The organism is Microbulbifer sp. ABH2_005 (assembly GCF_056160005.1).
The window spans coordinates 3,072,672-3,188,014 of the sequence record NZ_JBSWWI010000001.1 but is presented as its reverse complement, the minus strand read 5'-3'; the positions used below and the strand labels follow the sequence as shown (position 1 = coordinate 3,188,014).

Genomic DNA, 115,343 nt, shown 5'->3' with positions numbered 1-115,343 from the left:
TTAAACCGGGAAGCATCCGATCAAGTACAATGGCATCAAACGATTCAGTGCTGGCTTGAATCAACCCTGTTTTTCCATCATGGCAAAGCTCAACACTATGTCCTTCTTGGGTGAGGCTTTTCAAAAGGTAATGGCTTAACTTTATATCGTCTTCTATGATACAGATACGCATAAATCAATAAGAGTTAAATTGCCTAACTTGAGGGGGTGGACTGCTTCTCGTAAGCTTATTCAGCTAAAAAACAAAATAATGTTGTTGACAAGGGTCTGGGTTTCAATGTCTATCGCCTATGATAGACAGCTGACATTGAATATTGTTTGAGTCTATTCACAAAATTTAGATACATTGGATGCTGGGTATAATGTTAGGTCACCATAATTAGGTAAAAATTTCCACATATTATCTATTTTGTTGGACCTATTTTCTTCTTTAATGATTTTGATGCCGGTATTTTCCCATTATGAACTGCTGCCTGCAAATTAATTTTATCAGTTAGCGTCATTGAACTCTTCAGATGATTTAAGGCTGTAAGGGGGGCTAAACTTTGAATACTCTTAGCAGTATTCAATGCAGATTTGGGTTGACTCTTGTAGTATGGGTGCTGTAGTCAATATCTATATTGGGCGAGCGTGATTTACCCGCTCACGGCAAAGGATTCCGAGAAGAATTCAGGCGTTTTGATAAATATGGTGTGATTCTTAGATCTTTTCTAGTACATGCTATAAATCGTCAGGGTGATGTGGGTCGGCCGAGGTTATCATCTTATTTAAGCTACTCTTTGCATAAATTACAGTGCCCGATCCACTATTAATTGGCCACCTGTTGACTTTCATAACTGCCTGATTGAGTAATATCCATAGCCAAATGGGTATCTGGATGCTGGGTAACTTTAAAGTCAGCTGTTAGACAGTTGGAAAAATAGTAGGGAAGGTCTGTGATCTTTTTTTTATAGTATGTGGCTTAGCTTTGTCCGACTCTTCATGATGCCATGAAAAGTCAATATAGATTGGGATATTTTCTCTTAAATTTATCCACGGCCTCAATATTTAGGGGGGTAGCTATACCTACTTTGCGCCCCAAATCAATAATAAAGCCATTTAAAAAGGCAAGCTCTGTAACTTTGTTTTCTCTGACGTCCTGGTAGGTTGATGTATGGTGGTCCAGATTACTGGCGAGTCGACTTAGGTTATCCCACATTATCTCTTTAGTTTGTGCAATCTCCATTTCTTGTGACAGAACTTCATGAGATTCATAGAGTATATTTTGCATGTGTTCAGTTATTTCTGCGTCGGCAAATAGTTCCTTGATGGTTTTTGAGTGGGTGGCAGAGAATATATTTATCACACAGTTATAAATGGCTTTTTCAATTCGATGCTGTTGGATATTTTCAGTTTTTTTTATTTCTATGTGTGAGTCTTTAAATAGGTGAAGTAAGCTTTCTGTGTGTTTGTCGCTCCCAATGAGAAATCCAGAACCCTGAGTGTGCTTTAATCTGTTCTCGATTAAATTGAAGCCGTCATACACCAGAATGCTAGTTAAGTCCTGATTATAAGTGCGTTCAAGTTCGGAAATATCAAAGAGACAGTTTTGCAGTAATATTATAACTTTTGATTTTGGGCTTCTTTCCTTTAATTTATGCAGATTTTTTTTTAGATCAAAGACTTTGCATGTCAAGAAAATGAAATCGTAGGTTAACTGTATATTGACCTCACTTGAGGTCAGTGGAAAATCAAATGCCTGGTTATTGATGTGAAGTCGATCCCCAATCCTGTCAGCCTTTCTTCCTATAACATCTACATGATAATTTGTTTGAAAAAATTTTGCGGCTAAGTAAGATCCAATGGAGCCGGCCCCGAGTATTAGTATCTTTCCTTTTTGCATCGGCTCCATTGGTGTGCTCATATTGCCTATTTGGCTGGGCGATCCGCGATAATAATTCCATTGTCTGGGTTCACCTCCAGGGCTCTGAGTTCTCCCAGGTAAACCGCTTGAATTTTCCAGCGTCCACCAACAAAGCGCATGCTGGTAATTGGTTTAAATCCCAAATGGTAGAGCTTTGAGCGAATAGTGGAGGGATCGAGTGCGATCACCGAAGGGGTGGCCTCATAGAGGTCTGGGCTATCGTAGATGGGGGCTGGCTTGTTGGGGTCCAGTCCTGGGGGAATAGGGTTTGTCAAATTACTAACGAGCATGATCGTTACGATAAAACTCACACAAGGCTCCAACACTACAACCAAGCCATGTTTTTAGTGTGGACAGAGGATGATCATTACGCCAGTGATTTTAACGGAATATCAGGAAAAACTAAAAATTAACCCGGGGAGAAGGCTCGCCGGGTTATCGTTTTTCAGGAAAGGGTTTTGACTACTCGCACCCAGTTAGTGCCCAGTTTTATCGAGTCATCTTGAGCATAAAATTTAATAGTCTATTGGAAAACTTTCCATAGGGTGGGCGCATTAACCTTAGTAGATCGATAGGTCCCTGTTGATAAATTGGCCTCAGTTTGGAGAAGGTGAGGAACCCTTCGTAGCCGTGGTAGTGTCCCATACCACTCTCCCCAACGCCGCCAAATGGAATATCGTGCTGGCCAACATGTAACACGCAGTTATTTATCGACACACCGCCAGACATAATCTGTTCAATATAGCGATTTTGTAGATCCTTATCGTTGGTGTAGGGATAAATTGCCAGCGGTCTTGGCTGGGCATTGATATAGTCTATAACCTCTTCGGGCCTGGAATAGGTCATAATCGGTAGGAGAGGCCCAAAAATTTCCCGCTGCATCACCAGCATATCTTTGTTTACATTGACTAACAGATGAGGGGGGAATTTTCGCAGGCTATCGTTCCGCTTGAGCTCCCCCTCGCTTAGATCGTAAACCTTGGCTCCCTTGTCGACGGCATCATCCAGAGTTTTCCACAGGCGCTGGTAGGCGGCACTGTCGATAATGGAGGTATAGTCAGGGCTCTGCCAGTTTGGGAAGTGTTTTTTAATCAGCCGGCTTGCATGTTCGATAAAATTGTCCAGCTGGTTTTCCGGTACGAATAGGTAATCCACATTGACACATATCTGGCCCGCATTGACCATTTTCCAATGGATAAGACGCTCCGCGGCTTTTTCGATAGGAAAATCTGGGGCGATGATAGCCGGTGACTTTCCACCCAACTCCAATGTGACTGGAGTGAGATTTTCTGCACAGGAGCGCATCACGGCTCGACCTGTGGTGCTGGAGCCGGTGAAAATCAGGTGGTCAAATTTCAGGCTAGAAAACAGTGGGCCTATTTCGCCGTAGTCAGGAATAAAAGAAAGCTTTTCTTCAGGAAAATACTTGGGGCTGATCTCTTTTAATAACTCGGCCAGCCGGCTGGAGTTGGTCGACATTTTGACCATCGCGTGATTGCCGGCGGCAAAGATATTGGTCAGCGGGGAAATACTCAGGTTAATTGGGAAGTTCCACGGCACTATTACTCCGACTACCCCCAGGGGTTGAGGGACCACCGTATTTTTTGACAGGGGATAGGCCTTGAAGTCGATATGGCGCCGGCGGGGTTTCATCCACTTTTTGACGTTCTTGATCGCATCCTTAATACCGGCAAGGGCAGGGTATATCTCCAGTAGCAGAGTTTCCTCCCGTGAGCGATTGCCGTAATCGCAGCATATGGCTTCTACAATCGCCTCCTGCTGTTCACGTAGCATTCGCGCCAGGGTTTTGAGGTCTTGTACTCGCTGCTGGTAGCTGGGGACGGGATTGGCGTGATGGGCTCGGCGCTGGCTGTCTAGCTGATTCTGGAGAAGCGCCTTGTCTGCATCCTGCCGGGTGAGGGTCTGGATGGTCATATTATTATCCTTGGGCGTTTGTCTTACCCCAGACTAACTCATTCATCTCAGCGGTGATTGACCAATTACGTCAGTAGATAGACATAATCACTGCGGTTACGTGAGTTGCAACCACACTTGTTAAAACTGTGAAGTATTCTGGCCCACCCCGGCGTGTCCCTACTCCGGGGCAAAAAGGCTAGAGGGAGTAGCCCTGGGTTACACACATTAGCTGTTATCGGGTTTTTCGGATTGAACCTCTGCCGAATTGGGATCCACAATCAGGTCGTATTTTTGATCGCCCTTGTAAGCCTCCACTTTCCATTGTCCTCTTTCCAGGTCTACCTCAACAATTGGGGTATAACCCTGTTGCTCTAACTTTGTGAGCACCATAGAGAGTGCCATTGCCCCGGGTGGGGGTTTTTCGTTGGCGATGGCGGTTTGTAGCGTGGTTGCGGCGATTAGTGCCAGCAACATTCTGCTGAAGAACTTCATTTTTCACTACCTCGCTTTCGGGCCCGGTTGAAAAATTGACCGGGTAATAGAAGGTTTACATCTCGCTTTTGCTTAGCAAGATGCTTGGCCTATTGCTTGCCTTACAGGCCTTGGTCACCGGGGTGACTAAGGCGTTTCTGAATTGCCAGGCACCACTCCGGGCTGCCGGGCTTCACATTGGCCAGGTTACCGCCCGTCAGCTTGGTGATTGCATCAAACCACTCCGCACTGCCAACGGGGGGCAGGCCTGATGGGTACATCTCTTTCAGGTCTCCATCTTGTTGGGCCATTACTTGTCGCTGTACCCAGGTAAACCAACCCGGTGTACAAATGGTTTCACTGCCCGAGGCGGTCTCCTGTAGCTGATCGGAGGGGACCTCCGCCGTGCTGTTTGCGTTTTGCTGAATCGGTTGCTTCATTGCTTCGCTGGCTGTTTGACCAGCGGTTACTTCACTATCCGATGACTGGGCCTTATGGGGCTCACCCTTGCGGTCGCAGCCGGATAGGGCAACAACCAGAGCGAGTGGCAGAATAAGGTAATGCATAGAGCCTCTGCAGGTGACTAGCTTGAATCTAAGCATAGGAGGAATTTTGCGACTTTGCTGAGTACAGAGGTTTCAGGTTGACATTATCTTTTACTCAAATGAGAATGCTTCTCAAATCAACCCGGGGGTGATAAGAATCTCATGTTTACCAGGTCTCTATTTCAAAAAGCGATTGCAACTGTTGGTTTGCTTGGTGCCATTGGGGCCAATGCCGCGGAGCAAGTGAATATTTACTCCTACCGCCAGCCCTTCCTAATTGAGCCGATACTGGAGGAATTCACGGAGAAAACCGGTATTGAGACAAAGGTGGTGTATGCCAGCAAGGGGCTCAACGAGCGCCTGCAGCGCGAGGGGCGTAACAGCCCGGCAGATTTGGTGCTCACTTCCAACACCAGCAGCCTGATGGACCTGCTGAACAAGCAGTTGACCCAGCCGGTGAAGAGCGAGGTGTTGGAGCAAAATATCCCGACACAATTCCGTGATGAGGCCGGCAACTGGTTCGGCCTGACCACCCGAGCGCGTTTAATCTACGCCTCCAAAGACCGCGTTAAGCCCGGTGAAATCACTCGCTACGAAGAACTGGTTGATCCCAAGTGGAAGGGCCGAATCTGTACCCGCAGCGGTAAGCACCCTTACACCCTATCTTTGATCGCTTCCATGATTGCCCACCACGGTGAAGCAGAAACCAAAGAGTGGCTGAAGGGCGTGAAAGCGAATCTGGCGCGTAAGCCGCAGGGCAATGACCGCGCCCAGGTTAAGGCCATTAGTGAAGGTGTCTGTGACCTTTCCCTGGGTAACAGCTACTACTTCGGTAAAATGATCACCAATAAGGAGCAGCCGGAGCAGGTGGATTGGGCCAAATCAGTAAACCTGATCTTCCCTAACCAGAAGGATCGCGGTACCCATATGTTTATTTCCGGCGCGGCGCTGACCAAGCATGCTCCCAACCGTGAAAATGCTGTTAAGCTGCTGGAATTCCTTAGTGGCGCCGATGCTCAATACTCTTACGCTGAGAAAAATTTTGAGTTCCCGGTGCGCCTCGGCACGGCCCGCTCTGAGTTGATTAAGGAGTATATGGGTGAATTTAAGGAAGACGATCTGAGTCTCACTGAAATCGGTTCCTACGTTCCGGCGGCTTCCCGTATGGTTGATGAAGTACGCTTTGACTTTTAGAATGGTTAACTGAGTGAGAATTGCTGCCCCGCATACTGGCAGCACTATCTCAGCCTTATTCGAACGGCCCTGTCGAGAGACCAGGGCCGTTCTTTTATAATGAGCTTTTGATTTCTTAATTCATGCTAAACCGAGCGAATTTATCAGCTTCCCGCTGGCTGCTTCTGGTAGCTACTATTTCCCTTCTAGTAGCTTTGCCAGTGCTATCTATCTTTTGGTTGGCATTTTTTCCTGAAGAGAATATCTGGCCGCACCTGTTAGACACGGTGCTGTTCCACTATGTGTCCTCCACAATGCTTCTGGCTGGTGGTGTCGGTTTAGTAACGCTGATAGCAGGTGTGGGCAGTGCCTGGCTAGTGAGCATGTGCCAGTTCCCCGGGCGCCGTTTGTTTGAGTGGGCATTGCTACTGCCGTTTGCTGTTCCCGCCTATGTGATTGCTTACGTCTATACAGATTTGCTGGAGTATGCGGGCCCCGTGCAAAAGTCCTTGCGGGCCTGGTTTGGTTGGCAGACGGCCAGGGATTATTGGTTCCCGGAGATTCGCAGTATGGGTGGGGCTATTGCCATGCTGTCACTGGTGCTCTTTCCCTACGTGTACATGCTCGCGCGCGCAGCGTTTATCGAACAGTGCGGCAGTATACGGGCCGCGAGTCGGTCACTGGGCTGCACGCCCTGGCAGAGCTTCTTGCGCGTATCCCTACCAATGGCACGCCCGGCAATTGCGGTGGGCCTGTCACTGGTATTGATGGAAACCCTGAACGATTTCGGCACTGTCGACTTTTTTGCCGTGCGCACCTTGAGTGTCGGGATTTACGATACCTGGCTGAGCCACGGTAATTTAGGCGGGGCGGCACAAATTGCCTGTAGTACCCTGATTTTTGTTGTTCTGCTAATTACGTTGGAGCGAATGGGGCGGGCGAGACAGAAGCACTTTGTACAATCGCCAAATTCCCAGCGTGAACGCTATGTGTTGCATGGCTGGCGATCCGCTGTAGCTTTTTTGTTTTGCGGGTTACTGTTGGTGGCTGGTTTTATTATCCCCCTGCTGGTTCTGTGTAGATACGCACTGAGTAACTTTTCCAGCTACTGGAGTGAAGATTTTATACAGATCGCCAGCAATAGCTTGTTGCTGTCTATCGCAGCGGCACTGGTCTCTGTATTGCTGGGCTTGCTGCTGGCTTATGGTAAGCGGCTGCAACCCAAGAGGTCTGTGAAGCTTTTAGTCGGCTTTTCCAAGTTGGGTTATGCAATGCCTGGGGCGGTATTGGCGATTGGAGTCCTGATTCCACTGGCCGCTTTTGATAATGCCGTCGATGCTTTTTTACGTGAACACTTCGATATCTCTATAGGACTACTGTTAAGCGGCAGTATTTTTGCCATTATTTTTGCCTACACGGTGCGCTTCCTGGCGGTATCCACGGGGGCCATAGAATCCAGTCTGGAGAAAGTAACCCCATCAATGGATAGGGCTGCCCGCTCTCTAGGACGTAATAGCTGGCAAACCCTATGGGCTGTGCATCTCCCCTTGGTGCGTACCGGCCTGCTCACAGGTGGCTTGGTGGTTTTTGTAGACTGTATGAAAGAACTGCCGGCTACTTTGTTACTGCGCCCCTTCGGCTTTGATACCTTAGCGACTTATGTTTACCAGTTTGCTTCTGATGAGATGTTGGAACGCTCGGCCCTGGGGGCTTTATTGATTGTCCTGGTGGGATTGATTCCGGTGATATTACTGAGCCGTTCCATTGGGTGGCGCAGAGGTGAGGAGCGCACAGCCCTGGCGAGCTCTGAAGCGCCCGCCCTGTCTTGATAGCTGCTATCGGGCCTGGTCAAACACCAGCGCAGAGGAGAGACGTAGGGGAAGTTTATCACCGGGAGCGGCTTGAAGATTTGCATTCAAAGCGGCCTCGACAGTTTCCCCTGCGGCTAACTGAAAGCGATAGCTCACTTGATTGCCGAGAAAATTCTTTTCCACAACCTGAGCCATAACCGCACCGGGATGTTCGCCTGCGGCAATATCCTCACTGCGCACAAATAGTTTGAGCCTATCGCCATTTTCGTATGCAGCTGTCGGCATATTTACTTCCCCTAATGGGGTGCTGATCAGGTCATTGCCCAGGACAGTGCCGGAGATAATGTTCCCTTCACTAACGATTCTCGCAACCGCCAAATTCTTTGGCTTCTGATAAGTATCCTGTGGGCTGTCCCACTGCTGTAATTGACCTTGGCTGAGTACTCCCAGCTTATCTCCGGCAATAAAGGCCTCGTGGCGGTCGTGGGTAACAATAATCGCAGGGATCTTCTCTTCGCGCAGTATATGGCGGACTTCAGCGGCGAGACTGCGGCGCAGCTCGGTATCCAGGTTAGAGAAGGGCTCATCCAGCAGCAACAACTTGGGGCGCGGTGCCAGTGCCCGAGCCAGAGCGACACGCTGCTGCTGACCGCCAGATAGCTGGTGCGGGTACTGCTGCCCGAAGCCTTCCAGCCGTACTAGTTGTAGCAACGACTGGGTGCGGGACTGCCGCTCGCTTTTCGGCATTGACTGGATACCGAAGGCAATATTCTGTTCAACGGTGAGGTGTGGGAAGAGGGCATAATCCTGAAATACCACCCCAATTTTCCGCTGTTCCGCAGGAACCTTAACCTTGGGAGAAGAGATTACTTCTCCAGACAGCTGGATATTCCCTGCAGCGACTGGCTGAAATCCGGCGATGGCGTGCAGCAACGTTGTTTTGCCGCAGCCGCTGGGGCCCAACAAGCAGGCAATCTCCCCGGCCTGTAAAGCAAAGGAAACTGATTCTATAACCACCTGCTCGCCGTAGCGGCACTGCAGGTTTTCTATGGAGAGTATGGGGTGCACGGGCTTTCCGGTAGTTTGGCTTTTAAACACTTCGGGCAGCGTTCGGGTGTAGTTGCTAATCATAGTTATCACTAAGCTAACCGGCAACTAGTCCCGTGTGAAGCATACTATTAGCAGCCCTGCGAAGGCTCCTTTTAGTTGGAGCAAAGCTGGGTGTTTTTTAAGCAGGGTGAGTGTTTAAACACTCACCCTAAACCTCACATGCCAATGTATCCTTTCTCATAGAGAATAAGTTCTTGCCTATCCCAGAATCACAGTGGTCAGCGGAATAGTATTGATATCTAATTGTAAAAAAAGCTGGTCCAAATCAGATTGTACCATCAGCCTCGGCATAGAGATCTTGAACCGCCTAATGCTTGTTGGTAAAGGTTTGCTTTATCGCTTTACTGCCAACCATGTTGATCATTTTTAGAGCTTCCTCCGAACAACCGCTTAAAAAGCTCGGAAAAAATACCTGCAAGGATATCCTCTTTGTTGATAGAGTCTTTTTCTCTTAGCTTCTCTGCCTTCCTGTCCAGCTGTTTGGCCATGGAATAATTATTGCTTACTCTGGCGTCTTCAGCCTGCGCCTCTAGTTCATTGGCTTTCACATTTCTCTCATATATGTTAGCGGTAGAAACACATCCGGAAATAAATATAACTGACAGAGTGAAAAACAATCTTTTCATGCTCGGCGAAACAAATTTGAGATCCATAATATTTTAATGGGTGGCGTTGGCTTGTATAGTGTTGTCAGCACTATACCATAGTCGGATACAGTAACACGTTAGGTGTTGTTGAAAGTAAGCATCAGCTCAAAAGCATCAGCTCAAAAGCATCGCTTCCTCAGCGCCTTAAAAATCTCCTTGCTGATCTTTTCCTTTATGCTGTGGCCAACTTAGCTCTATCAGTTCAATCATAAAGTTTGTTTTTTCATCTTAGCTTTATAGTCATTTTTTAATAGAAAATAAATCCATAAGGTCGATATTGCAGCAAAGAAACACCAGGTTGACACCCATGTTTCACGCTGAGTAAAGTAGACGATAACACCGAGCAGCATGACAAGTGCCCAAAATTTTCTAAAAATCTGATTGCTGGATAATAAAAATAAAAAGCCAAGTAAAGAATAAAGAATATGACCTGCTGTAATGGCGAATAAGCTGTAATCGGAAGTGATGTAGCATAGGCTGTGCCCGCATACACTCGTTTTCATCAAATGTCTTGATCCTGTTTCTAATAGGACTGGTATCCAAAGGTATAAGCCAAAAACAAAGCCTATGATGATTAATGTAATAAAGAAAACTCTTTTCCATTTTTTTGTTTCAAGACTAAAGGCTACGATTGGTATCCAGACAAGCCAAAAAAGCAGAGCAAAGAATAAAAAGAAAATGGAAGATGCTGTTGTTAGTGATGTTAAATTTTCATTGTGTCCAATCCATACCAAGCCTTCACTCGCTTGTTGTAATGCGAAAAGGATAGGGGTAATTGCGAGCAATAAATAGGTTTTATCATTTTTTATAGCGTGTCTTGTACACAAAGCACCGCCAACAAGAAGGACAGCTGCTGATCCGAATGATGCTGTGGCTGAAAAACACATAATGGTTTTCTCTGTACCTAAAATATTGTCATTTGAGCCAGAGCCTTAAGCTTGATGTGCAATATAATAATAGCCTTAACCTAAAAGATTGGTTGAAATTCGCTGATTTGTACTAAGATTTTGAATCTATCAAGAGGGTCTATGCCAATTTCTACCCTTTATTTCACCCTGTGGATGAAATAGAAAAGACCATCAAAGGGCATCGAGTTTCCCTATGGAATTCGATGCTTACGCAGGTAAAGCCTGTGTTGACTGGGGGCAACAAGTCAGTTTAACGCCGCTGAGCCAGTTGCAGTGTTTTATTCACCTATCAACGTTGGCCACTGTTTTGACCCTTGCGTCGGGGGTTGCCTATTGCATGCTAAATTAATAATGCTCCAACAAACATTAAATGTATTTGGGGTATTATTCTTATCGATACCATATGGTCATTTTGGCTTGCTGCTGTGAACCTGTCAGCGCGGCCGCTGACTCATAATTAGGTCCAACCGGCTATTTACCGATTCTGGATACCCAATATTTGGCCTATGTAGACCTCAACCTGATCCGTGTCAATATCGTCAAGATGTTTGAAGAATCTGATTACACTTTAATTCAGCAGCGTGTTCGTGCGGCAGACTCAGGTGAGAAGTCCAAAAATCTACTTCCGTTTGTTGACGCTGAGCGTTTGAATATACCAAAAGGGCAACCCTTTCAGTTGGATCACAGTTTGGCACTAGTAGATTGGAGTGACCGGCATTTAGCCAGCCAAAAAGCGCGGTTTCATTTCTCAACGCATGTTCCCTAGCCTTGAAAGGCTGTGCATCCCAGCGAAACATTGGCTCTATCTCAATCGGAACTTTGAAAGCCGCTTTAAAAGTCTGATGGGATCAGCAGAGGCTGTACGGCAAACCTGTATCCAACTCAATAGTCGCTAGTTACATGGCATAGGCGACTGCTAACGTTTCCTTTTGGTAACACGTCACTAATCGCCTCCCGGCCTTTCGATACTATTTCTTGCGATTTGGCCAAAATCATCCAATTTTCAAACCTAAAGCAAAATTTTGAAGCACTTCACCTCCTCCGAACCAGACCAGGAAAAATGGCTGTTAAGGTGGAAAGCCTGTACTATTTCCGGTTTCACCCTTCAATCTGTGGTTGTCCAAGTGTGCACCTTCGGTCAGTAGCGATGATTCGTTTTTTTCAACCTTCTGATTGGTGTTTCAATGGTTAAGGTTGACGTTAATTGGTGTTCTCGGGTTTTATTAGGATTATTTTTCTGCCTTGGGTTCGGAAAAATAATCGCATAGCCGCAAGTTCTGGCTATAGTATCCAGTTTTGGAGATTTTTAATCTTTTGTCCAAACATCGACAATCAACAATAATCTCCCCGGTCTCGATTGATTTGTAAAGAGCATGTTATGTCCAGAAAAATATTATCCTTAAAGGTAAAGAGAAATAAGGAGCCTAAGAAGGCTGATAAAAAGCAAGAGGATACTTCTGATCCAAAGAAGCGGTTCCTAAATGGAGTAGCTATTAATCCCTCTGAGCCTATTCGCCTTGAGTCAGGTTCTCAGCAACTTACGGTGAGGGCAATGGATTTGATTACGCCAATTGGTAAGGGGCAACGAGGCTTGATTGTGGCTCCACCGGGCTGTGGCAAAACCACTATCCTGAAACATATCTGCCAAGCAGTGGGGCAGGCTTACCCCGAAATAAAGCTGTACGCTTTGCTTATTGATGAGAGACCAGAGGAGGTTACTGACTTTAAGCGAAGTGTACCGGCGGAAGTTTATGCGTCCTCTTCTGATCAAAGCTATGAAGAGCATGTGAGGATAGCTAATGAACTCCATGCTAGGGCCTGTAAGGAAGCCGGTGAAGGCCAGGATGTAATGATCTTGGTTGACTCGTTGACAAGGCTTTCACGGGTACATAATGCGCAGCAGAGTGGTAGGGGACGTACAATGTCTGGCGGGATAGATGCCAGGGCCATGGAGATACCCAGAAAGCTGTTTGGCGCTGCGAGGAAGATCGAAGACGGTGGCTCACTTACGATTCTGGCAACGATACTCGTGGATACCGGAAGCCGAATGGACCAGGTGATATTTGAGGAGTTTAAGGGTACGGGGAATATGGAGGTAGTATTATCAAAGGAAATTGCGAGACAGCGAATTTTCCCAGCCCTGGATATTGCTAAAAGCAGTACTCGCCGTGAGGAAATCTTGTTTAACTCGAAAGATATTGCAACGATAAGAGCTTTACGAAGAACGCTTGCCAGCCTAAAGCCTGTAGATGGCACTAAAAAGCTTATTGAACTTCTTAAAAAGTACCCAACCAATGCGGAGTTACTTGACCATTAATTTTTAGTTAAGTTTAAGGGTAGTATTTAGCCGCTTAGCATTTTGGTGCTAGTTACTTGGTGACCGAGTCCTTACTAGGACAGCCGTTATTTAGTCGAGGGCTTTACACTTCAATTCTCTGGTGTGTTTTTACAAGATATTGCTCAATGAGGGGATTAGTGGAAATGTGGCCTTAATATACTGAAAGGGTTGCCCTTTCAGCTGGATCACTATTTGGCGTTAGTAGACTGGAGTGGCTGGGCATCTCAGCAAAACATTGGCTCTATCTCAGTTGGAGCTTTGAGAGCTGCTTTAAAGGTTTGGTCTGAGCTAATACAGATCAGTGGAGACGGTAAAGAAAGCCTGCACCCAACTCGATAAACGCTGGGTACACGGAATAGGGATTGCCGGCGTTTCCTCTCAGCTACACCCTGCTAATCTACTCCTAGCCCAAATACTCTATAACACGATTACCACTCTTTTATCCAAAATAGCATTTCCAAAAATCTGCATATCAATTCCCAGAACTTAATCTTTCTTACCTATAAATCAAATGGTAACAGCCCCCAGAAAGAGAACTTGCTCTACAGTTCACAGCATCCTCCAGCCTTTGGGTGTCCTAATGTGGGTGTGCACTAATTTGTGCAATAGGGTAATAAACAATACTCGCTGCAACCAATAAGGTTACTAAACCGGGTGCTTTCATCTAAATTTATGCATCTTCTGAATATTCACGTATGCGCTCTTTTCGTTCCAGTTCCTCTTGCATCACCGCTTTGATTTCTTCTAGCACGGCGTCGACATCGGCGCTGTCATCGTCATCATCAAACTTGCCGCTGAGCGTTGAGCTAGTCGTTAAGTTACCCTCTTCAAATAGTGCCCACATTTCCTTGGCGTATTGAGTCTGTAATAAAGAGGGGGCAAATCTGCCATAATAACGACGCATATTGTCGACGTCGCGAGTGAACATTTCTTGTGCACTGTTATTGGCAGCGGCATTAACAGCTTGGGGTAAATCGATAATCACAGGGCCGGAATCATCCACTAGGACGTTAAATTCGGATAAATCACCATGTACAATTCCCTCGTAAAGCATGAGCATGATGTAATGAATCATTAATGTATGATCTTGAATTGCTTGCTCTTCTGACATTGTCACATCGCCAAGCCGTGGTGCGACATTGCCTGCTTCGTCAGTGATTAACTCCATCAATAATACACCGTCAACACAACCAAAAGTCTTGGGAACACGTACATGAGCGCGTGCTAAACGGGACAAAGCATCAACTTCGGCATTTTGCCAAATCTCTTCCTGCTGTTGGCGGCCATAATTCGACCGTTTTTGCATGGCACGTGCTTGACGACCACTGCGAACTTTACGCCCTTCTTGGTACTGTGCGGCCTTTTTAAAACTGCGCTTAGTTGCGTCTTTATAGACTTTGGCGCAACGAATTTCGTCACGACAACGGACAATAAATATATCGGCTTCTTTGCCGCTCATTAGGCGGCTGATAACTTCATCGATTAAGCCATCATCGATGAGAGGCTGTAGACGTTTGGGAGTTTTCACTAGGTACCAGCTTCGAGTGTTCGGCAATTAATCAAATATGCTATTGACATATTTCCATGTGTATTTGAGGCAAGAAATCTAATCCTGCTTATGGATAAAGAGCGATTATGGGGCCCTATAATGCCCGCGTAAAGGATGGGGGCAATGAGAATCGCACTTGACATGTTATGAACAATGCGGTGAAAGCCCCCAGTAGGAAGACCATCGTTTAATGACCTCTAACTACCGGCGAATAGCAATACTATAAGGTTTTGTGGGGAGGAAGCCGCGAGCAAAACTATGAATTGGCGAACAAAAACATCCTATATGGCTTATTCAGGAGGCCAAGGGGGCCGAAGCCACGTGATCTAATGGGTAGGGTTAATGATGCAGCTGATTTGTGAAATTTTATGCTCTTATCTTGGGAGATCTGTGTAATTTGTTTCAGTGATTCTGTCAGCGTGGCTACTGGCTGTTAAGTAGGTCCAACCGGTTAGTATTCATGACCAGTACGATGGATGGGCATGGGAGCGGTAGCTGGATGCTATCGACTACCTGCTTTAAATTTTCGTGCACCAAACATCTAATGCCCCCTTAATGTACAAACTAGAATCATTAGAAAAATATCATCTACAACTTGCTCCAAGCTTGTCATATTAAGCTTACAGCCAAAAGGGCTACCCTTTCAGCTGGATCACTATTTGGAGCTAGAGGACTGGAGTGGTCGGCATTTAGACACCAAAAGCGCGGTGCGATTTCCCAAAAGACGCCGCCTATCCTTGAGCGGCTGGGCATCTCAGCAAAACACTGGCTCTATCTTAATCGGAACTTTGAAAGCCGCTTTAAAGGCCTGGTGGGATCAGCAGAGGCTGTACGGCAAGCCTGTATTCAGCTCAACAAACGCTGGGTACAGGGCATAGGCGATTGCCAATGTTTTTTTTCGGCAATGCCCTAATAATTCCCTTCCAACCTTTCGATACTATTCCTTCCGGATTGGCCAAAATCACGCAATTTTCAAACCTAATGCATAATTTTCAGTATTTTACCTTTCCCTATACCAGACCATAAGAAATGGCCGTTAAGGTTGAAGGCCTGTACTATTTCCGGTGTTATTTTTCAATCTGTGGGCGCCCAGATGTTGTTCACCAACGCCTTGTTATAGGGCAAGGTACGGCAACAATATTCAATACATGATAAAAATTATTTTCTATAGAATGAGTGTGGAACTTTCATACGACAGATCCTTTTTCTTAAGGGGGCAGAGAAACAATATGTAGATTTACCCCACTTCACCCCATACTCCTCTAGTAGGGCTATGCTTTGGTTAAATGGCAGAATTAGCGTAGCATGCCTTTTGCTGTAATTTATAACCTGCTCTTTTAGCACTGGATTAACTTTACAGGTTGTTGAGCTTGGTCGATAGGTTAAGGCGTAGCAATCTTTAAAAGGCTTCAAAGAAATCAGAGTCAATTCATTTGACAGAGGGTACTGAGTAGAGGATACCAAAGCCCTGATTGGTCGGTCATAATCACGATAGAGAGATACACGGTTTTTTCCTTCATAGGGGCGATAAAAGGGAAACCCCCCGATTTGGACATAACGTGCTTGTTCAGGATGCCCATCGTTATCTGAGCAAACATCAAGTCGATCCATTAGCCTTTTTGCTTCCGTACTTTCCATAGCTGGGTGACCGGCGTACTCCCCCCCCATGACGTGATAGGGGTTGACCATCCTAACGTTAGCATTGTCTGAATTGTACGTTGTGGAACTAAAAGGCAAGACTGCTTTTACAAATGCTTGGGGGCAAACGACTTCCTGTGATTCGGGATGTCTGGTGGCCCCCCAAGGTGATAGCCGTTGCTTGAGGACTTTATCAAACAGGATGCGGTCAAGGGCGTCCTTATCAGGAAGGCTATTATTCAATTGTTCTTTGAGATCGTAGATTGCTGTTAGTGACATACTGCTACTCAGATTGAATAAAATAGGCGAAGTCAAATTAATTATGTCGCTACAGGTCTATCCACCGTGTCCTATAACGTCATTGTATGCGGCGAGCATAGCGAGTCCGGTGAAGGACTTTCGTCCGGAGCGAACATCACCACTTTGTTATACCCCTATTCCAAACCTTGAAGACGCAGGTGCCTTTGGTTTGAAATTGCTCTTAGCCATTAAGTGAACGTTGCTCTCACCAATTTCTTTTAGAAGTTTTCTATGTAGAGGTACGACTTTATCACCCATTTTGTCTGATAGTGAAGACATGTGTTTCCATCTGGAGTTATATGTCGTGTAACTTTCATCATGTAATATCCTCATTAGCTCTTCTGCAAATTCTGTCTTTTCGTTTTCATGCAACAATTTTGCAAGCTCTCTTGCAATTTTATGACATTCATTTGCAATTTCTTCAGGCGTTTCTCTCTTGTGAAGCTAATTTGAACTAAACCAGAAATACCAGTTGTAGAGATCATTGAGTTTAAGATACATCTCGTACTCAGCAGAGTCTAACTTTTCACTAGTCTCTTTATTTCTATCGAGCCTCACTTTTATCCATGCTGCAAGTAACGCAATTAATGCCCCACTTATGAAACTGGATACTATTGTCAGGTATTCCATTCATTACCCCTGCTTTGGTATAGCGCCCACATAAGGCTGAGCATCAGCGACGTCCAGCGTAACGAAGTCGAGCGATTTTTGATGGAGGTCGGCCGTTACTAGACACCCATAAAAGGAAGAGCTTAAGGCGTCACAGCCATTGACACAATACGGAAATCACAATAAAAAAACTGGATATTAAAACAGTTAAACCCATACCCTATGACCCAGCCTCGCCGCTCGTAGATCTCACTTGATGCGACTCCGTACTATCACTGTGTCTCACGCTGTGTACGCAGGGCGTTTCTTTCTGGAAGAGATGATCAATTGGGGAGGGATTATGAGCACCGGCGCCAGTGGATTGAGGCTGGGATGCAAAAGCTGGCTGCTATCTTTGCGCTGGATATCGCTGCCTATGCGGTAATGAGTAATCACTACCTTGTGGTGCTCTATATTGATGTTAAAACAGCCAAAACTTGGTCTGATACTGAGGTCATTCTCCGCTGGCAGGAGCTATTTAAAGCTTCTAATTTGGCTCAGCGCTTTATTCAGGGTGCCTCTCTGGATTGCAGTGAAAAGAACAAGCTTAAAGAGCTGATTGAGCTGTGGCGAGAGCGATTAATGGATATCAGTTGGTTTATGCGCTGCCTAAACGAATCTATAGCTCGCCAAGCCAATGGAGAAGACCGCTGTACAGGCCGCTTCTGGGAGGGCCGTTTCAAGTCTCAGGCGCTATTGGATGAAAGAGCCTTGGCTGCCTGCATGGCCTATGTCGATCTCAATCCTATCCGTGCCGATATTGCAAAAACCCCGGAGGACTCCGATCACACGTCCATTCAGCAGCGTGTTCGCGCTGCGATCTCAGGTGAGCAGCCCAAAGAGCTACTACCGTTTGTGGGCGGCGAGCGCCTTAATATGCCGAAAGGGTTGCCTTTTCAACTGGATCACTATTTGGCGTTAGTAGACTGGAGTGGCCGGCATTTAGACCCCAAAAAGTGCGGTGCCATTTCTCAAAATGCGCCCCCTATCCTTGAGCGGCTGGGAATCTCAGCAAAACACTGGCTCTATCTTAATCGGAACTTTGAAAGCCGCTTTAAAGGCCTGGTGGGATCAGCAGAGGCTGTACGGCAAGCCTGTATTCAGCTCAATAAACGCTGGGTACATGGTATAGGTGACTGCAACGTTTCCTTTCGGCAATGCCCCACTAATTCCCTCTCAACCTTTCGATACTATTCCTTCCGGTTTGGCCAAAAACTCGCAATTTTCACACCTCAAACATAATTTCTTAGTATTTCACCTCATCCTACATCAGACCAGGAGAGATGGCTGTTAAGGTGGTATTTTTATTGCTATTTTTCAGTATGCGGGTTTCCTAGTGTTGTTGCGTAATTAAATCTAGTAATGAAGGGGCTCAAGCCAAACGTTTTGCGTAACTTGTTATAAACTGCTAAAAACCCAGCCTTACAGTTTTTAAAAACTCTGGTATTTCATCGTAGGAATCTATCCATAAAATTCCTACACCAAAAGACAACGCATCATTTTCTTCAAATTTTTCCATTAATTCAATAAGCTCTCCAACAACTTCATCTAATCCTAGTTGTGCACGTGCCTTTTCATCCAGTATATCTTCATTTTCTGATAATAGCTTTTCTAACCTGGCTTTCACCTTTGAAGTATCATGCCTTTTCTTAAAGCAATAGTGATGAATTTCATTATTCCCCCTTTCATTTTTTGCAATATCTAATAGTCGTCTAAGGTTGGGATCTGAAAATGACAAGCCTATAAATAAGCAGTTAAGATCTTTAAATTTATTAATTTGAATCAAGTTGCTCCAGCCATATACATCAGTATACTGCTGATGGTAACCATCTTCGCTTAGAACAACTTTATTCTTTGAAGTCAACTGTCCTTTCTGTGGTAAATATCCGTGTACATGGTAAATAGGTAACTGATGTTGCTCATGCTTCATGCCTCGAGCATAAATGGGAGCAAAAGGAATATCGACATCAATATTTTTCAGGCATTGCTCCATCAAATCGTCATAGTTATAAGTAATGATAGAGTCTAAATTGGGGCTTTTCCCTGCGGCAATACAGAACTGCCTTATTTCTTTTAGAAGTTCAGAGTCTTTGCTACTGTCAACACCGACATATAGTGCATCACGGATTGAATTTTCAAAGGCTAAGTTAGATTTAGGATGTTTCTTTTTAAAGTAGTTGTGAAGGTATCTGGCCGATATCAAAGAGTCTGGTTCAAATATCTCATTAAAGGTTCGAGCTAATACACCTGCTTTTTCTATACCATTGCCATTTTCATCATCATTGTCAGGTTTTATAGTAATTAATAGTAGCTTTTGGAGCAATGTATTCCAATCTGGTAGTCCATATGGTACTGAAGAGCCAGCACCTAAAACCATGACTAGTCTTTGTGATTTATACCAGTTAGTTATTTTCTCAATTTTTTGTGATTTAGTTTGCCTTAAACCACGCTCTAGAAGTAGCGACTTCTCAAAATTGCTTGCTATTGCACTTTTAAGGAATTTTTCAAAAAAATTACTTTTAAAAGATTCGGCTATCTCAGATGACACTTGGTTTCCCTTGTGGTTTATAGTGCTTTTTTCAGTCGCGCAGTCGATGGTGTCGGGTGGAGGGGCAAAGCTCCGTAAAAAACTGGAGACATTTTCTATATTTTCATTAACTCTTGCCTATCAAAAAACCATCAACTCCTTTGATATTTTTATGTGTAAATCTAAGGCGGCCATATTTTGATGTTGGCCACATAGCTTTAAGGTTTTCATCGGTGTAAATCGCATTTTTACCACTGGAGAGTTTTGTGGCTCGAAAAACACATTCTCCAAATGCTTTAGCTTGTTTATCACCATCTAAACCGATCAAAGTAATCAGTGCTTTGCTACATGCAATACCGACACCTAAATCAAGAGATGGTAGTCTATACCTCTCATGTAGCGTCGAATTTAAAATATCCCTCATTTTACCAATAATATCTTTGGCTGCTCTATGTGCGGCGTGGATGGATTTATTTTTTTCCTCTGGGTCAACTTTAAAAAATGCGAGAACACCGTCGCCTAAATATTCAGTTACATTTCCATTTTCATAGCTAATTGTTTTTGCAAGTGCAGGAAGCAATGCAGATGTTTCATAAAAAACTCGTTGTAGCCCGCTGACATCCATTTTTTTTGACTACTTGCACACATAAGATGAGTGCTTGAATCCCTCATATCGGCAACGAGCGCTATAAACTCATCTACTTTGGCCTCGTTATCTTTTACTATTGGATGTCCGGGTATCGCTGACTCTGTTGATTCTGATTTCTCAAGAATGTTATCAAAAACTCTTTGCTCATTCTCTTTAATTAATTGTTTTCCAGATTTTCCCCATTTTCTTTCTGCTGCGTCTAATGATGAATTTATTAGATCAGATATTTCATTTTCTTGTGTTGGTGTCATTTTTAAAAACCTATCTTAAAAAACATCAATAGCCAGCATGTTAATCCCAATACGATCCATAGAAACGTTAGCTTTATGCAGGCGCTAGAGCGTTTTATTTTAATTTCTCTTATGTAGATTAATTTGGCTTGTTCAAATATTAGCTCTCGATTTAAATCTGCTTGCTTGCTTGGGTAATTTTCGGAAAGGTTGTTAAAGTCAATTTTAGATTTTATTGGAAAGTTAAAGAAAATATCAATCACTCCAAGATCGTATAAATTTCCGTTGTGAAATTTTGAGTCTGGAATTTCTCCGCTTATCATATTTTTTGGATTTGATATAGATGAAATTGACTTGAATAAGGTGTATAAAGATATTAGCCAAACAATGAAAACTACTATGCACAAAAATAGATAAAAACAGTTCTGGGATGCTAAAGATTTACCCGACTCAAAAACAAGCTTAAGATTTAATACAGGATAAAAAATCACTACAAAAAGAAAGCCAATTTTTATATCAATTGCTCTTATAGTGGATTGAATATCTTGTATTGCAGTAACTAAATAATCTGTTTGATGCTGCACATTACTTCCTTGACAAAATAACCTTTATGTGGCAACCATTGTGGTCACTATTATCATGATTATTATCTTAGAATCAATTTCTACGCCAAAGCAAAAGTTTTTATTTTAAATCAGACGCTAAAAGTAATCTCATACGATCGTACAAACTATTAAAGTGATCACTTGACCTCTATCCTTAAATTCAGGAGCGCCCTGTAACTTATTGATTTAAAAGAAATTTTTAGGTATAAATTCTTGTTCTCCAATATGACAGTCGAATTGATCTTGCTCCCTCCCTCAAGCTAGCGCTTACTAACATTTGTCAACTCGCGATAGTTTGGGGGAAGGTATCGAGGTAGGTGGGGGCACACCGCCTCCCTGTAAGAGTTACTTTTCTTCACTCGATAAACGCTTAAAGCTGCTACGGCAAAACCAAAACTAAGCGGATGTTTGATAAAGAGTATTTGGATTTTAGGTATCGTCCAAAGCTGTCTTCGCTCACTCTTTATAAATTGGATGCAATTTTCTTCATTGAGGGCTCTCTTCAGACTCTAGTCAGTGTATTCAAAAGCCTTTGCAATTATATTGCCCATCAACATATCTCAATTTGTGAAAAATATAGGCACAAAAATAATCTTATTAGATTTTATTAGGATTGTTTTAGTGTCAAGGCCACGTAAAATCGATAGATATTTATTGGTAGTTTGGCCGCGATTTAGAAGCCATCTAAAGGCAACAATCAAAGCAGCTCGGTTCAAGAGAGTCGAGAGAATCAAGAACCCAAGAATTTTCTAAAGACCATCCCCTCAAAGGAGAACGGTAGCGTGAAGTAAAAGTAAGTAAAAGGCGCTGACCCAAGGTGCTGGAACACCTGGGGCCAGCTAACCAAATTGATAGGTAAAGTATCAAGATGGCTATATGCATAGTACGCTAGAAACCCGCTCGTCTTCAATAAAGTGGAGCACAATCAGCGGCTTGGAGAGATTCCCTAAGCCCTGGGGGCGTTGCGTCTGCCTTTTCTTTTTCTATGCCTACCGTTCTCGCGCACCTCCTCACATTTACTCAAATCATTTCTGTCCAAACTTCCCAATTGTGGAAGGTCTATCTATGGTTCGAGTATCAGTAGGAAACAAATATGTTGATCTTAAAGCGCCGTACAGGCGAAAACTTATGGATTGGAGCGAACGTTTCAATCACTGTATTGGAAGTTAAGGGTAATCAGGTGAGGATAGGAATACTTGCCCCTAAATCCTTGCCCGTACACCGCGAGGAGATTTATAGGCGGATCAAAAGGGAAGGAAATATGGACAATGGGAATCGCTGAGAATTTGATCGAGATGATGGCGTCTAGCGATGAACCTGTGGTGTTATCATTAAAGCGCTAACTACTGATAGTTAGCGCTTTAATTTTCAATCGATCCAGACGAGCCTCTCGCTGCGAATAGAGCCGCTGGTTAAGCTCGGGAATGATCTTTATTAGTGATGTTTAAATCCAGCAGCAAATTTGTCTGCTAATTTAAAGTATTCCTTCAGATCTTTCTCAGTCTTCTCGGTGCGGTTGTTTTCGGAGTTAAGATGAATATTCTCCACCACAACGGCAATCTCTTTTGCAAGCTCTTGCCTCTCACCTTTCAGGTTCTCAGCGAAAAACTCAACACTTTTCTCTAGCGTGTAGGTGATGACATGTATCTGGTGAAGCTCAGCAGCATCCAGCTTTTGCTTGCTTTTAATTTCTGCGGTTTTCTCAATGAAAATCTTCTTGGCATCCTTCATCGAAGTAACATCCGCTACTTTGAGGTGCTGAATGGGCTTTTCTCCAGAAGCATCGCTAGCTTGAGCAGTGGTGGCAAAAGTAACCGCAAAAAGTAATGCAATTAAAGTTCTCATTTTTCCTCTCTGACGCCCAAACTTTAAGGGTTGGTAAGGCATTAATCGGGCGAGGTGAATGCCTAACATTTAACAGTGATCATTTTGGTCACTTTGATCGTTATCGTAAATGAGGATAACTATCATTAACATTTATGATACAGGAATTTTTGTGGCCTCAAAACATTTCTGGCTGAAATTGCGATCTGGCTGATCGAAGCTTGTACAGGTTAAGTAAATGGCATCTGAGAATGGCGAGTGGGGGAGTGGCCAACGGAGGTCTTTAGCCAAGAGGAGGCGACCCCCGTGGTATGGAGTTCGATCTGTTAATCCTCTATTCGCGGTAGCAAAGAGAAGGTTATTTACAGGAGGAGCCGCTTAAACCGGTATTATTGAGACCGGCTTCACAAATTAATTGGTACGGAGGCTAGGAAACCTCCCCCAGTACATCAACCATCGCCGAAGTTAATTGGCTGAGGTCTTCTTTAGAAATCACATAGGGTGGCATGGCGTAGACCAGCTTGCCGAAGGGGCGCAGCCAAACGCCGCGTTCGATTAAAGCTTCCTGTACCTTGGCCATATTTACCGGCTCGCGCATTTCCACCACTCCAATCGCTCCAAGGGCTCGAACATCGGCGACACCCGGTGCGGATTTTAATGGGGCGAGCTGTTCGGTCAGCTGTTGCTCGATTGCTGTTACTCGTTCCTGCCAGGGTCCGCTGAGTAGCAGTTGAATACTGGCATCGGCGACGGCACAAGCCAACGGATTCCCCATAAAAGTGGGGCCGTGCATAAAGACTCCGGCCTCGCCATTGCAAATGCCTTCGGCAATCCGGTCGCTACACAGCGCGGCCGCTAAAGTCATGGTGCCGCCGGTGAGGGCCTTGCCGAGGGTGAGAATGTCCGGGGTGATCGCAGCGTGGTCGCAGGCGAACATTTTGCCACTGCGGCCAAAGCCGGTGGCGATTTCATCGGCAATCAGCAGCAGGTCATATTCGTCACAGAGTGCTCGTACCCGGCGCAGATAATCTGCGGAGTAAAAGCGCATACCGCCGGCACCCTGCACTATGGGTTCGAGAATTACCGCAGCCAATTGCGCGCTGTTTTGCGCAATCAGTTGTTCCAGTTCACGGATATCTTCATCGGGGCAGGTTTCGCCGAAAGGGGTTTGCGGGGCGGGGGCAAATAGGTGTTGGCTCAATTGCCCGGCAAACAGGTGGTGCATGCCGGTAACGGGATCACAGGTGGCCATGGCCCCAAAGGTATCGCCATGGTAGCCATTGCGAAGGGCCAGCAATTTACTTTTACCCGGTTTGCCCTGGGAGTGCCAAAATTGCAGGGCCATTTTGATGGCGACTTCTACAGACACTGAGCCGGAATCGGCCAGGAAAACCCGATTCAATCCCGGTGGGGTGATCTCCACCAGCTTTTTGCACAATTCAATGGCTGGTTCATGGGTGAGGCCGCCAAACATCACATGGGACATCTTCTCCATTTGATCGCGCATGGCCTGATTCAGCTCGGGCACATTGTAGCCATGCAGGGCGCTCCACCAGGAGGACATGCCATCGATCAGGCCGCGGCCATCTTCCAGGAAAATTCGAACCCCTTCAGCCCTGGCCACCGGATAAACCGGCGGCGGGTTGATTAGCGAGGAGTAGGGGTGCCAGATATGTTTGCGGTCGAATTCCAGGTCCATAAAACAGCTACATCTCTTTTTATGTGCGGCCAACATTCAGGCCAATGTATTGCAATCAGGCCAATTCCCGCAGCACTTTCAGTGGAGGCTGGCTCACGGAGCTGTAGCAGGCCAAGGTACCGGCAACGCCAACCAAAAAGGCGCCAACCAATGGGCCCAGTAGCCACAGGGTGGGGTGCAGCACCAGGGGCAGCTCGAACACCCGCTGCGAAAGCACGATTAGGGTGGCTTCGGCGCCGATGGCGGCGAGTAATCCAGCGGCACAGCCGAGTAACCCAAATTCCAGCATCAGGCTTTTGAGCAGTAGGCGTCTGCGTCCGCCAAGTGTGCGGATAATCGCCGCCTCCTGCAAACGCTCGGCGATGCTGGCTCGCACCCCAGCAATCAATACCAGTACTCCGGCGACGAGCATCAGCGCCATAACGGATTCGATAGCGAAAGACACTTGGTCGATGGTGTCGCGAATACGCAGGATGATTTTATCCAGCTCTATCACGCTGACACTGGGGTAGCTGCGTACCAGGTCGTTAACTAACAGCTTGTCCTCTGGGGGAAGATAGAAGCTGGTGATATAGGTGGCGGGAAAGTCCTCCAGGGTGCCTGGGGCAAACAACATATAAAAATTCGGGCGCATGCTGTTCCAATCCAGGGAACGGAAGCTGGCTACAGGGGCTTCCACTTCCAGTCCGCCGATGGAAAAGCGCAGTTTGTCACCAAGAGCCAGGTTGAGCTGGGCGGCCAGCTCCACCTCAACAGAGACCCCTTTACTGGTTTTGTCCCACCACTCGCCTTCGAGGATACGGTTATCCGGTGCCAGGTTTTCGGTCCAACTCAGGTTGAGTTCCCGGCGCACACCGTTGGGGCGATCCTTGAGATCCTTGGTAAGGGTGTCATTGATGGCGATTAGGCGGCCGCGCACCATGGGATAGAACTCGGTACTGCTGACTGCCTCTTTTTCCAGCATCTGCTGCATTCCATCCACGTCTGTGGGAGCAATATTCAGCAGGAAGTGGTTGGGTGCTTTTTCAGGCAGCTGCATACGCCACTCGTCGATGAGTGCGGTGCGTGCAAAGACCAGGGACAACATTGCCAGCAGGCCGGTACCAAAGGCGGCAATCAACAGCGTATTGAATGCGGCGCGGCGCTGCAGACTACCCAGAGCGATACGCCAGGCGCCACCTAAAGAGGCCAGCTTTCCGCGCACGAGCAATTGATTGACCAGGGCGCTGCCTCCCACCAACAGGCCCATACCGGCAAGCAACGCTAGCGTCATGGCCAAACTGCCGGACAGCCACCAGATCAACAGCAGCATGGCGCTGGGGCCGAGGATGAGTCCCAGCCATTCGCGCCTGTCGGGATTGCTCCAATCCTTGCGCAGCGTTTGCATGGGATCGGTACGAGCCAGGCGAAACAAGGGGGGCAGGGCAAAACCCAATGCGCAGGCCAAACCGGTAGCGAGGCCCACAAGCAGGGGGCTCCAGTGGCTGGCGGGTGGTGCTACCGGGAAGAAACCGGCCATCAGATTGACCGCCTGGGCCTGAATAAAGCTGCCCAGGGCTAAGCCAAGGCCGGTGGCGATCAGTGTGAGAGCGGCCAGCTGGCCCAGGTAAATGGCGAGCACCTTGTTGCGCCCAGCACCAAGGCTTTTCATCACCGCTACATAGGCGGTATGTCTTAGCCCATAACGGCGTGCGGCAAGCCCTACGGCAACACTGGCGAGTAGAACGGCGAGGCTGGCGGCGAGAAACAAGAAGCGTTCAGCGCGATTCAATGCGGAGGCCACTCGCGGCTGGCCCTCGCGTAGGTCTAGCACCCGCTGGTGTTCAGTCAGCTGCGGTTTTAGCCAGGCAAAATATTCTTTTAGTGCCTGGTCGTCCCCGGCAAAGAGATAGCGGTAGCGCACTCGGCTGCCGGGCTGGATAACGCCGGAGGCCGGTAGGTCCTCGATATTTGCCAGTACCCGAGCGCCCATGTCGAATAGGCTGGTACCCCGGTCCGGCTCCCGCTCCAACAGGCCAGTCACTTTGAGTTGTGTATCGCCCAGGTCGATGGAATCGCCAAATTCAATTTCCAGTAGGGGCAGGAGGCGGGATTCCACCCAGGCTTCTCCAGGGGGAGGCCCCTGTTGTGCGATTTCACTTGAGGCATCCGGCGAGCGCCGGATCTCCAGGTGACCAACCAGGGGATAGCCACCATCTACGGCTTTCACCGAGACGAACTGAAACTGGTCATTGGCGGAGATCATTGAGGCAAATTGGATGATTTGCCCCTGCTCCAGCCCTTGTTCCTTGGCTTTATCGAGCCAAGCCGCGTTGACCGGCTGGCTGCTGCGCAGGACTCTTTCTGCAGCCAGGAAGGTAAGCGACTGCTGCTCCATCGCGCGGGTGAGGCGATCGGTGAAGTGGGCAATCGCGGTTACACAGGTCACGGCCAGTACCAGGGCACTGGCGATGAGAGCCAGCTCGCCACCGCGCCAGTCCCTGAAAAGCAGTCGCAGAGGCAGCATCAGGCGGACACCTCCGAGAAGCTGTCATCCCCGGCGAGGGGCTCGTAGGACTCCACGGCACCTGCCGACATACGCAAGTGAGTGGCGCAGCGTTCAGCCAGGCGCTGCTCGTGGGTCACCAACACCAGAGTGGTGCTGGATTCGGCATTGAGCTTAAAGAGTAAATCGATGATTTTGGCGCCGTTGCCGGCGTCCAGGCTACCGGTGGGTTCGTCGGCGAATAGGATAGCGTCTTCGCCACTGAAGCTGGCGAATGCCCTGGCAATGGCGACCCTTTGCTGCTCTCCGCCGGAGAGTTGGCGCGGGTAATGGCCCAGGCGGTGCTCGAGCCCGACCTTGGCCAGGAATTCCTCCGCGCGTTTGGCGGCGCCGCGTTCACCGCGCAGCTCACTGGGCAGCATGACATTCTCGCGAGCGGTGAGGCCGGGTAGTAGCTGGAAGGTCTGGAAGACAAACCCCACACAGCGGGCGCGTACCGCCGCACGTTGTTCTTCATCCATGGCGGTAATTTCTTCGCCAGCCAGCCAGATTTTTCCCTCACTGGGCTTGTCCAATCCAGCTAATAGACCGAGCAAGGTGGACTTGCCGGAACCTGAGGCACCGGTCACAGCCAGGCTCTCTCCGCGCGCCAGTTGCAGGGAGATATTGTTTAATAGGGTCAATGGCCCTTCGCTGGTGGAGACTCTGTGATACAGGTTTTCTGCCGTAAGAATGGCGGACATACTGTGTTCCCTATACGGATGCGCGACTTTTTGGAGAGTATGACATGACGACAGCCTTTTTTCGGCAGTTGGCGGCTCAATTCAGCTTGGTACTGTTGCTGTTTATCCCCATTGGGGCTGCCCAGGCGAGTGCGGCGGATACCTTGTTGGTCTTGGGAGATAGTATCAGCGCTGCCTACGGCATCAATGAAGAGCAGGGCTGGGTGCAATTACTGCAAGAGCGCTTGCAGGAAAAGGGCAAAAAAGTACGGGTGGTCAATGCCAGTATCAGTGGAGAGACGACTTCTGGTGGATTGACGCGTCTGCCGCGCCTGATGCAGGAGCACAACCCGCGCTGGCTGATTGTAGAGCTGGGCGGCAATGATGGTCTGCGGGGTTACCCTCCTCAGTCATTGCAGCGCAATCTGATGGAGATGGTGAAGCTGGCGAAGAACTCTGGTGTAGAGGTTTTACTGCTCGGCATGCGTATTCCGCCCAACTACGGCCGCGCTTATACCAATGCCTTTGCCGCTGTTTACCCCAAAGTGGCCAAGTCCGAACAGGTTGGATTGGTGCCCTTCTTCCTGGAAACCGTCGCGCTTGAAGACGGCGCCATGCAATCCGATGGTATACACCCAACCGCCAAGGCACAGCCGGCATTACTGGAGCATGTTTGGCCCTGTGTCGAGTTCCTGTTAGCGGAAAAGTCGGATGGGGAGTCGTGTACTCCGTGATCGAAATGCGTACAATCGCGCCCCCTAGCAATATGAAAGCCTCGCTCCACACTGATAGGCGATGGCTGTGACCCCCAGCCCCGGTCACCGGTACCGAAATAGTTAGAGAGACACCATGTCCGAAGTGGAAAATCGCCGCGAGCGACTCGAATTCAACAAACTGCAGAAACGCCTGCGCCGCCATGTGGGTCGCGCTATTGCCGACTTCAACATGATTGAAGAAGGCGACAAAATCATGGTTTGCTTATCCGGCGGTAAGGATTCTTACGCCATGCTGGATATTCTGCTGAATCTACAAAAAACCGCCCCGGTGAACTTTGAGTTGGTGGCGGTGAATATGGACCAGAAGCAGCCAGGTTTCCCTGAACATATCCTGCCGGAATATCTTCGCTCCCTCGGCGTGCCACACCATATCGTAGAGAAAGATACCTATTCGGTGGTGCAGGAAGTGGTGCCTGAAGGCAAGACCACCTGTAGCCTTTGTTCACGATTGCGTCGCGGTACCCTCTATGGTTTTGCCGAGGAGATTGGTGCCACCAAGGTGGCTCTTGGCCATCATAAAGACGATATCGTCGAGACCCTGTTCCTGAATATGTTTTACGGTGGCCGCCTCAAGGCGATGCCGCCCAAGCTGCGTGCAGATGACGGGCGCAATATTGTGATTCGCCCGCTGGCTTACTGCCGAGAAGAGGATATTGCCCGTTACGCGGAGTTCAAGGAATTCCCCATCATTCCCTGTAACTTGTGCGGTAGTCAGGAGAATCTGCAGCGCCAGGCCATCAAGCAGATGTTGCGGGAGTGGGACAATAAATTCCCAGGGCGCAGTGAAAATATCTTTGCCGCATTAACACGTATATCCCCGTCGCAACTGGCGGACAGGGATCTCTACGATTTCGAAAGTCTGGAGTTGGATCGCTCTACGCCGTCGGCTGCCGAGCGCCCTGACCATTTAATTCAGCGCCAGGTGAACTCTTGGGAGCCGGATGATGCGCAGGAGGCTGAGCCCCAGTATATCTCGGCGCTGAATTTGTAGGGTCGGCGCCGCTTACCAGTTGGGCGTAACTGCATTCAAAGTCCTGCGTAGTGGCACTGGGTCCGTGATGGAAGTATTGATGCCACAACCGCGCCATTTTGGTCACATCGCAGGTATCTGATTCGGGGATTTTATGCACCTCGGCTGAGCGATACACCAGCCAGGCTATGGCCGTGGCGTAGCGCAGGTTGGTGGTCAGTTCACTGTGGGGGTGATCGAGAAAATCCCGCTGGCTGGCGAGGCCCCGAATTTTTGAGGCCAGTGCGGGGTGATTAATCAGGTAGTCGTCCCAGATTTCACGGTGAGTGTGGGGCTGAATTTGATAAATCCCAAGCCCGTGGCGCCGCCCTTGTTTAAGGTGGAAGCCCAGCTGAGATTCCTGCGCGGCAGTGCCCAGCAAAAGGTTTTCCATGCCCTGGCTCCAGGCTCTCAAGTGCTTGAGGGTTGGGCGGATAACCTGGAGGCGCAGTTCGTCCAGACAGATTCCCATAGTATTTTCTTTTTTCTGTGGTTGTTCTGAATATTTAGTTTGTGGATTGAGTTGACGCCAGCTGTTAAGTAGATTTACGCGCAATAAACATAATTATTTTTGAAGTGGCTCCGGTTCTGTAGCGCATTTCGCTCAAAAAGCGAGCAGGGCGTCACAGCTATTGCCTTCTTTCGGTGCCACTCCGTTTTGAGCAGAAGGAATTCCTATGTCCGCAGAGTGGCTCGTTGCCCTGACTTTTATTGCCTACCTGGCCCTTATCCTGGTGATTGGCGTTTACGCTTATTTGCGTACCAAAAATGCCAGTGATTATTTTCTCGGTGGGCGTTCATTGCCTCCTGCGGTTGCCGCGCTATCGGCCGGCGCTTCGGATATGAGTGGCTGGTTGTTACTTGGGTTGCCCGGGGCCGCCTATGCTGCGGGTCTCTCTGCCGGTTGGATCGCTATCGGGCTTTTTTCCGGTATCCTGCTGAGCTGGGTAAGCATGGCGCGCCGCCTGCGCATTTATACCTATGAGCTTGATGACTCCCTCACGGTGCCCGCTTACCTGGACCGCCGTTTCAAAATGGGCCATCCCTACCTGCGGACGGTGTGTGCGATCTTTATTTTGTTGTTCTTTCTCTTCTATGTGGCTTCGGGCCTGATTGCCGGCGGCAAGTTATTCGAAACCGTATTCGGTTGGGACTACCACTGGGCGGTGATTGTCGGTGCCATCGCAGTAATTTCCTACACCCTGTTCGGTGGTTTCCTGGCGGTATCCTGGACCGATGTGTTCCAGGGCTTATTAATGAGTGCTGCTCTGATTGCCGTACCACTGGTTGTGATTTCAGACCAGGGCGGTTTCTCCGCCAGTTGGGCCCAATTGCAAGCGCAGCAACTGCAATTAACGCATTGGCTCACGGATGGCAGCGGCCAGACATTGGGCTTAGTGGCCATTCTCAGCTCCCTGGCCTGGGGACTGGGTTACTTTGGGCAGCCCCATATCCTGGCTCGTTTTATGGCGGTGCGCAGCCCAGATGATGTGCCCGCAGCGGCGACAGTTGCGGCAGTGTGGTCTTTGATTGGTTTTCTCGGCGCTATGGCGGTGGGTCTGTTTGCCCATCTGCAGATGCAGCAGGGGTTGCCTGATGGTGAGACTGTCTTTATGGAACTGGTTCAAGTGCTGTTCCACCCGGTTGTTGCCGGCGTACTGCTGGCGGCGATTCTCTCTGCCATTATGAGCACCGCAGATTCTCAGTTATTAGTCTCTTCAGCTGCACTGGCAGAAGATATCTATCATGTCTGGTTTGGTCGCAAGACCAGCCCGGAAGCCATGGTGAAAGTTGGGCGCTGGGCTGTGGTTGGCCTTTCCCTGATTGCTGTATGGATTGCTATGGACCCGAATTCCAAGGTTCTGGATGTGGTGAGCTATGCCTGGGCTGGTCTGGGTGCTGCTTTCGGCCCCGCTCTGCTGATCAGCCTTTATTGGTCACGTATGACAGGTAGCGGAGCCATTGCCGGGGTAATCGTGGGTGGGATCACCGTAGTGGTTTGGGAACAGCTCTCTGGGGGAATCTTTGATATCTATGAGTTGTTGCCTGGTTTCATTTTCTCAGCAACTGCTATCGTCATAGTTAGCGCGTTGACGAAATGTCCGGAAACCGTGGCTTCTCAACATAAAAAGCTGTTGGGATAAGCCTGGGGGCTGCAGGGTTCTGTGTCGATGAGCCCAGCGACTTGTCTGCAGCGCGAAGGGCGCGCCCCATTGTGGGCGCGACTGTTGTGAAGCGAAAAGGATTTCCATCCGCAGCGATTATTCAAATAGCGGTTGGAGATACTGAGTGATCAAAGTTCATCTCGGTGATATCACACGATTGAACGTCGATGTCATCGTCAACGCCGCCAATACCCGCCTGCTTGGCGGCGGTGGTGTGGACGGAGCCATTCACCGCGCTGCGGGCCCTGAGTTACTGGAGGCATGTCGAAGTATCGGCGGATGCCCGGTTGGTGAGGTCCGCGCTACCAGTGCTTTCTCGATCCCCGTCAAACGTATTTATCACACTGTCGGCCCGGTCTGGCGTGGCGGCCGCCTGGGTGAGCCGGAGTTGCTGTCGAGCTGCTATCGTCAGTGCCTGACTCTGGCACGGCGGGAGAGTATGCGCTCTATTGCCTTCCCGGCAATTAGCTGTGGTGTTTACGATTACCCTCCCAGGTTGGCAACGGAAATTGCTGTGGAGCAGGTACAGCACCACCTGGAGAAAGAGGGGGCGCCGCTGAGTATCGTCTTTTGTTGTTTTGACGAGGAAATGGCTGAGCTCTATCACACCCAGCTGGATGCCTATGTGCGGCGTTAACTGGTGACTTTGCGCATTGGCCTGATTCATTCGGCCATTGATTGCGCTGCGAGTGTTAAGCAAGATAAGTAACTGGCAATAAAAAATAAGAAAAGGAGATTGTCATGCGCAGTGCCCAGCAGTGGTTTGCCGAATACGGTGAAAGCCATCAGAACCCCATCAACAAGTCCATTCACTGGATTGCGGTGCCGGTGATTTATGCCACCGTTGCCGGTCTCCTATGGGATATCCCACAACCGCAGTTCATGGCCGCAATTCCCTGGTTGAATTGGGCAGTGGTGATTACGGTACCCGTGATGTTGTTCTATTTTGCCCTGTCTTTCTCCATTGGCCTGGGGATGACGGCGTTGACCGTGGTGTGTTTATGGGCCTGGTCTGTGGTTGAGCGGCTGGGGGTTCCCGTGTGGCAGACGGCGCTAGGGCTGTTTGTGGTGATGTGGGTTTTTCAGTTTATCGGTCATCACATCGAAGGGAAAAAACCTTCGTTCTTTAAAGACGTTCAATTCTTATTGATAGGCCCCGCTTGGGTGATTGGCTTTATCTATCGCAAGCTGGGTATTCAGTACTGACTCCGTTTCTTGATAACAAAAGAGGGGCGGTGGACCAGTCGCCTCTCTTGTGATCTCACTCCTCAAATTGGGCTAGCGGTTGTAATGGACCGGCACCTCTAAAGTTTCTTTCACTTCCTCCATCACTACGTAGCTGGTGCACTCCTGTACCTCCGGTAGAGTCAAAAGCGTTTCGCCATAAAACTTGCGGTAGGCACTCATATCGGCAACTCGGGCCTTGATCAGATAATCGAAATTGCCTGAAACCAGATAGCACTCCTGTACTTCCGGTAGTGCCGCCACGGCATTGCGAAACTCCTCGAAGGCATCCTGGGCGGAACGGTTTAGGCGAATCTGCACAAATACCACCAGGGCAGCGTCGAGGAATTCTGGATTGATCAATGCGGTATAGCCCTGGATAACCCCGTCGTTTTCCAGTCGTTTCACCCGCTCGACACAGGGGGTTGCAGTCAATCCCACCTGACGGGCCAGTTCTGCATAGCTGGTGCGGCCATTTTTCTGCAGGACCCGCAAGATATTGCGGTCCACGGTATTCAGCTCTCCCGCGCGCTTGCGCATACCTTGTCTCCTTTGCGAGCGATCAGCTCAAAAAATGGTCTTGATACGAGTGCGGCTAGTTGATTCCACTAGTTTGATAAAAACTCTTGTAGAAATCCACTTTTAAAATGGCCCTATACTGGGGAAAACGCAGAAATTAGGTGTGGCTCTAATTCGTTGAAGAGACTACGCCAAACGCAGAGATTAAGGAGCAGAAAATGTTGATTGGCGTCCCGAAAGAGATCAAAAACCACGAGTACCGCATTGGCCTGACGCCGTCGAGTGTTCGCGAACTGATCGGCCATGGCCATCAGGTAATCGTACAGAAAGATGGCGGTACCGCTATCGGCTTTACCGACGAAATGTACGAGCAAGCCGGAGCCAAGATCATCGATACTCCGGAAGAAATTTTTGCCACCGCTGACATGATCGTCAAGGTAAAAGAGCCCCAGCCTCACGAGTGCGAAATGCTGCGCCCCGGACAGGTTCTTTACACTTACCTGCACCTGGCTCCAGATCCCAAGCAGACCGAGCTCCTGGTTAAATCCGGTGCTACCTGCATTGCTTATGAAACCGTGACCGACCGTTTCGGCGGCCTGCCACTATTGGCGCCGATGTCTGAAGTTGCCGGCCGTATGTCCGTACAGTGCGGTGCGCACCACCTGGAGAAAGCTCAGGGTGGCCTGGGTGTATTGCTTGGCGGCGTTCCCGGTGTAGCTCCTGCCAAGGTGCTGATTATCGGTGGCGGTGTGGTTGGTACCAATGCGGCCAAGATGGCGCTGGGCATGGGTGCCGATGTCACCATTCTGGATCGCTCCCTGCCGCGCCTGCGTCAACTGGATGATATCTTCGGCGGCGCTGTGCGTACTGAATACTCCACTAACGATGCGATTGAAAAGCACGCTTTGGATGCGGATTTGGTCGTAGGTGCAGTTCTGATTCCTGGCGCTGCAGCTCCGAAGCTGTTGACTCGCGATATCATCAGCCGCATGAAGAAAGGTGCTGTGGTTGTGGACGTGGCTATTGACCAAGGCGGTTGTTTCGAAACCTCCAAAGCGACCACTCACCAGGAGCCCACTTACGTTGTTGACGGTGTGGTGCACTACTGTGTTGCCAATATGCCCGGTGGTGTAGCGCGCACCTCTACCATGGCTCTGAACAACGCTACCCTGCCTTACGCTGTAGCATTGGCCAATAAAGGTGCCAAGCAGGCATTGTTGGATGATGCCAATTTGCTGGAAGGTCTGAATGTCCACGCCGGTATGGTGACTTACAAGGCAGTTGCCGATGTATTGGGTTATGAGTTTGTTGATCCCAAGCTGGCTTTGCAAAAAGTTGCCGAGGCTGAAGGCGCTGTAGCTTAATAATTTGCGGCTGCTATGCAGCTGCTTATTGAACAAGAAAGCGGTAACGCGCTTGTTTTGAAGGGAATTTTCCCCGGAGCGCTCTTTGGCGTTCCTCTCTGTGAGACCTGGTGGCCTCTGTCACCATTGTAGCCGCGTTTGTACGCGGCTTTTTTATGACTGCTGTATTGCTGTCCTTTATCGGGGCCGGTGTTACTGCAAGATAAATAGTCCACTTCCCAACCGTATTTCTCCCCTTAATCAATACAATTATCGGTATCGAAATAAAAAAGGGGAGGTCTCTCTAGCCTCCCCACGGTTGTTTATGCGCCCAGTTTCTATCGTCTCTTCTTCCCTGAGCCTGGCCGGGTTTTAAGGGTTAGAACAGCCAGACTTCAACTCGGCGGTTCTTGATTTTGGCTCTGGAATTATTAGAGGCAATAGGGAGGTAGGCTCCAAAGCCCTGAACGGGAGCGGTATTGATTTTATGATCGCGCAGAGCTGAGCGGACGGTCACTGCGCGAAGTTTGGATAGGATAACCGAACGCTCTGGGCTGACTTTTTCATCGCCAAACCCGATAAGTAATAGTTCTCGTCCCTGGTTTTGCGGTTTTTCCATAAACTTTGCCAGTCTCTCAATATCCTGCTGAGCCTTGTTGTCCAGTGAGGCGCTGCCCTCTGAAAATCGGAAATTAATACTGAGGCGCTCAGCATTTCGAGTCAGTTCCAAATATTCACTTGGTCCTTCCCGAGACTCCTCTGGTTTAAAGCCGATGGGAGTTTGCGCGACGAACCCGGAGGATTTCACCTGCTCTTGCCCCGACTCACTCTGTACAAAACGTAGAAATTCTTCTGCTGTTGAGTTGGAGGAATAGACTGGAGTGTATAAGAAAAGGCGGCGCGACAGGGGGTAGTCTTCCGTAGCGATGGTCAGGTGCTCAGGAGCCTGTGGGAGTGTATTTTGATCGGAAACGGCTACGGATTTTGCCTGACGAATGGATGCTAGCCCAACAAAACCGATTCCGCGCGGGTCTGAAGTAACAAGGTCGGAAAGTTGATCGTTGGACTCATAGCGCTTGGCCCTGCTGGAGAGAGAGTAGCGCTTGCCTAGCACCAGGCTTTTAAAGGTATCCCAGGTCCCGGACTGATCATCTCGCGCATAAATATTAATGCGGCCCTTGCCTTTGCCAAGTTCCGACCAGTCTTTTATTTGGCCGGAAAAAATAGCACTGATTTCCTGTAAGGTCAGTTGGTTAATAGGGTTGCGCGGATGCACGATAATCGCCAGTCCATCAATAGCAATGACATGTTCAGCCTTGCGGCTGCGCATATCACCCATTTGGCTTAGGGCGCTGAACTCGCTGTCTTTGATAGGGCGCGAAGCCATGGCGATATCTGCTTGAGCCAGTTTGAGTCCCTTAAAACCAGTGCTGGAACCGTGAGCAGCTATATCGACAAATACAGTGTTATTGCCAACTTTTGCCTGCACTCGCACTTCGTTGGGAGTTCCGAGTGGCTTGATACTGATATCAGTGGCTCCCTTCGCAGTGAAATAGTCGTGAACCAAGCTGGGCGCCAGCTGAGCACCAATGGTATTAGAGCCGTGTAGGCTGAATAATTTTCCATTGCTGTCTGAAGAAAAAGGCGAGACTGCGGCAGAGACAATTGGGCTTAGAAGGCAAACAAGAAGAAATGTTATTGAGCGGCATAATCGCTGAAAAAATAGGTACATGTGATCCTGGACCCTAGGGAAGTAAAACGAGGCCGCAAAATATGTCTTATTTATGACAAAATGATGAAATCTTGATGAATAAAGCGTGCAAAAGTCTCAAACTTAAGTTCAGCGCAGGTCATGGCGCTGGAGCAATAAACTGGAGCAATCAAGAGGTCATGTTGCCGAGGCTTTTTGAATGCAAAAAGGTTAGCGACATTAAACGTTGGTGAGAAATTTGAGAAATGCGGGTCACAAGCACCATCAAGCGTTATGAAGCTGGCTTGTGACTACTCCGCGAGATTTTTCCTTTGGGTTTGTTATTACTAACTGGAGGGAAAAAGTCGGCTTACCAGAACTGGCAGAGCCGTCTCTACCCGGAGAATCCGTGGGCCCAAGTGTACAGAATGGAATCCGGCTTCTTTGAGCTTTTCAACTTCGTAGGCAATAAATCCCCCTTCGGGGCCAATCGCCAAGGTGCAGTTCTCACTGAGGTCCATTGGACAGGACGTGCCACCGATAGGGTGGGCCACCAATTTGTGTGAACCTTGAGAGAGTTCGGGTAGCTCATCCTCTACGAAGGGTTTAAAGCGTTTGCGCAAGAGAATTTCCGGCATTTGAGTATCGACAGCCTGTTCAAGTCCGAGCAGGCATTGTTCGAACAGTTTCTTCTCGTCCAGCCAGGGGGTTTGCCAATAGGATTTTTCCACCCGGTAGCTATTGATCAAGACCAGCTTCTTAACTCCCAGTGCAGTGATATGCTGAATAATGCGCTTCAGCATTTTGGGGCGTGGCAGTGCCAGGATCAGGGTGATTGGTGGAGGTGGAGGCGGATTCCTTGTTAGTTCCACCCGCAGCTCTACCTGTTGATCGTCGAGACTGGCAATTTGCCCAGAGCCGATATTTCCATTCAGCAGGCCCACGCGCAGTTGCTGGCCGGGCTCGGCCCGGTGAACTTTGATAATATGTTCCAGCCTGCGGCCGGAGAGGCGGACGATATCGGAGCTGATAAAGTCAGCTTCATGTAAAAGAATCAGGTTCAAAACCGGGTCTCTTGAGACTATAGAAAATTACTGTTGCGAATGAGTCTTCACCGCTCACCGCTTAGTACTGGCAATGGCGCCCTTACCGAGGCCCTCATAGGCGCGAACCTTGATTTCAACGCCCGGGTGCTTTTCTGCGAGAGTTGTGGCGATATATTGAGCCAATTGCTCAACGGTGGTATCGCAATCCAAAATTTCACAAGCACTAGCGGGTAACTCTAGCGTGAAATCTCCCTGTTGGGCTCGATAGGCGAAGGTTAGGCTGTGTGTATTTTCGTTATCGTCTTGGCAAAGATCTTCCCGGGTGCCCAAATAAATATCTTTCCAGCGTTGCGCCCACTCTTGCTCTAATTGCTCGTCTCGATTTCCCTCGACAAATATTTGGATTCGGGAGCGGTGGCCGTGGGCAATGCGCTGGCAGTTACCCTGGTGTTTTTTCAGGCCGTGGCTGTAGTGATAAAAAGCATCCTGGATTTGCTCGTCTTCAAACGACAGCTTGAGCTGTTCGACACTGGCGGGGAAGGAGCTGGCCAGTTGTTGCACACTCCAGCGGGCAACATTTTCTGCATTGATAATGTCACTTTCCACCAGGGCGAATGCCTGCCCCGGTCCCGATACTGAGATTTGTTCTCCACTCGCGAGCAGCCACTCAAGAGAGATATTGCCATCTTGATGGGTCAGTGTCAGACCGGGGGCAAGGGTGGGAACCAAGAGGCGATGGTCGAGCTGATCATCTAACCAATGGCGCAATGTCTTTTTAACGATACCAAAATCGCAAACCATACCCTGGTTATCGAGTGCGCCATCCAGGGCGGCATTCGCCAGCCAGGTTTCGCCTACGAGGCCGCGCTGATGGTCCAGGTAGCTGAAATCAACATTGGTCAAATTATCGACAAACAGGTGCATGGGTAACTCTTCAGAAGGGGGTAAAGTAGTAGTCGCCTATTATAACCTGTTAATAGGGCTGGAACTCGCGCCTTTAACCCTCTATAATCGCGCCCTCTTCGGATGCACCGAAGATCGTTGTGGTGGCCCTTCCGGTCCCCTCGCAATGAACAGCTGTGAACCCCGCCAGGCCCGGAAGGGAGCAACGGTAGCAGTGGTATCATGTGCCGAGGGTGTTGCTGGTTGGGCCGCCTCCTTAAATGCCCTCCTTTTTACTGATCCCCCATTTCCTTTATTCCTGTATCTCATCGTCGTTCGCTCTGACTGCTCCCGTCGGCCTGTTGTTTCCGATAGCACCGTATTTTTCCCCAGAAAACGGCAAATATGGGAGATTTTGTGCCGATCTGCATTTAACTTTAGGGCTTACCATCGCTGGTAACGGCAGGCTTATGCTATAAACGGCGACAGTTATAACTAGGCCCAATAATGATTATCTGAGGGGAAGATGAAGAAAGTTGCTCTTGCCATTGCAGCTGCAGTCGCGCTGTCTGCCTGTGACAGCGGCCAGCAGTCACAAAAATCCATGGGGGTGGCGCAGGCCACTGCAGAAAGCCCTGCGGCCAAAAAGAGTCCACTGACAGCTGAGGATGCCAAAGCATTCCTTGATGATGCACAGGCCCGCCTGGAGAAAATGGCCCAGGAAATGAGTCACGCCGCTTGGTTGGCATCTACCTATATCAATCTTGACTCGCAGTATGTGGAGGCTCTCGCTTCTGAGCGCTATACGACCATGGCTGTAGAGCTCGCTTCAGAGGCGGCTAAATTCAATGATCTGAAGCTCGATCCAGATACCCGCCGCAAGCTGACCATGCTGAAGCAGGGACTGGTATTCCCGGCGCCGAAAGATCCCGCCCTGACGGCAGAGCTGGCCCAGATCGGCTCGAAAATGCAGGGAATGTATGGCGCCGGCAAGTACTGCCGGGAAGAACAGGGGGCTGATAAGTGTTACACCCTGACCGAGATGGGCCAGGTAATGGCGACCAATCGCGACCCAGAGCTGCTCAAGGATTTGTGGGTTGGCTGGCGTAAAGTTTCCCCGCCTATGAAGCCGCTATATGAGCGCCAAGTGGAGATCGGTAATGCCGGTACTGAAGAGTTGGGCTACGACAACCTGAGTGTTTTCTGGCGCTCCAAATACGATATGGAGCCCGATGCCTTCGCTGCCGATATGGATGCGCAGTGGAACAAAGTGAAACCTTTGTATGAGGCATTGCACTGTCATGTGCGCGCCAAGCTGAATGAGCACTACGGTGATGAGGTAGTACCTGCTCAGGGTAAGATCCCCGCACACCTTCTTGGCAATATGTGGGCTCAAGAGTGGGGCAATGTCTATGACCTGGTCAAAGACGATGATATGCAGGCACCCTACGACCTGACCCAGCTCGTGGTTGATTCAGGTATGAGCGAACAGGATATGGTTAAGGCAGGTGAGAAGTTCTTTACTTCTCTCGGCTTCAAGCCATTGCCGGAGACTTTCTGGGAGCGCTCTCAGTTCACCCAGCCTCGCGATCGTGATGTTGTTTGTCACGCCAGTGCCTGGAATATGGACGGCCAGGATGATATCCGTATCAAGATGTGCATTAACAAGACTGGCGAAGACCTGGTCACTATCCATCATGAGCTGGGGCACAACTTCTACCAGCGCATTTATAAGGAGCAGCCCTTCCTCTATAAAGAGGGTGCCAACGATGGCTTCCACGAGGCTGTTGGCGATACTATCGCTCTGTCTATCACGCCTAAATATCTGAAGGAAATTGGCTTGATGGATGAGGTGCCGGATGAGAGTAAAGACATCGGTTACCTGATGCAGCAGGCGCTGGATAAAATTGCATTTCTGCCATTTGGTTTGTTGGTAGATAAGTGGCGCTGGCAGGTTTTCAATGGTGAGGTTCAACCGGCTGATTACAATAAGGCCTGGTGGAAGCTGCGCGAGGACTATCAGGGTATTCAGGCTCCGGTAGAGCGCACTGAAGCGAACTTCGATCCGGGTGCCAAGTACCATATCCCCGGTAACACGCCTTACGCTCGCTATTTCCTGGCCCGCATCCAGCAGTTCCAATTCCATCGCGCGCTGTGTGAAGCCGCTGGTGAGACTGGACCATTGCATCGCTGCTCCATTTATCAAAATGATGAAGCGGGTAAGAAATTGCGTACCATGTTGGCGATGGGTGCTAGCAAGCCCTGGCCGGATGCGATGGAAGCTTTGACCGGCCAGCGCGATCTGGATGCTTCTGCCATTATCGATTACTTCCAGCCTTTGATGGCTTACTTGAAAGAGCAGAACAAAGGCCGTCAGTGCGGTTGGTAAGTTAGCGCCTTATAGGTTTGTCTGACGGGAAAGGGGAGTGTAACTCCCCTTTTTTATGGGTGTTGTTCTGCTGATTACTGTACAAGAGTTTCATTGGAATCTAGCAGTTCTGCATATTGAGCGGTAATAACGTTCATATTGCGAAGCATCAAATCTGTAGTGCCTGTGATCACCTGAATCTGGCGCTTTTCAGAGATCTTCATCTCCCCCTCAAATCCACGGCTGGCATAGCTAAGGTGATCTTTAGCTTTCTGTAAGTTGCGGTTGATATCTGGGGTATTGAAAGGGCTTTCAAGAAGCTGGGTTAGGCGGCTAGAGTACTCGACAAGATCTTGGTGCAGTCCACTCTCTGCATCCTCTGGAGAAATCCCCCAAATTTTAGCGGCGTAGTTTTTGCCAATTCGTTGTGAGAGCATGCGCTGTCGACCGGCAATATTGATCAGTTCAGCCGAATTGTGATTAGCCAGTTGCTGTAGTTTTACAACGTAAATATGAGCTTCTGATAAAAGTCTATTGCTGCGTTGGAATAACTCCGTTGCTCCCTCCTTGCTGACTGGCTGCAGGCTGATTTCCTTAAAATCTCGCCATTCATTCCTTACTTTTTCTAATTGGCTTCTAATTTTTACTGCTGCGGGGAATGTGCCGAGTTTCTGGTTGTTTCGCTCAAACTCCTGTACTGATCGCGTTAAGACCTTTTGGTGGCGCTGAGCATCGGACTGTATACCGCAGAGAATATAAGCTTGTGTGATTCGTTGGGACAGCATTCGTTGGCGTCCCGCTATATTAATTGCTTCACCCATGGTTAATGCTGAAACATCCAGGCTTATCATTATTAGGAGAAATGCTGCGGAGAACTTCATGGTTTCACTCTTGAGTTTTGGTCTGCTTCTGTTTTGGTGGTTTTTCAAGTGCTTTCTATTGGCGTTTTGTGTGTTCCAGGTTCTTGAATTTTTAAGGTGAAGACTTAGAGCTTTATTTTAGAAATGCTGCCGTTGCACACCATGATGGATCGCAAAAAATAATTCGGTATTTTTTCTTTTGCGGCTCGGTAGGCTTATTCTTTTTTTGAGAGCGTGCATTTGGTTTATTTGTTTTTAATAATAAATCGATTTCAAGGATTGTTTTGTTTGTGCAGGAAGGTATAACAAATTTTTGTCGGTAGATATCTAACCACTTTTCTTTGGGCTAATTCTTTAGTGGTAGAGATATTCAGGGCGGGGAGAAGGGAGAAGGCGAGAAGAGAGTGAGAATGGAAGATAGTTGAGAGGGAAATTAAAAAAGGCCCTACCGAAGTAGAGCCTTTCTTATACCGAGAGAGAGGGCGATTAGAAGCTGTAGTTTACAGCTGCGCTGAATAGCCAGGCCTCGGTTTTGGTGGTGCCGCCATCGTAGTAGGTTACAAACCCATTCAAGTTGCTGACTTCCTGAATAAGCTCATCATCTCCCCAGAGGTAGGCGAAGCCGGCATCCACACTCAAGCGGTTATTGTGCGTGTAGGTGCCACCTATGGTTAGCCACTGACGGTCAGTATCGGGGATAGAGAGAGTACGCCAAGTGACGGGCAGATCTAAGCCGGTTTCTTCCCTAATAGTTTCTTCTTCGTGGAGGTTGAAGCCGTCGCGAGCTGCGCCCTCGTCGTGGGCATAACCAAAGCGTACCGTTACCTTGTCATTGTAGAAGTACTCAGCGGCAAGACTGTAACGGGAACCGCTTACAAAGTTCTCTTCTTTAATCAGGAGAGGGTTGAAGTCTTCGCCGCCTGATGGGATGAAAGCCTCAAGACGCTCAAAGCGGCTCCAGTTGGTGTACATATAGCCAAAGGCGATGGCCCAATTATTTTCGAAGCGGTGGTACAGTCCAAGCTCCAGAGTATCGGGTAAGTTCAGGGTTAAGTTGCCACTGGCATCGTCAAATGGGGCGTCTGAGGGTGTGACATCTGAATTAACGTCACCCTTTAACTTGGGATCGTATTTGGCGTGGTAAGAAATGCCTGCGCGGGTATTGTCATCAATATTCCACAGGGCGCCAATACTCCAGCTTACATCCCAGCCATCACCTTTCACCTCCAGAATGGTGGCCCCTTCAGGGTTTACGCCCGATACTCTCTCTATGGTGGCGCCTAAGGGGAAATCAGTGGGAAAGGCCGTTTTTAATTCTGCATCAGCGTAGAGAAAGTTAATAGAGGCGCCAATACTAAAGGCATCATTAATACTGTAGGCAACAGACGGCTGAATATTCAGGGTCAGCAGGCTTGTTTTGTTAGCGATGGTGGTGCCGGGGAAGTCGTCGGGGAAATCAGTTTCCAGGCCGAAGTCAGTATACATGGCCAGGCCCCAGGACCAATCGTCATTGATTGGTGCTGCTAGATACCCGTTGGGGATAAAGGCGCTGCTGGCGTAGTCGCTTGCGTCGGCTACAGCGCTAGATTCAGCATAAATGATGCCGTCGGGACCAACATCAACAGGTAGGTAGTAAGTAACATCGCCGGCCACATCGATTTCAGGGTCGACGTAGGTGATACCGCCAGTCAAAGTGTAAGTGTCAAACAGTGCAGAACCCGCCGGGTTGCGGGCTAGGATGGAGGCGTTATCACCGATTGTGTTCTCGGCAGCGAAGGCACGGCCAAGGCCGGATGCGCTGGTTTCCTGTAGATAGAAGCCCGCGGCCATAGCGCCTTGGGAAACGGAGCCGATTGCTGCGGCTAGAACTGCATGTCGCAGGTATTTCTTATTCATGAGAGCCCATCTCTTAGTCTGCTGATTACTGAAAACCAAAATTAGCATTGGAAATGCCAAGATATGGAAGGAAGGCCATTAGATTTATATAGATACCTTCCTTTTTTGTAGCAAATCCCTCGCTTTAAAACAGGGTAGGCAATAAGGAATTGCCCGCGCAAGGGAAAGGAGTCACTTTATAAAGAGAACAGAGGCAAAAATCCATTAAATGTGAATATTTTTTTTGCCTCTGTAAAAAAATGGTAATTTATTGGCCTGCACCGACAGTTTTGCCGTTGATGGAAAGATTTTTCAAGGTGATTTGGTATTTTTTGCCATTTTCTTCCAGTTGCACCAGTTTCACCAGGGCGTAGTTCCACTGGGGGGCAATCCAGACGGTCGTCTCTCTTTCTGAGTCGGCATTTCTTACTCGGCGCACCTTTATGGCTTCTATTTTCCCCATAGGTGTTTTCACCACTTCGGTTCCTTCCTGGGCGAAAGTATATTTGCGAATCTTTTTGCCATCGGCGACTTCGTACTGGAGGTTTTCTTTGCCTGCGGCGACATCTAGCGCCAGTTGCATTTGATAGCTCAATTTATCCAGGATGTTTGGCGGCACATTTTCCATGTCTCGCTCGGGATTGGAGACATTGAGGACCATATTTTTATCGGGCTCAAAACTGAGAACGGTGCCGCGATCGCGGCCAAGACCCTTTCTGCGATATTCGTAGTGGTAGGGAGTGATACTCCCGTCCTGGTTGGTGAAGCGAGAGTACTCTTTAATGCTGGCAAAGAGCGCTGAGGTCTTAAAGTCCAGTCGCCAGTTGCCTTCTTGGCCTGTGAGTTCGCGGGTGGCAGTGACGCTGATGCCGTTGTACCTTGCGGTATAGGTCGCCTTAAAAGGCTCCAGCTGGCTGGCAATTGATTGACTGGAGAGAAGAAGGAAAAACAGAGAGGAGATAAAAATGCGCACGACAGAGCCTCGCAAAATCTGAATCTCCTTGAATACTAGCTGGCGGGAACCGCAAAGTACATTGCAGGGCTAATCCCGCCAGCTTGGCTTGGGCTAGCTGTCTATCCGGGCCCCGCTTGGCGGCAGAAGCTCACCGTCCAGTTGCGAGCGGTCCCCCAGCATCTTTAGGCGCCCTTGAGCAAACCAGGATACAGCCATGGGGTAGATGATGTGTTCCTGTACCTGGACCCGCTTTGCCAGGGAGTCGGGAGTATCCCCCTCCTTTATAGGCACAGCGGCCTGAACAATGGGGGGGCCGCCATCGAGTTCTTCGGTGACAAAGTGGACAGTAACGCCGTGCTCGCTATCTCCAGCTTCCAGGGTACGCTGATGTGTGTTTAGCCCTTGGTATTTCGGCAGTAGGGAGGGGTGGATATTGAGGAGGCGGCCGCTGTAGTGGCGAACAAACTCGGGCGTGAGGATACGCATAAATCCGGCCAGGACAACCAAGTCTGGCTGATGGCTGTCGATTTCTGCGATCAGTGCCTGGTCGAAACTTTCTCTGCCGGAGAAGTTGCGGTGATCAACCACCATTGTGGGAACCCCGGCTTCGGCAGCGCGCTTGAGACCGAAGGCCTCGGGCTTGTTGCTGATTACTGTGCAGACGGAGAAGTCTGCCCCGGCATTCGCCGAGGCATCCAGGAGCGCCTGCAAGTTGCTGCCGCTACCGGAGATCAGTACGGCAACTTTGCATACTCCTTGTGACATTACAGGCCCGCCAGCTCTACGGCTTCTGCGCCTGCAGCGGCATCTTCGATTTTGCCCACTACGAAAGCGTCTTCGCCGGCTTCTTTCAGCGCTTGCAGCGCTTTATCGGCTTGTTCTGCTGGAATGCAGATCACCATGCCGAGACCACAGTTAAAGGTGCGGTACATTTCGCGTGCGTCAATATTGCCCGCCTGCTGGAGCCAGCGGAATACCTCGGGCATCTCCCAACTGGTGACGTCTACGCGAGCGAGGCAACCTTCCGGGAGGACGCGGGGCAGGTTTTCCAGCAGGCCGCCGCCGGTGATATGGCTGAGGGCATTTACCTGGACGCTCTTCATCAGTTGCAGCAGATTTTTAACATAGATGCGCGTGGGGGCCATCAATGCCTTGGCAAGCGTTTCGCCGCCCAGTTCCTGTTGTAAATCGGCGCCACTAACCTCGAGGACTTTTCGGATCAAGGAGTAGCCATTGGAGTGGGGGCCGCTGGAAGCGAGTCCAATGAGCACGTCTCCACTTTTCACCTTTTTGCCATCAATGATCTCTGACTTCTCCACGACACCGGTGCAGAAGCCGGCTAGATCGTAGTCGTCGCCTTCGTACATTCCCGGCATCTCGGCGGTTTCGCCACCGACCAGGGCGCAGCCCGCGAGCTCGCAGCCCTTGCCGATACCGGTGACAACTTCAGCGGCAATATCCACATTCAGCTTGCCGCTGGCGTAGTAGTCGAGGAAGAACAGCGGTTCGGCGCCGGCTACGACCAGGTCGTTCACACACATGGCAACCAGGTCGATGCCAATGGTGTCGTGAATGCCCAGGTCCATGGCCAGGCGCAATTTGGTGCCCACGCCATCGGTACCGGAAACCAGGACTGGCTCTTTGTAGCCGCTGGGAAGTTGGCACAAAGCGCCAAACCCGCCCAGGCCGCCCATGACTTCCGGGCGGGAAGTGCGCTTGGCGACATGCTTGATACGCTCTACCAGGGCGTTACCCGCGTCGATATCGACACCGGCGTCTTTATAAGAGAGAGATGTTTCAGTGGATTGCGGCTTGGAATCGCTCATGATTCTTCCTGCGGTGGGTATTCGAAGGGCGCGTATTCTAGCCGGGTCTTGGTCCGGTAGCCACGCCCAGTGGGCATCTCAATGTAGGAATCTGGTATTTATCCCCAAGTAAACGGCGATAAACCCTCCAATAGTGAGAACTCGGGGCTGAGAGAAGTCGCTGACGCTGATACAATAGCCCCAATTTTTATCCCGACCGTGGATTTTTGCGTCTTGCGCAACAACAACGATTTCGTGCAAGCTCACGGGCTGGAATGAGGTTTGGAGAGAAATCCTATGCACAAGCTGCTCCGGCAGGGATTGGTGTTGCAGTTTTTGGTCCTGTTGTTCGGCGCCCTAATTCTGCCAGTCCAGGCCCGAGTTATCTCGGACCTGTATGAAGTAGTCGAGGCTGTACCGAGCCGTGGGGCTACAGACCGCGCGAGTGCCGGCAGCCGGGGGCTGGAGCGGGTATTTGTGCGTGTCACCGGGGATGCTGCTATCGGCAACAACCCAAACCTAAAGCCTATTTTGCAGAAAGCTCAGCATTTTATACAAGGCTATCGCTACACTAGCGAAGACAACCAACTCTACCTTCATCTCTCTTTCGACCCTCAGGCTATCTCCAGGCAAATACATCAGTTGGGGTTACCCATGTGGCCCAATAACCGCCCCGGCACACTTGTGTGGATGGCGGTGGATACCCTAAAAGAGGGGCGCAGTATCCTCCGTGAAGAAGATGCTCCAGAGCTCTTTTCAGTATTGGATGCCATGGCCGTGGAGCGCGGCGTGCCCCTGGATTTCCCGGTGATGGACCTCAACGATCAACACAATATGCCTTTGGGTGACCTCTGGGCGCAGAGCGAGCAGGCCGCTGAGCGTGCCGGTTTGCGTTACAGGCCGGATGCCACTTTGATGGGGCGTCTACTCCAGGCTTCGGGACGCCGCTGGCAAGCCGATTGGTTGTTACTACATGGTGGCCGCAGTTACGCTTTTGACAGTAATGGCGGCTCCTTGGAAGAGGTTGCGCTGCGAGGCGTCAACCAGATGGCTAATCTTCTCGCCCAGCGCTATGCGGTGCGCCCCGGTGTTGAAGATGCCCAACAGGGTTCAATTTTTGTGGAGCTATCCGGTGTAGATAGCTTTGCCGATTACGCAGAGGCCTCGGCCTATTTGCAGGGGCTGGCACAGGTGAGCAGTGCAGATCTCCTATCAGTGGAGGGGGATCGGATGCGCTTAGCGCTGGCCGCTACTGTGGGACTCCGCAGCTTACGCGATGCTTTGGCGTTAAATCATAAGCTGCGGGCACATGGGGACGGGGATGCCATTGAATTGAATGGATACCGTGCACCCCTGGGCAGCGCTGATAATCCGTTGCGCTATCGCTGGGACTGAAATGAGTATTCCGCAACAGCTGCCGCTGGGGGTATCCCTGCGAGACGATGCCACTTTCGATAACTTTTATCTGTCTGAGTCGGACCCCAACCGCCAGGTTGTAGCCCTACTGCAGTCGTTCGCCAGTGGACAAAATCCCGAAGCGGTGATTTATATCTGGGGGGATGCGGGTAGCGGCGTCAGCCATCTACTGCAGTCCGCCTGCCAGAGTGCCGAGGCCAATGGCCGCAGTTTCCAATACATCCCCATGGCCGAATTAATGACCATGGACCCAGTTGTACTTCTCGATGGCCTTGAGCAGCTCGACCTGGTGTGTATTGATGACCTGCACCTGTTAGAAGGGCAGCCCGAGTGGCAGACGGCGATGTTCCATTTGTATAACCGGGTCAGGGATAGTGGCAGGCAGCTGTTATTAGGGGCGCGTAAATCCCCTCGGGGGATGGATATTTCCCTGGCAGACCTGCTTTCGCGCCTGCAGTGGTCGCTGGTATTCCAGCTGCAGCCAATGAATGATCGGGACAAGGTCGCTGCCCTGCGCAGGCGAAGCCGCCTGCGCGGTTTCGACCTGCCGGAAGATGTTGCCCAATATATTTTGCACCGTGCGCCTAGAGATACCCGCGCACTGTTCCTATTGCTGGAGCAGTTGGATAGAGCCTCCCTGATGGCACAGCGTAAAATCACCATTCCCTTTGTAAAGCAGGTACTGGATATCTAAGGCATATCCAAGCAACCCTGCAATCCAAATAGTTGACCCGGGAGCAAGGGCCTCCCGGGCCGCAGCCCCCTGTAGCTACTAAGCTCCACTTTGCTGGTTGCCCTTTCTTAGTGCTCTTGCTTGTCTCCCTTGTACCGGCGACCAATCTGGCTTGTAAAGTCTCCCTCTGTGAATTGGACCGCTGCCACAGTATTAAATGGTGGTGGCCACAGGGGTCGCATGGAGGTTTCCGCCTGTTTTTACCTCCAATGCCCACAGTTTGAGGAAATTGTTATGCCAAATATTCATAAAGTCCTCTATGTGAGCCATGCCGCTGAAGATGAGTCCAGTGGGCTGCTACAGGCATTTGCTATCGCCCGCAACAACCAGGCGGAAATTAAGGTGTTGTTGGTCTGCCCAGCGGTGCCGGAGGGGTTCGAGGATTTCAGTAACTTTTGTGTTAAGGCAATGCTGGAGCGGGTAAATGGAGGGATTGCAGCGGCTCGGGAGCGGATGAACCTGTCAAAGGACCAGGTGCAGATGGAAATTGAGTCGGACTGTGGTCCTCGCCCCGCGGAGAGGGTTATTCGCCGCGTGCTCACAGAGGGCTACGACCTGGTGATCAAGAATGTGGAGGGGCTGACTCAGCTCAAAGGCTTTAAAGCCATTGATATGGAGCTGTTACGGAAGTGCCCCTGCCCGGTTTGGCTGTGTCGCCCCATAGAGCGCACGCACACAGAGATACGGGTAGCAGTGGCGATTGATCCCGAGTGTGATGAGGGTAGTACCTACGATCTGGCAATTCGCTTATTACGCTGGGCACGGGTGTTGGCAGACAGTTGTAACGGCACTCTGCATGTTGTTTCCTGCTGGGATTACGATGTTGACGAGTATTTGCGCCGTCACTTCCCCATCAGTGCATCCGAAGAGGAGTTGGACCAGGCCACCGAGGCAGCTCGTGCTCAACACCGTTCAAAATTGGATGTACTGATTCGGGCCTCAGGTATCGGAGGTGATATTCAGGTCCATCATGTGATTGCCCACCCGGATAACTATATCCCTTTATTGATTGATGAGGAGGGGTTGGATCTCCTTATCATGGGTACTGTGGGGCGTGCCGGTATCCCTGGCTTTATTATGGGAAACACCGCAGAGAATATCCTGCAAAAGGTGACTTGCTCTCTGCTTGCGTTAAAGCCCAGTGATTTTGTTTCTCCCATCAAGATATAGTGCTTAATATGGGAATGCGGTGTGTCGGCAAGATGGTTTTATGGCCGACCATAGCGCTCTCTGGGCGGGGCCGTCATGGGGCGGGGAGGCGTTAGAACCGCAATATCTAAATTAGGAGAATAAAAAATGATTAAAACCTTAGCCAAATGGCTTGGTGGTATTTTGTTATTGGGGGTTGCGGCGGTTTCTGTTTTTGCGGTCAACGCGATCTATTTTAAGCCTTGGTCGATAGATGTTTATTTTGAACGGGCTTTTTTCAAGCTCGGCAGTACCAGCCCGGAAATCCTCTCTCAATTGCGGTTGCTCGAACAGTTTGGGATCGATGGACACAACGCCCATCTTGATGATGTCTCTGAGGTAGAACAGCAGCGCCAGATGCAGATGATTAAGGATGAGCTTGCCGTATTGCAGGAGTATGATCGTGCAGGTATGGATGGCCAGCAAGCCATCTCTTACGATGTTTTTGCCTATTTCCTTGGCAATATGGTGGAAGGCGAGCGCTGGAAACACCACGATTATCCGCTCAACCAGATGTTTGGTGTGCAAAACAGCCTGCCGGAATTTCTCGCGGAAGTGCACCAGATTCATAATATTAAAGAAGCCGACTATTATCTTTCCCGCCTGAGTGAGGTCGACCGTAAATTTTCACAGGTACTTGATGGCCTAAAAGTTCGCGAAGGAAAAAACATTCTGCCTCCGCGCTTTGTCATCGACAGTGTGTTGGAGGAGATGCAGGATTTTATTGCCGTACCGGCCCATGAGAATATTCTTTATACCTCCCTGGAAGAGCGTCTCAATAAGATCGAAGGCCTGGAGGATGAGGAGCGTGTACGTATCCTCGATCAGGGAGAAGCCCTGATCGATGCAGAGGTATATCCTGCCTATAAGAGTCTGATTGCTTACTACCGTGAGTTACAGCCCGAGGTTACCGAAAATAATGGTGTTTGGGCGCTTCCTGATGGCGATGAGTTCTACGCTTATCAGGTGCGCAGTCATACTACAACGGATTTGTCCCCTGAGGAGCTGCACCAGATTGGTGTTGAGGAAGTAGCAAGAATAGAAGGGGAGATGAATCGTATTTTCTCATCGATTGGGCAGGATAGCGGCAGTATCAGCGCCCGCTTCTCGGCAATTAACAATGATCCCCAGTTTTTATATGAAGATTCGGACGAGGGCCGTGAGCAAATAGTTGCCGACTACCAAGTGATGATCGATGAGATTAATGCTGGGCTGGGAGACTACTTCGATGTGAAACCGGCGATGGGGGTTGAAGTACGGCGTGTACCAGAATTCAAAGAGCAGGGCGCGCCGGGGGCTTACTACAATCCTCCGGCCATGGATGGCTCCCGTCCGGGGGTTTTCTATGCAAACCTGCGCGATGTACATGAAACCAAGAAATTTGGTATGCGCACGCTGGCCTATCACGAAGCGGTTCCCGGCCACCACTTCCAGTTGGCGATTGCCCAGGAGCTAAAAGGTGTACCCACTTTCCGCAAGCTGGGTCTGTTTACGGCTTATGCCGAGGGATGGGCACTTTATGCTGAGCAGGTTGCCAAGGAGGCGGGTTTCCAGGAAAACCCCTACGATGATCTTGGCCGATTGCAGGCCGAGATGTTCCGTGCTGTGCGTTTGGTGGTGGATACCGGTATGCACTACAAGCGTTGGGATCGTGAAGAAGCTATCGAATATATGGTGGAAAAAACCGGTATGACAGAAACCGAAGTGACCACTGAAATTGAACGTTACCTGGTTATGCCTGGACAGGCGCTGGCCTATAAGGCTGGAATGTTAAAAATTCTGCAATTGCGCGATCGAGCTCAGGCAGAGTTGGGCGAGGCCTTTGATGTTCGTCAATTCCACAATGTGGTGCTGACCAACGGCGCCCTGCCATTGGCAGTTTTGGAGCGTCAAGTAGATGGCTGGATTGCCACAAAAAAAGGATAAAGTAATTTTTAATTACTTTTTGTAGCTGTAAAAAAGGCCACTCTGAGAGTGGCCTTTTTCATTGGGCACTATTTACCCGGTGAAGTTAGCTTTTCGCTTTAACACCGGCAACCCAATTATCCACCAACTCTTCGAGAACGTTCAGCGGTACCGCACCGTTAGCCAAGATAGTGTCGTGGAAACCACGCACATCGAATTTGTCACCCAGTTGCGTTTTGGCTTTCTCACGCAGCTCAATAATTTTCAGCATACCGATTTTGTAAGCCGTCGCCTGACCGGGCATTACGATGTAACGCTCGATGGCTTTAACCACATCGCCTTTCGGGTTCGGTGTATTTTCTACCAAGTAATCGATGGCCTGTTCGCGAGTCCACTTCTTGGCGTGAAGGCCGGTGTCTACAACCAGGCGGCCGGCACGCCACAGTTCCATAGCTAGGCGGCCAAAGTCGGAATAGGGATCTTCATAGAAGCCCAATTCCTTAGGTACCAGCTCAGAATAGAGGCCCCAGCCTTCGGTGTAGGCGGTGTAGCCACCGTATTTACGGAACTTGGGGATATCCTGCAGCTCTTGGGCGATAGAGAGTTGCATGTGATGGCCGGGGATGCCTTCATGGTAAGCCAGTGCTTCCATTTGGTAGGTGGGCATATCCTCCATGTTATACAGGTTGGCGTAGTAGATACCTGGGCGTGAGCCATCCGGTGCCGGACGCTGATAGAAAGCCTTACCTGCGGATTTTTCGCGGAAAGGTTCCACAGCTCTCACATCCAGGTCGGCCTTGGGCTTGGTGATAAACAGCTCGTCCAGACGGCCCTTCATCGTATCGATAATAGCGGTAGCCTTCTCCAGGTATTCCGCTTTACCCTCCTCAGAAGTTGGGTAGTAGAACTGCTTGTCGGTACGCATGAACTCGAAGAATTCCTGCAGGTTACCCTCGAACTTCACTTTGCGCATAATCTCGCGCATTTCATCGTGAATTCGCGCCACTTCCTTGAGACCAGTCTGGTGGATCTCGTCGGCAGTCATATCGGTGGTGGTGTATACGCCCAGGCGGAACTTGTAAAAGTCATCACCGTTGGCCAGCTTCCAGGCGCCGTCATCGGTAGTGGCTTTCTTTTCCAGTTCCTGTAAGTAGCTGATCAGTTTTTTGTAAGCCGGGCCAGCGCTCTCTTGCAAAGCCGTGCTGGCTTTATCGATCAGCGCTTTTTTCTGTTCGGCGCTAATCTCGAGTTTCTCTACCTTGCCTTTGAAATCAGCAAAAAGCGGGCTGTCTTTTTCACCTTCAAAAGGTGCGCCGCTGATCAGGTTTTGTGAATCGCTAATCACATAGGGGAAGACAAACTTCGGCACAATGGTGCCGGCCTTGGCATTGGCTTTCAGGTTTTCTTCCAGTTGGGCAAAGTATTGGGGCATGCCGTTCAGACGGGCGATGTAGGCCTCGGCATCACTCACGTCATCGATGCGGTGCTGGCTGATCAGCAGGGAAGCCGCACTGGTGTGGGTGGCATACATCTGGTTGACAGGGTAGTAGTGGTTGCGCCACTTGTAGCCTTCAATATCCTGCTCCAGATTGCGCTTGGCAAGACGCAGACTCAGGCGGGTTGCTTCATCCAGGGTATTGGGGTCAACCTTATTCAGCTCGGCGAGCTGGCGCTTGTTGATTTCCAGCGTCTCTTTGGCGAATTCTGGGGAGAGATTATCCCACTTATCGTAATCTTCTTTCTTGCCCAGGAAGGTTTTGAATTCAGGACTGCGAGACAGGTGCTCCTGGAAGAAGTCCTCGAACATCTGGTTAACTTGCTTGATGGCCTCTTGGCTCACCTTGGCAGTGCTGTCTTGAGTGGACTTGCTTTCCGCAGTGACGGAGGCCGCATTCTGTTGCGCAGCTTCGGGGGCACCGCGGTCACAGCCGCTGATAACCAGCGCGCTTATGGCGGCTGCGATCAGGGTTGGTTTCAACTTCATAAGCATATTCCCAGTGTTCGGATAATAATTGCTACTTTGTACCACTTAGGTGGCATTCTTTAGATTTTCTTGGCTGTCCTAAACTGCGTACAACGCATTATTAACAGCGCTACTCAGTGGGTATTGTGCGCACTCGCGCGGTCTTTGACCAGGGGTAGTATTTTGGCGCCACATCAGCAGTGATTTTCACCCACTGAAAAGAAAAAAAGCGGGCTTAGCCCGCTTTTTAGGTGATCCCGCGATTAGGCGAAGTTCTGGTTTACAAATTCCCAGTTCACCAGCGCCCAGAAAGCTTCCATATACTTAGGACGCAGGTTGCGGTAATCGATGTAGTAAGCGTGTTCCCATACGTCACAGGTCATCAGCGGGGTAACGCCTTCTTCGGTCAGCGGAGTCGCCGCATTGGAGGTGTTTACGATCGCTACTGAGCCATCGGCTTTTTTCACCAGCCAGGTCCAGCCAGAGCCGAAATTGTTTACCGCGCTGGTGGTGAACTCTTCTTTGAACTTGTCAAAGCTGCCGAATGCCGCAGTGATAGCCTCTGCGATAGCACCGGTAGCTTCGCCACCGCCGTTGGGGCTCAGGCAGTTCCAGTAGAAAGTGTGGTTCCATACTTGTGCGGCATTGTTGAATACGCCACCGGAGGAGGATTTGATCACTTCTTCCAGGGATTTGTCGGCGTCCGCAGTGCCTTCCAGCAGGCCGTTCAGCTTGTCAACGTAGGTCTTGTGGTGTTTACCGTAATGGTACTCCAGAGTCTCTTCAGAGATATGGGGGGCCAGGGCATTCATCGCGTAGGGGAGTTCGGGCAATTCGAAAGCCATGGGGTCTTCCTTCCTTTGTTTAGGGTTATTGGTGAGAGCATTCTACACGCGCCGTATGCCAGAATTAAGCCGGCGCAGTTGAATAGGGGATTTTGGGACGTTTTCCTCGAACTCAAGGGGTGGTGTTTGATGTCACCATTGTTTTGCTGTCGTCTATTCTTACTTGTGGCCGCTTACTTTTTCGTCAATTTTTGGTATAACTGCCGCAGAATTCGACGAATCTGTCCCGGCTTGATTGTCCCTAAGTTGTGAATTTAGCGGTGCCGGGCGGGACAATCCCGAACTGACCAGTACCGAACCCACCAGATTAGTTACCGGGTGTATTGATACATGCAACGCAGAGAGCCCACATTGGACGGCAGCGCCGCCATTGAACCCACACTGGAGCCCAGCGCCCCTGAGCGCGCCGAGTCGACCCAGGAGCCACAAGTCATCGTTGAGGAGCGCCGTGGTGGCTTCTCTTTCTTGGGCCTCTGTGCCCTGGTCCTGGCTATGGGCGGCCTAGCTGCTTCTGGCTTCCTTTATCAGCAGTGGCAGGAAAGCCGTACCCAGCTGGTCAATGCGGAGAACCGCATCGCCGATGCCGAGAATCGGATTGCCGAGTTGGAGAAGCGCTTCAGTCTCTCCGATGAGGAGTCCACCGCTTCGGTTGAGGTGTTGAACGCCAAGGCCAAGGAAAATGCCTCTGAGATCCGCAAGCTCTGGGGTGTGGCTTACGATACCAACCGCAAGAATATTGCCGCCAACAAGGCCGCAAACGATGCAAATAAGAAGCAGGTGGCTTCTCTTAGCAGCAAGCTCGGCAGCCTGGATGCCAGCGTGAAAAAGATCGCTTCGGTGGAATCTGCCCTGGCGGAATTGCGCAAAGGCAGTATTGCCAGCAAGCGTGAAATGACCGATAAAATCTCCAGCTTGGAGCGTCAGCTGGCTTCTGTACGCAGTGACTTGACTATGCGTGTCGGCGCCAACGAAGAGGCCGTGGAGTCTATTGATGCCTACCGCCGCTCGGTGAACAAGGATCTGGTACAGCTGCGCGATGCAATTCGCTCCTTACAGTCCAGCGAGCCAACGGCTTCCTCTATGTAACCCTTTTAAAAGGCTAAAAAGGGCGAACCTGGGTTCGCCCTTTTTTATTGCCTTGGGAAAATCTATCTAGGCCCTGAGTAAAATCAGTAGCCATATCAATAACAGGCCAATAACCCTACATTTCGTGTAGAATCGCCGGCCTTGAGACGTTAATCGGAGTTGGCCATGACCACTATCCGCCAGGATGATCTGATCGACAGCGTTGCTGACGCGCTGCAATTTATCTCTTACTACCACCCACAGGACTTCATTCAGGCCCTGAACAAGGCTTATGAGAAAGAGGTCAACCCGGCGGCCAAGGACGCCATGGCCCAGATCCTGATCAATTCACGTATGTGTGCCGAGGGCCATCGCCCCATCTGCCAGGATACCGGCATCGTCACCGTGAAGCTGAAAGTGGGCATGAATGTTCGCTGGGAAGCGGACATGAGCGTTACCGACATGGTGAACGAAGGTGTGCGCCGTGCCTACCAAAATGCCAGCAATGTGCTGCGCGCTTCTATTCTTGCCGACCCGGATGGTGCCCGTAAGAACACCGGTGATAACACCCCGGCAGTGATTCACTATGAAATTGTTCCCGGTGATACGGTGGAAGTTTATGTGGCAGCTAAAGGTGGTGGCAGTGAAGCCAAAACCAAGTTTGCCATGCTCAACCCTTCCGATTCCGTAGTGGATTGGGTTCTGAAGATGGTGCCTCAGATGGGCGCCGGCTGGTGCCCGCCGGGCATGTTGGGTATTGGCATTGGCGGTACCGCCGAGAAAGCCATGTTGTTGGCCAAGGAATCCCTGCTCGATCCTATTGATATCCAGGAACTGCAGGAGCGCGGTGCCTCCAACCGTGCGGAAGAGTTGCGCTTGGAGCTTTACGATTCCGTCAACAAGTTGGGCATCGGTGCCCAGGGCCTCGGCGGCTTGACCACAGTGTTAGACGTGAAAGTGAAGGATTATCCCACTCATGCCGCCAATAAGGCCGTGGCGATTATCCCTAACTGTGCCGCCACCCGTCACACCCACTTTACCCTGGATGGCAGCGGCCCAGCACAACAGACTCCACCAAAGCTGGGAGATTGGCCGGAAATCACCCGCGAAGCCGGCAGTAACACCCGCCGTGTGAACCTGGATACCGTGACTGCTGAAGATGTGCGCAGCTGGCAGCCAGGAGAAACTCTGCTGCTCAATGGCAAAATGCTTACCGGTCGTGATGCCGCGCACAAAAAGATGGTGGATATCCTCGCCAAGGGCGAGAAGCTGCCGGTCGACCTCACTGGCCGCTTTATCTACTACGTGGGCCCGGTAGATCCGGTGCGCGACGAAGTAGTTGGCCCGGCTGGTCCCACCACCGCCACCCGCATGGATAAGTTCACCCGCACTATGCTCGAAGAGACCGGCCTGCTTGGCATGATCGGAAAAGCTGAGCGCGGTCCTATGGCCATTGAAGCGATCCGCGATAACAAGGCGGTTTACCTCATGGCCGTGGGGGGCGCAGCCTACTTGGTCGCCCAGGCGATCAAGGCTTCCAAGGTCATTGCATTCCCGGAACTGGGTATGGAAGCTATCTACGAATTCGACGTAGAAGATATGCCGGTAACGGTTGCAGTGGATAGTGAAGGTGAGTCTGTACACACGACTGGGCCGCTGATCTGGAAAGCCAAGATCGAAGAAGGCGTGGTTTAAGGCGCAGGTTAACGATCTAACCAACCTTTAATGGTTGGCCCGCTGAAAAAGCCGATCCCCTGGTGATCGGCTTTTTTTATAACCGCACTTTTATCATTGCACTTTTATTTACTGGGGCTGCTTAGGTGTTGGGTTAAAGCTCACCCTTTTCTTCTATTTTGGCCAGCATAAGTTCACGAATAATAGGCACTGGTGCATTGCCGAAGCTTAAAAAGCTCTCGTGGAATTCTTTTAAGTCAAATTTATCCCCGAGCCTTTTTTTTACCTCCTTGCGCAGGGCGAGGATATCGGTAAAACCAGCAAAATAGCTGGTGAGTTGTACCTGGCTGAGGGTGGCTCTACGCCACTTTCCCTCGGCTTCCGCCTGTTGCTGGAAAGCCCCACCAATCATTAAATTCATTGCCTCAGTTTCCGTCATCCCCTTAACCTGTACACCGTAATCCAATATGGTGTTGGTGATCACTCGTAAAATCCACTTGTAGTACATCAGCCAAAGCTCAGGCGAGAAATCACCATACCCGGCATCCAGCATCATGCGCTCGGCATAGACAGCCCAGCCCTCAATCATGGCACTGTTACCGAGGATGGTTTTAATAATGCTGGGGGACTGGTTGGCGTAGACCAATTGTGTGTAGTGGCCGGGGATGGCTTCGTGGATATTCAGTATTTGCAATGTGTAATGGTTATATTCCCGCAGCAGGCTATTCGCCTGCTCATCGCTGTATTCCTCAATGGGTAATACATTGTAATAGGTGTTTGCATTTTTATCGTAGGGGCCGGGAGCATTTATGGATGCAACGGCAAAACCGCGTAGGTAGGGTGGGGTGGTGCGTACTATTAGTGGCTTCTCTTTGTCCAGATAGAGCAGATTGTGTTGCGTCACGAAGTTTGCCAATTGTGGTATCTGCTTTTCTATCACATCTTTGAACGTATCTTTGCTGGCATGGTTAAGTGAGAGTTTATTGATTAGTTTGCGGATTTTTTCCATCGGGTCGGTAGGTGCCTCGGTATCGGGAAAATGCTTAGGCCAAAGCTTCCCAGCGAGTTCTGCCATTTTATTGTGAATCTGGTTTTTTTCTTCCAAGGCGCGCAGATACAGCGCGCTGGCACTGGCATCAATCTGAATGTCAAAACGGAATTTTTCCTCGTAAAGCTTTTCTCCAATTCGGAAATCGCGAAATCCAGAAGATTTATCCAGCCTGGTTTGTAAGTCTTTTAGAAAGTTGATGTAATCATTTATCGCTTCGCGGGAGGCTTGCAGGCGTAATCTGAATACTTCTTTTTCATCATCAAACATTTGACTGTCTTTCACCAGCTTCTCAACCTTGTCCCCGAAAACCTCCAGGGCACCAGTATTTTGCTGAATGGCTAGCGCTAATTGTGGCGCGGCGGGCCTGCGTATTGCCTGTTTGGCGGCCTCATAGTAATCGGGTACTAGGCGCATACGTGTGTTGAAAGCGCGTAGTCGATTTTTTAGTGGCGCATATTGAGTATTAAGGATCAGAGAAAAGGGATGGGATACGTTATAAATAGAAGGGTCCCACTGATAGGATTTAAAAGAAGTGTATTCCCACTGCAGGCGTTGCAAGAAGTTTTTAATGAGCGCCATATCCGTGAGGGAATTGATGCTGAGTAAGCTACTATCCAGAGCGGCAAATTTACGCTCATAAGTTTGCGCAAAATCCAGTAGGTAGGCGCGATAGGTTTTATCGGGCACTTGTATATGTATGGCGGCTTCATAATAACCCTCCCGAACTGCCCAGGAAGGAAAGAGTTTCCATAGGCCATTGATGAACTGTTGGCTCAGTTGCTGAAAAGCCAGTTCCGTCTCGGCGCGCATTTCATTCATAGTTTCAGTTTGTGGGGGTACTATGCGCTCTCTGTCTGTACTCTGGGGGCCGCAGGCACAAACAAGAGTGAATGACATTAAAGTCAACATCGTAAATAGGATTTTCATGGCGATCCTTACCCTGGGGGTCCGTAATCACTTATGCGGCTCTTAAGAAGCTATCACATCTGCCAACATTCATTGTTCAGCCTGACACTGGATGTTTCCACAGCGTAGCGAGCCCTAAGCATTTAGCACACTGTTTCATATTGGCAGGTAAAAAACCGTATAAAATGCGTTTTTACCGCCTGCGCTTGTGTCATTGAGGGGGCCCGGTTAGAGTGGCCTTCACGCGAAATAACCGATAATAAACAAGGTTTTGAGGACTTATTCATGACTGAGCTAGCCCAACAACAGTGTGAAGCCTGCCGCGCGGATGCCCCTCTCGTCAGTGACGATGAGCTCCCGGGCCTGTTGCGCCAAATCCCCGATTGGACGCCAATGACTCGCGACGGCATTATGCAGCTGGAGCGGGTATTTAAGTTCCGCAACTTCAAGCAGGCGCTGGCGTTCACTAACCGCGTTGGCGCCATTGCCGAAGAAGTGGGACACCACCCGGCACTGCTCACAGAGTGGGGGAAGGTAACCGTCACCTGGTGGAGCCATGAGGCTAAGGGACTACATAAGAACGACTTCATTATGGCAGCGCGTACTGACCAACAAGTGGATGCCGAATAGGCAGAACCCCCGGGGCGTATCTAGCGCCCCAATTTTTTGCTTGCCAGGTTGGCTCCTAAACTGGTGTTGGTTGAGAGAGAGTCCTTACCGCTCTACTCATAGCCAATACTTTACCCCCATAGGCCTGAGCGGAAAGTTATTCTGGAGCCGTTAAATATCGAAAGTTGAAATTGTGTACCCTGGATAGAAGGAGATGGATATTGTCTGAGTACACCTCCACGGTAGTCTGGCAACGCGACGACCAGATTTTTACCGATAATCAATATAGTCGTGCCCATACTTGGCAATTTGATGGCGGTTTATCTGTCCCTGCCTCTTCCTCCCCCCACATTGTCCCAATCCCTTACTCACACCCGGAAAATCTCGACCCAGAAGAAGCCTTCGTGGCGTCGCTTTCTAGCTGTCATATGCTGTTCTTCCTCGCAATCGCAGCTAAACGCGGCTACGTAATTGACGAATACCGAGATGAAGCGATAGGGGTGATGGCCACGACTGAAAAGGGCAAACTGGCCATGACTAAAGTCACCCTGAGACCCTTGGTACGCTTCTCCGGCGATAAAAAACCCAACCGGGAGCAGTTAGAAAAAATCCATCACCTTTCCCATAAGCAGTGCTTTATTGCTAACTCGGTAAAAACGGTAGTGGTTACTGAGATTCGGGAGGTATAGCTACTCATTGAGGTGAGTAGGTTCCATAATTACTCATATAGACAGCAGTATGTTTAAAGTTATTGAAACGGTGGCTTCAGTTGAGGATTTTCTTCGCCTCAGACAGATTAGTGGGCTCTCCCAAAGAAGTAGGGAGGCAGCAGAGAAGGGGTTACCAAACAGCCTCTATGGGATTCACATTCAAACCCGCTCAACCACTATTGCCATGGGGCGGGTAGTTGGCGATGGAGCCCTAAACTTTGAAATTGTGGATGTCGCGGTCGACCCAACTTATCAAGGTCAGGGGTTGGGAAGGATTGTGAGAGAACACATTATGTCTTACTTGGATCGTGAGGCGCTTCCTTCTGCTTATATTACCCTCATGGCTGATGTCCCTGAATTATATAAAAAATTTGGCTTTGAATTGAGTAGCCCAAATACAGAGGGTATGCACCTGATTAAGTAGCTTTTATAAATATTGCCGGTAGTTACCAAATTGGCTTTCTATTTACTCTGGAGAGTACTGCTGTAGCTAGGAGTTGATTACTTTGATAATAGCTGATGGCTTATGGTGACCCAGGTTGTATAATTACTTGTAGGTTGTTTGGGTTTGATCGTACGATTGACTCGTTTTATTGAGTTACCCTGAATGTTGATATTTTTTCTGATGCAGATGATCAGTTATTAATTGATCTGGTAGCTATTTTTGAGACTTTCAGGATTCATAATAGGAAACTAATATGGATAACTCTCAAGATTGAGTTAACTCGGCTCATACTTGGTTGCTTAGATTCAAAAGCCAAGATGAATATAAGGTGGCCTTTAACTTAAGGCAGGATGGTTTCGCTATTGGGTATGCCTATGAAGGCAATGTATATTGCGCACTATTAGTTAAGTAGAAGGGTTTCCTTTCGCTCTTATTTTGTTGACTTGAATTATCATTGTGCCAGCTAATAGAAGGAAATTGTAATGATAAAAAAAATAGTAAAAACAGCTTTTCTTGGCATTTTGTTGCTAGTCAGTATGTCAATTCAGGCAGAGACGAGAAGTGCACTTGTGGGGGGGCGGCTAATTGATGGTTTTGGTTATCGGCCAATGGCAAACAGTGTGATTTTAATTCGGGGCGACAAAATTGAGGAGGTTGGCACGGTTGAAACGCTCCCTATCCCCGACGGGTATCAAATTATTTCTACTGAGGGGATGGATGTCTTACCCGGGCTTTGGGAAAATCATGCCCACCTAATGCTTAGTGGCCACTCTGATTATGTGCATTGGGATAAGCACTACCTACATCGCCTAACGAATGAAATAATGCCTGCTAGTGCAGTACAATTACTGCTAGCCGGAGTTACTAGTGCTCGTGATCTGGGTGCTCCGCTAGAAGAATCTTTAGAGATAAAGCGCAAAATTATTTCTGGTGAAATTGCTGGGCCAAGGCTATTTGTTTCTGGTCCATTTATTCAGCATGAAGTTTATCCTGGAACTGAAGCTTTTCGCTGGTCAGTCTCTAGTGTCCCCGAAGCAAAAAAGAAAGTAAATTTACTGGCAACAGCTGGTGTCGATATAATTAAGCTGATTGACCATGACAAGATGACTATAGAAGTTGCTCAAACGGTCGTGGATGAGGCCCATAAGCATGGTTTAAAAGTCGTAGCTCATTCGCACCGCCCAGATGAGATCCGCAGAGGGCTGGCCATAGGTGTCGATAACTTTGAACATACAGGGCTGACAACAGCACCAGAGTACCCTGAAGATATCATTCAGTTATTAAAAGAGCGCACTGCTAAGGGCCGCGTTGCAGGAGGCCCGCTTTTCTGGACCCCAACCGTAGAAGGCCTCTGGAACTATAGCAACACTGTGGATAACCCGGAAAGGCTGGATGATACATGCTGGCACAAAGGACTAAAACCCGACACTATTAACGATATTAAACAGTCATTAAGAAACCCCGGGCAATTGCAGTACATGCAGTTAACTCCCTTACGTAAACCGACTTTGAAAAAGAAAATCTCTCAACTTAAAGATGCTGGTGTGGTGTTTCTTGTGGGGACAGATAGTGGTATCCCAACAAAATTTCATTGCCAAAGCACTTGGAACGAATTAGCTGTTTTGGTTGAAGAGATGAATTTTTCCGCTATGGATGCAATTCGAGCAGCTACCTACTGGCCTGCAGTAATGATGGGGGTTTCGGACCAATCAGGGACAATTTCTAAGGGAAAGTTTGCCGATATCATCGCAGTAAGGGGAGATGTATTGAGGCATATCAACCTTCTTTCCGATGTTTCATTAGTTATGAAAGGAGGAGTTCTCTATAAAAAGGGTGGACAGGCAATAGAGTCATACCCAACTTCCCAAAGATAAAACCCAAGGAGTTACCTCAGAAAACATCAGCAAACAGCCCCATATACTCCTGCATGGTGTAAGTTATAGGCTAGGTTCGTAGTTCTAATAATTTTTCATTCTGGGCTATATGGGAACTGTTTACTTAGTGGGTAAAAATTCATGTTCCGAAAGTATAGTTTTTAATCATCCATAAAGAATTTATTTTCTGGGTTGTAGTAGCAGAAATCTCGATCCAGATTTTTGCGGAAGCAATAGGGATCCTTTGCGTCAGAATCCTTCCAAAGCCCTAGATTAGAGTAGTAGGCAATATCCTGCTCAAGTTTAAACTTGTTTCCGCAGTAGTAGGCGTAATTCCAGGCGGCTCCCCGTGCAACCATTTCCTGGTTGATGTTATAGCCGTTGACGAAAAGATAGCCTGTTTCCCTGCCATATTGGTCCCTCCCTGTTGATTGGAAATTTACTGGGCCATATGACAATAAGTCGATCAATGTTTGAGTGGATTCTGGCCCATGGGATTGAGTGCTAGGATAGGTTTCCGGTGCATCAATACATTGTAGGCGTATCTCTGTGTACTCACTTCCAATATAACCGTGAACTGTATCGCCATCTATGATCTGAAAATTGGTGAGTGGCGCGGCTTGTAATGGGGTAGAGAATGCACACAACATAAGTAGTCTTTTCATTAGGTCTTATCCTGGTTGTTATTGGATGTGCGCAGGATAAGGACCGGTTATGACGTGCTTATTGAGCGTTTGTGATAGAAAAAATTCTTTTTTATTAAGAAAAGGATGAAAGCTTTAAATAGATAACTTTTTACTATGTAAGGTGTTTATGTCTCTATTTGTTTCATTGATTATCTGGGCCCTTCTGTTTAAGAGCCCAGCGGTGTGTCCAAATTTAGAGAAAGTAGAGCTAGGTGTAGAACTAGGTGTGGAGCTAGGTGTAGAGCCCGGTAATGAAAACCTGGATTATATGGATTGCTCTCTTGATTTCTCTGTGTTCTCAATGATTGTTTTTCCGGACAGCCCAGAGTAAAAACTCCCGGTTACCGTCCCCACCTTTAATCGGGCTATCAATATATCCTTTCACCTCAAGGCCAAGTTCATCGCATAAAGCTGTAATCTTTTCTCGTACCTGGGGATAGAGCTTTTCGTCACGCACCAACCCTCCTTTACCAATGCCCTCAGGTCCCACTTCAAACTGTGGCTTTACCAGGGTTAACAAATGCCCTTTGGGTTTCAGTAGGGCTGGTAGTTGCGGGAGTATCAGTGTTTGGGAAATAAAGGAGACATCCATAACGATGGCATCAAAGCCATTATCTGCGTAGGGAGAAAGGTGTGATGCTTCTAAATGGCGTGCATTAACTCCCTCAAACAGGTGTATGCGTGGATCGTCCAGTAATTTCTGAGCAAGTTGGTCCCGCCCAACATCCACCCCCACTACGGAAGTAGCGCCTCTCTGTAACAGACAGTCACTAAAGCCACCGGTAGAGCAACCCACATCCAGGGCGTGCCAGCCATGAGGGTTTAGACCCGTTTGGTCGAGAATTGCGGCGAGTTTTAGGCCGGCGCGGGAAACATATTGGTCTTCGGGCAGTGCTGTGACCTCCAGGCTGCAGTCCTCTCTGACAGACTGGCTGGCTTTGCGCGCCGGTTCCATGGGGCCGCCTTCCGATAGCATGACCCGGCCGGCATCGACCAGCTTCTTGGCATGGGTGCGGGAATTGGCGAGTTTTCTCTGTACAAGCAGTTGGTCCAATCGGGTCATGTTTTGCTACTGGGTCCTGTCAATATGGTTAAGAATACAGTGGCCATGCTAACCTCTGGCTCCCATAGGTAGAAGTGTGGCCCCGCATCTAGTAGGGCTAATCTTTAGGAAAGAGGATGTTTGTCGATGGCAAAAAGCGTTCTGAACAAGTTCAAGATTCGCAAAGGAAAGGTTTTTGAGGCGCCTTTAGAAGAGGCATTTGGGCGCCTGGTGACACCTTTCGAAGAGTTTATCCATCGACAAAGCAGCAGTGGCATTTTACTCATGCTCTCCGCACTGGCGGCGTTGATTATCGCAAATTCCCCTCTGGAAGATGCCTATAAGCACCTACTACATATGCCCATTAGCTTAAATGCAGGGGATTGGGAGTTTTCTTTATCTCTGCACCATTGGATTAATGATGGCCTGATGGCGATCTTCTTTTTCCTGGTGGGATTGGAATTAAAACGCGAATTTATGGTGGGGGAGTTGTCCGATTTACGTCAGGCGGTTCTCCCGGTGATGGCGGCTATCGGCGGCATGGTGGTGCCGGCATTGATATATGCGGCTTTTAATGCCGGTGGCGAGGCGGAACGTGGCTGGGGTATTCCCATGGCGACGGATATCGCTTTTGCTGTGGGTTGTATTGCGTTACTGGGCAACCGGGTACCCCGTGCCGTGGTAACTTTTCTGGTTGCGCTGGCGATTGTGGACGACCTGGGCGCCATCCTGGTAATAGCCATCTGGTATACCGAACAGGTCAATGTGGCGGCGCTTATCGCTGCGGGTTGCCTGATCGTGATTATGTGGTTGCTTAAGGCCGCAGGTGTGCGCAACTCCCCCGCTTATGTGTTCGTGGGAATTCTGTTGTGGTATGAGTTTTATCTGGCTGGGGTACATGCCACCATCGCGGGTGTCATTACCGCCATGGCGCTGCCGGCAAAACCTAAATACGATCCGGTGGCCTTTAGTACTTTTGTAAAAGATATCATCCGCAGTTTCGACCGCTGTTTTCGCCCCGGTGACAAAATTATTGCCAACGATGCCCTGCGCGCGCGGGTTATGGCGTTAGGCAATGGTGTAAACCTGGCGCAATCTCCCTTGCAGCGCATGGAAACCCGCCTGCACATTCCCGTGGGCTTCCTGGTAATCCCGATCTTTGCCCTGGCCAATGCGGGAATTCCCTTCGACAGCTTTACCAGCTCCGCTGCAGTGTTCAATCCCGTGACCCTCGGGGTTATCGCTGGCCTGGTGTTCGGTAAACTCATTGGGATTGTGGGCGCCACCTGGATCGGTTGGAAATTGGGCTTGGGCAAGTTGCCCAAGCTGGCCAGCTTCCAGCACATTGTCGGTGTGGCACTGCTCGGCGGTATCGGTTTTACCATGTCGATCTTTATCTCCGAGCTGGCCTTTAGTGGTCAGGGTGACCTGCTGATTCAGGCCAAGGCGGGCATTTTGATTGCCTCCGTAATTGCCGGTATCGCTGGCTTCCTGGTACTGCGCGCTGCACCGATTTCTGAGGAGTTTGATGCCCAGGCAGATGATGAGGATGTCGAGCAAGGGGAGGAAAGCGGGGACCAGCCGGAGAGCACTGAGAAGGGAGGTAACGCCACCCAGGAGAACCCCGGTCGCCAGAGCTGAGGCTCTTACCCGGCAGGCTCCACCATTTTGGGAGGGGCCTGGTTTCCCTAAGTTGTCAGCCCGGTAAATGAAGAAATCAATTCTAAGAGAAACAATAATGAAACGAGTGGTAAAGGCGGCGCGTCTGCTACCTATACTGGCCGCACCATTATTCCTTGCAGCCTGTGAGGGCAAATCATCCCAGGAGGCCAAGTTGCAGAAAGCGACAGGTGTCGAGGCGGTATCGGCCGCAGATAAAGGGAAAGGGGATATGGCGATGGACACTGTGGCCAGGGACTATGTTGCCCTGGTGCTGGAATTGGGTAATCACGACAAGAGTTATGTCGATGCCTATTATGGCCCGGCGCAGTGGCGAGCGCAGGCGGAGCAGAGCCAGGCCAGCCCGGCGGATATTGCCAAACGCGGTAGCGCCCTGATCGCTCAGCTACCCGGGGAGGGCGCGGCGGATGGTTCCCCTGACGGTCTGCGCCTGCACTACCTGCGAACTCAGCTGGCCGCACTAGTGGCACACGCCCGCAGCCTTGCTGGCGAAAGCGAGCGCAACTTTGCCAAAGAAACCCGCGAGCTCTATGACACCGAGCCCCCCAGGCAGGATTTCTCCAGTTTCGACCCGCTGTTGCAGGAGTTGAATGAACTGTTGCCCGGAGAGGAGTCTCTGAGTGCGCGAGTGCAGGCGTTTCGCCAGCAGTATGAAATTCCTGCGGATAAACTCCAGAGGGTTTTTGATGCGGCGATTGCAGAGTGTCGCCTGCGTACCAAGCAGTATATCCCGTTGCCGCAGGATGAAAATTTTGCCCTGGAGTATGTCAGTGACAAACCCTGGAGCGGTTACAACTGGTATCAAGGGGGGGCGCATAGCCTGATACAGGTGAATCGCGGTTTGCCAATCACCATTGATCGCGCTATCGACCTGGGCTGCCATGAGGGCTACCCGGGCCATCACACTTATAACGCTCTGTTGGAGCAGACTTTGGTTAAAGAGCGCGGCTGGGTGGAATACAGCGTATACCCGCTGTTCAGCCCCCAGTCTTTGATCGCTGAGGGCAGTGCCAACTACGGTATTGATTTGGCCTTCCCCGGAGAGGAAAAAACCCGCTTCGAGATGGAAGTGCTTTATCCCCTCGCCGGACTGGATCCGCAAAGTGCGCAGAAATATGACCGGGTGATGGCTCTGGTGGATAAGCTCAGTTTTGCCGGCAATGAAATTGCGCGCCAGTATATCGATGGTGAAATTTCCGCTGATCAAGTGGCGGCACTATTTGAAAAATACACACTGATGAGCCCTGCTAAGGCAAAACAGCGCAAAGATTTTGTCGATGCCTACGGTGCCTATGTGATTAATTACAACTGGGGCAAGAAGTTGGTGGCGGATTATGTGGAGCGGGATACCAACAGCGCAGAAGAGCGCTGGCAGCGCTTCGCTAAGCTGTTATCTTCGCCGCGCTTACCCTCCTCGCTGGATTGGTAGGACCCAATGATGCAAAGAGCGGAACTGAGAAGTTATCTACTCGCCCGGCCCGAAGTGATCGAGGATTTCCCTTTTGGTCCAGAGGTTGCGGTGTACAAGATCAAGGGGCGTATGTTCGCCACTCTCAGCCGCTATCGCGAAGTAGATGCCACCAATTTGAAGTGCGATCCCGATGAGGCCCAGGCCCTGCGGGATATCTTTCCCGGTGTGTTACCGGGTTACCATATGAACAAGAAGCACTGGAATACTGTATTGCTCGATGGCACAGTGCCGGATTATGAAATTGAGCGGATGGCGGATCGCTCCTATGGCCTGGTGGTAAAGGGGCTGCGCAAAGTTGAGCGGGAATCCCTTGAGCTGGCTTACGGCACGGATACCCTCTACCGCTAGAACAACAGCAGAATAGCAAGACATTACTCAGGAGAGTTTGTGAACGATTTTATTGTCGATGTAACGGCAGAAAACGCCCAGCAGGTACTCATCGAAGAATCCATGAATCGTCCGGTCCTGGTGGATTTTTGGGCCGATTGGTGCGAACCGTGCAAACAGTTAATGCCGGTTTTGGAAAAGCTCGCGAATGAATATGCGGGCCAGTTTCTCTTGGCCAAAGTGAATGCCGACACCGAGCAGATGATCGCTGGCCAGTTGGGGGTGCGCAGCCTGCCCACAGTCATGCTGCTTAAAGAGGGACAGCCGGTGGATGGCTTTGCCGGGGCGCAGCCGGAAAGCCAGATCCGCGAAATGCTCGATAAATATCTGCCAAAACCCTGGGATATCAAATTGCAGCAGGCCCAAGCCCTGATCGGCGAGGGTAAAGTGGATGAAGCCCTGCCGTTGTTGCGCCAGGCGTATACCGAGTCCTCCGAGCGGGTGGATATCGCCAAGCAGTTGGCGGCGTTATTACTCGATCAAAACCGCGCACAGGAAGCGGAAACGGTGCTCGGTAAAATCCTTCTGGCGGATCAGGATGCGGAATACCAGCGCTTAATGGCTCAGTTGGAACTGAAGCAAAAGGCGGCGGATACACCGGAAATACAGGCGCTGCAAAAAGCCTTGGAGCAAAACCCGCAAGATTACGATTCTGCCTATAAGCTGGCGGTGCAGTACAGCCAGGCCAACCGTCATCAGGAAGCCTTGGAGCTGTTGCTGGATATCCTGCGCAAGGATATGAATTTTGCCGATGGTGCGGCCAAGCAGGCATTTCTCGATATCGTGAAAAGCTTGGGTGCCGGCGACCCTATCGCCACCCAATATCAGCGCAAATTGATGACGTTGTTGTTCTAAAGCGTTTCAATCGTATTGCACTGCAAAGGGGCCCTGACGGCCCCTTTGCTTTATCCACCTTTAAAAAGTGAATAATCGGAATGCATAAGCTCTGCGTCTATATACCCGCAACGCATCTGGAAGTTGTGAAACAAGCCCTGTTTGACGCCGGAGCCGGCAGAATTGGAGATTACGACAGTTGTTGCTGGCAGGTTTTGGGTGTTGGCCAATTTCGTCCTTTAGAGGGTAGCCAGCCATTTATTGGCGAATCCGGGCAGGTAGAACAAGTGGAGGAATATCGGGTTGAAATGGTGTGTGCCGATGAGTCTGTAGATGCGGCCCTTGAGGCCCTTTACCAGGCGCATCCCTATGAAGAGCCGGCCTTCGATCTCTGGCGCCTGGATAGCCGTTGTGGCGGTAAAAACCTCTAAAAGCAGGATATGAGCGATATCCTGCTATTCGCATGAGAGGGTTTTAGAGGTTATCCAGTGCCTGTTGGCGCTGCTGGCTCTTTTCTTTTAGTGCCTGAATCTCTTTCAGGATCTGAGTGATTCGGTTTTCGCTTCCGCTATTTTCCTGCAGGAGTTGCGCTTGGGGCTCTTGCGGCTGCATATTGCTAACGGTCTGGCTGGCGGGCAGGGTATTGATGGGTTTTACCTGGTGGATACGCACATCGGCATCCATTCCCTTGGGTATCGAATCGGAGAAGTGCCAATTACCTTCATTGTCCTGCCAGGTAAATACTTCCCTGGTCGGCTTGTTTTGCTCTTCCGGCAAAAGGCCACTGGATTCTACTAGGGTTTCCAATTGCTCGGCCGATTTCTGTGTGCTGTCGCTCACCGCCTGAAAGGCGCGTTGGCCCTGCTGGCGGACTGAGTCCAGGGTTTGTTGATCTGGAAGCCAGTCTTGGGGAGACATTATCGGCTTGCCGTCAGGGCCAGGAATAATCATGGGCAAGCCCACCCCCACCAATAGCAGGACAGCAAGCATATAGGCGTATTTCATCGGAACATCCTTTTAATATTTATTGGCGGGCAGGGGGATGCTTCTCTCAACCTGCGCCCCTGCTCAGTGCGCTACTTGCAATGCGGCTTGTGCGGCTAAAGTTTTCGTGAAATAACACCGCGGTGCAGCTGGTATTGCCCCTGTTGGGTGTCGGCGAAATAGTGCTTTAGGGTCTTGTGCATAATCGGGAAGGCGATTTCATCCCAGGGAATTTCCTCCTGCCGAAATAGCGACACTTCTAATGACTCAGGCCCTGGACCAAAATTGGTATCGGTGAGTTCTCCGCGATACATCAGGTAGACCTGATTGATATGGGGAATGTCGTAAATCGAATAGAGTTCATCCACGCGAATACTGGCGCGAGCCTCCTCCCAAGATTCCCGCAGAGCTCCCTCTTCACTGGTTTCCCCGTTTTCCATGAAACCGGCCGGCAGGGTCCACAGCCCAAGGCGTGGCTCAATGGCACGTTTACACAGTAGGACCCGGTCTTCCAAATAGGGCAAAACGCCGACGATCACACGGGGGTTGATGTAGTGAACGGTGCCGCAATTGCCACATAGGTGGCGTGGGCGGTCATCCCCTTTGGGGATGGAAAATGTGACGGCATTGCTGCCGCATTGGCTACAGAATTTCATGACGTCAGTATACCTATGCAAGATTCCAGCGCCAGCTTCCAGCTTTTTGACGCCTATAGTTGTTAAAGGTGTTAAAGATGTTGAAGTTCATAAGGCGGTGCCAGCTTCACTATGGCGCGTATTTTATTTTTTGGGCTTATAGTGATCGTTTTGTCGGCCTGTGGCGGCAAAGACGATGAAGAAAAGGCACCACCACCGCCACCAGTAGAGGTGTTGGTGGTGCGTGAGCAGCCTGTCATTCCGCGCTTTGAATTTGTTGGCCGAGTGGAGGCCACCGATGAGTTTAAGGTGCGCCCCCGTGTGGAAGGTTATATCCAGAGTCGTGATTTTAGGGAAGGGGAAACCGTCAAAGAGGGGCGTCTGTTATTTGAAATAGACCCACGCCCGTTTATCGCCGAGTTGGATAACCAGAGTGCTAACCTGGAGCGCGCCGAGGCCTCTCTACGCATTGCAGAACGCAATTATCGTCGTGGTCGTAAACTGGTGGCTACGGGGGCCATCAGCCAAGTACAGATGGATGAACTGCTGGGCACTTTCGAAGAGGCCAAGTCCCAGGTAGATGCCGATCGTGCCAAAGTGGAAAGTGCTCGGCTGGATCTCTCCTACACAAAGATTTATGCGCCACTTACCGGCCGTATTGGCCGCACACAATATACCGAGGGCTCCCTGGTGGGGCCCAACTCGGACCCACTCACCACCATCGTCAAGATGGACCCGATCTATGTACTGTTTGAGGTTCCCGAGAATCAGCTCTACGCCGTGCAGGTGGATGCCGAGCGCCGCCGTCGGGAGGGGCTGCCCCCTACGAAGCTGGATGTTCGCATAGAGCTGCCGGATGGCAACTATTACCCCTACGAGGGGCGGATTGTATTTATCGACAACCAGATAGACCCAAATACCGGCTCTGTCGCGGTGCGCGCGCTTTTTCCTAACCCGGGCAGCCTGTTGGTACAGGGGCAGTTTGCGCGGGTCTCCATCCGTTTGTATGCCGGCAGCGAGGCACTGAAGCCGTTGGTGCCGCAATCGGCGGTAATGGAGGACATGCAGGGGCGCTATCTCTTCGTGCTGGGCAAGAAAAATATTGCGGAAAAGCGCTATGTCACCCTGGGACAGCGGGAGGGCGAGTTATGGGCGGTCAATCACGGACTGGTTGCCGGTGAGTCGGTAATCGTCAACGGCCTGCAGCGGGTTGTTGCTGGCAAACCGGTCACTCCTCAGAACACCCCGCGCGATCCCTACGATATGACAGCAAAGCCGGCGGAGCCCGCAAGTGGCGGTGGCCAGCCTGTGAATAAGCCGAGTTCTAAACAGCCTATTGGCACTGGGCAGGGGACGCTATTGCCCGACGACCTGAAACTTCCTGAAAGTGCACCTGATGCTGGAAAGGAGGGTGAGCGCCACCGATACGAGGGAGAAGTGGATGATTACAAATAGCCCACCCGGGGCGGGGGGCACTTAGCGCTTTTATGATCAGTGCCTTTTGTATACGGCGGCCCCGCTTCGCCTTTGTCATCTCTATACTGATCTCCCTCGCGGGTATCCTCTCGCTGCCATTGTTACCCGTGGCCCAATTTCCGGAAATTACTCCGGCCACCATTAATGTTGCTGCCAATTACGCTGGAGCCAGTGCTGAAGTCGTGCGCGATAGTGTTGCCGTGCCCATCGAATCTCAGGTAAATGGGGTGGAGGGTATGGAATATATGTCTTCCACTAGTGGCAACGACGGTTCTTACAGCCTTACGGTAACGTTTAAGTCCGGCTATGACGATGATATCGCCCAGGTCAATGTACAAAACCGTGTAGAACAGGCAACGCCGCAGTTGCCAGAAGATGTGAAGCGCGATGGCGTGGTAGTGTCCAAGCAGAGCACTACTTTGCTTCTGGTTGTGAACCTATTTTCCCCGGACCAAAAATTCGATGAGCTTTTCCTGGCTAATTACGCGGAAATTTATTTAAAGGATGAATTGGCGCGCGTATTGGGCGTGAGCAGCGTAGTGATTTTTGGTTCGCGCAATTACGCCATGCGCCTGTGGTTGGACCCGAATCGGATGGCCTCACTGGATGTTACCACCCAGGACGTCATAAGCGCGGTACAGGCGCAAAATGTGCAGGTGGCCGCGGGGCAAATCGGATCGCCTCCTATCCGCAAGGATCAGCAATTTCAATACAACATCCTGGTACAGGGGCGCTTGGTTGATCCCAAGGAGTTTGAGGATATTACCATCCGTGCCAAGCCCGATGGCGCCATGGTTAAGGTGAAAGATGTGGCGCGGGTGGAATTGGGCAGTGAGTCCTATTCCTCCTATGGGCAACTGGATAACCAGGCTTCGGCGGTAATTGGTGTTTACCAGCTGCCAGAAGCCAATGCGATCGATGTGGCCGATCGTATAAAAGCCAAGGTCAAGGAGTTATCCCAACGTTTTCCTGATGGCTTGAAGGCGGAGATTCTCTACGACACCACCCTGTTTGTACAGGCCTCTATCAAGGAGGTTGTGCAAACACTGTTTATCGCCCTGATTCTGGTCATTGCGGTAGTTTTTTTATTTTTACAGGATTGGCGTTCCACCCTGATCCCCGCCATTGCTATTCCAGTCTCTCTGGTAGGCACTTTTGCCCTGATGCTGGCCTTTGGCATGACCATTAATACCATCACCTTATTTGCCCTGATCCTGGCAATTGGCATTGTAGTGGACGATGCAATTATTGTGGTGGAAAACACCCAGCGGTTAATGGGCGAGGGACTGACGCCAAAAGAGGCTGCGCTGCAGTCCATGCGCGAGGTAACCGGCCCGGTAATTGCCACTACTTTAGTGCTATTTGCTGTCTTCGTACCGGTCATGCTGATGCCGGGTATCACCGGGAAAATGTACCAGCAATTTGCCGTTACCATTTCCATGTCGGTAGCGATCTCCTCCCTCAATGCGCTAACCCTGAGCCCGGCACTATGCGCCAGTATTCTCAAAGCGGGAAAGGAAGGTGAAATAGCCGGGGTTACAGAGACCGGCGTTTTTGGTTTTTTCAACCGCGGGCTGCATCGCTCCACCAATTTCTATGTAGGCATGGTAAAAGCCTGCGTAAAAATCCCTTTGATGGGAATTATCTCCATTATTGGTATTTTCCTGCTGGCCTTTTGGCTGTTTAGCAGTATTCCCACAGGGTTTATTCCCGATGAGGACCAGGGCACTTTTATGCTGCATGTGCAGCTGCCGGATGGCTCTTCCCTCGAGCGTACTGGACCGGTTGTTAACCAGGTAACGGATATATTGTTGGAAGAGCCTGCCATGGCTCATGTGGTGGGGGTGCCCGGTTACAATCTGCTTACCAGCAGTGTCTCCTCCAATACCGCCATGATGTTTGCCGTATTAAAACCCTGGGATGATCGCCCCAATAAAGAGGACCATCAGTTTGCCATTATGCAACGGGTGCAGAAAAAACTGGCGCAGATCCCCAATGCGCAAATTATGCCATTTGCCATTCCCCCCCTGCCGGGTATCGGTACTGTGGGAGGTTTTGAATTTGTATTGGAGGACTTGCAGGGGCGCAGTATTACAGAGTTATCCCAGGTTTTGTTTGATTTGCTGGGCGCTGCTAATCAGCGTACGGAAATCTCTCAGGCTTTTACCAGTTTCCAGGCGTCTACACCGCAGCTGGAACTAAAGATCGACAAGGAAAAGGCCCATGTGCTTGGCGTGCCACTGCCGGAGGTTTACTCCACATTGCAGACATTTCTGGGTGGCTATTACATTAATGATTTTAATTTATACGGCAAAGTGTTTCGCGTTATCGCCCAGGCGGATGCGCAGTTTCGCGATGATGAACAAAACCTGGCGGGCTTTTATGTGCGCGCCAATAGTGGTGGCTTGGTACCGATCACTTCCGTTTCCACTATTGAACCTGTTGTGGCTCCGCAAACCATCACCCGCTATAACCTCTATAACAGTGTGACAATCAACGGTGCCCCGGCGCCCGGTTATTCCAGTGGCCAGGCCATGGATACTATGGAGGAGCTGGCTTCCAGGCTGCCTGAGGGTTACGGCTATGAATGGACCGGGATCAGTTTGCAGGAGGTTACCTCGGGCAATCTGGCTCCTATTCTGTTCAGTCTGGCCATTGTCTTTGTGTACCTGTTTCTTGTAGCCCAGTATGAGAGTTGGAGTATCCCCTTCGCCGTGCTTTTGTGTGTGCCTATTGCTATTTGCGGTGCAATGTTGGTGGTGTGGCTGGCCGGCTCCATTAATAATCTCTATACCCAGATCGGTCTGGTATTGTTAATTGGCATGGCAGCGAAGAGCGCCATTCTGATTGTGGAATTTGCATGTGTAGAGCGCGATAAAGGCAAATCCATTGCCGAATCCGCGATCTCCGCCACCCGCTTGCGTTTCCGGGCAGTATTGATGACGGCAATGTCTTTTATTCTTGGGGTGATACCGTTACTGGTGGCCACAGGTGCCGGTGCTGTGAGCCGTATCTCTCTGGGTTTGGTGGTATTTGGCGGTATGCTGGCAGCCAGTTTGTTTGCCACTCTATTGGTGCCGGTGTACTACGCGCTGGTGCAGGCGATTAGAGAGAAGCTCAAAGGGGGTTATACCCCTCAGTCCCAGCAGGACGCAGCTAGGGTTGAGCGGCAGTAGCTGGCAGGGAGTCGTAAATGGAAATTGCGGCATACAACTCGGTGTTATCGCCGGGAATTAGTATGATGAAAGTTAGGGAGCCTTCGCAGTAAGGAGGCAAGGCAAGTGTATATGTTATCGATTATTGAGAAAAAGATTTCCCAGCAGATTGAAGAGTTGGAGGCTGGTGTCCCAACAGGGTCGGAATTGTATGGCCATGCCGCCGTGTTGATTGCACTCACCGAAGAGCCGGACCCCCATGTAGTACTGACCAAGCGCGCCGATACGCTCTCGACCCACTCCGGTGAGGTTTCCCTGCCAGGTGGGCGCTGGGATGCTACCGACCCCTCTTTGCAGTACACGGCCTTGCGCGAGGCGGAAGAGGAAGTGGCTCTTCCCATGAGCCAAGTGCGTATGCTTGGCCCCCTGTGGCCCCGCACCACGCGTTGGCAGGTACATGTAACGCCTTGGGTGGGAGTCATTCCACCGGACACCCATCTCAGCCCAAATCCTGGCGAGCTGGACGTAATTTTTCGTGTGCCCTTGTCGTTTTTTCTCGCCGATCCCCGCATCCGCACAGATCGGGTCACTATTGATGACCAGCCTATTTATTTGCCTGCTTATCAGTTTGGTGACTACGAAATCTGGGGTTTTACCGCCGGAGTGTTAACTGAATTTCTGGTAAAAATACTGGGGGCTCCTATTGGACGCAGGGATGATGTGCCATTGAGGACATTGAATTAGACCTGTTCTGGACTAGCACTTTAAAATTTAGGATGTTTTGGTTCCTGCCACCCTGGTTGTTTTAATCTGATATCAGTTCACCCAGATCCTTCCAAGTATCCTCCAGCAGACTTATATAATCGCGCGTGTCGGGATCCGCAGTGACCATTGGAAAGTCAGGATCTTCCGGTAGCTTAGCCACATCACCACGTCGGCGTTGAAATAACCAACTGCCATCCACCTTGACCAGCTCATCCCTGTACTCTGCGGCTACAGCAACTCGATAACCAGACCGAGTCGCTAAGATAAACACGGTGGTTGCTCTGCCTGAGGCAGATTCTCCATCTTCCGAAATATGATGTAGCGGCGAGCAGGTGATATGTCGGCTTCCCAGTTTGCTGTGGATAACTGCATAGCGCTCTAGTTTTTCCCTGCCTTGGATTACACGATTGCCATGCTCGAAGCGGCCGTCAGGGGTAAATAGTGACGCCCAGCCATGGGCATCACGGTTATCAATGGTTAAGGTGTAACGAGCGAGCAGGTCACTAATTGCAAATCGGTCCTTGCATAACTGAATATCATTCATCCTTCTAACCTGGAGCTTGATATGAGGGGGTGTAAATGAAACTAGCTTTCACTACGGGGTTCAGGGGATATCTATCGCAAGAACCCTCTTCAACCTAAATATAAGTGTATTTGATACAGCTTTAGTCTTTGTTGTCATTTTTTATCACCATACTTCCTTCTCATAGGCGTCGGTCTTATGTTGATGAACAGCCCTTTTTATAAAGGTTAAATCGTTCAGGGGTTGCGTCATCTGGTTTTTGAAGCAGGAATATTATTGGAATTCCAAATTGGAATATTGGTCTCATCAATTGTGGGGATGAAAGTGGCATGTCGGTAAGATTATTTAATTGATTGTTTTGGGCTTGTGAAATTTCTCTGAAACTTGATTTATAGTTAAAGAAATTTAGGTGGAATAGGTTTGGGCGGGCATGTTTTGATGAGAGATATCTAGATAATGGATATGTAGTTAAAAGAAAGCCCACAAAGAACCACTTTTAAGTCTTAGAGTAAATCCAAAAAAATATATTATTCTTGCTTAATGCCCTAAATGGACAGCTTAAGGATAAGCGTGCCATGCAGAATGAGTTTATACAGGAAGGACCCAAGAACCCGTTTTTTGATTGGGTGGCGAAGACTGAGAATTTTCCGCCCAAAGAACGTTGGCGTCGCTGGAAAGAGCTGATGGAAGTCAGTCTGCCCTACCGTTGTGAATTGTTGCTTAAGTCCCATCACAGTCGCGAGTACTTTGGAGAGTTTGCAGTTTCTGCCAATCCTGATACCGGCGATTCTTTTGCCCGTGCCTGTTTCTCTGGAAACTCTTTTCGACGATCAATTAATCATTTAAGTGATGCTTATGCGAATTATACGTTAATTTATTTGTTGTCGGGACGTGGCGCCATTCAGCGTGGTAAGTTTTTTACACCGATGAATTCAGGCGGTCTCTATCTGGTAGATTTGGCACAGACGATTACCCATGATCTGGTGCATGAGAGTCGTTCGATGTTATGCCGTATTCCACGTTATAAGCTTGAAAAATTTCGTTCGGGTCCCGAAGATAACCGTCCCCTGGAAATCGATGGCAGTAGTGGGCCGGGGCTTTTGTTGCGCAATTATCTTCTATTGTTTCCCCAGGCCAAGCAGCAATGCACTTTTGCCTCTCCAGAAATACTATTTAATCCGATTGCGGAGCTGATCATTGCCTGTATTCAGGAAAGTCGCGGTAATTTACAGGCGGAGGCGGAAACTCCGAGTCGCTTAAATGCTATTTTTCATCAAGCCTGCCGGCTCATTCAAAAATACTGCTGTGACGCAGACTTGTCCGCTCACCAATTGGCCACTTCGTTGGACATCTCTCCCTCTTATCTACACCGAGCAATGCGTTATCACAATACCTCATATATCAACGTGCTACGTCGTGCCAGAGTGGAGGCAGCGTCGGCCCAGTTGTTGGCTGCCGGGCGCGATGCCAGTATTTTGCAGGTGGCATTCAACTGCGGATTTAACGGTACCAGCCAGTTCTCACGGGCCTTCAGAGAGGAGCTGGGGGTTAGTGCCTCTGAATTTTTAAAACGCTCTTTTGTGGAGCGGGGAAAAACTTTGGCACTTGAAAATTGATCCTATCGGTAGTTTTTTTCTTCACATTCATAGTGAATCTTTATCGGATCTTAAGTCTAAAATTCTACCAGTGCTCGATAGCCCCTCAGTAGAAGATAACTTGGTAGCTAGTGATAAGATGACATTAATGTTCTCAAAATATTGGTAAAGTATTGAACCTTTGGAGGAGGCCTTTTAGAGAAAAGGTGCATATAGTGAACAGGGGTTGACGCTATTGTGGCTAAATGTCTTAGAGAATCTTCCCTAACCAATTTTGCTGCAACAATGTCTGGCAGTCTCGCAACCCCTAAACCCATCGCTGTCATTTGCAGAATGTCATGTGGTGAGTTACAGCGTATCTTAGGGATAACTCGAATCTCTTTTTTACTACCCAGCTGATATTTCACCGGGGTGCCTTGCCAATCATTGATGATATGTTGCCAGTTGTTTAATTCGGTAAGATCTTCAGGTATTCCTCCCTGTTGCTCTATATATCCCCTACTCGCATAGAGGCTTTCCCGAAGTATGCCTAGCTTTGACACTTTGGCAGATTGCATATCCAAGTTGCCTACCCGAATTGCCAAGTCAACTTGTGAGTCAATCAAATCCATTGGGGCATCATTCGCCAGTAAGCGAACCCCGAGTAGTGGATGCTGCTCGCTAAGCTGCCTAATTGCAGGAACAATAACTGGCTCGCAGAGCGCGTGGGGAGCTGTGATTGTTAGTATGCCCGATAGTTCCTTGTTACTACTTTTTAAATCGGCCAGGGCAGTGTTGTAGATATCCCGGATCTCGCGACAGTGAGCGTAGAATTGGGTTCCTGTCTCAGTCAGTGAAAGCGAGCGGGTGCTCCGATAGAGCAGCCTTGTGCCGAGATCTTCCTCCAATCTAGTTACTGCCTGGCTAATTGCCGACTTGGTACGTACCAGCTTGTCTGCTGCGGCAGTAAAGCTGCGGGCCTCTACTACGGCTAAAAATATCTGCATGTCTTCTAGGCTGGGTTTCATAGTTTAATTTCACTAAACACTAATGTGATTGAGTGTGGGTTTATCACAGGGTTTTCGATAGTGCAATATGCTTATGTAAATTAATAATCAAGCTTTTATTAAGGAGTCGGATATGAACAAACTACTTATTGAGAAAACTATTGTGGCCAGCGAGCAGTGGAAGTCATTTTTTAATCAAGGGAATGCTGAGGGTTGCGCTTCAATGTATGAACAAAATGCTCAAATGAATGCCAGGCCGTTTGGGGTATTTCTAGGTCGGGAGCAGATAAAAGCTTTCTGGCAAAACCTAGTGGCTCAGGGATTCTCTGATGTGGCTTATCAGGATACCGAGATTGAGGTAATTGATGGTTCCTCAACAGTTCTGACCAGTAAGTGGAAGATGAACAATGCGCAAGGAGTTATCACTCGGGAACTCTGGGTCCTGCAAGAGGATGGAACCATGCGTCTGCATGAAGACAACTTTGAAGCTATAGAACCAAGCTGAAAGTAACGGTGTCAATACTTCTGCTTTTTTAGATTTACGTTGTGAACTAGCATTATCGCCAATGCTCACTGGTCAAGAATTTTTGGCCAGTTTTAATGAATAGATACTTTATAGATATTCTGTAGATATTTAAAGTAACAAAAATAGATCTACCCTCGACTAAAAGGTGCTTTTTCAATTTAAGGGTGTGCAGCTTTCTTTGATAGTCAAAAAGATCAGTTTTAAATATTTTAATTAAATCGGGTTAAAGTAAAGGATATACAAGATGCCAGAATATCATCATAAATTTCAGTGTAATAAGTGTGGTATTTTTGTGGTCGAAAATGGTTCTCCGCTGCCTCCTCCGGTGATGGAGCATGCCTATTACCATGCCCACAATGTTATCAGTCAGTTTGGCCCTATCTACAAGGGGATAGCCCCTAAGCGCAGGCCAATGTTGCACTGCCAAAAATATGTCAAATATATTCAGACAGTACCTAAGGCTGGATCTGCCCAAAATTTGGGGAATCAGGCCGTCAATAAAGTTAGAACACTAGCCAGGGATCGTGGCGGAAATGGTTCGAACACACCGAGTATGGTAGCGGTCATGTACGACAGCGTATTAGAACAGTGGTTTGAAGGATCAACGGGAAATGGAACCAGTCGAGGATATATACCGAATACGATTTGGAACACTATTCCGGCAGAACTGGATGTGGACCGATATATCTTTGGTCGAACCTGTGCTGAGGTAGACTGCCTGAGAAGGGCATTCAGCCAGCGACGTAGATCAGGAGAAAACAGCCAATCTATCAGAAACAGTATCTTTGCGGCTCGCCAGCCCAATAAGCACAAAGGGAAATCAGATAGAAGACCTCCTTGTGGTGCGTGTAAGGCATGGATAGCCAGAGCTGGAGCTAAAGCATATTAATTCTTTTATTTCGACATCGATATATTGCAGCTTTGTGCAGGGAGTGGTGCAGGTCATCAATGTGTTTTACTCGCTGCACTAAGTGTACTGACGAATGCGCAATTGAAGCGCTTTTCTCAGTCTCCGAATGCCTCTGCACTCCTGCGCAGAAACAGCCAGTTACCCCTGATTTTGACCAGCTCATCGTCATATTGCCCAGCCATCACTACGCGGTAGCCTGCTTGGGTGGCTCCTATAACTACTGTTGTTGATCTGCCTACGGCGCTCATTCCATCGGAAGAAATTTCATAGTGGGGGGAGGAGGTGATATGTCGTGTGCCCAGCTGGTTGTGAACAACCAGGTATTGACGTAGCTTCTCCCGCCCTTTGATCATAAGTGTACCGTTTTCAAAGCGACCTTTCTCGGTGAAGAGAGAGACCCATCCCATAGCATCATGGTTGTCGATGCAAAGGGTGAATCGTGCCAGTAAATCCTAGATGGCCATCTTCTCAATGCATTCCTGTAACGGATTCATAGAGCTTCCAAGTTGGTAACCTTAGATGGGAAGGTAGGTTGGAAGCAGAGTAATTACTAGGAAATAGCCATAAACTATTCTATAGCTTGAATCGACGGCCCTAGTACAATAATGGATTAAAAGACGGATAATAGATTTAAGTCAGAGTCAATCGACGATCAACGAAAGTTGATTGAATCTTTTCTTCCTCAACTAAAATCTAACTTGAGGATGGTTTTCATTGGTAGCCAGTTATATTTTGAAGATACCGCTTATTTTTTAGGAATATTTCCACCTATAAGAGGTTGGATCTACTCTTCTCTCACTCCTTTACCATGCACAATTAGAGATCTGGGCAAAGGTAGATGGTTTGTTCAGGACGTGATATTAAAACGATATCTGTTGCTTAACAAAGAGGTGAAGGTTTTACAAGCTGATATTTATTGTAGTAAGTTAATTTTACTGTTTGGTGTGGTTTTACTCGAATTTGAAGTTGGGTATGCTTGGTTGATGGTGTTTTTTTAAAGATTTTGATGCGGGCTTGCTTTGCATTGCGGAGATTTGGAAGTATATAAACAAGGAATAAATATGAAGATTGGCATACTATCTAGAAACCGAAAACTCTATTCAACCCGCCGACTTGTGGAGGCGGCGACATCGCGCGGTCACGAAGTACGCGTGATTGATGCCCTTAAGTGCTTCATGAACATCACCGCAAATGATCCAAATGTTTACTATCAAAGTAAGGAAGGCCATGTTGAAGAGCTTACATTCGATGCAATAATTCCTAGAATTGGAGCAAGTATTACAAGTTATGGTTGCGCGGTTCTAAGGCAGTTTGAGGTAGCCAACACCTACTCGATAAATGAGTCAATCGCAATTACACGCTCTAGAGACAAACTGCGAGCGCATCAATTACTTGCTCGAAAAGGCATCGGTCAACCCGTCACAAGCTATGCTCACTCCGCAAAGGCAACCGCACCATTGATTGAATCTGTCGGTGGTGCGCCCCTAATTGTTAAGTTAACTCAAAGCACGCAGGGCAATGGCGTGTTGCTGGCAGAAACGCAAAAAGCAGCGGAAGCGCTTATCAACGCATTTCGCGGTATCGGCTCTGATTTCCTTGTACAAGAATTTATCAAGGAAGCCGGAGGCTCAGACATTCGGTGCTTTGTCGTTGGTGAAAAGGTTGTGGCTGCAATGCAGCGGAAAGCTGCCAAGGGCGAATATAGGTCAAACCTTCACCGCGGTGGTAGTGCCGAAATGGTCAAGCTCAGCGCGACGGAACGTAGATTAGCCGTTAGTGCATCAAGGGTGATGGGGCTTGATATGGCCGGAGTAGATATTCTGCGCTCCGCACACGGCCCACTAGTCATCGAAGTTAATTCATCTCCTGGGCTGGAGGGCATTGAAAATGCATCAGATATTGATGTTGCTGGTAAAATTATCGAGTACATAGAAATCGATGCGAAGCGAGGTCCAAATAAGCCCAAGGGTAAGGGTTAGCTTGCTGGAAATTGCTGCTGATCACTTTTCTATAGATCTGTAAGAAAATAGTTGATTTAAAATTGCGAGGCCACTTCTAAGATGTAACCTGTGGTGTTCAGGGTGTATCCCGATTTTGAGGTGGGGAAAGTGGGGTGTTGACAGAAATTATCAATACCTTTGCAGGTTCTTTGGAGGATGGGTTAAGCGCTCTATGACCCTGCTGGTTTAACGGTAATTCCTCTATCGGTAAGTCTCCCCCAAAGTGTACATCACCGGGTTGGTATGTTACGGAAACGCCATCTTTTGTTGTTGTGCTCCATTGGCCTGATAAGGTGATTACCCATTGTGGGCTGGGAGTTGGATGAAATTCACTTTCCCAGCCGGGGGGTAAGATGGCAAATTCACTACCTTTTACCACTGGTAAATCTTGGTAGTGATATTCTGGGGTGGGGTTGGAATATTGGATTAGTGCGAAGTCAGTAAAATACTGTTCTGTTGTTCGGGAGATATAATTTTCATCCGTCCAAAGGTGGTAGTACTTTTGCCGAATACTTTTGTTTGTTTTCATGCTTTGTATTAAATTTCAAGATAATGAATGGCGTTATCGGTGGTGGCGTAAAGTCTTTCTTCTCCCATTGCTATATTAACAAAGTTTAAGTCCTCTGAGCCCTCAAAGAGGCACTGCAGGTTTTGTCCCCGCGTTGAGCAGGTCATCAATTTATTCAAACTGGTGAATATAAGCTGTGAATTTTCTCCCATCAGTATTCCATCGATAAAGCCTGTTGGGGGGATTTCAATGATTGTTTCTGGTTGGGCTGTACTGGACTCGCAGCTGAGCTGAAGTGTGAATATTATTTGTTCATGGTTGGGGTTATAAAAGGGTTTTTCTTTTGTAATGCTACAGTTATCCACTAGAAATAAAGTTTCTTGATTTTTGGAGAGTGCAAGCCCGTGAGGAACGATAAACTCGTCCCCCAGGCAATAAAGTTGCGAAGATTGCTCGTCATAGGAATAGAGCCCAGTGGGCAAATCGCTTTGTGGTCTAAAGCCCTGGTAATAGCCATAATCGGGGTCAGTAAAAAAGAAGTGGGAATTCGCCTGAGCCACCTTGTTAGGTGAATTGAATGATAGCCCCTTAAAACTGTCAACAATAATCTCACGATAAAAAGTATTTAAGTTGATGCGGCTAATACAACCAGGATTATTATTGAAACCCTGTTCAGCTACCAGTAGATGGTTCTTATCAGCAGCTAGGCACATACCATTTGCCATATTGCTTCGCTCAATAATGGTATGAACGGACTTATCTTTGAAATCGAAATAACGAATCGCCGATGGTATGGTGTAATCATTTGAAGGCTTGGAGGTAAAATATAATCTCTTTTGCCAGTCGACCCATACGAGGCCTTCATGTGCATCGGTTTCAACTAACAGATGAAGGAGATGTTTCATAGATTAATCCTTTAGCTCACCATCTATTGATCAGTGCTATACAGGCTTATTGCCTGTCAATCGTCTATTTTGCAAGCTGTTTTTTACAGGCTGATAAATTATTGGCTTAAAAATCTTATAATAGCAGAATTGGCTTTTCTTAAATGTGCATCTAAGGACCACTTCCTGCCACCAGTTAGCGCAAACATCAGGCAGATGAAAGACCAAAATAAAGGATATTCCCATGCCCCATAAACGGTTTGCTCTACGCCATTAATGGTAATGCCGCTTTTTAAAATTAAGGGTTCCCTGTAAAATTCTGTGAGCCGCTCTGAAACCAGGGGACTGATTTTGAAGGTTGCAATGGCTCCATTGCAGCGTTTGCAAAGGGCCATATCCATTCGCGGTGAGTAGGGCCTAAACTCTGCCGCTTTCAAGGCCCAAAGTTGTATTATGGAATTGTTCAGAGGTCCCTAAAATATAAATAATCTCGTCATCATTGCAGTAATTATTGGCTTTGGCAGGTCGATTTATGGGAAAACTAAACAATAAAGTCGCCATTGTCGTTGGCGGCAATGAAGGTATCGGTGAGGGAACTGCTCGTCGCTTTGCAGAGGAGGGCGCCAAGGTGGCTATTTTGGCACGGCGTGCCGTAGAGGGGCGTAAGGTTGAACAGTCTATTCTAGCCTCGGGAGGGGAGGCCGCTTATATTTCCTGCGATGTCACTGATAACAATTTAGTGAGCCAGGCTGTGATGGAGGTTATCCACCGTTATGAGGCTATCAACATTTTATTTTACGGTGCAGGTACCGGCGCCCCAAATATGTTCCCCTATGAGAACTTACAAGAGTGGGAGGAAGTGTTTAAAGTCAATATGACAGGCTGCTTCCTGATGTGTAAGGCAGTCTGGCCTTACCTGATAGGTGCTGGTGGTGGGGCCATTATCAATGTGTCCTCACTGGCAGCACAGAGTGCACCCACGGATAATCAATTGGATCAAGTCGGTTTCCTGCCATCAGCTTCCTATTACGCTTCCAAGGCTGGGGTGGAAGCTTTTACCCGCTATATTGCCGGGATTGGAGCCCGCCACAATATTAGAGCGAACTGCTTGCGCCCGGGACAAATACTGACCGAAGCAGTTACCTCTCCAGATGGCAAACATGTTTTTGCTAACTTCCTCGAGACCGCACAAATGTTGAAGGGGCCGGGCTACCCTCACGATGTCGCTAATGCGGCAGTATTCCTGGCCTCTGATGACTCCCGCTTCATTACTGCGGAAACTCTTAATGTCGATGGTGGCTTAGTGGCGAAGGTGTGAACCCCGCTGGTTCGGTAGCAAGCCAAAGACTTGGGCACCAGCCAATTTATACGATTGAACGTCTATATAACTCATTCAGTCTATTTATAATGGGCGGCTATTTTGCCTTCCGGAAACGATTATGCCGAGACCCAAGTCCACTGTTTCTCTGGATGAGGTGCACTGGGGTGCGCTGAAAACCCTGTTTCCCTATTTGTTGGAGTTCCGCCGGGCTGTCGCCCTGGCAATCTTGTGCTTGATTGGGGCGAAAGTGGCCGGAGTTACCCTGCCATTTATCCTCAAGCATATCGTCGACAATCTGGATAATGCCGGCGGTATTGCCCAGGCCATTGCGCTGCCACTAGGGCTTTTATTAGCTTATGGTGCGGTGCGATTTTCCAGCACCTTATTTGGTGAATTGCGGGATACCATTTTTGGTCGGGTAACCGAGCGGGCTCAGCGCCGGGTTGGCCTGGAAGTATTTCAGCACCTGCACAAACTGGATCTGGATTTCCATCTGGACCGACGCACCGGTGGGCTCTCCCGAGATATTGAACGTGGCAATAGCGGCATCGGCTTTTTGATGCGTTTTATGGTGTTCAATATCGTGCCAACCCTGGTGGAAATTGCCATGGTGGCCGGCTTGCTTTGGTGGAATTACAGCGGTGTGTTTGCCCTGGTGGTTGTGGTCGCCGTGTTTGTTTATATCGGTTTCTCTGTATTGGCTACCGAATGGCGCACCCGTTTTGTGCGGGCCCTGAATGAGGCCGAATCCCAGGCAAGCAGCCGTGCCGTGGACAGCCTGCTCAACTATGAAACGGTAAAATATTTTGCCAATGAGCGGCATGAATCGAATCACTACGATCGAGAGCTTGCTGTCTGGGAGCGGGCTAGGCGTAAAAATCGCTTATCCCTGTTTAGCTTAAACACGGGCCAAGCATTCATCATCGCCAGTGCCATGTGTGCGGCGATGATACTGGCGGCGGTAGGTGTGACCAAAGGACAGATGACCATCGGGGATTTTGTTTTGGTTAATGCCTTTATGATGCAAATTTTTATTCCGCTGAATTTCCTCGGTTTTGTTTACCGGGAGATGAAAGGGGCTTTGGCCAATATTGAAAAGATGTTCTCCCTGCTATCGGTTAAGCCAGCGGTGGCAGATAAGCCTGAGGCCCAGGATTTGTTGGTATCGGAAGGTCGTATTGAATTTGATGCCGTGCGCTTTGGCTACAAAGATAACCGTGAAATTTTGCGCCAGGTTAGTTTCTCCGTGCTGCCACGCCAAAAGGTGGCGATCGTGGGGGCTAGCGGGGCTGGTAAATCCACCCTGTTTAAGTTGTTGTTCCGCTTTTATGACGTGAGCGGTGGGGCTATTCGTATTGATGGCCAGGATATTCGCGCCGTGAGCCAGGAATCCCTGCGCCGCGCGATCGGTGTAGTGCCCCAGGATGCTGTGCTATTCAACCAGTCGATCAAAGATAATGTGCGCTATGGGCGGGTTGATGCCACTGATGAGGAAGTGATGGTCGCAATTCATCATGCGCATCTGTCGGACTTTGTCCGCCAGCTTCCCCAGGGAGTGGATACCTTGGTAGGCGAGCGCGGCCTCAAGCTCTCCGGCGGTGAGAAACAGCGGGTTGCTATCGCACGGGCGCTGCTCAAAAAACCACCGATTATGATCTTTGATGAAGCCACTTCCTCTCTGGATAGCCGCTCCGAGCGTGGCATTGTCGCCTCCTTAAAGGAAATAGCCCGCGAGCAGACCACATTGGTGATTGCCCACCGCCTCTCCACAGTGGTGGATGCCGATAAAATTTTGGTTATGGACCAGGGCCAGATTGTGGAGCAGGGCTCCCATAATCAGCTGCTGGAGGAGGGCGGGCACTATGCGACCCTGTGGCGTATGCAACAACAGGAGCGTACGGTTGGAATAGGGGAGGAATCGGCTATGACTTCCCAGGTTGCGGAGCCCTGAAGGCCTATCTTGATAATTGTGCGCAGCCAGACTAATGTGGCGCCGAAACAAAAAAACGATAGGCAGAGCGATATGACCATCCCCTTTCACACCACCAAGATCGCTGCCGCACTGCTGGCCCTGGCGCTGGTGGGCGGCTGTAGCAAAGACAAACAGTCCGAGGAAATCCGTAAAGACGAAGCCGAGGCGCAGATCGTTGAATCTGAGACGGTCACTCCGCCCGCAGGGCAAGCCATAGAAAATGCCGATAAACGCTTTGATATTTATGTACCGGTAGAACTCACCGCTGACATGAGCGATCTCACCGCGAACCAGCGTAAAATGATCGGCCTGCTGATCGATGCCAGTCGGATCATGGATCAACTGTTTTGGCTGCAGTCTTACGGCCCGGCAGAGGTACTGCTGCCCGATATCGAGGACAACCGCGCCCGCAAGTTTGCCGAGATTAATTACGGTCCCTGGGATCGCCTCAATGACAACAAGCCGTTTATTACCGGCTACGGTCCGAAACCCCTGGGTGCCAACTTCTATCCGGCAGATATGACCCGCGAAGAGTTTGAGAACTGGGACCAACCGGGAAAAGATGGCCTTTACTCTCTGGTGCGTCGGAACGATGCCGGCAAGCTGGAGCTGATTCCCTACAGCAAAGCCTACAATGCTGACCTGAAGAAGGCTGCGGATATCCTGCGCCAGGCAGCTTCATTGGCGGAAAGTAAAGAGTTCGCTAATTACTTGATTATGCGCGCGGATGCATTGCTCAATGATAATTTCCGTCCCAGCGACATGGCTTGGATGGACATGAAGGAAAATGATATCGACGTAGTGATCGGGCCCATCGAAAATTACGAAGATCAGATGTTCGCCTATCGCACGGCCTATGAGTCTTATGTACTCCTTAAAGATAAAGAGTGGAGTAAGAAGCTGGCCAAGTTTGCTGCGCTGTTGCCTGAACTACAGGAAGGCCTGCCGGTAGAGGAAAAGTACAAAGCCGAAGAGCCGGGTACCGATTCCGACCTGAATGCCTACGATGTGCTCTTCTACGCGGGTCACAGCAATGCCGGCTCCAAGACTATTGCCATCAACCTGCCTAACGATGAAGAAGTGCAGCTGGCGAAAGGCACTCGTCGGCTGCAGCTGAAAAATGCTATGCGCGCTAAGTTCGATAAGATCCTGGTGCCCATCAGCGATGTGTTGATTGCGCCAGATCAGCGCAAGCACATCACATTCCCTGCTTTCTTTGCCAATACCATGTTCCACGAGGTGGCGCACGGCCTGGGTATTAAGAAGACTGTGACTGGCGGGGCAAATGTGCGTCAGGCACTGAAGGAGACTTCCTCCTCCCTGGAAGAAGGCAAAGCGGATATTCTCGGCCTGTATATGGTGACCCGCCTGCATGAGAAGGGGGAGATCCAAGAAGGTGAACTGATGGATAACTACGTTACCTTCTTGGCCGGTATTTTCCGCAGTGTGCGTTTTGGTGCTGCCAGTGCCCACGGTAAAGCCAATATGATGCGCTTTAACTTTTTCAAAGAGCAGGGCGCCTTTACCCGTGATCCGAAAACCGGGCAGTACAGTGTAGATTTCGAAAAAATGCAGCAGGCTATGACCAATCTATCGCGCCTGATCCTCACTATCCAAGGTGATGGTAACTACGACCAAGCTAAAGCTCTGCTTGCCGAAAAGGGCGTTATTGGCCCCGAGTTGCAGTCCGATTTGGACCGACTGGCTGAAGCGAATATTCCTGTCGATGTTACTTTTATCCAGGGCAAAGAAGTGCTTGGATTAAAATAAGCAAAAAACTGCCTTCAAAAACCCGGCTCCTGCCGGGTTTTTTGTTTTGATATTTCTCTAGGGAGCCGGATGCCTATATAGATATGTGAAGCATGAGAGGTAATCAATAATTTGTTGGTGGCATTTTTATTGTTGTGATTTTTTAGGCTAGCCTCTTTGTGTATCTTTGCTTGGAAAGAAAGCTTCGATAGGTTGGAGTCTCTGATGGGAAAAAGAGTGAACCTGTTGTGATTACCTTGTTATCTGGCTGTAAGATTGATTCTTAAGTTTTTTAAGGCTAAACATGGAACGTATTTTATACATTGGTACAAAGAATGCCTCCAGTTGGGCATTTCGAGCCTGGCTTCCATTAAGGGAGCTGGGTATTGAGTTTAAAGAGCAGGTTGTTGATATTCGCAAGCCACAGCGTTTTGACAATCTTCGTAGAATTGGTGAGATCTCCCCAGCTGCCTCGGTGCCTGTACTGGTGGACAACCAAAGTATCATCTTTGATTCTTTGGCTATTATGGAATATGCCAATGATATTGGCGGTGGAAATTTATTGCCTTCAGTTCCCTTGCTGAGGGCTAGAGCGCGATCCTTCTTAAGCTGGCAGCATGCAGGTCTCTCAGGGCTATGTCCACGGCTATCTTTTGAAAGTGCTTTTTATCCTGACAAACGGCAGATGACCCAGGAAGAGCAAATAGGTGCAGAGCGGTTGTTTCGTTGTTGGGAGCAAGAACTTAGCCTTAGTGGCGGCCCTTACCTGTGTGGTGATCTCTCCCTGGCCGATCTCGCACTGGTACCCACGGTAATCAGAATTTTTTCTCACCGCCCTCAACTGCAAAGTTGGCCCCTGACCCAGCAGTGGATAAAAAGGCTTCTTGCTAGAGAGAGTGTGGAAGAGTGGATGTCGGAAGCCAGGAGCCTGCCTCCGATTATCCTGGATGATTATCGCTAATTAAGAAGAATTCAGTTTTATTGTATTGGGCTGCACAGAGGGCAAACCTTTAGAGGTAATGCCCTGGTCTTTCTATCCGTTTTCTTCCCGCTGTCTTTTAATGGCGTGTATAGCCTGAAAAAAGAAGGAAGCCACGTATTTTCTGTGGGGAATCCCGCAAATGTGAACCTATAGGTTATGCAAGAGAAAAAGGCGACTAAAATAGGGTGTGATATACGTCAGATTCGCCTAATGGAGTTGGGCGGCCAATACCTAAAAATTAAGGATAATCATTGGAACAATGAAAATACCAGCCCTGGTTCTCGCCTTTTTCTTCAGTCAGTATGCACAAGCCTCTTGCCAGTTAGAGGAGTATGAGCGTTTTCTGAACACCCAGAGTTTGGTGATGTTAGAGGCGTCTGTGCAATTGTTTGAAGAGGATAAAGATAAGTTCAAGATAATAAAGCCGTTTGTAAAACTGGAGGTTAGAAATAATAAGCTGAAAGTTTATATCGCCAAGAAGCTTAGCGAGCTTAATCCAGAAGTATTAAATCTAAAGGGACCGATAGCAAACTATGTTCCCAGTGTCTCTGTTCAAATAATGCCGGATGGCTCAATTCGGGATAAGGTTGACCTGGCAATGTCCAAGGATCAATTTTATAGAAGCGAAAAATCGGCGATGAAGCCAGTTGAAAAGCTATACCTCTATCATGAAGGTATGACAGATTCGGAGAAGAAGCGCTTTCTTTCTGCCAGGAACTCATTGAGTGAACATATGGAAACCAATGAGCAGTTTGAATTTATGAAGCGTGCTTTCACAACTTCTCTAGCAAGTGTTTGTCCTTTGGATTAGCTGGCTAAAAAATTTTCTTTGTTTCTTTAAACTACTGCGCATACCTCTTATGAGATTTTTAACCAAGTATTGAGTGCGTATTATTTCATTGTTAGTACATCGTTTCTATTTAAGGGGCATCTGAATGCCCCTTTTTAGTATCTGCTGAGGCTGTGGTTGCATCTTGATGATCGCCCTGTATTGTCAGCGCTATTGATAGTAATCTCTGCTTTTCCCCTTTGGATGGATTGTGCAGAAAAATATGGAGATTAATCTTTATCAGGTGGATGCTTTTGCATCTGAAGTGTTTTCTGGTAACCCGGCAGCGGTTTGTCCTTTAGAAGAGTGGTTGCCAGGTATACAGATGCAAAGAATTGCTGAGGAAAATAACTTATCTGAAACAGCATTTTTTGTACCCGAAGGTGATGTTTACAGGCTGCGTTGGTTTACCCCTGAAGCTGAAGTGGATCTCTGTGGTCATGCCACCCTGGCGGCAGCCCATGTGTTATTTAAGCATTTGTCCTATAAAAGGCCTGTCATCCACTTTGAGACTCGCAGTGGCCTACTAAAAGTGGAAGCTTGTGAAGACGGCTATAAGATGTGTTTTCCCATCAGCGTACCCACTCCGGTTGAATGTCCTTCCAGCTTATCCGATGCTTTGGGTGTAGCACCGCTACAAACTTTGGCTGCATTTGACTATATCGTTGTGCTAAATAGTGAGGCTGAATTAAAAAGCATCAAACCGAATTTTATGCTGCTGGCCGAGTTAGATTTAAGAGGAGTCGTCATTACCGCACCGGGGGATCACTGTGACTTTGTCAGCCGCTGTTTTTACCCCAAGCTGCGGGTAAATGAGGATCCAGTAACCGGTTCCGCACACTGTGAACTTGCCCCCTATTGGAGTCAGGTATTGGGGAAATCGCGTCTCAGTGCCAGGCAGCTGTCAAAGAGAGGTGGTGTATTGACGTGTGAGGTTGTCAATAATGAGGTCATACTTATTGGCCAAACGGTCGATTATATGCGCGGTAAAATAGTGCTTTAATAACGTTTTTAATAAAAAAGCCCCGAAACACCGGGGCTTTTCTGTTTTGATTAGAAAGTCATTACTCCTGGCTTATTGGTACCGCACAGGTGAGATAGACATCCAGCTTGTTGTTACTAAGCTCCAAGCCCCTAAGAGTCAGGCGCACCTGATTAAAGTCTGCCCGGGTATTTGCGAGTAGCAGGCGATGATTCCGCGCACCGTTGACCTTAAAGGGCGCCAGCATATAGCCGCTGATATTTTCACCTGTGGCTGTTCCATCCAGGTAGGTACTGATGGTAATACTATTCAGGTAAATAAGATCCAGCAGGGAGTTGGTATTCTCCACCAGGAAGCTGACCATATAGCGCCCAGTTCTTACATCTTCATGGTTGACCTGGATATAAGTGCTACCTCCAGCGCCCCTCGCTACTTCCATTCTGGCGGCATCAGAGAGTATGCCGTTGCTAACCTTGCCCAAAGAAGTTACTGAACAGCCCTCACAAGGGGCATTGATACCATGCTCCAATTCAGTGCTGACTCCATCCATTATTTCTAGCCCCTCGAAGCTTGTGCAGGAGAGGAGGGTGTTAAAGTCACAGGCATCGCCAATGCCGTCTTTATCAGAGTCTTCGCCATTTGGATTCCAACTTTGTGGGCAGTTGTCCAAGGCATTTTCCACTCCGTCGTTATCTACATCGGGGTCGCAGGCATCACCTAGTCCATCTCCATCGCTATCGCTTTGGGTTGGATTGGAAATAGCTGGACAGTTATCTGCGCTGTCATCCAAGCTGTCGTTATCGACATCACTATCACAGGCGTCCCCATTGCCATCATCATCACCGTCTTCCTGCCCTGGATTTGGCACATGGGGGCAATTGTCTAGGTTGTCCTCGACACCGTCACCGTCGAGATCATTATCACAATGGTCGCCAGAGCCGTCGCTGTCGCTATCGGTTTGATCGTTGGGTACAAAGGGACAGTTATCTTGCCCATTGGCCGTGCCGTCTCCATCCCAGTCAATATCACAACTATCTCCATTGCCGTCCTTATCCTGATCCGCCTGATCCGGGTTTGTTACGGTTGGGCAGTTGTCTACTCCGTCGTCATAGCCGTCATTGTCACTATCGGTGTTTGTATCGCAAACATTGCCTATGCCATCTCCATCCCGGTCCTCTTGTAGGGTGTTGGAGGCGTTGGGACAATTGTCGTTAGCATTCTCGATGCCGTCATTATCCAGATCGGAATCACAGGCATCGCCGAGGGTGTCTCCGTCGCTGTCTTTCTGGTCGGCATTGGAGGCGTAGCGACAGTTATCGACAAAGTCGTTGATGCCATCGTTATCATCATCGCTATCACAGATATCTCCGTACTGGTCATTATCATTATTTTCCTGATTCCGATTGGGAATAGCCGGGCAGTTATCTGCTTCGTTATCACTGCCGTCGCCATCCAGATCACTGTCACAGGCGTCACCAATTCCATCTCCATCTCGGTCGAATTGGTTGGTATTGGCAACACTTACACAGTTGTCGACGCTGTCGGGAATTAGATCCCCGTCAACATCGGCGTTGTTATCACAGGCATCGCCGAAACTGTCACCGTCGCTATCTACCTGATCTGCATTCGGCTCAAGTGGACAGTTGTCCGCATCGTTGTCTACGCCATCGCCATCCCGATCCGAGTCGCAGAGGTCGCCGAGGCCATCGCCATCGGTGTCGGTCTGGTCGGCGTTGGCTTCAAGTGGGCAGTTGTCGCTCTGGTCCTCAATGCCATCTGCATCATCGTCACCGTCGCAAAGGTCGCCCTGCCCATCAGAGTCGGTGTCAGTTTGATCGGCGTTGGAGACGTTGGGACAGTTATCGGCTTCATTCTCAGTGCCGTCGTTATCCCGGTCAGGGTCGCACACATTACCGAGACCATCGTTGTCTTGGTCCTCCTGGGCGGGATTCGGAGTGCTTGGACAGTTGTCGCCACTGTCTTCGATACCATCACCGTCATCGTCGTTATCGCAGGCGTTGCCTACGCCATCGCTATCGGTATCCACTTGATCTTCGTTGGGCACTTGCGGACAGTTGTCTACGCCATCGTCCAGACCATCGTCATCGCTATCGCTATCGGCATCACAAAGATCGCCAATGCCATCACTGTCTTGATCAGCCTGATCTGGGTTGGCGACATTTGGGCAATTGTCGAGGGTGTTGGTGTAGTCATCACCGTCACGATCGTTGTCGCAGCTATCGCCTATACCATCGCTGTCCATATCACCCTGTTCATGGTTCGCATCTGCCGGGCAGTTATCCTCTTCGTTTGCCACTTCATCGCCATCGAGGTCTTCATCACAGGCATTGCCAAGACCGTCACCATCACTATCTGCCTGATCGGTGTTGGCGACTTGTGGGCAGTTATCCTCGGAATCCAGGTGATTATCATTGTCATCGTCGCTGTCACAAGCGTCACCGCTGCCATCACTATCCAGATCCTCTTGGGAGGCGTTACTGATGCTTGGACAATTGTCATCGGAGTTTCGTATGCCGTCTCTATCACTGTCTGTGACATTGGAGCCGGGGAATAAGTCTTCGGCGGCCCTACCTCTCCCTTTGTCGGAACCACAGGCGCTCAATAGCAGTAGAGAGAGAATAAATACAATCAGCGGTATTTTGGGCATGTTGAAAATCTCCGGGGACAAATCCTTTTTTGTTATCTGCTCGGCGAAGAAGTGGCCCATGGCTTGCGCGAAAAGAAGTGAAAATTAAATCATCACTTTTTTATGGGTTCTTCCCGTTAGATAGATTTCGGGGGATAAATATCTGATATTTATTTCTTTTCAGAATAGATAAACCACCGAATTTTCGATGTGGGTAAATATGTGTGTTTTCTCTGAATAAAGGTAATGTTTGAGAAAATAAAGGCGGTTTATTTTGTGGTTTTTATTTTTTTCAATGAAAAAAATAAAGTGGCCGACATTGACGTGGATGAATGAGTGGTAGGGTGTCGCTAAGCCTTTTCTTCTGAACAGCTGGTGAGGTGGAAATTAATGACCCTGATTATTTTTACTGGCGGGAAGAGAATAATCAGATTTACCAATTCATCGGCTAGCAAACAACAGCTGGTGCTGCCAGAAACGCTGTTTACTTGAATTTGTTTATCCAAGGAGGTGGCGGCTGAATTCTTGTTGTGACCAGCCGGTCCGAAAGGTTTTTGGCCAGTTCCGTTTTTGACTAGTTTATTGTGCAGCGTAGAAATAGACTGGAAGTCATATACGGGAGGGGCACATGAAAATTGATGCGGCAATTTGTTCCAGCGCGCGGCTTGCCCGCGATCGGCGCTTCGATGGGCGTTTTTTCACTGCGGTGAAGACGACCGGAATCTTTTGCCGCCCCATCTGTCCTGCGCGACCGCCCCTGGAGCGCAATGTCACCTATTTTGCCACTGCAGCCGAGGCGGCCAATGCCGGTTTTAGGCCCTGTCTGCGCTGCCGACCGGATTCAGCGCCGGGTAGCCCAGCATGGGGTCTGGTATCGACCACGGTGCAGCGGGCCTTGAAGCTAATGCGCAGTGAAAGGGAACCGCAATCGGTGGAGCGATTGGCCGAGCGTCTCGGCGTCAGCAGCCGCTATCTACGTCGTTTATTTGCCGAGCACCTGGGTGTGAGCCCCTTGGCGGTGTGGCAGACTGAGCGGGCGTTGTTTGCTTTTCGCCTGTTACGCGATACAAATTTGCCTATCGCTGAAATTGCTTACGAGTCCGGTTTTAATAGCCTGCGTCGTTTTAATGGCGTTTTTAAGCAGATATACCAGCGCACCCCTTCCGAAGTGCGCAGAGAGGGGAGTGGTGATCAGTTGAAACCGGGAATTGCCACTCAAGTTTGCCTGTATCTTGATTACCGCCCACCGCTGGACTGGCCTCAACTGTTGTCCTTTTTGGGCGCGCGTGCCCTGAAGGGCGTGGAGCAGGTGGATGGAGAAGTCTATTCGCGCAGCATTGCATTGGATGGCTGCCGCGGTTCGATTCGGGTATCTAATGACGCGGAGAGAAATCGCCTGGTGGTGGAGATCTTCGGCCAGGAAGGGGGGATGGGACTCTACCTGCTCAATCAGCGCCTGCGCCGTCTATTTGATCTGGATGCGGATATCGAGGAAATCCAAACGGTATTAAATGCCGACCCACTGCTGGAAAGGCAGCTAACCCTACAGCCTGGGTTGCGCCTGCCCGGTGCCTGGGACCCGTTTGAATATGCACTGCGGGCGATCCTCGGCCAGCAAATCAGTGTGGCGGCGGCAACCACTATCGCCGGGCGCTTGGTGGCTCGCTATGGGGAGTCTTTTATGGATGATGCCGGCGAAGAGCGATTTTTGTTTCCTACGGCGCAACAGCTCGCCGGGGTAGACTTTGCCGACTTGGGATTGACGCGCACTCGAGCCAAAACCCTGCGCGGGTTTGTTGCGGCAACTCTGGATGGCCGAGTGAATTTTGCCGAGCAATCCCTGGAAGCCTGGTGTGAGCAGGTTACTGCGCTGCCAGGTATTGGTGATTGGACCGCCCAATATATCGCCATGCGCGGGTTATCTATGCCGGATGCCTTTCCGTCTTCGGATCTGGGTATTCTGCAAGCGCTTGGCAGTGAGGGTGAAAAGGCAAAACCCAGGCAGGCCTTGGCACGGGCGGAACAGTGGCGGCCCTGGCGGGCTTATGGAGCCATGTTGTTATGGCAATCCCTGAAATCAGGAGATAAGAAATGATTGTTTACGAGTGTTACACCACGGAGTTGGGAGAGGTCGCCATCGCAGCCTGCGAAGAGGGTAGTGAAGGGGATAGTAAAGGGATCGTCGCTTTGCAGTTTTTTGATATGGAGCGGCCGCTTCGTGTGGGTTCTGGTTGGCAGAGGGGAGCTTCCGAGCTGACCGACAGGGCTGCGGACCAACTGCGCGAATTTATCGCCGGGCAGCGTCAAAGCTTCGACCTTCCCTTGGCGCCTAAGGGGACCGAGTTCCAGCGTCGTGTCTGGGAGGCACTATTAAAAATTCCCTTCGGCGAAACCCGAAGCTATAGCGAGCAGGCCAGGTCGCTGGGTCAGCCCCGTGCGATTCGCGCAGTGGCGCGGGCCAACGGCGCCAATCCGATAGCGGTGGTGATTCCCTGTCACCGGGTGATCGGGGCCAATGGCAGTCTTACTGGATATGCCGGCGGCCTGCCACTTAAGGCTCGATTGCTTACCCTGGAGGGGGCTCATTTTGTCGCTCAAGGTGAGTTGCTTTAGGGCACAGTTGTTATGCGCTAGCCACATCCCCTTCGGAGCAGGATAATAAGCGGTTCGTAACCAGATCGAACCGGAGGCCAAATGCTGTACAGATTGGGGGATAAACAGCCACAGCTGGAAGGTGAGGGCCACTATATTGCGCCCGGCGCCCATGTAATTGGTGATGTACGTATGTTCGCCCACAGCTCTGTGTGGTTTAACGCGGTGGTTCGCGGTGACTGTGCGCAGATCACCATCGGCGAAAATACGAATGTGCAGGATGGCGCCGTGCTGCACGCCGATCCCGGGACGCCATTAACAATTGGTACCGGCGTCACCATAGGCCATAAAGTGATGCTGCACGGCTGTGATATTGGCGACTACAGCCTGATAGGTATCAATGCCGTGATCTTAAACCGGGCCAAGATCGGCAAGTGCTGTATCATTGGCGCCAATGCGCTGGTGACCGAGGGCACAGAAATCCCCGATTACTCTATGGTGCTGGGCTCTCCCGGCAAGGTAGTAAAATCTCTCGATCCCGCCACCTACGAGCTGCTCAAAGCCAGCAGCGATCACTACGCGGCCAACGGCAAATATTTTGCCAGTGAGCTGGTCCTGCTCGAGTCTCTTGAGGCTAAATCTTGAGGTTTAAAGAAGTTGTCTGAACAACCGGTAAAAACCGTGCAGCCGAAAGAGCGCCCGGTAAAGTCCCCCTGTATCTCTGTCTGTGCCCTGAATGAGCAGGACTTGTGTGAGGGCTGTTTCCGCAGTGGCAATGAAATCAGCCGCTGGGGTTCTATGAACAATGATGAGCGCCGTGCAGTGTTAAAGCTCTGCATCGAGCGCGCGCGGCAAATGGGCCGACTCTGGTAAACAATCGATAGCGCTTTGTCGGGGCCGGGCCTCGCAGGGCCTGGAACTAAACGCGACTATGACTCAACCCTTTGTCCACCTAAGAATTCACTCGGAATTTTCCTTGATTGATGGCCTGGTACGTATCAAGCCCGCCATTGCCCGTGCCCAGGAGCTGGAAATGCCGGCCCTGGCGATCACTGACCAGTGCAACCTCTATGGCCAGATCAAGTTCTACCGGGCCTGTTTGGGTGCCGGTATCAAGCCGATTACCGCCGCGGATTTTTGGCTTAGCGAGGGCGGCGAGGGCAAGCCCACGCTAATCACGCTTTATGCGATGAATGCCGATGGCTATCGAAATGTCACCGAGCTGATCTCCCGCGCCTGGATGGAGGGCCAGTACCACGGTAACGCCTATATCAAGCGCGAATGGGTGAAAGAGTACAGCGAAGGGGTACTGATGCTGTCCGGTGCCAAGTACGGCGATGTAGGCCGTGCCTTGGTTGCGGGGCGTCGCGCCCAGGCAGAGGAACTAGCAAGGGAGTGGGCAGAACTGTTCCCCGATCGCTATTACCTGGAGCTGCAGCGCACCGGTCGCGCTGGCGATGAGGACTATTTGCATTCGGCGGTGGATCTGGCACAGACACTGAATTTGCCAGTGGTGGCCACTAACGATGTGCGCTTTATGGAAGAGAGCGAGTTCGAGGCCCACGAGGTACGTGTCTGCATTCACGAAGGCCGTGCACTTGATGACCCCCGCCGCGAGCGCCGCTATTCCGCCGAACAGTATTTCCGCACACCGGAAGAGATGTGGGAGTTGTTTGGCGATATCCCCGAAGCCCTGGAAAATACCGTGGAGATCGCCAAACGCTGCTCCGCGCCAATCCAGTTGGGTAAATACTTCCTACCAGAGTACCCCATTCCCGAGGGTATGACCGAAGACCAGTTCTTCGAGAAAGTCTCTTACGAGGGCATGGAGCGGCGCCTGGAAACTATCCTGGACAAGTCCGCCGCTGACTATGCCGAGCGCCGCAAGGTCTATGAAGATCGCCTGCGTTTTGAGCTGGATATCATTATCCAGATGGGATTTCCGGGTTACTTCCTGATCGTAATGGACTTTATCCAGTGGGCCAAAGACCACGATATTCCGGTGGGCCCGGGGCGGGGTTCCGGTGCCGGCTCGCTTGTGGCTTACTCGCTGGATATTACCGATCTGGACCCGCTGCAATACGATCTGCTGTTCGAGCGATTCCTCAACCCGGAGCGGGTATCGATGCCCGACTTCGATATCGACTTCTGTATGGAGAAGCGCGACCGGGTAATTGGCTACGTAGCGGATAACTATGGCCGCCAGGCGGTGAGCCAGATTATTACTTTCGGCACCATGGCCGCGAAGGCGGTGGTGCGGGACGTGGCGCGGGTGCAGGGCAAGTCCTACGGCCTCGCCGACAAGCTGTCCAAAATGATTCCCCCCGATGTGGGCATGACCCTGCAAAAGGCCTTCGACCAGGAAGAGATTCTACGGGAATTCCTTGAGAGCGATGACGAGGGGCAGGAAATCTGGGAGATGGCCCTGCAGCTCGAAGGGGTGTCCCGTAACGTGGGCAAGCACGCTGGTGGTGTCGTTATCGCCCCCACCAAGCTCACCGATTTTGCGCCGCTTTACTGTGACGAGACCGGCGCGGGCCTGGTCACCCAGTTCGATAAAAACGATGTGGAAGATGCGGGTCTGGTGAAGTTCGACTTCCTCGGCCTGCGGACACTGACCATCATCGACTGGGCCAAGCGCATGGTGGATGAGACCCGTGCGCGCGAGGGTGAGGAGCCCCTGGATATTGCCGCGCTGCCGCTGGACGATGAAGAAACCTTCAAAATGCTCAAAAGAGCGGAGACCACCGCGGTATTCCAGCTGGAATCCCGCGGTATGAAGGACCTGATCAAGCGACTGCAGCCGGACAACCTGGAAGATATGATCGCCCTGGTAGCCCTGTTCCGCCCGGGCCCACTGCAGTCGGGCATGGTGGATGACTTTATTAACCGGAAGCACGGCCGCGCCCAGGTGGCCTACCCGGATGCAAAATACCAGCACGAGAAGCTGAAACCGATCCTGGAGCCCACTTACGGGGTGATTGTTTACCAGGAACAGGTGATGCAGATCGCCCAGGAGTTGGCGGGCTATACCCTCGGTGGCGCCGACCTGTTGCGTCGGGCAATGGGTAAAAAGAAACCGGAGGAAATGGCCAAACAGAGGGCCACTTTTGAAAATGGGGCAAAAGAGCAAGGCATCGACCCCGAACTTGCGATTAAGATCTTCGACCTGGTAGAGAAGTTCGCGGGTTATGGCTTTAACAAGTCTCACTCGGCAGCTTACGCACTGGTGTCCTATCAAACTGCCTGGCTGAAAGCCCATTACCCGGCCCAGTTTATGGCGGCGACCATGTCTTCGGATATGGATAAGACCGATAAGGTGGTGACCTTTATCGAAGAATGCCGCGCCATGGAGTTGGTGTTGGTGCCGCCGGATGTCAATCTGGGCAGCTTCCAGTTCTCGGTGGATATCGACAACCGCATTATTTACGGTCTCGGTGCCATCAAGGGCCTGGGTGAGGGGCCGATTGAAAATATTATTGCGGCGCGAAAGGAGGGCGGTCCCTTTACCGACCTGTTTGACTTCTGCTCCCGTGTCGATCCGCGCAAGGTGAATAAGCGTGCACTGGAGGCGCTGGTGCGCTCCGGTGCTTTTGACACTATCGGGCCGGAAACTGACGGCAGCGATGGACTGGATTATTCTCGCGCAGTGCTGTTTAACGCACTGGATGAAGCGGTAAAGGCGGCGGAACAGCAAAAGGCCAATGCCAATGCCGGCATGATGGACCTATTCGGCGAGGTGGTGCCCCAATCTTCCGACGGCGATGTGTACGAGGATTTCCGTCGTACCCGCTGCTGGAGTATTCGCGAGCGCTTGGAGGGTGAGAAAAACACCCTGGGTCTGTACCTCACCGGCCACCCCATCGACGAATATGCCGATGAGCTGCAGCATTTGGTGAAGGCGCGAATCGCCGATTTAAAACCCGGCCGTGAAGCACAAAAAGTGGCAGGTTTGGTGGTTGCCATGCGAGTGATGAAGACCAAGCGCGGTGATTCCATGGCTATTGTTACCCTGGATGATCGCAGCGGTCGTATTGAGGCGGCCATGTTCAGCGAGGCGTTTGGTGAGCACCGCGACAAGCTGGCCAAGGATGCATTGCTGGTACTCGAAGGCCCTGTAGCCAATGACGATTACAGTGGCGGTCTGAAAATGACCGTAAATGGGGTCTCCACTCTGGATGAGCTGCGCCAGAGCCGGGTGACCGGTGTGCGTTTGCAAGTCGATACCGGTGTTGCAGCACCTGGACTGGCCAAGCGTCTGGCCTCGTGTTTGCAGCCTTATACCGGTGGCCAGTGCGGGGTCAGCCTGGAAGTGTTGCGCCACGATGCGCGAGGTCTCTACCGCCTGCCTCCACAGTGGAATGTGGAGCCGAATGACCAGATGGTTCAGTCCCTGCGGGAGCTGCTGGGCCGGGAGCGGGTGGCGCTTCAATACGCTGAACGGCGTTAAAGTCCACTGGGCTCGACTGGTCGGTTCTGTACAGTTAAGCTATGTCGCTGTGATTGCCCAGTGGCATGGAAAAGAGTTAAGGCGCAGATTTCATGAATTTCAACTTTCTCGAGTTTGAGCAGCCGATTGCAGAGCTGGAAAGCAAAATTAAAGAGTTGCAGCTGGTCGGGGACGACAATGAGCTGAATATCGCCGATGAAGTGACCCGGCTGCGGGATAAGAGCAGAACTCTGACCGAGTCCATCTACTCAGACCTGAGCCCCTGGCAGGTAGTCCAGGTGGCCAGACATCCGCAGCGGCCTTACTCCAAGGACTATATCGAGCGACTGTTTACCGATTGGGACGAGTTGCACGGCGATCGCCACTTCGGTGATGACAAGGCAATTATTGCCGGTATCGCCCGTTTAAATGGCAAGCCGGTCGCGGTGATCGGCGAAGAGAAGGGCCGTACTGTTAACGAAAAAGTCGCTCGTAACTTCGGTATGCCTAAGCCTGAGGGGTATCGCAAGGCGCTGCGTATTATGGAAATGGCCGAGCGCTTCAAAATGCCGGTGCTGACTCTGATCGATACTCCAGGGGCTTATCCGGGTATCGACAGTGAAGAGCGCGGTATCAGTGAGGCCATTGCCCAGAATCTGGCAGTGATGTCCCGTTTGCGCACGCCGATTATTTGCACCGTGATCGGTGAGGGTTCCTCCGGTGGCGCCCTGGCGATTGGTGTCGGGGATCAGCTCAATATGCTGCAGTACTCTACCTACTTTGTGATTTCCCCTGAGGGCTGCGCGAATATTATCTGGAAAACCGTAGAGAAGGCCCCGCTGGCGGCTGAGGCTATGGGGGTGACTTCCAGTGTATTGGAAGAGTTGGGTATTGTGGATGAAACCATTCCCGAACCCCTCGGCGGTGCCCACCGCGATCCCGATGCTATGGCCGTGAGCCTGAAAGAGCGCCTCGGTGAGCAACTGGAGCAGCTAAGTGCTATCCCCATCAATGAGCTGCTGGAGAAGCGTTACCAGCGCCTGATGAGCTACGGCAATATCGTTTCTTAATATTCTCCAAGGGATAGCTCCCTATCACGGAGCTGTCCCTTTTTGCGCTCCTGGTTTGTCCTCCTGGGAGCCCTGCCTCTTTTTATTCGATTCAAGCTGTCTGTTTGACGGCATCCCTTTATATTAGACCGGCCATTCGCCTCTTATTATTGATTCGCTTCGCTACTTGAACGCATCAAAGACACTTTGCGTAGTGCCCTATTGCCCCCATTTTTGGCCCCCCTTATCGAAAACCGCTGCAAGGCCTCTGTGCCCCCATGGTAGAAAGTAAAAAGAATAACAAGTGTTTAGGTGCTGGCTTGCCGTTTACGGTACAGCCACAGCAGAAGTTTCTGGAAAATAAATATGGCGATTTTGCAAAGTAATACGGCAACGGATGCTGGACAGTTGCAAGCTGGCGATCATGCGGGGCAAAAATTTGCTCTTGTAGCTTTGACCTCACTGTTTTTTATGTGGGGTTTTATAACCTGTTTGAACGATATCCTGATTCCCTATCTGAAGGGTATTTTTGAGCTGAACTATGCCCAGGCAATGCTGGTGCAGTTCTGCTTTTTTGGGGCTTATTTTTTAGTTTCCCTGCCGGCGGGTAGCCTGGTGAGTAAAATCGGTTACCAAAAAGGTATCGTCACAGGCCTTACTATTGCGGTGCTGGGTTGCCTGCTATTTATTCCCGCGGAGCGTATGGAGGTCTATGGGTTATTCCTTGGGGCCCTGTTTATTCTCGCTTCCGGTATCACTATCTTACAGGTATCGGCCAACCCCTATGTCGCCGCATTGGGAGATGAGCGCACGGCACCCAGCCGCCTGACATTGACCCAGGGCTTTAATGCACTAGGTACCACCGTAGCCCCACAATTCGGTGCATTATTAATTCTCCCGGCTGCAGGAGTTGCCGCCGGCGCAGTCAGTGCCTCGGTGATCGAGGTGCCTTACCTGATTCTGGCGGCTACCCTAGCCGTGTTGGCCCTGGTTTTTGCGTTTTTGAATCTGCCATCTATTGTCAGTAATACTTCACAGACATCATCGCAGATAGGTGAAGCTTCAGCCTGGAGTTATCGCCATCTCGTTTTAGGAGCGGTAGCGATTTTTGTCTATGTCGGCGCGGAAGTTTCAATCGGAAGTTTCCTGGTGAATTTTATTGCCGAAGACTCCATAGCAGGTCTGGAGGAGTCTGAGGCGGCTTTTTATATCTCACTCTATTGGGGTGGGGCCATGGTTGGGCGCTTTGCCGGTGCCTTGATTATGCGTTTTATTTCCGCGGGGAAAGTACTGGCAATTTGTTCCCTGGGCTCCTGTCTACTTCTGCTTATTACCGTGGCGGCTGATGGCTACCTGGCAATGTATGCTGTTTTGGCGGTGGGGCTGTGTAACTCCATTATGTTTCCAACAATTTTCAGTTTAGCTCTTGCGAGACTTGGCAAGGCGGCTAGCCAGGGTTCTGGTATCTTGTGCTTGGCTATAGTCGGCGGCGCTATAGTGCCGTTATTGCAGGGATTGTTGGCGGACCAAGTGGGTATCCAGTTGGCATTTGTGCTGCCTATTTTCTGTTATCTCTACATTCTTTATTACGGTGCCATTGGTCACCGCCCAGACAAACGCGCTTAATTTTTTCTTCTCTTCTGAGCTCGTTTAGCCGGTATTTCCATACCGGCTTTTTTTTGCTTACAAATAAATGATTACCCTGTATTAACTGGAGGGCAGTGTGGTTGAAGTCTTTCTCGTTTGAGAATTTTAGGTATACCGGCAAATCCCTGCCAGTATTGAGTGAATGGAAGTGGACGTCTTATCAGGAAACTTCCGAAGCTACGCGTCGATTGGCTTCGAGAAATTCCTTGATCGGTAGGCGATAGTTACGGCTGACTTTAACTTTGGCGCCGCTAGTTAGGGTGAGAAAGTACTCCCCTTTGGTAAGTACTTTGATGTGTTCGATATAGTTGAGATTCACTAGGGTGGAGCGGTGAATACGCTTGAAATTATCCGGGCACAGCTGTTTTTGCAGGTCTTTGATGGTGCTGCGCATAACATGGGTTTCCCCTTTTACATGCACACACATATAGTCACCGGCAGCATCTATCCACTCGATATCCTGCTGATTGACCATAGTAATACTGCCGCGATCCTTAATCGCTAAGCGATTGTTGATCACTGGGGTGCGAGTCTCAGAGGCTTGTCCCTTGGTTGAACTCATTTCCTCAATAGAGCGCAGCAGCCGGTTTTTTTCTTCCTGGTGGATGTCTTTTTTGCCGGCATGTGCCAATTGCAAGCGTTGGCGTGCGCGATCAAGGGCGGTTTCTAGGCGAGCGCTATCTAAGGGTTTTAAAACATAATCGACAGCGTGAACCTCAAAAGCTTTGAGGGCATATTCGTCGAAAGCAGTGGCGAATATTACCAATGGTATGGTATCGGCCTGTAGACGACTGACCACATCAAAGCCGTTCATGCCTGGCATTTGTACATCCAGAACCAGTAGGTCTGGACTGTATTCAGATACGGCTTGCAACGCCTCACGCCCATTGCGGCAGCAGGCGGCAATTTCTATATCCGGGAATTCCTCAAACATGCTTTGCAGCAGGCGCAGGGCTAGGGGTTCGTCGTCCACCAGCACGACAGTGAGTTTGTTCATTGGACTTCTCCCTGTGTTTCATTGGTGGGGTGCGTGGATTTTTCCAGCGGTATATCGATTCGTATCGACATGCCGCAATCAGGTTTTTCCTGTTGTTCTATACGGTAATTCTGTGGGTATAGGCTGGAGAGCCGCTCCCGTACATTCTTAAGTCCGACACCGGTGGAGCTGGCCTGAAAATTTCTCTCGCCGGCGCAATCTTCTGAGCAGCCTGAATCCTGTACTTCCAGTAATAGGCGTTGGCCACTACTCTTCGCATGGATTCTAATGGTGCCGCCCAGTTCATTGGGAGCGATGGCATATTTAACTGAGTTCTCAACCAGTGGCTGCAGCAACATGCTGGGCACCAGTGCATGCCGGGCCGTTTCATCGATACTGAGGTCAACGGCCAGGCGGTCGGCAAAACGGGTTTTCTCAATATCCAGATAGAGCAGTACCGCTTGCACTTCCCGCTCGAGCTCTACTTTTTGCATGGGGCTCTCCTTAAGGGAGAGGCGTAAAAAATCGCTGAGGCGTACCACCATTTCGCGTGCTTCATCGGCCTGTTGAAAGCGAATCAGGGCGTTGATGGAATTCAGTGTATTAAACAAAAAATGTGGGTTGAGCTGATAACGCAGCATTTTAAGCTGGGCCTCATTGGCGATGGCCTCTGCCTGGAGCCTGCGCAGCTGCTCGCGCTCGTTGACTGCAGCTACCTCAAGCATTTTCTTGTGCTCACCCTGAAGCAGTATGTGGTATTTAACCCCGCAGTAGAGTGCACTCCAGAAGAGAAAGACAAAGAGGGAGGCATAATACCAGCCGCCGAATTCAGACCAGATGGAGTGTTCCCCGCTCAAGCGGATATAGGCCTCCATGCGCACCAGGGTCCAGATGCCGGAAATCACCGCAACGGCGAGTAGATAAATAACTGTGCGAACGGCCAGTTCAGAGTCCCAGGCGATATCAAAAATGGGTCTCAGGAATACCGAGAGAACAAAAGCCACAGCACACTGGAAAATAGTATTTGCCGGCTCGAAGCGCGGCCACTCAGTGGGTGAGTGCCAGAGAGTCAGGGAGAGGAATGTCACCAACAAAATGCCAATCCAGCTGACCAGCTGTAATTTCCAAAACCAGCGGGTCGAAGGAATTTCCGCAGTTGCATTCCAGTATTGACGGGTAGAGTACTGCATGATGTCCCGTATATTTAATTTTGTGAAAATGACGGGATAGACGCTCATCATCGCGTTCATTATTATCCGGAAGATATTACCTTGGCTTACCGGAGCCCGCCAGTGGGCCTGTGCGCCGAGATTCCAGCTTAGCCCTTATTTGGTCCTTTTTGTCGCTTTTCGGGGTGATTAGTCAAGTTACTTTCGGCAATCTGGACCCATAAGACAACTTTCATTGAGTGAAAGTGTTTTTTTATTAAGGGCTTTAAAAATTTGCACTTTTTATCCTTAATTTTCCACTGGCGACTCAAAAGCGTTTAGGAAGAACAGTATAATCGCCGAGAAACGAGTTTGAAATTTGGGGATCGCTTTCCAATGCGCCAGATGTTGCCCGAGTCGAGTCTTCACTCGAACGAAATGGCTGTTTGTGATTCAGATGCCCAGGCCCAAGAGGGGCGCTCTCCAGGGTATTTAAATCTCGCAGCGTTGACTTCTCTTTTCCTTCTGTGGGGTTTTATCACCGGGCTGAATGATGTTCTGGTGCCACATCTTAAAAATGTTTTTGAGCTGAGTTATACCCGCGCTGTCCTGGTACAGTTTTACTTTTTTGCGGCCTATTTTCTGGTTTCTGTGCCAGCTGGGTTGCTATTGCGTAGAGTTGGCTACCAGTTGGGGTTGGTCTTTGGATTATTGGTGGCTTGTGCCGGTTGCCTGGTTTTTATTCCTGCGGCACGCCTGCAAATCTATGAAGTGTTTCTATTGGGGCTTTTTGTACTGGCTTCCGGAATTACAGTATTACAAGTATCGGCAAATCCCTACGTTATCGCTTTGGGGAGTGCCAAAACGGCTCCAAGTCGTTTAAACCTGACCCAGGCATTTAACTCTCTGGGAACTACCTTGGCGCCGGTTGCCGGTGGTGCCGTTTTTTTTGCCGCGATTTCAATGGGCGCCGATCCCGATACGGCAACTAGTGTCGATGAATTTCGCGCCAGGGAGGCAGCCCTGGTGGAAAAGCCCTATTTCTGGTTGGCGGTAGTGCTGTTGATGATGGTGGCTTTTTTCTCCTGGATTCGCCTGCCGGCGATCCCCGAACACCGCCTTTCTCACAGTACAAGCCCATCCCGCAGTGAGACTTTTTCCATCTGGCGCTTTCCCAGGTTGACCCTGGGGGCTATTGGTATTTTTGCCTATGTAGGCGCCGAGGTGGCTATAGGAAGTTTCCTAGTTAGCTTCTTTAGTGAATCCTCTGTTGCTGAAATGCAGTTATTTGAAGCGGCAAAGTATGTTTCCTACTACTGGGGCGGCGCTATGGTAGGCCGTTTTGCCGGGGCTCTGCTGCTGCGCTATGTCTCTGCGGGAAAAACACTGGCGGTGTGTTCGCTGGGTTCCGTAGTGCTTATCGGGGTGGCGATGCTCTCCTCTGGTTATCTGGCTGTATGGTCGATTGTCGCTGTGGGGGTTTGCAACTCCATTATGTTTCCAACCATATTCAGCCTGGCGCTGCGAGGTTTGGGTCAGTACACCAGTCAGGGCAGCGGTGTCTTGTGCATGGCCATTGTTGGCGGTGCGGTTATTCCATTACTTCAGGGGGTGCTCGCGGATGAAGCGGGTATTCAGATTTCTTTTTTAGTACCGCTGCTGTGCTACTGCTATATCGCTTATTACGGTGCTTTTTCTCCGACCCTGCGTGGCGCTGCGGTGGAGTAGTGGGCAAAGGCAGTTGAAACTTTGCACCAGGCTATTTTTAAGTAGTCCAGCTAGAAAAGGTTTTCCGCCTTGTCTGTGATTTGGCCCAATCCATCGGATTTCTATTGGCGCTCCTCGGCAAGTATTGCACTTTGCTCCGTTGATACCGTTGTGTGGAATACCTGAAATCCAATCGAGGCCTTATTGGCTGTGATAGGAATTTGGGGGTTTACACTGAAATAATAATATCTGTGTTACTCATTCTGGTAGCTATGGAATTGGTAGGGCAGAAGGACAAGCGTGGGAAAACTTTGGGAGTTATCCGTGAAATTTAAAAAACGATTTTCACTGAGCTTAATGCTCTGTGTCTCGGCACTTGTTGGCTGTCAGCCGCAGGGGGAAGAAGTTCCGGCAAAAGAGGATAGCTCCCAGATAAGCAGTGGCGGTAGCCTGGAAAACTGGCCGCTACTCGAGCCCGCGTTTCCACACAGCGAAAAGTTGGAAGCGCGTATTTCCGAAATCATGTCACGCATGTCTCTGGAAGAGAAGGTGGGGCAAATGATTCAGGCGGAGATCCGCCAGGTCACCCCTGAAGATGTTAAGAAATATCACCTGGGCTCTGTGCTAAACGGTGGTGGTGCCTTCCCAAACAACGATAAGTTTGCCACGCCTCAAGATTGGCTTGCGCTTTCCAATGCCTTTTTCAAGGCTTCCATGGACACTTCCGATGGTGGTGTTGCTATTCCCTTGATTTGGGGCTCCGATGCGGTGCACGGCCACAATAACGTTATTGGGGCAACCCTTTTTCCCCACAATATTGGCCTCGGGGCAGCGAGGGATGCTGAGCTGATCGAGCGTATTGGTCGCGCGACCGCCCGCGAGGTCGCTGTTACCGGTATCGACTGGACTTTTGCCCCCACTGTGGCGGTAGTGCGGGATGACCGCTGGGGGCGCACTTACGAAAGTTACTCTGAAGATCCGGCTGTGGTGGCTGACTATGCGGAAGCCATGGTGAAAGGCTTGCAGGGGGCCAAGGGTGATGCCGGTTTCCTGCGCGGGGAAAACCTGGTGGCCACGGCTAAGCATTTTGTCGGTGACGGTGGAACTGCACGCGGAATCGACCGCGGGGATAACGCTGTGCCTGAAAAGGAACTGGCAGAAGTGCATGCGGCTGGTTACCTGACCGCTTTGCCCGCTGGTGTGCAAACGGTAATGGCTTCTTTTAATAGTTGGAATGGTGAGAAGCTGCACGGCCATCAATACTTGCTCACAGATGTTTTGAAGGAGCGTTTGGGTTTCGATGGATTTGTAGTCGGGGACTGGAATGGCCACAGTTTCGTGCCGGGTTGCACCCTGGAAAGCTGTGCTGCCGCAATTAACGCCGGTTTGGACATGTTTATGGTGCCTGCGGATTGGAAGGCCCTCTACAACAATACCTTGGCACAGGCGAAGAGCGGTGAAATCCCCACTGAGCGTTTGGATGATGCGGTGCGCCGCATACTGCGAGTGAAGCTTCGCGCGGGTCTGTTCGAGCGCAACATGCCTTTGGCGGGCAAGGCTGGCATTCTCGGTAATGCCGAGCACCGCGCTATTGCCAGAGAGGCGGTGCGCAAGTCTTTGGTGCTAATGAAAAACAATGATCAATTGTTGCCGCTGGCCGCGAAGCAGAATGTTCTAGTCGTCGGCGATGGGGCCGACAACCTCTCCAAACAAAGTGGTGGTTGGACAATATCCTGGCAGGGCACTGGTAATACCCGTGAAGATTTTCCCGGTGCCACTTCCATCTTTGAGGGCATCGCCGCAGCCGTAAAGAGCGTGGGTGGTGAAGCCATACTGAGTGAGGATGGAAGCTTTACCGATGCCAGCTTTGCCAACGGCAAGGCACCCCAGGTGGCTATTGCCATTTATGGTGAAGAACCCTACGCGGAATGGCATGGTGATATCACAAATCTGGAATACCAGCGGGGTAACAAGAAAGATCTGGCACTGTTGAAGAAATTGCGCGATCAGGGCATTCCGGTTGTCAGTGTTTTCCTATCTGGTCGCCCGCTCTGGGTGAATAGTGAACTGAATGTATCGGATGCTTTTGTGGCTGCCTGGCTACCGGGGTCTGAGGGCGCCGGTGTGGCCGATGTGTTATTCCGAGATGCCAAAGGTGAGATTCGCTACGATTTCACTGGTAAGTTGCCTTTTAGTTGGCCGATGTACACCAATCAAACGGTTTTGAACCCATACCACGAGCACTACGATCCCCTGTTTGCCTTGGGTTACGGTTTGAGCGCGGGTGAGGAATCATTGGTCAGCAGCGACTTACCTGAGACTAACGAAAATATGGCTGCAGGAGGACTGGAGGATGCCTGGTTATTGGTCTCCCGTCCGCGCGCTCCCTGGGTATTGAATATTGCCGAGGACGGAGCCGAGGTAGTTCCAGTGAATGGCAACCGTGCAGCCAGTGGTGAAGATAACAATATCGTTGTAACTTCGATTGATATGTCGTCTCAGGAAGATGCGCGTTTATTCGAATGGAAGGGCCTGCGCCCTGGTGCCGTGCAGTTGTCTGCGGAGTATATGCAGAACTTGGGCGTTTATTTGGAGGAGGGTTCAGCCCTGAGTCTGAATATTCGCATTGATCAGGAACTGCGTAAGCCGTTACAAGCTGCAGTGACCTGTGGAGAGGGCTGTATTGCCAGGGTGCCACTGCAGTCCACCCTGAAAAGTATGCCTCTGAATGATTGGACCCGTCTCTCGGTAGACCTGCAATGCTTTGCCAAAGCTGGTGCTGACTTTAGCAAGGTTTTCAGTGCGTTCCGCTTGGAGAGTGAGGGTGCTGCAGCGATAGCCGTAGCCAATGTACGATTGGTGCCCGATGCCGCAGTGTCTGCCGAAATTCGCTGTGACGGCTAGTCACTTTCATTCCTAGCGACTTTTATTCATGAAGTGCCCAGGCCAGCCAGCATTGGGGCCTGGGCCGCATCTCTTAGGGACTCAATCCTAGAGGTTAAAACTCCAGCATCGCAGGTGCCTATCAGATACCTATCTGATAGCTTGCTGGCAAGCCACAGCCCTTCAATATTCTGCTTCCCGCTTAACAGTTCATCAACGCCAGTTCCCAGCACCGGTATACTGTGTCGATCTCAGTTCCAGGGTATAGGCAGTGATCTCCAAATCCGCAGCAAATTCTCTAACGCAACTTATAAAGTCCGCGATGCAGCGTCACCCGGTAAAGGGGCAGTTATGGGTAGGGTTTTCTGGTGGTTTGGATTCCACTGTTTTGATGCACCTTCTCAATCAGAATGGTATCCCCGTTCGGGCAGTGCATGTGCACCATGGCCTCAGTAGTAATGCCGAGCGCTGGCTTCGCCATTGCGAAGTCTTTGCCCGCGAACTCCAGGTGCCTTTCACTGCGGTGCGTATGCAAGTTGATAGAAGCGATGGTGGGGTGGAGCAGGGGGCGCGCAAGGCTCGCTACAAGGCTTTTGATTCGATGATGTCCTCCGGTGATCAAATATTGCTCGGCCACCATGGGGATGACCAAGCGGAAACCTTTTTATATAGGCTAATGCGTGGAGCGGGCGTCCTTGGGCTCTCTGGTATGGCGGAGAGTAGGCCGTTGGGCGAAGGTAAATCCTTACTTCGCCCTTTGTTGTCAGCCGGGCGCAGCGAGTTAGAGGCATGGGCGCTTGAACACGGGCTCAGCTGGATTGAGGATGAGAGTAATGCCGATGAGACTTTTGAGCGCAACTACTTGCGCCGAAAGGTCATGCCTCTGTTATCCGCACGCTGGCCGGCGCGGCAGAGTATTCAGCGGGCTGCGGATAATCTCAGGGAGTCAGCGTTACTACTGGAGGAGTTGGCACTTGGCGACTTGCAGGCCTGTGATATCAGGAAAGAAAGGTTTGGGGAGAGTCTCCTCATATCGGCATTTAGCGATTTGAGTCTTGCGCGACGCAAAAATCTATTGCGGAACTGGATTTTGCGACAAGCTGGTATGGCGCCGGAATCAGTGGCCTTACAGGAAGCTTTGGCGCAGATAGAGAGAGCGAGTGCCGATGCGCAAGTGGAAGTGCGCTTGGGTCGACGCGTTGTACGCCGCTTTCAGCAGCGTTTATACCTGACCCCCATTCTGGAATCCTTTGCCAGCACCGATGAAGAACTCCTTTGGGATGGTGTCTCAGCACTACCACTCCCTAGAGGTGGCGTGTTGGAACCGGCGCCAGACTGGCCCCAGGGAGCATATCAAGTGAGGTACCGTCGGGGTGGTGAACGCACTCAGCCTCGCAATCGGCCACGTTCCCAGATGCTCAAGAAGGTTTTGCAGGAGTGGGCACTGGAACCCTGGCTGCGAGACAGGGTACCCCTGGTCTACCTGAATGGGGAGCTGGTAGCTGTCGCCGGGTTGTTCTGCTGTAAGGTGGGCTCAACTGTGCCAGGAGCGCCTTTGGTGAAACCGCCCAGCTGGCGGTTTTTCGATTGAGCGGGAAGGGGTTTTCTGCTACCCTGGCGCCCCGTCTCAAAGGCACCGGGAGAAGCTGGATTATCCGCCCGGGCCAGCCCTGTAAGCTCGACATTCATCGAGCGCTCAACTGACCAAGGTTTTGCATGACGCGCTATATTTTTGTAACTGGTGGCGTGGTTTCCTCGTTGGGGAAAGGTATCGCCTCCGCCTCTCTGGCCGCCATTCTGGAGGCCCGTGGCCTCAAGGTTACCATCCTCAAACTGGACCCCTACATCAACGTAGACCCGGGTACCATGAGCCCCTTCCAGCACGGTGAGGTGTATGTCACCGAGGATGGTGCCGAGACTGACCTGGACCTGGGTCACTACGAACGCTTTATCCGTACCCGGATGTCCAAGCGTAACAACTTCACCACCGGCCGTGTGTACGAAACCGTACTGCGTAAAGAGCGCCGCGGTGACTACCTGGGTGGCACCGTACAGGTGATCCCCCACATCACCGACGAGATCAAACGTCGTGTGGTAGAAGGTGGCCGCGATGTCGATGTGGCTATTGTTGAAATCGGTGGCACCGTAGGTGATATCGAATCTCAGCCGTTCCTGGAATCTGTGCGTCAGCTGCGTGTGGAAATGGGGACCAACCGTGCCCTGTTGATCCACCTGAGCTATGTACCGTTTATCGCCACTGCCGGTGAAACCAAAACCAAGCCGACCCAGCACTCTGTAAAAGAGTTGCGTTCTATCGGCTTGCAGCCGGATATTCTGCTGTGCCGCTCTGAGCGTGAGATCGATGAGGATTCCCGCCGCAAGATTGCACTCTTCACCAATGTTGAAGAGCGCGCTGTAGTACCGCTGCCTGATGCTAAGACCATTTATGGCGTACCGCGCCTGCTGCATGGCTATGGCCTCGATGATATCGTTGTGGAGAAGCTGCAGCTGGAATGCCAGGCACCGGATCTATCCGAGTGGGACGAAGTGGTCGATGGCAAGCTGAACCCTCAGCACGAAGTGAAAATTGCCATGGTTGGCAAATACATGGAGCTGCTGGACGCTTACAAGTCCCTGATCGAATCCCTGACTCATGCGGGTATCAAACACCGCTGCAAGGTGGATATCGACTTTATCAACGCGGAAGACGTTGAGGGTGAGAACGGCATCGACCTGATCAAAGATGCCGATGCGATCCTGGTTCCCGGTGGATTTGGCGAGCGCGGCTTGGAAGGCAAGCTGGAATCTGTGCGTTACGCTCGTGAAAATAATATCCCTTACCTGGGTATTTGCCTCGGTTTGCAGTCTGTAGTTATCGAGTATGCGCGCAACGTACTCGGCCTGGAAGGCGCCAACAGTACTGAATTCAATACCAAGACCCCGCATCCGGTTATTGGTCTGATCACTGAGTGGATCGATAGCGAAGGTAAAATTGAAAAGCGTGACGAGCAGTCTGACCTCGGCGGTACCATGCGCTTGGGTGGTCAGGAATGTCGCCTGGCTAAAGACTCCAAGGCCCGTGAAATTTACGGTGCCGACGTCATCGTAGAGCGCCACCGTCACCGTTACGAAGTGAACAATAACTACGTTGATCGTCTGCAGCAGGCCGGTTTAAAAATTGGCGGCTGGTCTGCCGATGACACCCTGGTAGAAATGGTTGAGCTGCCGAACCACCCCTGGTTCGTTGCCTGTCAGTTCCACCCGGAGTTTACCTCTACTCCACGCGATGGCCACCCGCTGTTTGAAAGCTTCATTGCAGCTGCAATGAAGCAGCGTGAAAACCAGGGTTAAACAGTAATTCCATCCCTGGCCTCAAGGCCGGGGGTGAAATAACAGGGAGCAGACAATGAAAACCATTGAAGTCGGAAATATCCAGGTTGCCAACGACAAGCCTTTCGTGCTGTTTGGTGGCATGAATGTACTGGAGTCCCGCGACCTGGCGATGCAGGTGGCTGAGCACTATGTAAAAGTCACCGAAAAGCTGGGTATTCCCTATATTTTTAAAGCGTCTTTTGACAAGGCCAACCGTTCCTCCGTGCACTCTTATCGCGGGCCGGGAATGGAAGAGGGCCTTAAGATTTTTCAGGAAATCAAAGACACTTTTAAGGTTCCCCTGATTACCGATGTCCATGAGATCTACCAAGCTGCGCCTGTAGCCGAGGTCGTGGATATTATCCAGCTGCCAGCCTTTCTCGCTCGCCAGACCGACTTGGTTGCTGCTATGGCCGCTACCGGTGCGGTAATCAATGTGAAAAAACCGCAGTTCATGAGCCCACCTCAGGTAAAAAATGTGGTGGAGAAATTTGCGGAATGCGGTAACGAAAACATTATCCTGTGTGAGCGTGGAGCCTGTTTTGGTTACGACAACCTGGTTGTCGATATGCTGGGCTTCAGCACCATGATCAATGCTTCTGGCGGTGCACCACTGATTTTTGATGTGACGCACTCTTTACAGATGCGCGATCCTTCCGGTGCCGCTTCTGGTGGCCGTCGCGCCCAGGTAACCGAACTGGGCCGTGCAGGTCTGGCTATTGGCATTGCTGGCTTGTTCCTGGAAGCACATCCAAACCCAGACAAGGCCCTGTGCGATGGCCCCAGTGCATTGCCCCTGGACAAGCTTGAGCCATTCCTCGCACAGATGAAAGCGGTGGATGATTTGATTAAAGGCTTTACGCCACTGGATACCGAATAAAAGAAAGAATTAGTTTGCGCGCGCCCTTTTAGCGCACTGCAGGTTAGCGCACTGTAGGTCGCTTGGTACTTACTCTGAGGCTGTCTTAATTATAGAGGCGGCCATCAGAAATATTCTCAAAAATAAATTTTGAAATAAGTATCCCAAGAATAAGCGTTCTAAGTTGTGCGCGCAGTCATTTGTAAATTTCTTTCAGTCATTACCTATTTTTAATACGTAAAAAGTTTAGTTAGTACCAATACGGAGCCCATTGTTAATGAGCAAGATTGTCGCTGTTAAAGCCTATGAAGTGCTGGATTCCCGCGGAAACCCTACCGTTGAAGCCGATGTGATTCTGGAGGATGGTTCCATTGGTTCCGCCTGCGCTCCTTCCGGCGCCTCTACCGGTTCTCGCGAAGCTCTGGAATTACGCGATTGCGATAAGAGCCGTTACCTGGGCAAAGGGGTATTGAAAGCGGTTGAGAATATCAATACTACTATCGCCGACCTGCTCAAAGGTATGGATGCAACCGATCAGCGCGCCCTGGATAA

General features: G+C 50.1%; 100 protein-coding genes and 1 other RNA gene (2 of these 101 cut by a window edge). 55 read left to right on the top strand and 46 right to left on the bottom strand.

Annotation, left to right across the window (positions count from 1 at the left end):
• From ACXAFI_RS13930 to ACXAFI_RS13905, 6 genes are all read right to left on the bottom strand, one after another.
• Window positions 1-172 carry the 5' portion of a winged helix-turn-helix domain-containing protein gene (locus tag ACXAFI_RS13930; RefSeq protein ID WP_152452212.1) on the bottom strand. The gene continues 506 nt to the left of window position 1, outside the view, so only the first 172 of its 678 coding nucleotides appear in the window; it begins with the start codon at window positions 170-172; its stop codon lies off the left edge, out of view.
• Window positions 173-997: 825 nt separating this feature from the next.
• The gene (locus ACXAFI_RS13925) at window positions 998-1,891 is read right to left on the bottom strand and encodes a ketopantoate reductase family protein (RefSeq protein WP_475109296.1); all 894 of its coding nucleotides are present in this window, start codon (window positions 1,889-1,891) and stop codon (window positions 998-1,000) included.
• 17 nt (window positions 1,892-1,908) lie between these two features.
• Window positions 1,909-2,214 (bottom strand): hypothetical protein, encoded by a 306-nt coding sequence (locus tag ACXAFI_RS13920; protein WP_444921374.1) that lies wholly within the window; start codon window positions 2,212-2,214, stop codon window positions 1,909-1,911.
• A 178-nt stretch (window positions 2,215-2,392) separates the two neighbouring features.
• On the bottom strand, window positions 2,393-3,838 hold the full coding sequence (locus ACXAFI_RS13915) for a coniferyl aldehyde dehydrogenase (RefSeq protein ID WP_475109295.1): 1,446 nt from the start codon (window positions 3,836-3,838) through the stop codon (window positions 2,393-2,395).
• A gap of 207 nt (window positions 3,839-4,045) precedes the next feature.
• A complete protein-coding gene (locus ACXAFI_RS13910) occupies window positions 4,046-4,312 on the bottom strand; it encodes a PepSY domain-containing protein (protein ID WP_475109294.1) in 267 nt (88 codons plus the stop codon).
• A 101-nt stretch (window positions 4,313-4,413) separates the two neighbouring features.
• Complete coding sequence (locus tag ACXAFI_RS13905; RefSeq protein WP_475109293.1) at window positions 4,414-4,857, bottom strand: hypothetical protein; 444 nt, start codon at window positions 4,855-4,857, stop codon at window positions 4,414-4,416.
• A 141-nt stretch (window positions 4,858-4,998) separates the two neighbouring features.
• Here ACXAFI_RS13905 and ACXAFI_RS13900 point away from each other — a divergent pair, with 141 nt between their 5' ends.
• Both ACXAFI_RS13900 and ACXAFI_RS13895 read left to right on the top strand, forming a co-directional pair.
• Window positions 4,999-6,030: a Fe(3+) ABC transporter substrate-binding protein gene (locus ACXAFI_RS13900; protein ID WP_475109292.1), complete on the top strand. Its 1,032-nt coding sequence runs from the start codon at window positions 4,999-5,001 to the stop codon at window positions 6,028-6,030.
• Between the two features lie 200 nt (window positions 6,031-6,230).
• Window positions 6,231-7,838, top strand: coding sequence for an ABC transporter permease (locus ACXAFI_RS13895; RefSeq protein WP_475109291.1), 1,608 nt, complete (start codon window positions 6,231-6,233; stop codon window positions 7,836-7,838).
• 6 nt (window positions 7,839-7,844) lie between these two features.
• Here ACXAFI_RS13895 and ACXAFI_RS13890 read toward each other — a convergent pair whose 3' ends face one another.
• The 3 genes from ACXAFI_RS13890 to ACXAFI_RS13880 form a co-directional block, all read right to left on the bottom strand.
• Window positions 7,845-8,951 carry an ABC transporter ATP-binding protein gene (locus ACXAFI_RS13890; protein ID WP_475109290.1) on the bottom strand — a complete coding sequence of 369 codons (1,107 nt, stop codon included), beginning with the start codon at window positions 8,949-8,951 and terminating at the stop codon, window positions 7,845-7,847.
• A gap of 320 nt (window positions 8,952-9,271) precedes the next feature.
• A complete protein-coding gene (locus ACXAFI_RS13885) occupies window positions 9,272-9,478 on the bottom strand; it encodes a hypothetical protein (protein ID WP_152452230.1) in 207 nt (68 codons plus the stop codon).
• Window positions 9,479-9,783: 305 nt separating this feature from the next.
• On the bottom strand, window positions 9,784-10,464 hold the full coding sequence (locus tag ACXAFI_RS13880) for a DUF6629 family protein (protein WP_475109289.1): 681 nt from the start codon (window positions 10,462-10,464) through the stop codon (window positions 9,784-9,786).
• A 520-nt stretch (window positions 10,465-10,984) separates the two neighbouring features.
• Between ACXAFI_RS13880 and ACXAFI_RS13875 the strand changes: the two genes are divergently transcribed.
• Both ACXAFI_RS13875 and rho read left to right on the top strand, forming a co-directional pair.
• Window positions 10,985-11,251, top strand: coding sequence for a hypothetical protein (locus ACXAFI_RS13875; protein WP_475109288.1), 267 nt, complete (start codon window positions 10,985-10,987; stop codon window positions 11,249-11,251).
• A 612-nt stretch (window positions 11,252-11,863) separates the two neighbouring features.
• The gene (rho, locus tag ACXAFI_RS13870) at window positions 11,864-12,802 is read left to right on the top strand and encodes a transcription termination factor Rho (RefSeq protein ID WP_475109287.1); all 939 of its coding nucleotides are present in this window, start codon (window positions 11,864-11,866) and stop codon (window positions 12,800-12,802) included.
• A gap of 691 nt (window positions 12,803-13,493) precedes the next feature.
• Here rho and ACXAFI_RS13865 read toward each other — a convergent pair.
• The 4 genes from ACXAFI_RS13865 to ACXAFI_RS13850 form a co-directional block, all read right to left on the bottom strand.
• On the bottom strand, window positions 13,494-14,351 hold the full coding sequence (locus ACXAFI_RS13865) for a PA4780 family RIO1-like protein kinase (protein ID WP_475109286.1): 858 nt from the start codon (window positions 14,349-14,351) through the stop codon (window positions 13,494-13,496).
• 1,179 nt (window positions 14,352-15,530) lie between these two features.
• Complete coding sequence (locus tag ACXAFI_RS13860) at window positions 15,531-16,289, bottom strand: hypothetical protein (protein ID WP_475109285.1); 759 nt, start codon at window positions 16,287-16,289, stop codon at window positions 15,531-15,533.
• A 147-nt stretch (window positions 16,290-16,436) separates the two neighbouring features.
• Window positions 16,437-16,685, bottom strand: a complete 249-nt coding sequence (locus ACXAFI_RS13855) for a hypothetical protein (RefSeq protein ID WP_475109284.1) — start codon at window positions 16,683-16,685, stop codon at window positions 16,437-16,439.
• A 69-nt stretch (window positions 16,686-16,754) separates the two neighbouring features.
• Window positions 16,755-16,940 (bottom strand): hypothetical protein, encoded by a 186-nt coding sequence (locus ACXAFI_RS13850; protein WP_475109283.1) that lies wholly within the window; start codon window positions 16,938-16,940, stop codon window positions 16,755-16,757.
• Window positions 16,941-17,246: 306 nt separating this feature from the next.
• On the opposite strand from ACXAFI_RS13850, the gene ACXAFI_RS13845 reads away from it, so the two are divergent.
• Complete coding sequence (locus tag ACXAFI_RS13845) at window positions 17,247-18,200, top strand: transposase (RefSeq protein ID WP_475109282.1); 954 nt, start codon at window positions 17,247-17,249, stop codon at window positions 18,198-18,200.
• Between the two features lie 166 nt (window positions 18,201-18,366).
• Here the strand turns inward: ACXAFI_RS13845 and ACXAFI_RS13840 are convergent, their stop codons facing one another.
• The 4 genes from ACXAFI_RS13840 to ACXAFI_RS13825 all read right to left on the bottom strand — a co-directional run bounded on the left by ACXAFI_RS13840 (window position 18,367) and on the right by ACXAFI_RS13825 (window position 20,948).
• Window positions 18,367-19,506 (bottom strand): SIR2 family protein, encoded by a 1,140-nt coding sequence (locus tag ACXAFI_RS13840; protein ID WP_475109281.1) that lies wholly within the window; start codon window positions 19,504-19,506, stop codon window positions 18,367-18,369.
• A 106-nt stretch (window positions 19,507-19,612) separates the two neighbouring features.
• Window positions 19,613-20,065 (bottom strand): hypothetical protein, encoded by a 453-nt coding sequence (locus tag ACXAFI_RS13835; protein WP_475109280.1) that lies wholly within the window; start codon window positions 20,063-20,065, stop codon window positions 19,613-19,615.
• Window positions 20,017-20,385, bottom strand: coding sequence for a hypothetical protein (locus ACXAFI_RS13830; RefSeq protein ID WP_475109279.1), 369 nt, complete (start codon window positions 20,383-20,385; stop codon window positions 20,017-20,019). Before ACXAFI_RS13830 ends, ACXAFI_RS13835 begins: the two co-directional genes overlap by 49 nt.
• Before the next feature lie 2 nt (window positions 20,386-20,387).
• Complete coding sequence (locus ACXAFI_RS13825) at window positions 20,388-20,948, bottom strand: hypothetical protein (RefSeq protein WP_475109278.1); 561 nt, start codon at window positions 20,946-20,948, stop codon at window positions 20,388-20,390.
• A gap of 1,114 nt (window positions 20,949-22,062) precedes the next feature.
• Between ACXAFI_RS13825 and csrA the strand changes: the two genes are divergently transcribed.
• Window positions 22,063-22,251 carry a carbon storage regulator CsrA gene (gene csrA / locus ACXAFI_RS13820; RefSeq protein ID WP_475109277.1) on the top strand — a complete coding sequence of 63 codons (189 nt, stop codon included), beginning with the start codon at window positions 22,063-22,065 and terminating at the stop codon, window positions 22,249-22,251.
• 152 nt (window positions 22,252-22,403) lie between these two features.
• On the opposite strand, the gene ACXAFI_RS13815 is transcribed toward csrA, so the two are convergent.
• The 4 genes from ACXAFI_RS13815 to ACXAFI_RS13800 all read right to left on the bottom strand — a co-directional run bounded on the left by ACXAFI_RS13815 (window position 22,404) and on the right by ACXAFI_RS13800 (window position 27,720).
• Window positions 22,404-22,814, bottom strand: coding sequence for a DUF6746 family protein (locus ACXAFI_RS13815; protein WP_475109276.1), 411 nt, complete (start codon window positions 22,812-22,814; stop codon window positions 22,404-22,406).
• 406 nt (window positions 22,815-23,220) lie between these two features.
• Window positions 23,221-24,492 (bottom strand): adenosylmethionine--8-amino-7-oxononanoate transaminase, encoded by a 1,272-nt coding sequence (bioA, locus tag ACXAFI_RS13810; protein WP_475109275.1) that lies wholly within the window; start codon window positions 24,490-24,492, stop codon window positions 23,221-23,223.
• A 55-nt stretch (window positions 24,493-24,547) separates the two neighbouring features.
• Entirely contained in the window at window positions 24,548-26,998 is a 2,451-nt protein-coding gene (locus ACXAFI_RS13805) for an ABC transporter permease (RefSeq protein ID WP_475109274.1), read from the bottom strand.
• Complete coding sequence (locus ACXAFI_RS13800) at window positions 26,998-27,720, bottom strand: ABC transporter ATP-binding protein (protein ID WP_475109273.1); 723 nt, start codon at window positions 27,718-27,720, stop codon at window positions 26,998-27,000. The genes ACXAFI_RS13805 and ACXAFI_RS13800 overlap by 1 nt, the downstream gene beginning before the upstream one ends.
• A gap of 44 nt (window positions 27,721-27,764) precedes the next feature.
• Between ACXAFI_RS13800 and ACXAFI_RS13795 the strand changes: the two genes are divergently transcribed.
• Together ACXAFI_RS13795 and ttcA are read left to right on the top strand one after the other, a co-directional pair.
• Window positions 27,765-28,433, top strand: a complete 669-nt coding sequence (locus tag ACXAFI_RS13795) for an arylesterase (protein WP_475109272.1) — start codon at window positions 27,765-27,767, stop codon at window positions 28,431-28,433.
• Window positions 28,434-28,548: 115 nt separating this feature from the next.
• Complete coding sequence (ttcA, locus tag ACXAFI_RS13790) at window positions 28,549-29,466, top strand: tRNA 2-thiocytidine(32) synthetase TtcA (RefSeq protein ID WP_152452255.1); 918 nt, start codon at window positions 28,549-28,551, stop codon at window positions 29,464-29,466.
• On the opposite strand, the gene ACXAFI_RS13785 is transcribed toward ttcA, so the two are convergent.
• Window positions 29,351-29,956, bottom strand: a complete 606-nt coding sequence (locus tag ACXAFI_RS13785; protein ID WP_444921394.1) for a hypothetical protein — start codon at window positions 29,954-29,956, stop codon at window positions 29,351-29,353. The genes ttcA and ACXAFI_RS13785 overlap by 116 nt on opposite strands.
• A gap of 205 nt (window positions 29,957-30,161) precedes the next feature.
• Here ACXAFI_RS13785 and putP point away from each other — a divergent pair, with 205 nt between their 5' ends.
• The 3 genes from putP (at window position 30,162) to ACXAFI_RS13770 (ending at window position 32,855) form a co-directional block, all read left to right on the top strand.
• Entirely contained in the window at window positions 30,162-31,628 is a 1,467-nt protein-coding gene (gene putP / locus ACXAFI_RS13780; protein ID WP_475109271.1) for a sodium/proline symporter PutP, read from the top strand.
• A 145-nt stretch (window positions 31,629-31,773) separates the two neighbouring features.
• Window positions 31,774-32,286 carry an O-acetyl-ADP-ribose deacetylase gene (locus tag ACXAFI_RS13775; RefSeq protein ID WP_475109270.1) on the top strand — a complete coding sequence of 171 codons (513 nt, stop codon included), beginning with the start codon at window positions 31,774-31,776 and terminating at the stop codon, window positions 32,284-32,286.
• Between the two features lie 104 nt (window positions 32,287-32,390).
• On the top strand, window positions 32,391-32,855 hold the full coding sequence (locus tag ACXAFI_RS13770; protein ID WP_152452261.1) for an Mpo1 family 2-hydroxy fatty acid dioxygenase: 465 nt from the start codon (window positions 32,391-32,393) through the stop codon (window positions 32,853-32,855).
• 72 nt (window positions 32,856-32,927) lie between these two features.
• Here ACXAFI_RS13770 and ACXAFI_RS13765 read toward each other — a convergent pair whose 3' ends face one another.
• Window positions 32,928-33,413: an Lrp/AsnC ligand binding domain-containing protein gene (locus tag ACXAFI_RS13765; RefSeq protein ID WP_152452263.1), complete on the bottom strand. Its 486-nt coding sequence runs from the start codon at window positions 33,411-33,413 to the stop codon at window positions 32,928-32,930.
• A gap of 197 nt (window positions 33,414-33,610) precedes the next feature.
• On the opposite strand from ACXAFI_RS13765, the gene ald reads away from it, so the two are divergent.
• Entirely contained in the window at window positions 33,611-34,756 is a 1,146-nt protein-coding gene (gene ald / locus ACXAFI_RS13760; protein ID WP_152452266.1) for an alanine dehydrogenase, read from the top strand.
• A gap of 358 nt (window positions 34,757-35,114) precedes the next feature.
• Here ald and ACXAFI_RS13755 read toward each other — a convergent pair whose 3' ends face one another.
• The 3 genes from ACXAFI_RS13755 to ACXAFI_RS13745 form a co-directional block, all read right to left on the bottom strand.
• A complete protein-coding gene (locus ACXAFI_RS13755; RefSeq protein WP_475109269.1) occupies window positions 35,115-36,467 on the bottom strand; it encodes a substrate-binding domain-containing protein in 1,353 nt (450 codons plus the stop codon).
• A gap of 305 nt (window positions 36,468-36,772) precedes the next feature.
• On the bottom strand, window positions 36,773-37,489 hold the full coding sequence (locus ACXAFI_RS13750; protein ID WP_475109268.1) for a 16S rRNA (uracil(1498)-N(3))-methyltransferase: 717 nt from the start codon (window positions 37,487-37,489) through the stop codon (window positions 36,773-36,775).
• A 54-nt stretch (window positions 37,490-37,543) separates the two neighbouring features.
• The gene (locus ACXAFI_RS13745) at window positions 37,544-38,395 is read right to left on the bottom strand and encodes a 6-carboxytetrahydropterin synthase (RefSeq protein ID WP_475109267.1); all 852 of its coding nucleotides are present in this window, start codon (window positions 38,393-38,395) and stop codon (window positions 37,544-37,546) included.
• Window positions 38,396-38,524: 129 nt separating this feature from the next.
• Here ACXAFI_RS13745 and ffs point away from each other — a divergent pair.
• Together ffs and ACXAFI_RS13735 are read left to right on the top strand one after the other, a co-directional pair.
• An RNA gene (ffs, locus tag ACXAFI_RS13740) (signal recognition particle sRNA small type) lies at window positions 38,525-38,622 on the top strand.
• Between the two features lie 257 nt (window positions 38,623-38,879).
• Window positions 38,880-40,742 carry a M2 family metallopeptidase gene (locus tag ACXAFI_RS13735; RefSeq protein ID WP_475109266.1) on the top strand — a complete coding sequence of 621 codons (1,863 nt, stop codon included), beginning with the start codon at window positions 38,880-38,882 and terminating at the stop codon, window positions 40,740-40,742.
• A 74-nt stretch (window positions 40,743-40,816) separates the two neighbouring features.
• Here ACXAFI_RS13735 and ACXAFI_RS13730 read toward each other — a convergent pair whose 3' ends face one another.
• The 5 genes from ACXAFI_RS13730 to purM form a co-directional block, all read right to left on the bottom strand.
• Window positions 40,817-41,650 carry a type IV pili methyl-accepting chemotaxis transducer N-terminal domain-containing protein gene (locus tag ACXAFI_RS13730; protein WP_475109265.1) on the bottom strand — a complete coding sequence of 278 codons (834 nt, stop codon included), beginning with the start codon at window positions 41,648-41,650 and terminating at the stop codon, window positions 40,817-40,819.
• A 417-nt stretch (window positions 41,651-42,067) separates the two neighbouring features.
• Window positions 42,068-43,477 (bottom strand): OmpP1/FadL family transporter, encoded by a 1,410-nt coding sequence (locus ACXAFI_RS13725; protein ID WP_475109264.1) that lies wholly within the window; start codon window positions 43,475-43,477, stop codon window positions 42,068-42,070.
• 247 nt (window positions 43,478-43,724) lie between these two features.
• Window positions 43,725-44,444, bottom strand: a complete 720-nt coding sequence (locus ACXAFI_RS13720; protein ID WP_475109263.1) for a DUF3108 domain-containing protein — start codon at window positions 44,442-44,444, stop codon at window positions 43,725-43,727.
• A gap of 78 nt (window positions 44,445-44,522) precedes the next feature.
• A complete protein-coding gene (purN, locus tag ACXAFI_RS13715) occupies window positions 44,523-45,176 on the bottom strand; it encodes a phosphoribosylglycinamide formyltransferase (RefSeq protein WP_475109262.1) in 654 nt (217 codons plus the stop codon).
• Entirely contained in the window at window positions 45,176-46,237 is a 1,062-nt protein-coding gene (purM, locus tag ACXAFI_RS13710; RefSeq protein WP_475109261.1) for a phosphoribosylformylglycinamidine cyclo-ligase, read from the bottom strand. The genes purN and purM overlap by 1 nt, the downstream gene beginning before the upstream one ends.
• A 276-nt stretch (window positions 46,238-46,513) precedes the next feature.
• Here purM and ACXAFI_RS13705 point away from each other — a divergent pair, with 276 nt between their 5' ends.
• The 4 genes from ACXAFI_RS13705 (at window position 46,514) to ACXAFI_RS13690 (ending at window position 51,479) form a co-directional block, all read left to right on the top strand.
• The gene (locus ACXAFI_RS13705; RefSeq protein ID WP_475109260.1) at window positions 46,514-47,611 is read left to right on the top strand and encodes a DUF2066 domain-containing protein; all 1,098 of its coding nucleotides are present in this window, start codon (window positions 46,514-46,516) and stop codon (window positions 47,609-47,611) included.
• Window position 47,612: 1 nt separating this feature from the next.
• Window positions 47,613-48,326: a DnaA regulatory inactivator Hda gene (gene hda, locus ACXAFI_RS13700; RefSeq protein WP_475109259.1), complete on the top strand. Its 714-nt coding sequence runs from the start codon at window positions 47,613-47,615 to the stop codon at window positions 48,324-48,326.
• A 273-nt stretch (window positions 48,327-48,599) separates the two neighbouring features.
• Window positions 48,600-49,535: a universal stress protein gene (locus ACXAFI_RS13695; protein WP_475109258.1), complete on the top strand. Its 936-nt coding sequence runs from the start codon at window positions 48,600-48,602 to the stop codon at window positions 49,533-49,535.
• A 126-nt stretch (window positions 49,536-49,661) separates the two neighbouring features.
• Window positions 49,662-51,479 (top strand): DUF885 domain-containing protein, encoded by a 1,818-nt coding sequence (locus tag ACXAFI_RS13690; RefSeq protein ID WP_475109257.1) that lies wholly within the window; start codon window positions 49,662-49,664, stop codon window positions 51,477-51,479.
• A gap of 85 nt (window positions 51,480-51,564) precedes the next feature.
• Here ACXAFI_RS13690 and ACXAFI_RS13685 read toward each other — a convergent pair whose 3' ends face one another.
• Together ACXAFI_RS13685 and ACXAFI_RS13680 are read right to left on the bottom strand one after the other, a co-directional pair.
• A complete protein-coding gene (locus ACXAFI_RS13685; RefSeq protein WP_475109256.1) occupies window positions 51,565-53,442 on the bottom strand; it encodes a DUF885 domain-containing protein in 1,878 nt (625 codons plus the stop codon).
• 242 nt (window positions 53,443-53,684) lie between these two features.
• Complete coding sequence (locus ACXAFI_RS13680) at window positions 53,685-54,266, bottom strand: superoxide dismutase (protein ID WP_152452292.1); 582 nt, start codon at window positions 54,264-54,266, stop codon at window positions 53,685-53,687.
• Window positions 54,267-54,596: 330 nt separating this feature from the next.
• On the opposite strand from ACXAFI_RS13680, the gene ACXAFI_RS13675 reads away from it, so the two are divergent.
• A complete protein-coding gene (locus tag ACXAFI_RS13675) occupies window positions 54,597-55,352 on the top strand; it encodes a hypothetical protein (RefSeq protein WP_475109255.1) in 756 nt (251 codons plus the stop codon).
• Between the two features lie 165 nt (window positions 55,353-55,517).
• Entirely contained in the window at window positions 55,518-57,026 is a 1,509-nt protein-coding gene (locus ACXAFI_RS13670; protein WP_475109254.1) for a fumarate hydratase, read from the top strand.
• A 133-nt stretch (window positions 57,027-57,159) separates the two neighbouring features.
• Here the strand turns inward: ACXAFI_RS13670 and ACXAFI_RS13665 are convergent, their stop codons facing one another.
• Window positions 57,160-58,983: a DUF885 domain-containing protein gene (locus ACXAFI_RS13665; RefSeq protein ID WP_475109253.1), complete on the bottom strand. Its 1,824-nt coding sequence runs from the start codon at window positions 58,981-58,983 to the stop codon at window positions 57,160-57,162.
• Window positions 58,984-59,247: 264 nt separating this feature from the next.
• Here ACXAFI_RS13665 and ACXAFI_RS13660 point away from each other — a divergent pair, with 264 nt between their 5' ends.
• From ACXAFI_RS13660 to ACXAFI_RS13645, 4 genes are all read left to right on the top strand, one after another.
• Window positions 59,248-59,592, top strand: a complete 345-nt coding sequence (locus ACXAFI_RS13660; RefSeq protein WP_226645974.1) for a 4a-hydroxytetrahydrobiopterin dehydratase — start codon at window positions 59,248-59,250, stop codon at window positions 59,590-59,592.
• Window positions 59,593-59,792: 200 nt separating this feature from the next.
• Window positions 59,793-60,260, top strand: coding sequence for an OsmC family protein (locus tag ACXAFI_RS13655; protein WP_475109252.1), 468 nt, complete (start codon window positions 59,793-59,795; stop codon window positions 60,258-60,260).
• A 49-nt stretch (window positions 60,261-60,309) separates the two neighbouring features.
• Window positions 60,310-60,705 (top strand): GNAT family N-acetyltransferase, encoded by a 396-nt coding sequence (locus tag ACXAFI_RS13650; RefSeq protein ID WP_475109251.1) that lies wholly within the window; start codon window positions 60,310-60,312, stop codon window positions 60,703-60,705.
• 503 nt (window positions 60,706-61,208) lie between these two features.
• Window positions 61,209-62,600 carry an amidohydrolase family protein gene (locus tag ACXAFI_RS13645; RefSeq protein WP_475109250.1) on the top strand — a complete coding sequence of 464 codons (1,392 nt, stop codon included), beginning with the start codon at window positions 61,209-61,211 and terminating at the stop codon, window positions 62,598-62,600.
• A gap of 161 nt (window positions 62,601-62,761) precedes the next feature.
• On the opposite strand, the gene ACXAFI_RS13640 is transcribed toward ACXAFI_RS13645, so the two are convergent.
• Together ACXAFI_RS13640 and ACXAFI_RS13635 are read right to left on the bottom strand one after the other, a co-directional pair.
• On the bottom strand, window positions 62,762-63,265 hold the full coding sequence (locus ACXAFI_RS13640) for a thermonuclease family protein (protein ID WP_475109249.1): 504 nt from the start codon (window positions 63,263-63,265) through the stop codon (window positions 62,762-62,764).
• Between the two features lie 319 nt (window positions 63,266-63,584).
• Complete coding sequence (locus ACXAFI_RS13635; protein WP_475109248.1) at window positions 63,585-64,349, bottom strand: TlyA family RNA methyltransferase; 765 nt, start codon at window positions 64,347-64,349, stop codon at window positions 63,585-63,587.
• Between the two features lie 126 nt (window positions 64,350-64,475).
• Between ACXAFI_RS13635 and nhaA the strand changes: the two genes are divergently transcribed.
• The 5 genes from nhaA to ACXAFI_RS13610 all read left to right on the top strand — a co-directional run bounded on the left by nhaA (window position 64,476) and on the right by ACXAFI_RS13610 (window position 69,131).
• Window positions 64,476-65,969: a Na+/H+ antiporter NhaA gene (gene nhaA, locus ACXAFI_RS13630; protein WP_475109247.1), complete on the top strand. Its 1,494-nt coding sequence runs from the start codon at window positions 64,476-64,478 to the stop codon at window positions 65,967-65,969.
• Between the two features lie 97 nt (window positions 65,970-66,066).
• On the top strand, window positions 66,067-67,437 hold the full coding sequence (locus ACXAFI_RS13625; protein WP_475109246.1) for a hypothetical protein: 1,371 nt from the start codon (window positions 66,067-66,069) through the stop codon (window positions 67,435-67,437).
• Between the two features lie 9 nt (window positions 67,438-67,446).
• On the top strand, window positions 67,447-67,827 hold the full coding sequence (locus ACXAFI_RS13620; RefSeq protein ID WP_475109827.1) for an MmcQ/YjbR family DNA-binding protein: 381 nt from the start codon (window positions 67,447-67,449) through the stop codon (window positions 67,825-67,827).
• Window positions 67,828-67,866: 39 nt separating this feature from the next.
• Window positions 67,867-68,721: a thioredoxin gene (gene trxA / locus ACXAFI_RS13615; protein ID WP_152452334.1), complete on the top strand. Its 855-nt coding sequence runs from the start codon at window positions 67,867-67,869 to the stop codon at window positions 68,719-68,721.
• 80 nt (window positions 68,722-68,801) lie between these two features.
• A complete protein-coding gene (locus ACXAFI_RS13610; protein ID WP_475109245.1) occupies window positions 68,802-69,131 on the top strand; it encodes a YqfO family protein in 330 nt (109 codons plus the stop codon).
• Window positions 69,132-69,174: 43 nt separating this feature from the next.
• Here the strand turns inward: ACXAFI_RS13610 and ACXAFI_RS13605 are convergent, their stop codons facing one another.
• Together ACXAFI_RS13605 and ACXAFI_RS13600 are read right to left on the bottom strand one after the other, a co-directional pair.
• Complete coding sequence (locus ACXAFI_RS13605) at window positions 69,175-69,705, bottom strand: DUF4124 domain-containing protein (protein ID WP_475109244.1); 531 nt, start codon at window positions 69,703-69,705, stop codon at window positions 69,175-69,177.
• Window positions 69,706-69,800: 95 nt separating this feature from the next.
• On the bottom strand, window positions 69,801-70,340 hold the full coding sequence (locus ACXAFI_RS13600; protein WP_475109243.1) for an NUDIX hydrolase: 540 nt from the start codon (window positions 70,338-70,340) through the stop codon (window positions 69,801-69,803).
• Window positions 70,341-70,451: 111 nt separating this feature from the next.
• Between ACXAFI_RS13600 and ACXAFI_RS13595 the strand changes: the two genes are divergently transcribed.
• From ACXAFI_RS13595 to ACXAFI_RS13585, 3 genes are all read left to right on the top strand, one after another.
• Window positions 70,452-71,774 (top strand): efflux RND transporter periplasmic adaptor subunit, encoded by a 1,323-nt coding sequence (locus tag ACXAFI_RS13595; RefSeq protein ID WP_475109242.1) that lies wholly within the window; start codon window positions 70,452-70,454, stop codon window positions 71,772-71,774.
• A gap of 32 nt (window positions 71,775-71,806) precedes the next feature.
• Window positions 71,807-74,971 (top strand): efflux RND transporter permease subunit, encoded by a 3,165-nt coding sequence (locus ACXAFI_RS13590; RefSeq protein ID WP_475109241.1) that lies wholly within the window; start codon window positions 71,807-71,809, stop codon window positions 74,969-74,971.
• Window positions 74,972-75,082: 111 nt separating this feature from the next.
• Window positions 75,083-75,694: an NUDIX hydrolase gene (locus ACXAFI_RS13585; RefSeq protein ID WP_475109240.1), complete on the top strand. Its 612-nt coding sequence runs from the start codon at window positions 75,083-75,085 to the stop codon at window positions 75,692-75,694.
• A 61-nt stretch (window positions 75,695-75,755) separates the two neighbouring features.
• Here ACXAFI_RS13585 and ACXAFI_RS13580 read toward each other — a convergent pair whose 3' ends face one another.
• The gene (locus ACXAFI_RS13580; RefSeq protein WP_475109239.1) at window positions 75,756-76,259 is read right to left on the bottom strand and encodes a nuclear transport factor 2 family protein; all 504 of its coding nucleotides are present in this window, start codon (window positions 76,257-76,259) and stop codon (window positions 75,756-75,758) included.
• A 554-nt stretch (window positions 76,260-76,813) separates the two neighbouring features.
• On the opposite strand from ACXAFI_RS13580, the gene ACXAFI_RS13575 reads away from it, so the two are divergent.
• Complete coding sequence (locus tag ACXAFI_RS13575) at window positions 76,814-77,854, top strand: AraC family transcriptional regulator (protein ID WP_475109238.1); 1,041 nt, start codon at window positions 76,814-76,816, stop codon at window positions 77,852-77,854.
• A gap of 107 nt (window positions 77,855-77,961) precedes the next feature.
• On the opposite strand, the gene ACXAFI_RS13570 is transcribed toward ACXAFI_RS13575, so the two are convergent.
• Window positions 77,962-78,840: a LysR family transcriptional regulator gene (locus ACXAFI_RS13570; RefSeq protein WP_475109237.1), complete on the bottom strand. Its 879-nt coding sequence runs from the start codon at window positions 78,838-78,840 to the stop codon at window positions 77,962-77,964.
• Between the two features lie 112 nt (window positions 78,841-78,952).
• Between ACXAFI_RS13570 and ACXAFI_RS13565 the strand changes: the two genes are divergently transcribed.
• Complete coding sequence (locus ACXAFI_RS13565) at window positions 78,953-79,324, top strand: YybH family protein (RefSeq protein ID WP_475109236.1); 372 nt, start codon at window positions 78,953-78,955, stop codon at window positions 79,322-79,324.
• 265 nt (window positions 79,325-79,589) lie between these two features.
• Window positions 79,590-80,234: a hypothetical protein gene (locus tag ACXAFI_RS13560; RefSeq protein ID WP_475109235.1), complete on the top strand. Its 645-nt coding sequence runs from the start codon at window positions 79,590-79,592 to the stop codon at window positions 80,232-80,234.
• A 116-nt stretch (window positions 80,235-80,350) separates the two neighbouring features.
• Here the strand turns inward: ACXAFI_RS13560 and ACXAFI_RS13555 are convergent, their stop codons facing one another.
• On the bottom strand, window positions 80,351-80,701 hold the full coding sequence (locus ACXAFI_RS13555; RefSeq protein WP_475109826.1) for a nuclear transport factor 2 family protein: 351 nt from the start codon (window positions 80,699-80,701) through the stop codon (window positions 80,351-80,353).
• Between the two features lie 615 nt (window positions 80,702-81,316).
• Between ACXAFI_RS13555 and rimK the strand changes: the two genes are divergently transcribed.
• The gene (gene rimK, locus ACXAFI_RS13550) at window positions 81,317-82,234 is read left to right on the top strand and encodes a 30S ribosomal protein S6--L-glutamate ligase (protein ID WP_475109234.1); all 918 of its coding nucleotides are present in this window, start codon (window positions 81,317-81,319) and stop codon (window positions 82,232-82,234) included.
• A 97-nt stretch (window positions 82,235-82,331) separates the two neighbouring features.
• Here the strand turns inward: rimK and ACXAFI_RS13545 are convergent, their stop codons facing one another.
• Both ACXAFI_RS13545 and ACXAFI_RS13540 read right to left on the bottom strand, forming a co-directional pair.
• Window positions 82,332-82,784, bottom strand: coding sequence for a cupin domain-containing protein (locus ACXAFI_RS13545; protein WP_475109233.1), 453 nt, complete (start codon window positions 82,782-82,784; stop codon window positions 82,332-82,334).
• Between the two features lie 8 nt (window positions 82,785-82,792).
• Window positions 82,793-83,668, bottom strand: coding sequence for an SMP-30/gluconolactonase/LRE family protein (locus ACXAFI_RS13540; protein ID WP_475109232.1), 876 nt, complete (start codon window positions 83,666-83,668; stop codon window positions 82,793-82,795).
• Window positions 83,669-84,179: 511 nt separating this feature from the next.
• Between ACXAFI_RS13540 and ACXAFI_RS13535 the strand changes: the two genes are divergently transcribed.
• From ACXAFI_RS13535 to ACXAFI_RS13510, 6 genes are all read left to right on the top strand, one after another.
• Entirely contained in the window at window positions 84,180-84,965 is a 786-nt protein-coding gene (locus ACXAFI_RS13535) for an SDR family NAD(P)-dependent oxidoreductase (RefSeq protein WP_475109231.1), read from the top strand.
• A gap of 121 nt (window positions 84,966-85,086) precedes the next feature.
• Entirely contained in the window at window positions 85,087-86,919 is a 1,833-nt protein-coding gene (locus ACXAFI_RS13530; protein ID WP_475109230.1) for an ABCB family ABC transporter ATP-binding protein/permease, read from the top strand.
• A 72-nt stretch (window positions 86,920-86,991) separates the two neighbouring features.
• The gene (locus ACXAFI_RS13525) at window positions 86,992-88,710 is read left to right on the top strand and encodes a dipeptidyl-peptidase 3 family protein (protein WP_475109229.1); all 1,719 of its coding nucleotides are present in this window, start codon (window positions 86,992-86,994) and stop codon (window positions 88,708-88,710) included.
• A 283-nt stretch (window positions 88,711-88,993) separates the two neighbouring features.
• On the top strand, window positions 88,994-89,650 hold the full coding sequence (locus ACXAFI_RS13520) for a glutathione S-transferase family protein (protein WP_475109228.1): 657 nt from the start codon (window positions 88,994-88,996) through the stop codon (window positions 89,648-89,650).
• 280 nt (window positions 89,651-89,930) lie between these two features.
• On the top strand, window positions 89,931-90,482 hold the full coding sequence (locus ACXAFI_RS13515) for a hypothetical protein (protein WP_444921438.1): 552 nt from the start codon (window positions 89,931-89,933) through the stop codon (window positions 90,480-90,482).
• 241 nt (window positions 90,483-90,723) lie between these two features.
• Window positions 90,724-91,503, top strand: a complete 780-nt coding sequence (locus ACXAFI_RS13510) for a PhzF family phenazine biosynthesis protein (protein WP_475109227.1) — start codon at window positions 90,724-90,726, stop codon at window positions 91,501-91,503.
• A gap of 61 nt (window positions 91,504-91,564) precedes the next feature.
• Here ACXAFI_RS13510 and ACXAFI_RS13505 read toward each other — a convergent pair whose 3' ends face one another.
• A complete protein-coding gene (locus ACXAFI_RS13505) occupies window positions 91,565-94,150 on the bottom strand; it encodes a thrombospondin type 3 repeat-containing protein (RefSeq protein WP_475109226.1) in 2,586 nt (861 codons plus the stop codon).
• 607 nt (window positions 94,151-94,757) lie between these two features.
• Here ACXAFI_RS13505 and ACXAFI_RS13500 point away from each other — a divergent pair.
• The 7 genes from ACXAFI_RS13500 to ACXAFI_RS13470 all read left to right on the top strand — a co-directional run bounded on the left by ACXAFI_RS13500 (window position 94,758) and on the right by ACXAFI_RS13470 (window position 103,825).
• A complete protein-coding gene (locus ACXAFI_RS13500; protein ID WP_475109225.1) occupies window positions 94,758-96,224 on the top strand; it encodes an AlkA N-terminal domain-containing protein in 1,467 nt (488 codons plus the stop codon).
• Complete coding sequence (locus ACXAFI_RS13495; RefSeq protein ID WP_475109224.1) at window positions 96,221-96,742, top strand: methylated-DNA--[protein]-cysteine S-methyltransferase; 522 nt, start codon at window positions 96,221-96,223, stop codon at window positions 96,740-96,742. Before ACXAFI_RS13500 ends, ACXAFI_RS13495 begins: the two co-directional genes overlap by 4 nt.
• An 81-nt stretch (window positions 96,743-96,823) precedes the next feature.
• Window positions 96,824-97,366: a gamma carbonic anhydrase family protein gene (locus tag ACXAFI_RS13490; protein WP_475109223.1), complete on the top strand. Its 543-nt coding sequence runs from the start codon at window positions 96,824-96,826 to the stop codon at window positions 97,364-97,366.
• Window positions 97,367-97,378: 12 nt separating this feature from the next.
• The gene (locus tag ACXAFI_RS13485; protein WP_475109222.1) at window positions 97,379-97,594 is read left to right on the top strand and encodes a DUF1289 domain-containing protein; all 216 of its coding nucleotides are present in this window, start codon (window positions 97,379-97,381) and stop codon (window positions 97,592-97,594) included.
• Window positions 97,595-97,652: 58 nt separating this feature from the next.
• A complete protein-coding gene (gene dnaE / locus ACXAFI_RS13480; RefSeq protein ID WP_475109221.1) occupies window positions 97,653-101,171 on the top strand; it encodes a DNA polymerase III subunit alpha in 3,519 nt (1,172 codons plus the stop codon).
• Between the two features lie 92 nt (window positions 101,172-101,263).
• Entirely contained in the window at window positions 101,264-102,220 is a 957-nt protein-coding gene (locus ACXAFI_RS13475) for an acetyl-CoA carboxylase carboxyltransferase subunit alpha (RefSeq protein ID WP_475109220.1), read from the top strand.
• Between the two features lie 345 nt (window positions 102,221-102,565).
• Entirely contained in the window at window positions 102,566-103,825 is a 1,260-nt protein-coding gene (locus ACXAFI_RS13470) for a sugar MFS transporter (protein WP_475109219.1), read from the top strand.
• Between the two features lie 181 nt (window positions 103,826-104,006).
• Here ACXAFI_RS13470 and ACXAFI_RS13465 read toward each other — a convergent pair whose 3' ends face one another.
• Both ACXAFI_RS13465 and ACXAFI_RS13460 read right to left on the bottom strand, forming a co-directional pair.
• Complete coding sequence (locus ACXAFI_RS13465; protein WP_444921448.1) at window positions 104,007-104,843, bottom strand: LytR/AlgR family response regulator transcription factor; 837 nt, start codon at window positions 104,841-104,843, stop codon at window positions 104,007-104,009.
• Window positions 104,840-106,012 (bottom strand): sensor histidine kinase, encoded by a 1,173-nt coding sequence (locus ACXAFI_RS13460; protein ID WP_475109218.1) that lies wholly within the window; start codon window positions 106,010-106,012, stop codon window positions 104,840-104,842. Before ACXAFI_RS13460 ends, ACXAFI_RS13465 begins: the two co-directional genes overlap by 4 nt.
• A gap of 330 nt (window positions 106,013-106,342) precedes the next feature.
• Here ACXAFI_RS13460 and ACXAFI_RS13455 point away from each other — a divergent pair, with 330 nt between their 5' ends.
• The 6 genes from ACXAFI_RS13455 to eno all read left to right on the top strand — a co-directional run.
• Window positions 106,343-107,698 carry a sugar MFS transporter gene (locus ACXAFI_RS13455; RefSeq protein WP_475109217.1) on the top strand — a complete coding sequence of 452 codons (1,356 nt, stop codon included), beginning with the start codon at window positions 106,343-106,345 and terminating at the stop codon, window positions 107,696-107,698.
• 303 nt (window positions 107,699-108,001) lie between these two features.
• Window positions 108,002-110,581: a glycoside hydrolase family 3 protein gene (locus tag ACXAFI_RS13450; RefSeq protein WP_475109216.1), complete on the top strand. Its 2,580-nt coding sequence runs from the start codon at window positions 108,002-108,004 to the stop codon at window positions 110,579-110,581.
• 250 nt (window positions 110,582-110,831) lie between these two features.
• Complete coding sequence (gene tilS / locus ACXAFI_RS13445) at window positions 110,832-112,151, top strand: tRNA lysidine(34) synthetase TilS (protein WP_475109215.1); 1,320 nt, start codon at window positions 110,832-110,834, stop codon at window positions 112,149-112,151.
• Between the two features lie 125 nt (window positions 112,152-112,276).
• Complete coding sequence (locus ACXAFI_RS13440; RefSeq protein WP_152454399.1) at window positions 112,277-113,911, top strand: CTP synthase; 1,635 nt, start codon at window positions 112,277-112,279, stop codon at window positions 113,909-113,911.
• 55 nt (window positions 113,912-113,966) lie between these two features.
• Complete coding sequence (gene kdsA, locus ACXAFI_RS13435) at window positions 113,967-114,812, top strand: 3-deoxy-8-phosphooctulonate synthase (RefSeq protein WP_475109214.1); 846 nt, start codon at window positions 113,967-113,969, stop codon at window positions 114,810-114,812.
• Window positions 114,813-115,068: 256 nt separating this feature from the next.
• Window positions 115,069-115,343, top strand: partial view of a phosphopyruvate hydratase gene (gene eno / locus ACXAFI_RS13430; protein ID WP_475109213.1) — the beginning only. The gene runs 1,012 nt beyond the window's last position; the window shows 275 of its 1,287 coding nt (coding positions 1-275); the start codon lies at window positions 115,069-115,071; its stop codon lies off the right edge, out of view.

Bases quoted from the DNA above. Each gene is read 5' to 3' on its own strand.
- ACXAFI_RS13925 (WP_475109296.1), bottom strand. From the start codon at position 1,891: ATGGAGCCGATGCAAAAAGGAAAGATACTAATACTCGGGGCCGGCTCC.
- ACXAFI_RS13915 (WP_475109295.1), bottom strand. From the start codon at position 3,838: ATGACCATCCAGACCCTCACCCGGCAGGATGCAGACAAGGCGCTTCTC.
- ACXAFI_RS13910 (WP_475109294.1), bottom strand. From the start codon at position 4,312: ATGAAGTTCTTCAGCAGAATGTTGCTGGCACTAATCGCCGCAACCACG.
- ACXAFI_RS13905 (WP_475109293.1), bottom strand. From the start codon at position 4,857: ATGCATTACCTTATTCTGCCACTCGCTCTGGTTGTTGCCCTATCCGGC.
- ACXAFI_RS13900 (WP_475109292.1), top strand. From the start codon at position 4,999: ATGTTTACCAGGTCTCTATTTCAAAAAGCGATTGCAACTGTTGGTTTG.
- ACXAFI_RS13890 (WP_475109290.1), bottom strand. From the start codon at position 8,951: ATGATTAGCAACTACACCCGAACGCTGCCCGAAGTGTTTAAAAGCCAA.
- ACXAFI_RS13880 (WP_475109289.1), bottom strand. From the start codon at position 10,464: ATGTGTTTTTCAGCCACAGCATCATTCGGATCAGCAGCTGTCCTTCTT.
- rho (WP_475109287.1), top strand. From the start codon at position 11,864: ATGTCCAGAAAAATATTATCCTTAAAGGTAAAGAGAAATAAGGAGCCT.
- ACXAFI_RS13860 (WP_475109285.1), bottom strand. From the start codon at position 16,289: ATGTCACTAACAGCAATCTACGATCTCAAAGAACAATTGAATAATAGC.
- ACXAFI_RS13850 (WP_475109283.1), bottom strand. From the start codon at position 16,940: ATGGAATACCTGACAATAGTATCCAGTTTCATAAGTGGGGCATTAATT.
- ACXAFI_RS13830 (WP_475109279.1), bottom strand. From the start codon at position 20,385: ATGACACCAACACAAGAAAATGAAATATCTGATCTAATAAATTCATCA.
- csrA (WP_475109277.1), top strand. From the start codon at position 22,063: ATGTTGATCTTAAAGCGCCGTACAGGCGAAAACTTATGGATTGGAGCG.
- ACXAFI_RS13815 (WP_475109276.1), bottom strand. From the start codon at position 22,814: ATGAGAACTTTAATTGCATTACTTTTTGCGGTTACTTTTGCCACCACT.
- bioA (WP_475109275.1), bottom strand. From the start codon at position 24,492: ATGGACCTGGAATTCGACCGCAAACATATCTGGCACCCCTACTCCTCG.
- ACXAFI_RS13805 (WP_475109274.1), bottom strand. From the start codon at position 26,998: ATGCTGCCTCTGCGACTGCTTTTCAGGGACTGGCGCGGTGGCGAGCTG.
- ACXAFI_RS13800 (WP_475109273.1), bottom strand. From the start codon at position 27,720: ATGTCCGCCATTCTTACGGCAGAAAACCTGTATCACAGAGTCTCCACC.
- ACXAFI_RS13795 (WP_475109272.1), top strand. From the start codon at position 27,765: ATGACGACAGCCTTTTTTCGGCAGTTGGCGGCTCAATTCAGCTTGGTA.
- ttcA (WP_152452255.1), top strand. From the start codon at position 28,549: ATGTCCGAAGTGGAAAATCGCCGCGAGCGACTCGAATTCAACAAACTG.
- ACXAFI_RS13785 (WP_444921394.1), bottom strand. From the start codon at position 29,956: ATGGGAATCTGTCTGGACGAACTGCGCCTCCAGGTTATCCGCCCAACC.
- putP (WP_475109271.1), top strand. From the start codon at position 30,162: ATGTCCGCAGAGTGGCTCGTTGCCCTGACTTTTATTGCCTACCTGGCC.
- ACXAFI_RS13770 (WP_152452261.1), top strand. From the start codon at position 32,391: ATGCGCAGTGCCCAGCAGTGGTTTGCCGAATACGGTGAAAGCCATCAG.
- ACXAFI_RS13765 (WP_152452263.1), bottom strand. From the start codon at position 33,413: ATGCGCAAGCGCGCGGGAGAGCTGAATACCGTGGACCGCAATATCTTG.
- ald (WP_152452266.1), top strand. From the start codon at position 33,611: ATGTTGATTGGCGTCCCGAAAGAGATCAAAAACCACGAGTACCGCATT.
- ACXAFI_RS13755 (WP_475109269.1), bottom strand. From the start codon at position 36,467: ATGTACCTATTTTTTCAGCGATTATGCCGCTCAATAACATTTCTTCTT.
- ACXAFI_RS13745 (WP_475109267.1), bottom strand. From the start codon at position 38,395: ATGCACCTGTTTGTCGATAATTTGACCAATGTTGATTTCAGCTACCTG.
- ACXAFI_RS13735 (WP_475109266.1), top strand. From the start codon at position 38,880: ATGAAGAAAGTTGCTCTTGCCATTGCAGCTGCAGTCGCGCTGTCTGCC.
- ACXAFI_RS13725 (WP_475109264.1), bottom strand. From the start codon at position 43,477: ATGAATAAGAAATACCTGCGACATGCAGTTCTAGCCGCAGCAATCGGC.
- purN (WP_475109262.1), bottom strand. From the start codon at position 45,176: ATGTCACAAGGAGTATGCAAAGTTGCCGTACTGATCTCCGGTAGCGGC.
- purM (WP_475109261.1), bottom strand. From the start codon at position 46,237: ATGAGCGATTCCAAGCCGCAATCCACTGAAACATCTCTCTCTTATAAA.
- ACXAFI_RS13705 (WP_475109260.1), top strand. From the start codon at position 46,514: ATGCACAAGCTGCTCCGGCAGGGATTGGTGTTGCAGTTTTTGGTCCTG.
- hda (WP_475109259.1), top strand. From the start codon at position 47,613: ATGAGTATTCCGCAACAGCTGCCGCTGGGGGTATCCCTGCGAGACGAT.
- ACXAFI_RS13695 (WP_475109258.1), top strand. From the start codon at position 48,600: ATGCCAAATATTCATAAAGTCCTCTATGTGAGCCATGCCGCTGAAGAT.
- ACXAFI_RS13690 (WP_475109257.1), top strand. From the start codon at position 49,662: ATGATTAAAACCTTAGCCAAATGGCTTGGTGGTATTTTGTTATTGGGG.
- ACXAFI_RS13685 (WP_475109256.1), bottom strand. From the start codon at position 53,442: ATGAAGTTGAAACCAACCCTGATCGCAGCCGCCATAAGCGCGCTGGTT.
- ACXAFI_RS13680 (WP_152452292.1), bottom strand. From the start codon at position 54,266: ATGGCTTTCGAATTGCCCGAACTCCCCTACGCGATGAATGCCCTGGCC.
- ACXAFI_RS13675 (WP_475109255.1), top strand. From the start codon at position 54,597: ATGCAACGCAGAGAGCCCACATTGGACGGCAGCGCCGCCATTGAACCC.
- ACXAFI_RS13670 (WP_475109254.1), top strand. From the start codon at position 55,518: ATGACCACTATCCGCCAGGATGATCTGATCGACAGCGTTGCTGACGCG.
- ACXAFI_RS13665 (WP_475109253.1), bottom strand. From the start codon at position 58,983: ATGAAAATCCTATTTACGATGTTGACTTTAATGTCATTCACTCTTGTT.
- ACXAFI_RS13660 (WP_226645974.1), top strand. From the start codon at position 59,248: ATGACTGAGCTAGCCCAACAACAGTGTGAAGCCTGCCGCGCGGATGCC.
- ACXAFI_RS13650 (WP_475109251.1), top strand. From the start codon at position 60,310: ATGTTTAAAGTTATTGAAACGGTGGCTTCAGTTGAGGATTTTCTTCGC.
- ACXAFI_RS13645 (WP_475109250.1), top strand. From the start codon at position 61,209: ATGATAAAAAAAATAGTAAAAACAGCTTTTCTTGGCATTTTGTTGCTA.
- ACXAFI_RS13640 (WP_475109249.1), bottom strand. From the start codon at position 63,265: ATGAAAAGACTACTTATGTTGTGTGCATTCTCTACCCCATTACAAGCC.
- ACXAFI_RS13635 (WP_475109248.1), bottom strand. From the start codon at position 64,349: ATGACCCGATTGGACCAACTGCTTGTACAGAGAAAACTCGCCAATTCC.
- nhaA (WP_475109247.1), top strand. From the start codon at position 64,476: ATGGCAAAAAGCGTTCTGAACAAGTTCAAGATTCGCAAAGGAAAGGTT.
- ACXAFI_RS13625 (WP_475109246.1), top strand. From the start codon at position 66,067: ATGAAACGAGTGGTAAAGGCGGCGCGTCTGCTACCTATACTGGCCGCA.
- ACXAFI_RS13620 (WP_475109827.1), top strand. From the start codon at position 67,447: ATGCAAAGAGCGGAACTGAGAAGTTATCTACTCGCCCGGCCCGAAGTG.
- ACXAFI_RS13610 (WP_475109245.1), top strand. From the start codon at position 68,802: ATGCATAAGCTCTGCGTCTATATACCCGCAACGCATCTGGAAGTTGTG.
- ACXAFI_RS13605 (WP_475109244.1), bottom strand. From the start codon at position 69,705: ATGAAATACGCCTATATGCTTGCTGTCCTGCTATTGGTGGGGGTGGGC.
- ACXAFI_RS13600 (WP_475109243.1), bottom strand. From the start codon at position 70,340: ATGAAATTCTGTAGCCAATGCGGCAGCAATGCCGTCACATTTTCCATC.
- ACXAFI_RS13595 (WP_475109242.1), top strand. From the start codon at position 70,452: ATGGCGCGTATTTTATTTTTTGGGCTTATAGTGATCGTTTTGTCGGCC.
- ACXAFI_RS13590 (WP_475109241.1), top strand. From the start codon at position 71,807: ATGATCAGTGCCTTTTGTATACGGCGGCCCCGCTTCGCCTTTGTCATC.
- ACXAFI_RS13585 (WP_475109240.1), top strand. From the start codon at position 75,083: ATGTTATCGATTATTGAGAAAAAGATTTCCCAGCAGATTGAAGAGTTG.
- ACXAFI_RS13580 (WP_475109239.1), bottom strand. From the start codon at position 76,259: ATGAATGATATTCAGTTATGCAAGGACCGATTTGCAATTAGTGACCTG.
- ACXAFI_RS13575 (WP_475109238.1), top strand. From the start codon at position 76,814: ATGCAGAATGAGTTTATACAGGAAGGACCCAAGAACCCGTTTTTTGAT.
- ACXAFI_RS13570 (WP_475109237.1), bottom strand. From the start codon at position 78,840: ATGAAACCCAGCCTAGAAGACATGCAGATATTTTTAGCCGTAGTAGAG.
- ACXAFI_RS13565 (WP_475109236.1), top strand. From the start codon at position 78,953: ATGAACAAACTACTTATTGAGAAAACTATTGTGGCCAGCGAGCAGTGG.
- ACXAFI_RS13560 (WP_475109235.1), top strand. From the start codon at position 79,590: ATGCCAGAATATCATCATAAATTTCAGTGTAATAAGTGTGGTATTTTT.
- rimK (WP_475109234.1), top strand. From the start codon at position 81,317: ATGAAGATTGGCATACTATCTAGAAACCGAAAACTCTATTCAACCCGC.
- ACXAFI_RS13545 (WP_475109233.1), bottom strand. From the start codon at position 82,784: ATGAAAACAAACAAAAGTATTCGGCAAAAGTACTACCACCTTTGGACG.
- ACXAFI_RS13540 (WP_475109232.1), bottom strand. From the start codon at position 83,668: ATGAAACATCTCCTTCATCTGTTAGTTGAAACCGATGCACATGAAGGC.
- ACXAFI_RS13535 (WP_475109231.1), top strand. From the start codon at position 84,180: ATGGGAAAACTAAACAATAAAGTCGCCATTGTCGTTGGCGGCAATGAA.
- ACXAFI_RS13530 (WP_475109230.1), top strand. From the start codon at position 85,087: ATGCCGAGACCCAAGTCCACTGTTTCTCTGGATGAGGTGCACTGGGGT.
- ACXAFI_RS13525 (WP_475109229.1), top strand. From the start codon at position 86,992: ATGACCATCCCCTTTCACACCACCAAGATCGCTGCCGCACTGCTGGCC.
- ACXAFI_RS13520 (WP_475109228.1), top strand. From the start codon at position 88,994: ATGGAACGTATTTTATACATTGGTACAAAGAATGCCTCCAGTTGGGCA.
- ACXAFI_RS13515 (WP_444921438.1), top strand. From the start codon at position 89,931: ATGAAAATACCAGCCCTGGTTCTCGCCTTTTTCTTCAGTCAGTATGCA.
- ACXAFI_RS13510 (WP_475109227.1), top strand. From the start codon at position 90,724: ATGGAGATTAATCTTTATCAGGTGGATGCTTTTGCATCTGAAGTGTTT.
- ACXAFI_RS13505 (WP_475109226.1), bottom strand. From the start codon at position 94,150: ATGCCCAAAATACCGCTGATTGTATTTATTCTCTCTCTACTGCTATTG.
- ACXAFI_RS13500 (WP_475109225.1), top strand. From the start codon at position 94,758: ATGAAAATTGATGCGGCAATTTGTTCCAGCGCGCGGCTTGCCCGCGAT.
- ACXAFI_RS13495 (WP_475109224.1), top strand. From the start codon at position 96,221: ATGATTGTTTACGAGTGTTACACCACGGAGTTGGGAGAGGTCGCCATC.
- ACXAFI_RS13490 (WP_475109223.1), top strand. From the start codon at position 96,824: ATGCTGTACAGATTGGGGGATAAACAGCCACAGCTGGAAGGTGAGGGC.
- dnaE (WP_475109221.1), top strand. From the start codon at position 97,653: ATGACTCAACCCTTTGTCCACCTAAGAATTCACTCGGAATTTTCCTTG.
- ACXAFI_RS13475 (WP_475109220.1), top strand. From the start codon at position 101,264: ATGAATTTCAACTTTCTCGAGTTTGAGCAGCCGATTGCAGAGCTGGAA.
- ACXAFI_RS13470 (WP_475109219.1), top strand. From the start codon at position 102,566: ATGGCGATTTTGCAAAGTAATACGGCAACGGATGCTGGACAGTTGCAA.
- ACXAFI_RS13465 (WP_444921448.1), bottom strand. From the start codon at position 104,843: ATGAACAAACTCACTGTCGTGCTGGTGGACGACGAACCCCTAGCCCTG.
- ACXAFI_RS13460 (WP_475109218.1), bottom strand. From the start codon at position 106,012: ATGCAGTACTCTACCCGTCAATACTGGAATGCAACTGCGGAAATTCCT.
- ACXAFI_RS13440 (WP_152454399.1), top strand. From the start codon at position 112,277: ATGACGCGCTATATTTTTGTAACTGGTGGCGTGGTTTCCTCGTTGGGG.
- kdsA (WP_475109214.1), top strand. From the start codon at position 113,967: ATGAAAACCATTGAAGTCGGAAATATCCAGGTTGCCAACGACAAGCCT.